The 112,193-nt window shown below is 60.6% G+C and carries 106 protein-coding genes; 55 read left to right on the top strand and 51 right to left on the bottom strand.

Going from position 1 to position 112,193, the window contains the following annotated elements; translation table 11 throughout:
* Positions 1 to 88: 88 nt before the first annotated feature.
* Together ACCD00_RS03405 and ACCD00_RS03400 are read right to left on the bottom strand one after the other, a co-directional pair.
* Positions 89 to 841, bottom strand: coding sequence for a carbonic anhydrase (locus ACCD00_RS03405; RefSeq protein WP_413421909.1), 753 nt, complete (start codon positions 839 to 841; stop codon positions 89 to 91).
* Positions 842 to 1,044: 203 nt separating this feature from the next.
* Positions 1,045 to 2,421 carry a glutamine synthetase family protein gene (locus tag ACCD00_RS03400; RefSeq protein ID WP_095148654.1) on the bottom strand — a complete coding sequence of 459 codons (1,377 nt, stop codon included), beginning with the start codon at positions 2,419 to 2,421 and terminating at the stop codon, positions 1,045 to 1,047.
* A gap of 278 nt (positions 2,422 to 2,699) precedes the next feature.
* On the opposite strand from ACCD00_RS03400, the gene ACCD00_RS03395 reads away from it, so the two are divergent.
* The 8 genes from ACCD00_RS03395 to ACCD00_RS03360 all read left to right on the top strand — a co-directional run bounded on the left by ACCD00_RS03395 (position 2,700) and on the right by ACCD00_RS03360 (position 11,516).
* Entirely contained in the window at positions 2,700 to 3,059 is a 360-nt protein-coding gene (locus tag ACCD00_RS03395; protein ID WP_413421907.1) for a gamma-glutamyl-gamma-aminobutyrate hydrolase family protein, read from the top strand.
* Between the two features lie 38 nt (positions 3,060 to 3,097).
* Positions 3,098 to 4,456, top strand: coding sequence for a glutamine synthetase family protein (locus ACCD00_RS03390; RefSeq protein WP_413421905.1), 1,359 nt, complete (start codon positions 3,098 to 3,100; stop codon positions 4,454 to 4,456).
* Between the two features lie 59 nt (positions 4,457 to 4,515).
* Entirely contained in the window at positions 4,516 to 5,880 is a 1,365-nt protein-coding gene (locus ACCD00_RS03385) for an aspartate aminotransferase family protein (protein ID WP_413421903.1), read from the top strand.
* Between the two features lie 171 nt (positions 5,881 to 6,051).
* Positions 6,052 to 7,161 (top strand): polyamine ABC transporter substrate-binding protein, encoded by a 1,110-nt coding sequence (locus tag ACCD00_RS03380; protein WP_413421901.1) that lies wholly within the window; start codon positions 6,052 to 6,054, stop codon positions 7,159 to 7,161.
* A 240-nt stretch (positions 7,162 to 7,401) separates the two neighbouring features.
* A complete protein-coding gene (locus tag ACCD00_RS03375) occupies positions 7,402 to 8,499 on the top strand; it encodes a polyamine ABC transporter substrate-binding protein (protein ID WP_413421899.1) in 1,098 nt (365 codons plus the stop codon).
* A gap of 70 nt (positions 8,500 to 8,569) precedes the next feature.
* Positions 8,570 to 9,712: an ABC transporter ATP-binding protein gene (locus ACCD00_RS03370; RefSeq protein WP_008015388.1), complete on the top strand. Its 1,143-nt coding sequence runs from the start codon at positions 8,570 to 8,572 to the stop codon at positions 9,710 to 9,712.
* Positions 9,713 to 9,747: 35 nt separating this feature from the next.
* Positions 9,748 to 10,629 carry an ABC transporter permease subunit gene (locus tag ACCD00_RS03365; RefSeq protein WP_238539257.1) on the top strand — a complete coding sequence of 294 codons (882 nt, stop codon included), beginning with the start codon at positions 9,748 to 9,750 and terminating at the stop codon, positions 10,627 to 10,629.
* Positions 10,626 to 11,516, top strand: coding sequence for an ABC transporter permease subunit (locus tag ACCD00_RS03360; RefSeq protein ID WP_413421897.1), 891 nt, complete (start codon positions 10,626 to 10,628; stop codon positions 11,514 to 11,516). The genes ACCD00_RS03365 and ACCD00_RS03360 overlap by 4 nt, the downstream gene beginning before the upstream one ends.
* 135 nt (positions 11,517 to 11,651) lie before the next feature.
* Here ACCD00_RS03360 and ACCD00_RS03355 read toward each other — a convergent pair whose 3' ends face one another.
* Positions 11,652 to 12,293, bottom strand: coding sequence for an HD domain-containing protein (locus ACCD00_RS03355; RefSeq protein ID WP_413421895.1), 642 nt, complete (start codon positions 12,291 to 12,293; stop codon positions 11,652 to 11,654).
* Positions 12,294 to 12,597: 304 nt separating this feature from the next.
* On the opposite strand from ACCD00_RS03355, the gene ACCD00_RS03350 reads away from it, so the two are divergent.
* Positions 12,598 to 13,563: a GlxA family transcriptional regulator gene (locus ACCD00_RS03350; RefSeq protein WP_413421893.1), complete on the top strand. Its 966-nt coding sequence runs from the start codon at positions 12,598 to 12,600 to the stop codon at positions 13,561 to 13,563.
* A 145-nt stretch (positions 13,564 to 13,708) separates the two neighbouring features.
* Here ACCD00_RS03350 and ACCD00_RS03345 read toward each other — a convergent pair whose 3' ends face one another.
* A complete protein-coding gene (locus ACCD00_RS03345) occupies positions 13,709 to 16,108 on the bottom strand; it encodes a penicillin acylase family protein (protein ID WP_413421891.1) in 2,400 nt (799 codons plus the stop codon).
* 103 nt (positions 16,109 to 16,211) lie between these two features.
* A complete protein-coding gene (locus ACCD00_RS03340; protein WP_413421889.1) occupies positions 16,212 to 16,793 on the bottom strand; it encodes a DUF6436 domain-containing protein in 582 nt (193 codons plus the stop codon).
* Between the two features lie 96 nt (positions 16,794 to 16,889).
* Here ACCD00_RS03340 and ACCD00_RS03335 point away from each other — a divergent pair, with 96 nt between their 5' ends.
* On the top strand, positions 16,890 to 17,837 hold the full coding sequence (locus ACCD00_RS03335) for an alpha/beta hydrolase (protein WP_413421887.1): 948 nt from the start codon (positions 16,890 to 16,892) through the stop codon (positions 17,835 to 17,837).
* 111 nt (positions 17,838 to 17,948) lie between these two features.
* On the opposite strand, the gene ACCD00_RS03330 is transcribed toward ACCD00_RS03335, so the two are convergent.
* Positions 17,949 to 18,701: a DUF2059 domain-containing protein gene (locus ACCD00_RS03330; RefSeq protein ID WP_413421885.1), complete on the bottom strand. Its 753-nt coding sequence runs from the start codon at positions 18,699 to 18,701 to the stop codon at positions 17,949 to 17,951.
* Positions 18,702 to 18,809: 108 nt separating this feature from the next.
* Here ACCD00_RS03330 and ACCD00_RS03325 point away from each other — a divergent pair, with 108 nt between their 5' ends.
* Both ACCD00_RS03325 and ACCD00_RS03320 read left to right on the top strand, forming a co-directional pair.
* Positions 18,810 to 19,442 (top strand): 2OG-Fe(II) oxygenase, encoded by a 633-nt coding sequence (locus tag ACCD00_RS03325; protein ID WP_413421883.1) that lies wholly within the window; start codon positions 18,810 to 18,812, stop codon positions 19,440 to 19,442.
* Positions 19,443 to 19,444: 2 nt separating this feature from the next.
* Entirely contained in the window at positions 19,445 to 19,930 is a 486-nt protein-coding gene (locus ACCD00_RS03320; protein ID WP_413421882.1) for a DUF523 domain-containing protein, read from the top strand.
* A 55-nt stretch (positions 19,931 to 19,985) separates the two neighbouring features.
* Here ACCD00_RS03320 and ACCD00_RS03315 read toward each other — a convergent pair whose 3' ends face one another.
* On the bottom strand, positions 19,986 to 20,579 hold the full coding sequence (locus tag ACCD00_RS03315; RefSeq protein WP_413421880.1) for a transporter substrate-binding domain-containing protein: 594 nt from the start codon (positions 20,577 to 20,579) through the stop codon (positions 19,986 to 19,988).
* A gap of 135 nt (positions 20,580 to 20,714) precedes the next feature.
* Here ACCD00_RS03315 and ACCD00_RS03310 point away from each other — a divergent pair, with 135 nt between their 5' ends.
* Positions 20,715 to 21,140 (top strand): DUF4399 domain-containing protein, encoded by a 426-nt coding sequence (locus tag ACCD00_RS03310; RefSeq protein ID WP_008015365.1) that lies wholly within the window; start codon positions 20,715 to 20,717, stop codon positions 21,138 to 21,140.
* 62 nt (positions 21,141 to 21,202) lie between these two features.
* Here ACCD00_RS03310 and serA read toward each other — a convergent pair whose 3' ends face one another.
* Positions 21,203 to 22,432, bottom strand: coding sequence for a phosphoglycerate dehydrogenase (serA, locus tag ACCD00_RS03305; protein WP_007976393.1), 1,230 nt, complete (start codon positions 22,430 to 22,432; stop codon positions 21,203 to 21,205).
* Between the two features lie 206 nt (positions 22,433 to 22,638).
* On the opposite strand from serA, the gene ACCD00_RS03300 reads away from it, so the two are divergent.
* The 4 genes from ACCD00_RS03300 (at position 22,639) to ACCD00_RS03285 (ending at position 26,962) form a co-directional block, all read left to right on the top strand.
* Positions 22,639 to 24,033 (top strand): FAD-binding oxidoreductase, encoded by a 1,395-nt coding sequence (locus tag ACCD00_RS03300; RefSeq protein WP_175391110.1) that lies wholly within the window; start codon positions 22,639 to 22,641, stop codon positions 24,031 to 24,033.
* Between the two features lie 37 nt (positions 24,034 to 24,070).
* Positions 24,071 to 24,736 (top strand): fumarylacetoacetate hydrolase family protein, encoded by a 666-nt coding sequence (locus tag ACCD00_RS03295; protein ID WP_413421877.1) that lies wholly within the window; start codon positions 24,071 to 24,073, stop codon positions 24,734 to 24,736.
* A gap of 257 nt (positions 24,737 to 24,993) precedes the next feature.
* Positions 24,994 to 25,920, top strand: coding sequence for an SdiA-regulated domain-containing protein (locus ACCD00_RS03290; protein WP_413421875.1), 927 nt, complete (start codon positions 24,994 to 24,996; stop codon positions 25,918 to 25,920).
* Positions 25,921 to 26,038: 118 nt separating this feature from the next.
* On the top strand, positions 26,039 to 26,962 hold the full coding sequence (locus ACCD00_RS03285) for an SdiA-regulated domain-containing protein (RefSeq protein ID WP_413421873.1): 924 nt from the start codon (positions 26,039 to 26,041) through the stop codon (positions 26,960 to 26,962).
* 141 nt (positions 26,963 to 27,103) lie between these two features.
* Here the strand turns inward: ACCD00_RS03285 and rpiA are convergent, their stop codons facing one another.
* Positions 27,104 to 27,778: a ribose-5-phosphate isomerase RpiA gene (gene rpiA / locus ACCD00_RS03280; RefSeq protein WP_413421871.1), complete on the bottom strand. Its 675-nt coding sequence runs from the start codon at positions 27,776 to 27,778 to the stop codon at positions 27,104 to 27,106.
* A 269-nt stretch (positions 27,779 to 28,047) separates the two neighbouring features.
* Between rpiA and ilvA the strand changes: the two genes are divergently transcribed.
* Together ilvA and ACCD00_RS03270 are read left to right on the top strand one after the other, a co-directional pair.
* A complete protein-coding gene (ilvA, locus tag ACCD00_RS03275) occupies positions 28,048 to 29,562 on the top strand; it encodes a threonine ammonia-lyase, biosynthetic (RefSeq protein WP_413421869.1) in 1,515 nt (504 codons plus the stop codon).
* 39 nt (positions 29,563 to 29,601) lie between these two features.
* Positions 29,602 to 30,027, top strand: coding sequence for a DUF2269 domain-containing protein (locus ACCD00_RS03270; RefSeq protein ID WP_007976406.1), 426 nt, complete (start codon positions 29,602 to 29,604; stop codon positions 30,025 to 30,027).
* 106 nt (positions 30,028 to 30,133) lie between these two features.
* Here the strand turns inward: ACCD00_RS03270 and ACCD00_RS03265 are convergent, their stop codons facing one another.
* Positions 30,134 to 30,790 (bottom strand): HAD family hydrolase, encoded by a 657-nt coding sequence (locus ACCD00_RS03265; protein WP_413421867.1) that lies wholly within the window; start codon positions 30,788 to 30,790, stop codon positions 30,134 to 30,136.
* Between the two features lie 143 nt (positions 30,791 to 30,933).
* Here ACCD00_RS03265 and ACCD00_RS03260 point away from each other — a divergent pair, with 143 nt between their 5' ends.
* Both ACCD00_RS03260 and ptsP read left to right on the top strand, forming a co-directional pair.
* The gene (locus tag ACCD00_RS03260; protein WP_003229203.1) at positions 30,934 to 31,413 is read left to right on the top strand and encodes an RNA pyrophosphohydrolase; all 480 of its coding nucleotides are present in this window, start codon (positions 30,934 to 30,936) and stop codon (positions 31,411 to 31,413) included.
* A gap of 22 nt (positions 31,414 to 31,435) precedes the next feature.
* Entirely contained in the window at positions 31,436 to 33,715 is a 2,280-nt protein-coding gene (gene ptsP / locus ACCD00_RS03255) for a phosphoenolpyruvate--protein phosphotransferase (protein WP_413421864.1), read from the top strand.
* 91 nt (positions 33,716 to 33,806) lie between these two features.
* Here ptsP and ACCD00_RS03250 read toward each other — a convergent pair whose 3' ends face one another.
* The gene (locus tag ACCD00_RS03250) at positions 33,807 to 34,553 is read right to left on the bottom strand and encodes an NRDE family protein (RefSeq protein ID WP_413421862.1); all 747 of its coding nucleotides are present in this window, start codon (positions 34,551 to 34,553) and stop codon (positions 33,807 to 33,809) included.
* Between the two features lie 133 nt (positions 34,554 to 34,686).
* Between ACCD00_RS03250 and ACCD00_RS03245 the strand changes: the two genes are divergently transcribed.
* The 3 genes from ACCD00_RS03245 to ACCD00_RS03235 all read left to right on the top strand — a co-directional run bounded on the left by ACCD00_RS03245 (position 34,687) and on the right by ACCD00_RS03235 (position 37,399).
* A complete protein-coding gene (locus tag ACCD00_RS03245; RefSeq protein ID WP_111285325.1) occupies positions 34,687 to 35,469 on the top strand; it encodes a sulfite exporter TauE/SafE family protein in 783 nt (260 codons plus the stop codon).
* Positions 35,470 to 35,566: 97 nt separating this feature from the next.
* The gene (gene lgt / locus ACCD00_RS03240; RefSeq protein WP_008020018.1) at positions 35,567 to 36,379 is read left to right on the top strand and encodes a prolipoprotein diacylglyceryl transferase; all 813 of its coding nucleotides are present in this window, start codon (positions 35,567 to 35,569) and stop codon (positions 36,377 to 36,379) included.
* Positions 36,380 to 36,427: 48 nt separating this feature from the next.
* Positions 36,428 to 37,399: a thymidylate synthase gene (locus ACCD00_RS03235; RefSeq protein ID WP_413421859.1), complete on the top strand. Its 972-nt coding sequence runs from the start codon at positions 36,428 to 36,430 to the stop codon at positions 37,397 to 37,399.
* 136 nt (positions 37,400 to 37,535) lie between these two features.
* On the opposite strand, the gene cadR is transcribed toward ACCD00_RS03235, so the two are convergent.
* Entirely contained in the window at positions 37,536 to 37,985 is a 450-nt protein-coding gene (gene cadR / locus ACCD00_RS03230; RefSeq protein ID WP_111285329.1) for a Cd(II)/Pb(II)-responsive transcriptional regulator, read from the bottom strand.
* 93 nt (positions 37,986 to 38,078) lie between these two features.
* Here cadR and ACCD00_RS03225 point away from each other — a divergent pair, with 93 nt between their 5' ends.
* From ACCD00_RS03225 to ACCD00_RS03195, 7 genes are all read left to right on the top strand, one after another.
* Complete coding sequence (locus tag ACCD00_RS03225; protein ID WP_413421857.1) at positions 38,079 to 40,340, top strand: heavy metal translocating P-type ATPase; 2,262 nt, start codon at positions 38,079 to 38,081, stop codon at positions 40,338 to 40,340.
* Between the two features lie 16 nt (positions 40,341 to 40,356).
* Complete coding sequence (locus tag ACCD00_RS03220; RefSeq protein ID WP_413421855.1) at positions 40,357 to 41,220, top strand: LysR family transcriptional regulator; 864 nt, start codon at positions 40,357 to 40,359, stop codon at positions 41,218 to 41,220.
* A gap of 229 nt (positions 41,221 to 41,449) precedes the next feature.
* Positions 41,450 to 42,526: a putative 2-aminoethylphosphonate ABC transporter ATP-binding protein gene (locus ACCD00_RS03215; protein WP_413421853.1), complete on the top strand. Its 1,077-nt coding sequence runs from the start codon at positions 41,450 to 41,452 to the stop codon at positions 42,524 to 42,526.
* Complete coding sequence (locus ACCD00_RS03210; RefSeq protein WP_413421851.1) at positions 42,526 to 44,250, top strand: putative 2-aminoethylphosphonate ABC transporter permease subunit; 1,725 nt, start codon at positions 42,526 to 42,528, stop codon at positions 44,248 to 44,250. Before ACCD00_RS03215 ends, ACCD00_RS03210 begins: the two co-directional genes overlap by 1 nt.
* A 49-nt stretch (positions 44,251 to 44,299) precedes the next feature.
* Complete coding sequence (locus ACCD00_RS03205) at positions 44,300 to 45,325, top strand: putative 2-aminoethylphosphonate ABC transporter substrate-binding protein (RefSeq protein ID WP_413421849.1); 1,026 nt, start codon at positions 44,300 to 44,302, stop codon at positions 45,323 to 45,325.
* Between the two features lie 118 nt (positions 45,326 to 45,443).
* Positions 45,444 to 46,577: a TIGR03364 family FAD-dependent oxidoreductase gene (locus ACCD00_RS03200; RefSeq protein ID WP_413421847.1), complete on the top strand. Its 1,134-nt coding sequence runs from the start codon at positions 45,444 to 45,446 to the stop codon at positions 46,575 to 46,577.
* A complete protein-coding gene (locus ACCD00_RS03195; protein ID WP_413421845.1) occupies positions 46,577 to 47,134 on the top strand; it encodes a phosphonate degradation HD-domain oxygenase in 558 nt (185 codons plus the stop codon). The genes ACCD00_RS03200 and ACCD00_RS03195 overlap by 1 nt, the downstream gene beginning before the upstream one ends.
* Positions 47,135 to 47,269: 135 nt before the next feature.
* Here the strand turns inward: ACCD00_RS03195 and ACCD00_RS03190 are convergent, their stop codons facing one another.
* Both ACCD00_RS03190 and ACCD00_RS03185 read right to left on the bottom strand, forming a co-directional pair.
* Positions 47,270 to 48,646 carry a GTPase/DUF3482 domain-containing protein gene (locus ACCD00_RS03190; protein WP_413421843.1) on the bottom strand — a complete coding sequence of 459 codons (1,377 nt, stop codon included), beginning with the start codon at positions 48,644 to 48,646 and terminating at the stop codon, positions 47,270 to 47,272.
* Complete coding sequence (locus ACCD00_RS03185; RefSeq protein ID WP_413421841.1) at positions 48,639 to 50,009, bottom strand: DUF2868 domain-containing protein; 1,371 nt, start codon at positions 50,007 to 50,009, stop codon at positions 48,639 to 48,641. The genes ACCD00_RS03190 and ACCD00_RS03185 overlap by 8 nt, the downstream gene beginning before the upstream one ends.
* An 85-nt stretch (positions 50,010 to 50,094) precedes the next feature.
* Between ACCD00_RS03185 and ACCD00_RS03180 the strand changes: the two genes are divergently transcribed.
* The gene (locus ACCD00_RS03180; protein ID WP_413421839.1) at positions 50,095 to 50,607 is read left to right on the top strand and encodes a dihydrofolate reductase; all 513 of its coding nucleotides are present in this window, start codon (positions 50,095 to 50,097) and stop codon (positions 50,605 to 50,607) included.
* 104 nt (positions 50,608 to 50,711) lie between these two features.
* On the opposite strand, the gene ACCD00_RS03175 is transcribed toward ACCD00_RS03180, so the two are convergent.
* Positions 50,712 to 52,103, bottom strand: coding sequence for an L-cystine transporter (locus tag ACCD00_RS03175; RefSeq protein ID WP_413421837.1), 1,392 nt, complete (start codon positions 52,101 to 52,103; stop codon positions 50,712 to 50,714).
* A gap of 242 nt (positions 52,104 to 52,345) precedes the next feature.
* On the opposite strand from ACCD00_RS03175, the gene ACCD00_RS03170 reads away from it, so the two are divergent.
* From ACCD00_RS03170 to ACCD00_RS03155, 4 genes are all read left to right on the top strand, one after another.
* Entirely contained in the window at positions 52,346 to 53,401 is a 1,056-nt protein-coding gene (locus ACCD00_RS03170) for a haloacid dehalogenase-like hydrolase (RefSeq protein WP_413421835.1), read from the top strand.
* Between the two features lie 553 nt (positions 53,402 to 53,954).
* Positions 53,955 to 54,203, top strand: a complete 249-nt coding sequence (locus ACCD00_RS03165) for a DUF6124 family protein (protein WP_102670603.1) — start codon at positions 53,955 to 53,957, stop codon at positions 54,201 to 54,203.
* Between the two features lie 310 nt (positions 54,204 to 54,513).
* Positions 54,514 to 55,989: a PAAR domain-containing protein gene (locus ACCD00_RS03160; RefSeq protein WP_413421833.1), complete on the top strand. Its 1,476-nt coding sequence runs from the start codon at positions 54,514 to 54,516 to the stop codon at positions 55,987 to 55,989.
* Entirely contained in the window at positions 55,986 to 56,603 is a 618-nt protein-coding gene (locus tag ACCD00_RS03155) for a hypothetical protein (RefSeq protein ID WP_413421831.1), read from the top strand. Before ACCD00_RS03160 ends, ACCD00_RS03155 begins: the two co-directional genes overlap by 4 nt.
* Positions 56,604 to 57,192: 589 nt before the next feature.
* On the opposite strand, the gene ilvD is transcribed toward ACCD00_RS03155, so the two are convergent.
* From ilvD to ACCD00_RS03135, 4 genes are all read right to left on the bottom strand, one after another.
* On the bottom strand, positions 57,193 to 59,034 hold the full coding sequence (ilvD, locus tag ACCD00_RS03150; protein ID WP_413421829.1) for a dihydroxy-acid dehydratase: 1,842 nt from the start codon (positions 59,032 to 59,034) through the stop codon (positions 57,193 to 57,195).
* 343 nt (positions 59,035 to 59,377) lie between these two features.
* A complete protein-coding gene (locus ACCD00_RS03145) occupies positions 59,378 to 59,836 on the bottom strand; it encodes an REP-associated tyrosine transposase (protein ID WP_413421827.1) in 459 nt (152 codons plus the stop codon).
* A 205-nt stretch (positions 59,837 to 60,041) separates the two neighbouring features.
* Positions 60,042 to 61,238, bottom strand: a complete 1,197-nt coding sequence (locus ACCD00_RS03140) for an MFS transporter (RefSeq protein ID WP_413421825.1) — start codon at positions 61,236 to 61,238, stop codon at positions 60,042 to 60,044.
* Positions 61,239 to 61,490: 252 nt separating this feature from the next.
* Complete coding sequence (locus ACCD00_RS03135) at positions 61,491 to 62,687, bottom strand: class I SAM-dependent rRNA methyltransferase (RefSeq protein WP_008065056.1); 1,197 nt, start codon at positions 62,685 to 62,687, stop codon at positions 61,491 to 61,493.
* A 176-nt stretch (positions 62,688 to 62,863) separates the two neighbouring features.
* Between ACCD00_RS03135 and ACCD00_RS03130 the strand changes: the two genes are divergently transcribed.
* On the top strand, positions 62,864 to 63,733 hold the full coding sequence (locus ACCD00_RS03130; protein ID WP_413421822.1) for an HDOD domain-containing protein: 870 nt from the start codon (positions 62,864 to 62,866) through the stop codon (positions 63,731 to 63,733).
* Between the two features lie 42 nt (positions 63,734 to 63,775).
* Positions 63,776 to 64,588: a bifunctional DNA-formamidopyrimidine glycosylase/DNA-(apurinic or apyrimidinic site) lyase gene (mutM, locus tag ACCD00_RS03125; protein ID WP_413421820.1), complete on the top strand. Its 813-nt coding sequence runs from the start codon at positions 63,776 to 63,778 to the stop codon at positions 64,586 to 64,588.
* A 126-nt stretch (positions 64,589 to 64,714) separates the two neighbouring features.
* Here mutM and ACCD00_RS03120 read toward each other — a convergent pair whose 3' ends face one another.
* The 5 genes from ACCD00_RS03120 to ACCD00_RS03100 all read right to left on the bottom strand — a co-directional run bounded on the left by ACCD00_RS03120 (position 64,715) and on the right by ACCD00_RS03100 (position 69,462).
* Positions 64,715 to 64,966 carry a YfhL family 4Fe-4S dicluster ferredoxin gene (locus ACCD00_RS03120; protein WP_003195146.1) on the bottom strand — a complete coding sequence of 84 codons (252 nt, stop codon included), beginning with the start codon at positions 64,964 to 64,966 and terminating at the stop codon, positions 64,715 to 64,717.
* Positions 64,967 to 65,172: 206 nt separating this feature from the next.
* On the bottom strand, positions 65,173 to 65,652 hold the full coding sequence (gene coaD / locus ACCD00_RS03115; RefSeq protein ID WP_223455913.1) for a pantetheine-phosphate adenylyltransferase: 480 nt from the start codon (positions 65,650 to 65,652) through the stop codon (positions 65,173 to 65,175).
* 115 nt (positions 65,653 to 65,767) lie between these two features.
* Complete coding sequence (locus ACCD00_RS03110) at positions 65,768 to 67,363, bottom strand: GMC family oxidoreductase N-terminal domain-containing protein (RefSeq protein WP_413421818.1); 1,596 nt, start codon at positions 67,361 to 67,363, stop codon at positions 65,768 to 65,770.
* 94 nt (positions 67,364 to 67,457) lie between these two features.
* Positions 67,458 to 68,003, bottom strand: a complete 546-nt coding sequence (locus ACCD00_RS03105; protein ID WP_413421816.1) for a twin-arginine translocation pathway signal protein — start codon at positions 68,001 to 68,003, stop codon at positions 67,458 to 67,460.
* A gap of 28 nt (positions 68,004 to 68,031) precedes the next feature.
* Complete coding sequence (locus ACCD00_RS03100) at positions 68,032 to 69,462, bottom strand: coniferyl aldehyde dehydrogenase (RefSeq protein WP_413421814.1); 1,431 nt, start codon at positions 69,460 to 69,462, stop codon at positions 68,032 to 68,034.
* Positions 69,463 to 69,607: 145 nt separating this feature from the next.
* Between ACCD00_RS03100 and ACCD00_RS03095 the strand changes: the two genes are divergently transcribed.
* Both ACCD00_RS03095 and ACCD00_RS03090 read left to right on the top strand, forming a co-directional pair.
* A complete protein-coding gene (locus ACCD00_RS03095; protein ID WP_413421812.1) occupies positions 69,608 to 70,279 on the top strand; it encodes a TetR/AcrR family transcriptional regulator in 672 nt (223 codons plus the stop codon).
* 34 nt (positions 70,280 to 70,313) lie between these two features.
* Entirely contained in the window at positions 70,314 to 71,168 is an 855-nt protein-coding gene (locus tag ACCD00_RS03090) for a sulfurtransferase (protein ID WP_413421810.1), read from the top strand.
* 121 nt (positions 71,169 to 71,289) lie between these two features.
* On the opposite strand, the gene ACCD00_RS03085 is transcribed toward ACCD00_RS03090, so the two are convergent.
* From ACCD00_RS03085 to ACCD00_RS03055, 7 genes are all read right to left on the bottom strand, one after another.
* Positions 71,290 to 72,129: an AraC family ligand binding domain-containing protein gene (locus ACCD00_RS03085; protein ID WP_413421808.1), complete on the bottom strand. Its 840-nt coding sequence runs from the start codon at positions 72,127 to 72,129 to the stop codon at positions 71,290 to 71,292.
* A 3-nt stretch (positions 72,130 to 72,132) separates the two neighbouring features.
* Positions 72,133 to 73,146, bottom strand: a complete 1,014-nt coding sequence (locus tag ACCD00_RS03080) for a hydrolase (protein ID WP_413421806.1) — start codon at positions 73,144 to 73,146, stop codon at positions 72,133 to 72,135.
* Positions 73,147 to 73,225: 79 nt separating this feature from the next.
* On the bottom strand, positions 73,226 to 74,671 hold the full coding sequence (locus ACCD00_RS03075) for a M16 family metallopeptidase (RefSeq protein ID WP_413421804.1): 1,446 nt from the start codon (positions 74,669 to 74,671) through the stop codon (positions 73,226 to 73,228).
* Complete coding sequence (locus ACCD00_RS03070; RefSeq protein ID WP_413421802.1) at positions 74,664 to 76,010, bottom strand: M16 family metallopeptidase; 1,347 nt, start codon at positions 76,008 to 76,010, stop codon at positions 74,664 to 74,666. The genes ACCD00_RS03075 and ACCD00_RS03070 overlap by 8 nt, the downstream gene beginning before the upstream one ends.
* A gap of 126 nt (positions 76,011 to 76,136) precedes the next feature.
* A complete protein-coding gene (rsmD, locus tag ACCD00_RS03065; RefSeq protein WP_413421800.1) occupies positions 76,137 to 76,733 on the bottom strand; it encodes a 16S rRNA (guanine(966)-N(2))-methyltransferase RsmD in 597 nt (198 codons plus the stop codon).
* The gene (locus tag ACCD00_RS03060; RefSeq protein WP_413421798.1) at positions 76,733 to 78,223 is read right to left on the bottom strand and encodes a M16 family metallopeptidase; all 1,491 of its coding nucleotides are present in this window, start codon (positions 78,221 to 78,223) and stop codon (positions 76,733 to 76,735) included. The genes rsmD and ACCD00_RS03060 overlap by 1 nt, the downstream gene beginning before the upstream one ends.
* Positions 78,216 to 79,571 carry a M16 family metallopeptidase gene (locus ACCD00_RS03055; RefSeq protein WP_413421796.1) on the bottom strand — a complete coding sequence of 452 codons (1,356 nt, stop codon included), beginning with the start codon at positions 79,569 to 79,571 and terminating at the stop codon, positions 78,216 to 78,218. Before ACCD00_RS03055 ends, ACCD00_RS03060 begins: the two co-directional genes overlap by 8 nt.
* 343 nt (positions 79,572 to 79,914) lie before the next feature.
* Here ACCD00_RS03055 and ftsY point away from each other — a divergent pair, with 343 nt between their 5' ends.
* The 4 genes from ftsY (at position 79,915) to rpoH (ending at position 84,043) form a co-directional block, all read left to right on the top strand.
* Positions 79,915 to 81,381, top strand: coding sequence for a signal recognition particle-docking protein FtsY (ftsY, locus tag ACCD00_RS03050; RefSeq protein WP_413421794.1), 1,467 nt, complete (start codon positions 79,915 to 79,917; stop codon positions 81,379 to 81,381).
* Positions 81,378 to 82,049: a cell division ATP-binding protein FtsE gene (gene ftsE, locus ACCD00_RS03045; protein WP_007975383.1), complete on the top strand. Its 672-nt coding sequence runs from the start codon at positions 81,378 to 81,380 to the stop codon at positions 82,047 to 82,049. Before ftsY ends, ftsE begins: the two co-directional genes overlap by 4 nt.
* Entirely contained in the window at positions 82,046 to 83,068 is a 1,023-nt protein-coding gene (ftsX, locus tag ACCD00_RS03040) for a permease-like cell division protein FtsX (RefSeq protein ID WP_413421792.1), read from the top strand. The genes ftsE and ftsX overlap by 4 nt, the downstream gene beginning before the upstream one ends.
* Before the next feature lie 120 nt (positions 83,069 to 83,188).
* Entirely contained in the window at positions 83,189 to 84,043 is an 855-nt protein-coding gene (rpoH, locus tag ACCD00_RS03035) for an RNA polymerase sigma factor RpoH (RefSeq protein WP_007975386.1), read from the top strand.
* A gap of 199 nt (positions 84,044 to 84,242) precedes the next feature.
* Here the strand turns inward: rpoH and mtgA are convergent, their stop codons facing one another.
* Positions 84,243 to 84,965 carry a monofunctional biosynthetic peptidoglycan transglycosylase gene (gene mtgA / locus ACCD00_RS03030; RefSeq protein ID WP_413421790.1) on the bottom strand — a complete coding sequence of 241 codons (723 nt, stop codon included), beginning with the start codon at positions 84,963 to 84,965 and terminating at the stop codon, positions 84,243 to 84,245.
* 74 nt (positions 84,966 to 85,039) lie between these two features.
* On the opposite strand from mtgA, the gene ACCD00_RS03025 reads away from it, so the two are divergent.
* The 4 genes from ACCD00_RS03025 (at position 85,040) to trmB (ending at position 87,390) form a co-directional block, all read left to right on the top strand.
* Entirely contained in the window at positions 85,040 to 85,411 is a 372-nt protein-coding gene (locus tag ACCD00_RS03025; protein ID WP_413421788.1) for a DUF423 domain-containing protein, read from the top strand.
* A 188-nt stretch (positions 85,412 to 85,599) separates the two neighbouring features.
* Positions 85,600 to 85,800 carry a sulfur carrier protein ThiS gene (gene thiS, locus ACCD00_RS03020; protein ID WP_007953386.1) on the top strand — a complete coding sequence of 67 codons (201 nt, stop codon included), beginning with the start codon at positions 85,600 to 85,602 and terminating at the stop codon, positions 85,798 to 85,800.
* Between the two features lie 60 nt (positions 85,801 to 85,860).
* Entirely contained in the window at positions 85,861 to 86,655 is a 795-nt protein-coding gene (locus ACCD00_RS03015) for a thiazole synthase (RefSeq protein WP_008019974.1), read from the top strand.
* Between the two features lie 9 nt (positions 86,656 to 86,664).
* Complete coding sequence (gene trmB / locus ACCD00_RS03010) at positions 86,665 to 87,390, top strand: tRNA (guanosine(46)-N7)-methyltransferase TrmB (RefSeq protein WP_008019972.1); 726 nt, start codon at positions 86,665 to 86,667, stop codon at positions 87,388 to 87,390.
* A gap of 141 nt (positions 87,391 to 87,531) precedes the next feature.
* Here the strand turns inward: trmB and ACCD00_RS03005 are convergent, their stop codons facing one another.
* From ACCD00_RS03005 to ACCD00_RS02960, 10 genes are all read right to left on the bottom strand, one after another.
* The gene (locus tag ACCD00_RS03005) at positions 87,532 to 87,855 is read right to left on the bottom strand and encodes a DUF3392 domain-containing protein (RefSeq protein WP_008019970.1); all 324 of its coding nucleotides are present in this window, start codon (positions 87,853 to 87,855) and stop codon (positions 87,532 to 87,534) included.
* Positions 87,856 to 87,864: 9 nt separating this feature from the next.
* Positions 87,865 to 89,067 (bottom strand): radical SAM family heme chaperone HemW, encoded by a 1,203-nt coding sequence (gene hemW, locus ACCD00_RS03000; RefSeq protein ID WP_413421785.1) that lies wholly within the window; start codon positions 89,065 to 89,067, stop codon positions 87,865 to 87,867.
* A complete protein-coding gene (rdgB, locus tag ACCD00_RS02995) occupies positions 89,064 to 89,660 on the bottom strand; it encodes an RdgB/HAM1 family non-canonical purine NTP pyrophosphatase (RefSeq protein ID WP_413421783.1) in 597 nt (198 codons plus the stop codon). The genes hemW and rdgB overlap by 4 nt, the downstream gene beginning before the upstream one ends.
* A complete protein-coding gene (locus ACCD00_RS02990; protein ID WP_102670626.1) occupies positions 89,657 to 90,091 on the bottom strand; it encodes a DUF4426 domain-containing protein in 435 nt (144 codons plus the stop codon). The genes rdgB and ACCD00_RS02990 overlap by 4 nt, the downstream gene beginning before the upstream one ends.
* 26 nt (positions 90,092 to 90,117) lie before the next feature.
* A complete protein-coding gene (metW, locus tag ACCD00_RS02985; protein ID WP_057398144.1) occupies positions 90,118 to 90,738 on the bottom strand; it encodes a methionine biosynthesis protein MetW in 621 nt (206 codons plus the stop codon).
* A 7-nt stretch (positions 90,739 to 90,745) separates the two neighbouring features.
* The gene (gene metX / locus ACCD00_RS02980; protein WP_413421780.1) at positions 90,746 to 91,885 is read right to left on the bottom strand and encodes a homoserine O-succinyltransferase MetX; all 1,140 of its coding nucleotides are present in this window, start codon (positions 91,883 to 91,885) and stop codon (positions 90,746 to 90,748) included.
* Between the two features lie 158 nt (positions 91,886 to 92,043).
* Positions 92,044 to 92,331: a DUF167 domain-containing protein gene (locus ACCD00_RS02975; protein ID WP_413421778.1), complete on the bottom strand. Its 288-nt coding sequence runs from the start codon at positions 92,329 to 92,331 to the stop codon at positions 92,044 to 92,046.
* Positions 92,332 to 92,335: 4 nt separating this feature from the next.
* Positions 92,336 to 92,926 carry a YggT family protein gene (locus tag ACCD00_RS02970; protein ID WP_413421776.1) on the bottom strand — a complete coding sequence of 197 codons (591 nt, stop codon included), beginning with the start codon at positions 92,924 to 92,926 and terminating at the stop codon, positions 92,336 to 92,338.
* A 10-nt stretch (positions 92,927 to 92,936) separates the two neighbouring features.
* Positions 92,937 to 93,755 carry a pyrroline-5-carboxylate reductase gene (proC, locus tag ACCD00_RS02965; RefSeq protein ID WP_413421774.1) on the bottom strand — a complete coding sequence of 273 codons (819 nt, stop codon included), beginning with the start codon at positions 93,753 to 93,755 and terminating at the stop codon, positions 92,937 to 92,939.
* A 35-nt stretch (positions 93,756 to 93,790) separates the two neighbouring features.
* Positions 93,791 to 94,489, bottom strand: coding sequence for a YggS family pyridoxal phosphate-dependent enzyme (locus tag ACCD00_RS02960; protein WP_413421772.1), 699 nt, complete (start codon positions 94,487 to 94,489; stop codon positions 93,791 to 93,793).
* A gap of 56 nt (positions 94,490 to 94,545) precedes the next feature.
* On the opposite strand from ACCD00_RS02960, the gene ACCD00_RS02955 reads away from it, so the two are divergent.
* Positions 94,546 to 95,580, top strand: a complete 1,035-nt coding sequence (locus tag ACCD00_RS02955; protein ID WP_413421770.1) for a type IV pilus twitching motility protein PilT — start codon at positions 94,546 to 94,548, stop codon at positions 95,578 to 95,580.
* A gap of 158 nt (positions 95,581 to 95,738) precedes the next feature.
* Here ACCD00_RS02955 and ACCD00_RS02950 read toward each other — a convergent pair whose 3' ends face one another.
* On the bottom strand, positions 95,739 to 96,359 hold the full coding sequence (locus tag ACCD00_RS02950) for a C40 family peptidase (RefSeq protein WP_413421768.1): 621 nt from the start codon (positions 96,357 to 96,359) through the stop codon (positions 95,739 to 95,741).
* A 251-nt stretch (positions 96,360 to 96,610) separates the two neighbouring features.
* Here ACCD00_RS02950 and ACCD00_RS02945 point away from each other — a divergent pair, with 251 nt between their 5' ends.
* Entirely contained in the window at positions 96,611 to 97,030 is a 420-nt protein-coding gene (locus tag ACCD00_RS02945; RefSeq protein ID WP_413421766.1) for an NINE protein, read from the top strand.
* Positions 97,031 to 97,123: 93 nt separating this feature from the next.
* Here the strand turns inward: ACCD00_RS02945 and ACCD00_RS02940 are convergent, their stop codons facing one another.
* The 8 genes from ACCD00_RS02940 to gshB form a co-directional block, all read right to left on the bottom strand.
* Positions 97,124 to 97,522 carry a hypothetical protein gene (locus tag ACCD00_RS02940; protein ID WP_413421764.1) on the bottom strand — a complete coding sequence of 133 codons (399 nt, stop codon included), beginning with the start codon at positions 97,520 to 97,522 and terminating at the stop codon, positions 97,124 to 97,126.
* A 632-nt stretch (positions 97,523 to 98,154) separates the two neighbouring features.
* A complete protein-coding gene (locus ACCD00_RS02935) occupies positions 98,155 to 99,426 on the bottom strand; it encodes a dihydroorotase (RefSeq protein WP_413421762.1) in 1,272 nt (423 codons plus the stop codon).
* Positions 99,423 to 100,427, bottom strand: coding sequence for an aspartate carbamoyltransferase catalytic subunit (locus ACCD00_RS02930; RefSeq protein ID WP_008019954.1), 1,005 nt, complete (start codon positions 100,425 to 100,427; stop codon positions 99,423 to 99,425). The genes ACCD00_RS02935 and ACCD00_RS02930 overlap by 4 nt, the downstream gene beginning before the upstream one ends.
* 27 nt (positions 100,428 to 100,454) lie before the next feature.
* Entirely contained in the window at positions 100,455 to 100,958 is a 504-nt protein-coding gene (gene pyrR, locus ACCD00_RS02925) for a bifunctional pyr operon transcriptional regulator/uracil phosphoribosyltransferase PyrR (protein ID WP_413421759.1), read from the bottom strand.
* 78 nt (positions 100,959 to 101,036) lie between these two features.
* Positions 101,037 to 101,474 carry a Holliday junction resolvase RuvX gene (gene ruvX / locus ACCD00_RS02920; RefSeq protein WP_057398155.1) on the bottom strand — a complete coding sequence of 146 codons (438 nt, stop codon included), beginning with the start codon at positions 101,472 to 101,474 and terminating at the stop codon, positions 101,037 to 101,039.
* Positions 101,474 to 102,046 (bottom strand): YqgE/AlgH family protein, encoded by a 573-nt coding sequence (locus ACCD00_RS02915; RefSeq protein WP_413421757.1) that lies wholly within the window; start codon positions 102,044 to 102,046, stop codon positions 101,474 to 101,476. The genes ruvX and ACCD00_RS02915 overlap by 1 nt, the downstream gene beginning before the upstream one ends.
* A gap of 181 nt (positions 102,047 to 102,227) precedes the next feature.
* Positions 102,228 to 103,127, bottom strand: a complete 900-nt coding sequence (locus tag ACCD00_RS02910; protein WP_413421755.1) for a TonB family protein — start codon at positions 103,125 to 103,127, stop codon at positions 102,228 to 102,230.
* A gap of 64 nt (positions 103,128 to 103,191) precedes the next feature.
* Positions 103,192 to 104,145 (bottom strand): glutathione synthase, encoded by a 954-nt coding sequence (gshB, locus tag ACCD00_RS02905; protein ID WP_413421753.1) that lies wholly within the window; start codon positions 104,143 to 104,145, stop codon positions 103,192 to 103,194.
* A gap of 347 nt (positions 104,146 to 104,492) precedes the next feature.
* Here gshB and pilG point away from each other — a divergent pair, with 347 nt between their 5' ends.
* The 5 genes from pilG to ACCD00_RS02880 all read left to right on the top strand — a co-directional run.
* Positions 104,493 to 104,897: a twitching motility response regulator PilG gene (pilG, locus tag ACCD00_RS02900; RefSeq protein ID WP_413421751.1), complete on the top strand. Its 405-nt coding sequence runs from the start codon at positions 104,493 to 104,495 to the stop codon at positions 104,895 to 104,897.
* 57 nt (positions 104,898 to 104,954) lie between these two features.
* Positions 104,955 to 105,320, top strand: coding sequence for a twitching motility response regulator PilH (gene pilH, locus ACCD00_RS02895; protein ID WP_007897961.1), 366 nt, complete (start codon positions 104,955 to 104,957; stop codon positions 105,318 to 105,320).
* 10 nt (positions 105,321 to 105,330) lie between these two features.
* The gene (locus ACCD00_RS02890; protein WP_413421749.1) at positions 105,331 to 105,870 is read left to right on the top strand and encodes a chemotaxis protein CheW; all 540 of its coding nucleotides are present in this window, start codon (positions 105,331 to 105,333) and stop codon (positions 105,868 to 105,870) included.
* A gap of 65 nt (positions 105,871 to 105,935) precedes the next feature.
* Positions 105,936 to 107,996 carry a methyl-accepting chemotaxis protein gene (locus ACCD00_RS02885; RefSeq protein WP_413421747.1) on the top strand — a complete coding sequence of 687 codons (2,061 nt, stop codon included), beginning with the start codon at positions 105,936 to 105,938 and terminating at the stop codon, positions 107,994 to 107,996.
* 37 nt (positions 107,997 to 108,033) lie between these two features.
* The coding region (locus ACCD00_RS02880) for an Hpt domain-containing protein (protein WP_413421745.1) at positions 108,034 to 112,193 on the top strand (4,160 nt) is incomplete at its 3' end.

The following is a 112,193-nucleotide window of genomic DNA, read 5'->3' as shown; positions in this document are numbered from 1 at the left end:
AGTCTCCTGCGGGGCAGCGGGCATTGTACGAGGCAGGTGGCACCTTGTCTGTATGGGCTCCGCTGCCCGGTCCGGCGATCAAGGGCGCTTAGCCGCCGATGTGCACACTCCGGTCGTTCAAGGGTTGAACCGGGCGTGCATTCATTGGATACAGCGCCTGGAACGCCTCCAGTTGCGCTCGCGACAGTTGCACCGCAGTGGCCAGCACATTCCAGCGCACGCCTTCGGTACAAGGGGGTGTTGTCAGGGAGCCCATATAGAAATAGGCGTAGAGGTTCGCAGGTAGTAGTTGTGCAACATTTACCGTGTCCAGATGCGCACTACCGCCCGTGTGCTTTGGCATGGCTGCCAGGATTGGCTCCAGGGCCGGGTTGTATGCACCCTCTTCAAACAGCAAGGCCACCACGGCCAGTTCGCCTGCAGCGTTGCGGTGGACCAGATGCGCGTCCAGAGGATAGGTGCGCCCCTGGATCATTTCTTCGCTTGGCGTATGAAAATGCATTTGCACGAATGAGTAGTGACTGGATTCCAGAGTGATGCCTCCGGCGTCGACCGGCGTTACCTGAATGGTGTGGCCGTTGTTCGACACAGTGGCTTTGCTTGGCTGATAAGCAATGTTCAGCATCTTGGCTTCAGTCTTGATCGCGTCACGAATATCGATAGGCGACTGTGTCTTGCCCGACGAGCAGAGACTGTACTCGCTCTTCAGTTCACCCCAGTTTTGCGGTCCGGTGGGGGAGGAATAGCTCCATGCGGCCGTGTCACCGGCTGTTGCCCAGGCGGTGGAGCACAAACCGGCGACGATCAGAGTGATGGTTGCGCCCAATAGCTGTTTTTTCATAGTTGTTCTCATGCGCGGGTAGGAAAACGGGAAGAATCCCGGCGTCCGAAGTGTGAGGTTGTGGTCAGGGTGCAGATGTAGTCAGTGTCTGGCGAATCCGTAGGAATTTTCCTTGGTTCTGCTGACAAGCATTCCATAATAAATGGCGAGCAAAAAAAAACGCCGCCGGCTGTGAAGCCGACGGCGTTTTTTACTGCAACCGCTTAAACGGTATGCAGGTACCAGTTGTACTCGAGGTCGGAGATGGAGTGTTCGAACTCCTCCAGCTCGCTCTCTTTACAAGCCACGAAGATATCGATGTATTTCGGATCGATGTACTTGGCCATGACTTCGCTGTCGTCCAGCTCGCGCAGGGCATCGCGCAGGTTGTTCGGCAGGCTCTGCTCGTTCTGCTCGTAGCTGTTGCCTTCGACCGGAGCGCCAGGCTCGATCTTGTTGACCAGGCCGTGGTGCACGCCTGCCAGGACCGAAGCCATCAGCAGGTACGGGTTGGCATCGGCGCCAGCCACGCGGTGTTCCAGACGCACGGCGTCGGCGGAGCCGGTTGGAACGCGCAGGGCCACGGTGCGGTTGTCCAGGCCCCAGCACGGCGAGTTCGGCACGTAGAACTGTGCGCCGAAACGACGGTAGGAGTTGACGTTCGGGCAGAGGAAAGCCATCTGCGCCGGTAGGGTCTCGAGCACACCGCCGATCGCGTGACGCAGTGCGGCGTTCTGCTCGGGATCCTCGCTGGCAAAAATGTTCTTGCCATCTTTATCAAGAATCGAGATATGGACGTGCAGACCATTACCCGCCTGGCCTGGATACGGCTTGGCCATGAAGGTGGTGTCCATCTCATGGTCGTAGGCGATGTTTTTGATCAGACGCTTGAGCAGGACTGCGTAGTCGCAGGCCTTGATTGGGTCAGCCACGTGGTGCAGGTTCACTTCGAACTGCGCCGGGGCACTTTCCTTGACGATGGCGTCGGCCGGAATGCCTTGCTCTTTGGCACCTTCCAGAATGTCTTGGAGGCAGTCGACGTATTCGTCGAGGTCGTCGATCAGGTAGACCTGGGTCGAGTGCGGACGTTTGCCGGAAACCGGCGAGCGAGGTGGTTGTGGACGACCGTTCACGTTCTCCTGGTCGATCAGGTAGAACTCCAGTTCGAACGCGGCGCAGATGGTCAGGCCCATTTCGTCGAACTTGCGCACCACATTGGCCAGCACTTCGCGCGGGTCGGCAAAGAATGGCTCGCCTTCGAGTTCGTGCATGGTCATCAACAGTTGCGCGGTCGGGCGCTTCTGCCATGGCTCGTTGCACAGGGTATCGGGGATTGGATAGCAGATTCGGTCAGCATCACCGATGTCCAGGCCCAGGCCGGTGCTTTCCACCGTCGAGCCGTTGATATCCAGAGCAAATAGAGAGGCCGGCAGGTTGATGCCTTTCTCGTAAACCTTGTGGAGGCTGGTGCGTTCGATGCGCTTGCCGCGCACCACACCATTCATATCCGCAATCAGAAGGTCAACGTACAGAACCTCAGGATGTTCCTTAAGGAACGCGTTCGCTTCGTTAAGCTGAACGGCACGCGGGGGTACCGACATGATGCAACACCTTTGTTGTTAAAAATATCAATCATTGATCTTTTCAGATTCCAGTCAACCCGAACGGCCTGCCGAAGTCAAGCGAGGCCTTTTTTGCCCTAAAAAAGCGCTCGTGTGGCTTTTTTGAGGCACTTTAGGGCGTTTTTACTCCGCTGGACGTGGCGGCGGCCGCGAGCTTGAGCGGGCCGTGTTGTATTTTTTACGGGGGTGTTGTGTAAAAAAATGAACAAGGCTAAGCTCGAATCAAACCCATAACAGCAATAATACCGGGGTGCTTCATGTCTCGCCTGCCGATAATCGGCGTCACCGACTGCTCAAGACAGCTCGGTCGGCATGCTTGCCACAAAAGTGGTGACACGTACGTCCGCGCAATGGCCTCGATCGTTTCAGGCCTGCCGGTGATTCTCCCATCCTTGACAGAGCACCTGTCCCCGTCCGTTATTCTGGACGGTCGCGGTGGCACCCCCATTACGGTTACTCCATTCAATATAGAACCGATTCACAATAGCGGCCTGACCATTGTTCAGGGCACCGCTCGCGATTCTGCACGCCCGGCCTCTGCGGCAGTGTTGGCAAACACGATAATCTGCCGCAGGAACGCTCTACAACGCGACGCCGACGCGTCAAACAACGCCTGACCTTAAAAGGGTCAGACAACTCAAGCCTAGAGGCATTTATGAGTAACAACCTCGACCAGCTCACCGATTGGTTGAAAAACCACAAGATCACAGAAGTCGAATGCATGATCGCCGACTTGACCGGGATTACCCGGGGCAAGATTTCGCCGACCAACAAATTCATCGCCGAAAAAGGCATGCGCCTGCCAGAAAGCGTGCTGCTGCAGACCGTAACCGGCGATTACGTCGAAGACGACATCTATTACGAACTGCTCGACCCGGCCGACATCGACATGGTCTGCAAGCCGGACGCCGACGCCGTATACGTGGTGCCGTGGGCCATCGAGCCGACCGCCATCGTCATCCACGATACCTACGACAAGCAAGGCAACCCGATCGAGCTGTCGCCGCGCAACGTACTCAAGAAAGTCCTGAAACTCTATGCCGACAAAGGCTGGCAGCCGATCGTGGCGCCGGAAATGGAGTTCTACCTGACCAAGCGCAGTGACGACCCGGACTACCCGTTGCAGCCGCCGGTCGGCCGCTCAGGTCGCCCGGAAACCGGTCGTCAGTCGTTCTCCATTGAAGCGGCGAACGAGTTCGATCCGCTGTTCGAAGACGTCTACGACTGGTGTGAACTGCAGGACCTTGACCTCGACACGCTGATCCACGAGGACGGCACGGCGCAGATGGAAATCAACTTCCGTCATGGCGATGCCCTGTCCCTGGCAGACCAGATCCTGGTGTTCAAGCGCACCATGCGCGAAGCCGCGCTCAAGCACAACGTCGCCGCAACTTTCATGGCCAAGCCGATGACCGGCGAGCCAGGCAGTGCCATGCACTTGCACCAGAGCATCATCGACATCGAGACCGGCAAGAACATCTTCTCCAACGACGACGGGACCATGAGCCAGTTGTTCCTGCACCACATCGGTGGCTTGCAGAAACTCATTCCCGAGCTGTTGCCGCTGTTCGCCCCGAACGTGAACTCGTTCCGCCGCTTCCTGCCGGACACTTCGGCGCCGGTGAACGTGGAGTGGGGCGAAGAAAACCGCACGGTGGGCCTGCGGGTACCGGATGCGGGACCGCAAAATCGTCGGGTGGAAAACCGCCTGCCGGGCGCCGATGCCAACCCGTACCTGGCGATTGCCGCGAGCCTGCTCTGCGGTTACATCGGCATGGTCGAAGGCCTGAACCCGAGTGCGCCGGTGGTGGGGCGCGGCTATGAACGTCGCAACCTGCGCCTGCCGCTGACCATCGAAGATGCGCTGGAACGCATGGAACACAGTTCAACAATCGAGAAGTACCTGGGCAAAAATTTCATCACTGGCTACGTCGCGGTCAAGCGGGCCGAGCATGAAAACTTCAAGCGCGTCATCAGTTCGTGGGAAAGGGAATTCCTGCTCTTTGCCGTCTGATACGCCGGGCGCTGCCGTTGTCGAGTGGCGCTTTCACCTGATTTTTTTAGGAGATTCGTATGACCAGCAACAATCCGCAAACCCGTGAATGGCAAACCTTGAGCAGTGATCACCACCTGGCTCCGTTCAGCGACTTCAAGCAGCTGAAAGAGAAAGGCCCGCGGATCATCACCAACGCCAAGGGCGTTTACCTCTGGGACAGCGAAGGCAACAAGATCCTCGACGGTATGGCCGGCCTGTGGTGTGTCGCGATTGGCTATGGTCGCGATGAACTGGCCGATGCCGCCAGCAAACAGATGCGCGAGCTGCCTTACTACAACCTGTTCTTCCAGACGGCACACCCACCGGTACTGGAACTGGCCAGGGCCATCGCCGACATCGCGCCGCAAGGCATGAACCATGTGTTCTTCACCGGTTCCGGCTCTGAAGGCAACGACACCATGCTGCGTATGGTTCGTCACTACTGGGCGATCAAGGGCCAGCCGAACAAGAAAGTCATCATCAGCCGCAAGAACGGCTATCACGGTTCCACCGTGGCCGGCGCGAGCCTGGGCGGCATGACGTACATGCACGAACAGGGCGACTTGCCGATCCCGGGCATCGTCCACATTGCCCAACCGTACTGGTTCGGCGAAGGCGGCGACATGACCCCGGAAGAATTCGGTGTGTGGGCCGCCAACCAGCTGGAAGAAAAGATTCTGGAAGTTGGCGTCGACAATGTCGGTGCCTTTATTGCCGAGCCGATCCAGGGCGCCGGCGGCGTGATCATTCCGCCAGAGACTTACTGGCCGCGCATCAAGGAAATCCTCGCCAAGTACGACATCCTGTTCGTGGCTGACGAAGTGATTTGCGGTTTCGGCCGTACCGGCGAGTGGTTCGGTACCGATTTCTACGGCCTCAAGCCCGACATGATGACCATCGCCAAGGGCCTGACTTCGGGCTACATCCCGATGGGTGGCCTGATTGTGCGTGACGAAGTGGTGGACGTGCTCAATGAGGGTGGCGACTTCAACCACGGCTTCACCTACTCCGGGCACCCGGTGGCGGCGGCTGTGGGGCTGGAAAACATCCGTATCCTGCGCGACGAAAAAATTGTCGAGCGCGTGAAGTCCGAAACGGCACCGTATTTGCAAAAGCGTCTGCGGGAACTGAACGATCACCCGCTGGTGGGTGAAGTTCGTGGGGTCGGGCTGTTGGGGGCCATCGAACTGGTACAGGACAAGGCCACTCGCAAGCGTTACGAGGGCAAGGGCGTCGGCATGATCTGTCGTCAGTTCTGCTTCGACAATGGCCTGATCATGCGCGCAGTCGGCGACACCATGATCATCGCTCCGCCACTGGTGATCACGCCGGCGGAAATCGATGAGCTGGTGACCAAGGCTCGCAAGTGCCTTGACCTGACCCTGAGTGCATTGCAGGGCTAAGTGCTAGGCTCAGAGCGAGGGAGCTGCGGCGCTCTCGCTCAAAGCTGTCACAAAGGCCGGTCTTTTCTTGAAAGACCGCCTCGGATCTTGCCAGACTAGCCGCAGTTCCAGTTGCCCGGGTTCGGTCGCTGAACAAAGTGGTTCAAAAAAGAAAAATTTGGAGCATGACGCATGAAGGCATTAGGTAAAAAGCTTGCTGGCAAGACACTTCTCGCCCTGTCCGTCGCGGGCATGATGGCGGGTGCGGTTCAGGCGGACGACAAGGTGTTGCACGTCTACAACTGGTCCGACTACATCGCTCCGGACACCATCGCGAACTTCGAGAAAGAGTCGGGGATCAAGGTCGTTTACGACGTATTCGACAGCAACGAGACCCTGGAAGCCAAACTGCTGGCGGGCAAGTCCGGCTACGACGTGGTCGTGCCGTCGAACAACTTCCTGGCCAAACAGATCAAGGCCGGCGTATATCAGGAGCTGGACCAGTCCAAGCTGCCTAACTGGAAGAACCTGAACCAGGATCTGCTCAAGGCCGTTTCGGTCAGTGACCCTGGCAACAAGCACGCCTTCCCGTACATGTGGGGCTCGATCGGCATCGGTTACAACCCGGAGAAGGTCAAGGCTGCGCTGGGCGTCGACACCATCGACTCGTGGGACGTGCTGCTCAAGCCGGAAAACATCGCCAAGCTCAAGGGTTGCGGTGTGAGTTTCCTCGATTCGCCGACCGAAATGCTCCCGGTCGCGCTGCACTACCTGGGCCTGCCAACCGACAGCCAGAAGAAAGAAGACATCAAGAAAGCCGAGGACCTGTTCCTCAAGATTCGTCCTTCGATCACCTACTTCCACTCCTCCAAGTACATCTCGGACCTGGCCAACGGCAACATCTGCGTAGCGGTTGGCTACTCGGGTGACGTTCAGCAGGCCAAGTCCCGTGCCGCAGAGGCGGGTGACAAGGTCAAGGTCAGCTACGCCATTCCGAAAGAAGGCGCTGGCAGCTTCTTCGACATGGTCGCGATTCCCAAGGATGCCGAGAACGTCGAGGGTGCCTACAAGTTCATGACCTTCCTGCAGAAGCCTGAAGTCATGGCCGGTATCACCAACGCCGTACGCTTCCCGAACGGTAACGCCGCTGCAACGGCTCTGGTGGAAAAAGACATCACCAGCGATCCAGGCATCTACCCGCCAGCCGATGTGCAGGCCAAGTTGTATGCCATCGCCGACCTGCCAGCGGCGACCCAGCGTGAAATGACCCGCAGCTGGACCAAGATCAAATCAGGTAAGTAAGAAATACACCCTGTAGGAGCGAGCTTGCTCGCGATGAACCTGAGAGCACCGCTGGGTGTCAGGCACCCAGCGTTATCGTTGACGACCATCGCGAGCAGGCTCGCTCCTACAAGGATCTGCATAAAGTTTGCTGGAACGGTTTTTCGAGGGTAAGTTGCGCGCCGGTTTTGTTGCTGGGCAACCACGGTTGTCATGTAACGCGGGGCAACTTGGGCCCAACTAAATTCAGAGGACCTCCACTTGCCTATTTTTTCTATGTTGCGCAATGCCTTGCTGGCCGCTGCCGGGCTGACGATTGCTGTCAGTGTCCAGGCCGCCGGCACTGTGCATATTTATAACTGGTCGGATTACATCGGCGAGACCACCCTGGCCGACTTCCAGAAAGAGACCGGAATCAAGCCGGTTTATGACGTCTTCGATTCCAACGAAACCCTGGAAGGCAAGTTGCTGGCCGGGCGTACCGGTTATGACGTGGTCGTACCGTCGAACCACTTCCTCGGCAAACAGATCAAGGCCGGAGCATTCCAGAAGCTCGACAAGTCGCAGCTGCCGAACTATTCCAACCTCGACCCGGTGCTGCTCAAGCGTCTGGAGCAGAACGATCCGGGCAACCTGTACGCCGTGCCGTACCTGTGGGGCACCAACGGCATCGGTTACAACGTCGACAAGGTCAAGGCGGTGCTGGGTGTCGACAAGATCGACTCCTGGGGTGTTTTGTTCGAGCCGGAAAACATCAAGAAGCTGCATAGCTGTGGCGTCGCGTTCCTCGATTCCGCCGATGAAATGATGCCGACAGTGCTCAACTACATGGGCCTGAACGCCAACAGCACTGATCCCAAGGACTACGAAAAGGCCACCGCCAAGTTGCTCGCGGTGCGCCCTTACGTGACCTACTTCCACTCATCCAAGTACATCGCAGATCTGGCCAATGGCGATATCTGCGTGGCGATCGGTTTTTCCGGTGACATCTTCCAGGCCAAGCACCGTGCCGAAGAAGCCAAGAAGGGCGTGAACATCGCCTACTCGATCCCGAAAGAGGGCGGTGCGCTCTGGTTCGACATGCTGGCGATTCCGAAGGACTCGGCCAACGTCAAGCAGGCCCACGCTTTCATCAACTATTTGCTGAAGCCTGAGGTGATTGCCCAGGTCAGTGATTACGTCGGCTATGCCAACCCTAACCCGGGGTCGGACAAACTGATGGAACAGTCCATCCGTACCGACGAAGCGGTTTATCCACCGCAAGAGGTTCTCGACAAGACCTACGTGTCCATCGAGCTACCGCCGAATATTCAACGATCGATGACCCGCAGCTGGACCAAGGTCAAGTCGGGTAAATAGTTTCAAGGCTCAAACTATCCAAGGTTCGCTCACCTTGAGCGGACTGAAAATTTTGTTGGGAGTTTCGTAAATGGCAGTTGCCTCCGGCGCCTATAAGAAAGCCCTCGAGGGCGACCAGCAACCTAAACAGGTGCTGGTCAAAATCGACCGGGTCACGAAGAAGTTCGACGAGACGATTGCCGTGGACGATGTGTCCCTGGAAATCAAGAAAGGCGAAATTTTCGCCCTGCTCGGCGGCTCGGGATCGGGCAAATCCACTCTGCTGCGCATGCTCGCAGGTTTCGAACGGCCCACGGAGGGGCGCATTTTCCTCGATGGCGTAGACATCACTGACATGCCGCCCTACGAGCGGCCGATCAACATGATGTTCCAGTCCTACGCCTTGTTCCCGCACATGACCGTGGCGCAGAACATCGCCTTCGGCCTCAAGCAGGACAAGATCCCGAACGCTGAAATCGATGCCCGCGTGGCCGAAATGCTCAAGCTGGTACAGATGAGCCAATACGCCAAGCGCAAGCCGCATCAGTTGTCCGGTGGTCAGCGTCAGCGTGTGGCCCTGGCCCGCTCCCTGGCCAAGCGACCGAAGCTGCTGTTGCTCGACGAACCGATGGGCGCCCTGGACAAGAAGCTGCGCTCGCAAATGCAGCTGGAGCTGGTGGAGATCATCGAGCGCGTCGGCGTAACCTGCGTCATGGTGACCCACGACCAGGAAGAGGCCATGACCATGGCCGAGCGCATCGCGATCATGCACCTGGGCTGGATCGCCCAGATCGGCAGCCCGATCGACATCTACGAAACCCCGACCAGCCGCCTGGTCTGCGAATTCATCGGTAACGTGAACATCTTCGAAGGCGAAGTGATCGAAGACGCCGAAGGCCACGCAACCATCACCTGCAAGGACCTGGACCGCCAGATCTACGTCGGTCACGGCATCAGCACCTCGGTGCAGGACAAGTCGGTCACCTACGCGATTCGTCCGGAAAAGCTGCTGGTCACCGCCGACATGCCGACTTGCGAGTACAACTGGTCGAGCGGCAAGGTGCACGACATCGCCTACCTCGGCGGCCACTCGGTATTCTACGTCGAACTGCCAAGCGGCAAGCTGGTGCAGTCGTTCGTAGCCAACGCCGAACGCCGTGGCACGCGTCCGACCTGGGGTGATCAGGTCTACGTGTGGTGGGAAGACGACAGCGGCGTGGTACTTCGCTCATGAACATGCGCAAACTCAAACGCCGTCTCAATCGAATAATTCCCGGTGGCCGTCAGATGGTCATCGGCATTCCATTCATCTGGCTGTTCCTGTTCTTCATGCTGCCGTTCTTCATCGTTCTGAAGATCAGCTTCGCCGAAGCAGACGTGGCCATTCCGCCGTATACCGAAATCTACAGCTACGCCGAGCAGAAGCTGCAGTTGCTGCTGAACCTGGGTAACTACGCGATGCTGGGCGGTGACGAGCTGTACATCGCCGCTTACCTCGGCTCGCTGAAGATGGCGCTTTTCAGCACCATCCTCTGCCTGTTGATCGGCTACCCGATGGCCTATGGCATCTCCGTTGCCCGCAAGGAAGTGCAGACGGTGCTGGTGCTGCTGATCATGATGCCGACCTGGACCGCGATCCTGATCCGCGTTTATGCGTGGATGGGTATCCTCAGCAACAACGGCCTGCTCAACGGGTTCCTGATGAGCATGGGCTGGATCGATGAGCCGCTGCAGATCCTCAACACCAACCTGGCGGTCTACATCGGCGTGGTTTATTCCTACCTGCCGTTCATGATCCTGCCGCTGTACGCCAACCTGGTGAAGCATGACCAGAGCCTGCTGGAAGCCGCGTCCGACCTGGGCTCGAGCACGTTCAACAGCTTCTGGAAAATCACCGTGCCGCTGTCGAAAAACGGCATCATCGCCGGCTGCATGCTGGTGTTCATCCCCGTGGTGGGCGAGTTCGTGATCCCGGAACTGCTCGGCGGTCCGGAAACCCTGATGATCGGTAAAGTGCTCTGGCAAGAGTTCTTCAACAACCGTGACTGGCCGGTGGCGTCCGCCCTGGCGGTGGTGATGCTGGCGATCCTGATTGTGCCGATCATCCTGTTCAACCGCAGTCAGGCCAAGGAAATGGAGGGTAAAGAATGAAGCGCTTCCGTTTCTCCAGCCTGATGCTGGTACTGGGTCTGTTGTTCATCTACCTGCCGATGCTGATCCTGGTGATCTACTCGTTCAACGCATCGAAGCTGGTAACGGTGTGGGGCGGCTGGTCGATCAAGTGGTACGTCGGCCTGCTCGACAACTCGCAACTGATGGGCTCGGTGGTGCGCTCGCTGGAAATCGCCTGCTACACGGCGGTGGCGGCGGTGGCGCTGGGTACGCTGGCGGCATTCGTGCTGACCCGCATCACCCGCTTCAAGGGCCGTACCCTGTTCGGTGGCCTGGTGACTGCGCCGCTGGTAATGCCCGAGGTGATCACTGGTCTGTCGCTGTTGCTGCTGTTCGTGGCCATGGCGCAGATGATCGGCTGGCCGCAGGAACGCGGCATCGTCACCATCTGGATTGCCCACACCACGTTCTGTGCGGCGTATGTGGCGGTGGTGGTTTCGGCGCGCTTGCGTGAGCTGGACCTGTCCATCGAAGAGGCGGCCATGGACCTGGGCGCGAAACCGTGGAAGGTGTTCTTCCTGATCACCATCCCGATGATCGCGCCATCGCTGGCGGCCGGCGGCATGATGTCGTTCGCGCTGTCGCTGGATGACCTGGTGTTGGCGAGCTTCGTGTCCGGCCCGGGTTCCACGACCCTGCCGATGGAAGTGTTCTCGGCGGTACGCCTGGGGGTCAAACCCGAGATCAACGCCGTGGCCAGCCTGATTCTGCTGGCGGTGTCGATCGTGACCTTCATGGTCTGGTTCTTCAGCCGTCGTGCCGAAGAGAGCCGCAAGCGTGCTATCCAGCAAGCGATCGAAGAAGCGGCAGCCGATTCATGGAAGCAACCGGACGTGCGTCGCGCGCAGGCACCGGAAGCGGCTTGAGCCTGAAGTCGGGTTGGCCACAGCTCTGCGGCCAACCCAATCCTCTGTAGGAGCGAGCTTGCTCGCGAAGGTGTGTCAGTCGAAGTCAATGTGACTGATGCACCATCGCGAGCAAGCTCGCTCCTACAAGGTCTCTTATGCAGTCCAGGGTGATTTGCGGATGACCTCGACGAAGTTCATCGGCTTGAACCCAGGCTCCTGATCCACCAGCACGTCGGTCTTCACATTACCGAACGTGGTCTGCGGACGGTGGCGCAAGCCGTCGGCAAACGCGCAGATGATGCATTCCTTGAATCCCTCGCCCCGTGGATGCGCATGCACCACTGCTTCGCGCTGCACGGTGGAAAACGCCGCGTAGTCCATGCCCAGCACGTCCATCTCGACACCCGCCGTTACCAGCGCCACGGTGGGCCGCAAGTGTTGCGGTACGCCCGGTGTGGTGTGCAGGGCAATCGATAGCCAGACCTGTTCGATATCGTCATCGCTCAGCCCGTAAGGCTTGAGGAACGCTGCTGCGGCGTTGGCTCCATCGACTTCGAAGCGCTCGTTGTCACTGCGATGACCTTCCACCAGGCCCAGGTCATGGAACATTGCCCCGACGTACAGCAACTCCGGGTTGTAGGTCAGTTGCTTGCGCTCACCGCTCAGTGCGCCGAACAGGAATACCCGGCGCGAGTGGTGGTAGAGCAAGTCTGATTCGATGTCGCGGATGTACTCGGTGGTGGCCCTGGCCAATGCGCTGTCGGGGATCCTGATGCCGGCGATGGTGGTGCTCATGGAGTTTTCCTCGTCGTGAACGCCTGAGTGGCGCTGAGGGTTTCAGTCTGTTCCGGCCCCCGAAGCCGGACAATCGATCCATGGCTGCGATCCCGGCCAATGAGCGTGCATATCGCGCCACCCTCGCTTGTTGGGCGGGGATTGGATAGGGTGCATGCAGACTCTGTAGGAGCGAGCTTGCTCGCGATGGACGTCAACGATGACGTGGGCTGCCTGGATGTACGCGGCGCTCTTGCGTCCATCGCGAGCGAGCTCGCTCCTACAGGGAACGGTGCAATCAGATCCACAGAAGGCGATTCACGTCATGAGTAAAACCGTCGCCATCGTGGTGTTCGCCGGCGTCCAGTCGCTGGACGTCACCGGTCCCATGGATGTGTTTTCCGAGGCCAATCGTTTCCTTGCGCCCGAGGATCACTATCGGCTGGAGGTAATCGGCGTGGAGCGTGGGGTGATGGCGTGTTCCAACGGTCTGGCGCTGAACGCCCATCGGCATTTCAGCGAAGCGCTGGAGCCGTATGACCTGCTGCTGGTGGCCGGCGGTCCGCAGTTGCCGTTCATGGATTTCGGCATGGCATTCGATGCCTGGTTGCGCGATGCCTGTGCGCGGGCCCGGCGCTTTGGCTCGATCTGCAATGGCGCCTTCATGCTCGCCCGCGCAGGGTTGCTGGAGGGGCGCACAGTCACCACGCATTGGCAGGACGCGTCGGAACTGGCGGCGCTATGCCCCTCGTCCCGTGTTGAAGCGGATCGCCTTTATGTAGAGGACGGGGAGCTGTTCACCTCGGCCGGGGTCACGGCGGGGATTGATCTGTCCCTGTACCTGCTGGGGCGGGATCACGGGCCGGAAGTGGCGCTGAATGTCGCCAAGCGGCTGGTGGTGTTCACCCAGCGTTCGGGCGGGCAATCGCAGTTCAGCCCATTCCTCACGCCCCACGCCGAACCGACCTCGGCAGTGGCGATGGTCCAGCATTACGTGTTGGCCAACCTGACCGGTGACTTGACCATTGCCGATCTGGCCAACGCCGCCAACATGAGCGCGCGCAATTTTTCCCGGGTATTTGCCAGGGAAGCGAAAATCACCCCGGCCGAGTTCGTCGAACGTGCGCGGGTCGATGCGGCGCGGGTGATGCTCGAAAGCACTCGTGCGCCGCTCAAGACCGTGGCCTATCAGTGCGGTTTCCGCGATGCCCAGCACATGCGCAGCGTGTTCAATCGCAGGCTGGGGGTGACGCCTCAGCAGTTTCGGCTGAACTTTGCGGCGATGGTTTGAACTGACATTTTTGTTGCCTTTGAGGGCCTCTTCGCGAGCAAGCCCGCTCCCACAGGTTTCTCTGGTGTTCACAAAATTTGTGTTCGACACAGATCCTTGTGGGAGCGGGCTTGCCCGCGAAGGGGCCGGTCCAGTCAATGCAAAATTACTGCGCAGCCCGCGCCGGAAGCAGCTTCAAGGTGCTGCGGGTATTGGCCGTGACTTCTTCATCATTGAGATGTGCCTGGAAGTAAACCCCTTCTATATAGGCTTCGGCCTGATCGTCGAAGTGACGGTCGAACAGCACGCCGCTCTGGCCAACCGGGTTGACGGTCAGGCTGTGGGCCGGGTCGGCGAAGTCGATCAGGCGCCGGGTCGAGGGGCCATAGGTGACAGGCCACGGAGCCGGGCCGATCTTCGCCGAGAGGTTGTTCGGCACTTCATGGGTGCCGGGTGCGGCAAAGGGGCCGACATTGAAGATCAGGTCCAGCGGCTTTTGCTGCCCCAGCGGATGGCCATGGGTCAACGTGTGCGCGCTGCCCCACTGCCATTGCGAGGTGTCCGCGCCAAGGGTGTTCTTGAGATGCGCGATGCTGGCTTGCCAGGCTACCTTCACCGTGTCAGCACGGGTTTCCTTGCCGAGGGTGCTGCGGTTGTCCCACCACGGTGAATCGGCAGTGGCGGCCAGGCGGGGGAGCGCAGCGTCGATCACCCGGGTCGAGAGCAGCGTTTCGAAGAAGTCGTTACCCAGCTCATCGCGCATCGTCGCGTCAGCCAGGTTGAACAGGAACTGGTTGAACAGTGTGGCGCTGGTCGAGTCGATCGGGTAATCGCCTTTCCACTGGGCCAGTTGCTCCACCAGTTTGAGTTCGGCGGGATCCTTCACCACTTCGCGCAACACCGGCAACAGCGGTGCCAGCAGGCGCGGGCCGTAGGCGGTGGTGGTGCCCAGTTGCAGTTTCTGGCTGTTTTCCAGATCCCACTTGATGGCTTTGTCGCTGAGCTGGCGATTGAGTTGCTGGCCGCGATCGGCAAGGTTGTAATAGCCGGGAATCTCCATGCCGGTCGGTGATACTGGCTGGAAGTTGGCCGAGACGATGTAGCCCCGCGCCGGATTCTCTTCCTGAGGGTTGGCGCTGAACGGGTAGAAGCCATCCTTGTCCGCCTCGGCTGTGCTGCCATCGAGGATGAACCACGGACGTACACCCGCCGGACGTTTAGACAATTGCGCCGCCGCCCACCAGCCGATGTCACCCTTGGCATTGGCCCAGACAACGTTCAGGCCCGGAGCCTGGATTTTTGACGCGGCACCGCGGGCCTTGGCCAGGGTGTCGGCGCGATTGAGCTGGTAGAAGCCCTCCAGGATCGGGTTCTGGCTTTCGAGAAAAGCCCACCACATGGCAATCGGTGTTTTGCCGACGCCGTTGCCCAGGGCATCGTTGACGATCGGGCCGTGAGGCGACTGGCGCAGCACCAGGGTGACCGGGGCCTGGCCCTTGACCGCGATCTGCTGCTCGCTGGTCGTCATGTCCACCCAATTACCGCGATACCAGACCTGATTGGGGTTGTCCGGGTTGACCTTCTCGGCGATCAGGTCGAGGTCGTCGTTCTGGAACATGGTGATGCTCCAGCCGAAGTCGTGGTTCATGCCCAGGGAAGCGAACGGCATCAAGGCCTGATAGTGGCCGTAGAGTTCGAAGCCCGGTGCCGAGAGATGCGCTTCGTACCACACCGACGGCGCGGAAAAACGGATATGCGGATCACCCGCCAGCAGCGGCTTGCCGCTTTGGGTCCGGTTGCCCGCAACAACCCAGGCGTTGCTGCCCTCGTACTGTGGCAGGCCGTTGTCAGCCAAGGCTTGTTCGCTCAGGCGGGCGAGGGTGTTGAGGTCTTTCCAGTCGGCGCTGGCCAAGGCGGGAGCTGTCCCGCTGAGCACGCCTTTTGGCTGCCAGTCGAGATCGAAGATGTTCAGGTAGTCGGGCCCCAGTTGATCGCGCACGAATGTCAGCAAGGGTTCGGTACGAAAGGCCGCAGCAAAGCTGTAGGCCATGTACCCGGCAATACTGATGGTGTCCTGGGCGGTAAATGGACGCTTGGGAATACCCAGCACATCGAACTCCACGGGTTTGGCGTGACTGTCCTGATACTGGTTGATGCCGTCCAGATAGGCTTGCATGGCGATGAAGGAGGGCGACTGCTTGTCGAGATTCGCCAGGTAGGTTTCAGCGCGTTCGCGAATGCGCAGGCTGCGCATCAGTTTGTCGGTGTCGAGCAGTTTCGGCCCGAGCACTTCAGCCAGTTCGCCACGGGCCAGACGACGCAGGACTTCCATCTGGAACAAGCGGTCCTGGGCATGCACGTAGCCGAGGGCGCGGTACAGGTCTGTTTCGTTTTCGGCGCGGATGTGCGGGACGCCGCGCTCGTCGTAGCGCACGGTGACGGAGCCTTGCAGGTGTTGCAGTTCCACCATGCCCTGGCGTGACGGCTGCTTGCTGTAGAGGTACCAGCCGGCCCCGGCGGCCAGCACGACGATCAACAGAGCGAGAGCGGTCAGGCTGCGTTTCATGGCGACTCCTTGTTGTTATTGTGATTCCAGGGGCCACTGTGTAACACGGCGCGCCGATTTGGCGCATCGCCCGTAGGAGGGATTCGTATTGCCGTGTCGTTCCCTACTTCGCTGGATCGACAGGCCACGGGCAGTAACAACCCACGGCCAGTGTGTGCGTGGCACTCACTGCGCGGCCTTCATCCAGTGCTTGCAGGATGGGCTCGATAAAGCTGTTGCTGGAGTTACAGGTCAGGCCTTCGCTGTACGGGCCGAAGTACGCCAGTTTGCCGCTGCGATCCCAGATCGCCACGGCCGGGCTGGCGGGGATCTGCTCGGAACCGGGCAGGATGTCGATGGTTTTCAGGCTGCTCAAGGTGCTCGGCAACTGGCCATGGCTACCGGGCTTTTGCACGGCATAGAATTTCACGCCATGGGGTGCATAGCGCTGCACCAGTTCGGCCAGGTGTTGTTGATTGCCGACATTGCACGGGCAGGCCGGGTCCCAGAAATGCACCAGGCGGATGGCGCCGGGGCCGGCGAGGGATGCGGGAAGGCGCAGCGGATCACCCGAAAACATTGCCGTGTGCTCGCTGAACGCCCGCAGGTAACGCCCCTGGAACCAGTCGTAGGCCGCCCACAACACGCCGGCACACACCACGGCGAGCAGGCTGGCAAACAAGGTGGTGCGAAAGGGCAGGCGCATCGGTTCAGTCCTCGAAGGCCGGCTAGCTTGCCATGCTTGCCGCGACAGAAGAATATCGCAGGCCTATAAAGTCCGTTTCACGCTCTGGAATTGTCCATGCCGGCTACTTTCGACCCCGATCTTCTACGTGCAGGCTTGCTGCCGCTGGCGGCCGGGCAGCCGTTGTCGGCGCAGGCGCAGGCTTACCAGCAATTCTACGGACTGGATTTTGCGTCGCGTCAGGTGCGCAGCGGTCTTGGGCGATTCGATGTCGATGGCTATGAACTGGTCAGCCAGTTCTGGTGGCCAGAGCGGGCGAAGGCGACGCTGTTTGTCATCCACGGTTTCTACGATCACACCGGGCTCTACCGGCATGTGATCGAGTGGGCGCTGGACCAGGGCTTTGCGGTGATTGCCTGCGATTTGCCGGGGCATGGCTTATCCAGTGGCGAGCGGGCGAGCATCAAGGATTTCGCCGAGTATCAGGACGCATTGCAAGGGTTGTTCCGCGAGGCGCAATCCCTCGACTTGCCGCAACCGTGGCACCTGTGCGGACAGAGCACCGGCGGGGCGATCGTGATCGATCATGTGTTGAATGCAGGAGCGAATAGCCCGGCGCAGGGGCAGGTGATCTTGCTGTCGCCGCTGGTGCGGCCGCGGGCGTGGGGTTGGTCGCAGCTGAGTTACTACCTGCTCAAGCCTTTCGTCAAAGCCATCGCCCGGCGCTTCAGCGAGAACTCCAACGACCCGGCCTTTTTGCCGTTCCTGCAGGCCGATCCGTTGCAGCCGCTGCGCCTGCCGACAGCATGGGTGGGTGCGTTGGCGCGCTGGATCAAACGCATCGAGGCCGCACCCATGAGTCCCCGCCGGCCGCTGATCGTGCAGGGGCAGGCCGACATGACGGTGGATTGGGAGCACAACCTGGAAGTGTTGCGGGGCAAGTTTGATCGGCCGCAGGTGCTGATGCTGCCCGAGGCACGGCATCATCTGGCGAATGAAACGCTGGTGATGCGACAGGAGTATTTCGGGTTTTTGACCAAGCGGATCAAGGGGCGGAATTCCTAGTGACTGTTCTGGCCCCTTCGCGAGCAAGCCCGCTCCCACAGGGGGGCGGTGTGTACAGATCCAATGTGGGAGCGGGCTTGCTCGCGAAAGCGGTCTAACTGGCGCCGAAAATCACTGGGTCAGGTTCGAATTGCTCTGCCCCACCGCCAACCCCGCCCGAATCGCCGCCAGCGCCGCTTGATAATAAGCCTGGCCTTCTGCCGATTCGGCAAAGGTCGCGAACTCTTCCAGCTCGTCGTCCGACAGGTCGCGATAGACATACAGCAGTGTGTTGTTGAGGTCGCTGCCGATCTGGTCCATCAGGCGCTGGCGCTGGCCGTTGAGCATGCCCTGGGCCTGACCGGCACCGAGCAACCCAGGGATCATCGAACTCAAGCTGTCGGCGGCAACACCGGCAATCGCCAGGCTGACTTCAGCGCCGGCCTCGCGAGCGGGCAGGGCTTGTGCCAAATGGCCGATGATCAGCATGCGGCTGTCGCTGGCCTGCATCTTCGGCAGACCCTTGGCGTTTTTCGCCAGTTGGTCACGACGGGTCGCCAGCAACTCGGCGGCGACGATTTTCTTGCCCAAGGGCGATTGGAAAAACGTCAATGCGGGTTTGGGGTCGGCGAGATTCTTGCGCAATTGCGTTTCGGCACGCTTGTCTACGGCCTGGGGGGAAAAGCGCTGATTGCTGTTACTGACCAGTGCCTGAAACACCGCCGGCGGCAGGCTGCCCTGGTAGCGTTGCTGAGCAGCCGAGAGGGCGTCGTTGAAATGCGCGCGTTGTTCCGGCCAGCCGGCGACCTTGTACAACTGGTCGTGGCCGTCTGCCCAGGCGGGCAAAGCGCAGAACATCAGCAGTGATAAAAGCAAACGGCGCATAGGGACTCCAGTCAGCAGGCGACTATTCTCCGTGCGGCATCCGTACTTGTCGAGAATTCGTATCAACCCGCTGCGCGGCTCTGTCGGATTTTCGGGCACAGGAATACTATGCGCGGCATGCAAATATCCTCTGATCACCCGCTGCTGTTACGAATCGTCGACGACCTGGCCGAGCACGGCTGGTCGCAGCAGAATATTTTCCTGCCTCAGGACCTGACCCTGGCGCTGGCGGCCGAGTGTCGTAAACGTGCTGCCGGGGGTGAACTGGCTCCGGCCGCGGTGGGCCGTGGGCCCTCATCGGAGATCCGCGAGGGGATTCGTGGCGACCATATCCAGTGGATCGACCCCGGCCAGGCCGAGGTTTGCGACAGCTATCTGTGCTTGATGGACAGCCTGCGCGAGGCGATCAATCGCGGTCTGTTTCTTGGCCTGGAGGATTTCGAAAGCCATTTTGCGATGTACCCGCCCGGTGCTTTCTACCTGAAGCACGTCGACCGCTTTCGCGATGACGACCGGCGCATGGTTTCGGCGGTGGTTTACCTCAATGACGGCTGGCTTCCCGAACACGGCGGCCAGTTGCGCATGTACCTCGACAATGATCGCGTCTACGACGTGGAACCTGTCGGTGGCTGCCTGGTGGTGTTTCTCTCCGGAGAGGTTCCCCACGAAGTCCTGCCCGCGACCCGGGATCGACTGTCGCTGACCGGCTGGTTCCGGCGGCGCGGCAACGAGCCGTTCTGATCATGCAGAAAATTCTCGTCAGCCGCTGCCTGTTGGGACACCGCGTACGTTACGACGGCGGGGCCAGCGGGCCGTTCGACCAGCTTCAGCAGTGGCTTGATGACGGTCGGGTCGTGCCATTGTGCCCGGAGGTCGCCGGAGGCTTGCCAACGCCACGGCCGGCAGCGGAAATTCCAGGCGGGCAGGGCGCGCAAGTCCTCGATGGCCATGCATTGGTGATCACTACCGAAGGCGAGGACGTCAGTGCGGCGTTTTTGTCGGGGGCGTATCAGGCGCTGGAGCTGGTGCAAATGCATGGTATCCGCATCGCCGTCCTCAAGGCCAACAGTCCGTCCTGCGGCAATCTGCTGACCTATGACGGGACGTTCAGCGGCGTGAAGGTCAGTGGCGAGGGCGTGACGGCGGCGCTGCTCAAGCGCCATGGGGTGCAGGTGTTCAGTGAACTGGAGTTGCCGCAAGCGGCGCAGGCTTTATTGACGCTGGACTGACAACCGCCACAAAACCAATGTGGGATCGCCGCACCGCCGCTCCCACAGTTGGGTTTCATTGTTCTTTCGGCTTGGGCTCCACATCCGCATCCGCCCCCAACCACTTCTGCTCCAGCGCTTGCAGTCGCCCATCATCCTTGATCCGCTGCAATGCGTTTTCCAGGCTGGCATGGAACGCCGGATTACCCTTCTGAAACGGAATCGCCAGGCTCACGGCCGGGTTGGCTTTGGGCTTCTCTTCTGTCAGTGACTGCACCAGCAGAATGGAGCGCGGCTCTTCTTTCTGCGCGATCAACTGCGCATGGGTTTGAATGTAAGGCTCGCTGAAATCGAAACGATCCTTTAGATCGGGGGTCTCTGCTATGTGGTTGATGGCGATGTCGTATTTGCCGCTTTCAACACCGCTCAACAGATCGTTGGAATCGGTGACGACAAAGTCGGCGCGCACATCCAGTTCGTTGGCCAGCATTTGACCCAGTTCGACTTCGAAGCCCGCAAGATTGCCGTCTTCCTTGAAATTGAAGGGGGGTGTATTGGCTTCAAGGGCAATGCGCAATTCGCCGCGGTCGTTCACGTCGTCAATCAGTTCGGCATGAGCCAAAGGGCTCAAAAGGGGTAGCAGGCAGATCAGGCCAGGCAGAAAGCGCATGGTCACTCCTTTGAATTTATTATCGCGACCCTCTGATTCAGGCTCGCTTTGCTATGGTTGTCGAGTGCCTTCGACAACAAATGGCTCTGAAGTTGTCATGACCACGCGGATTTTATGGAAAAACTGGAGAAGAGAATGAAAACCTTTATGTCACGTGCTGCTTTGGCTGGCCTGTTGATGGGTGTTTCGGTGCTGGCCAGTGCTGCAACGCCGGCTCCGAAAGGCGCCGAAGTGTCCATTGTTTCTCCCAAGGACGGTGCGACGATTCCACAGACAGTCGTCGTCAAGTTCGCGGTCGAGAACATTGCCCTGGCACCGGCGGGCGATACCACCAAGAACACCGGTCACCACCACGTGCTGATCGACGTCGATGAGCTGCCAGCCGCCGGTGCGCCGATCCCCAAGGATGCCAACCACCTGCATTTCGGCGGTGCGCAGACCCAGGCTGAAATTACGCTCACGCCGGGCAAACACACCCTGCAGCTTGAACTGGGCGATAGCAACCACATGCCGTTCGATCCGCCGATCGTTTCCGAGAAAATCACCGTCAACGTCAAGTAACGTTGTTGCGTGAATGAAAAAGGGAGCCCGAAGGCTCCCTTTTTTTGTCGCTCAAGTCGCGATCAGAACAACACCCGGCTACGGATGGTGCCCTTGACGTGTTGCAGCTTCTCTTGCGCCAGGTCCGAGTACTCGGCGTCGACGTCGATCACCACGTAGCCGACCTTCTCGTTGGTCTGCAGGAACTGACCGGAGATGTTGATGCCGTTTTCGGCGAAGACCTTGTTGATCTCGCTGAGCACGCCCGGAATGTTTTCGTGGATGTGCAGCAGGCGGTGCTTGCCAGGGTGAGCCGGCAGGGCCACTTCCGGGAAGTTCACGGACGATACCGAAGTACCATTGTCGCTGTACTTGACCAGCTTCTCTGCGACTTCCAGGCCGATGTTGGCCTGCGCTTCGGCGGTAGAGCCACCGATGTGCGGGGTCAGGATCACGTTGTCCAGGCCACGCAGCGGGCTTTCGAACTCTTCGTCGTTGGAGCGTGGCTCCACCGGGAATACGTCGATGGCCGCGCCGATCAGGTGCTTGTCCTTGATGGCAGCAGCCAGGTGGTCCAGCTCGACCACGGTGCCGCGGGCGGCGTTGATCAGGATGCCGCCTTTCTTGATGGCGCGGATTTCCTTCTCGCCCATCATCCACTGGGTGGCGGCGGTTTCCGGTACGTGCAGCGAAACGATGTCGGACATCGCCAGCAGCTCGTGCAGGTTGCCTACCTGGGTGGCGTTGCCCAATGGCAGCTTGGTGATGGTGTCGTAGAAGTACACCTGCATCCCCAGGCCTTCAGCCAGGACCGACAGTTGCGTACCGATCGAGCCGTAACCGACGATGCCCAGCTTCTTGCCGCGGATCTCGAAGGAGTTGGCCGCGCTCTTGATCCAGCCGCCACGGTGGCAGGAAGCGTTCTTCTCAGGGATGCCGCGCAACAGCAGGATCGCTTCGGCCAGCACCAGTTCCGCTACGGAGCGGGTGTTGGAGTACGGAGCGTTGAACACGGCGATGCCGCGTTCGCGGGCAGCGTCCAGGTCGACCTGGTTGGTGCCGATGCAGAAACACCCTACAGCCACCAGCTTCTTCGCGTGATCGAAGATCTCTTCGGTCAGTTGAGTGCGCGAGCGAATGCCGATGAAGTGAGCATCAGCGATCTTTTCCTTGAGCTGGGCTTCCGGCAGAGAACCGGTGAGGTACTCGATGCTGGTGTAGCCCGCCGCCTTGAGGACGTCGACAGCCGATTGGTGGACGCCTTCGAGAAGAAGGAACTTGATCTTGCTCTTATCGAGAGAAGTCTTGCTCATCTGCGTAAACCTGTATCCCGGAGAAAAATGGCAGGGAAGGGAGCAGCCCGGAGCTGACCCGCACGGCAGGAAAGCCGTCGCCGCAGAACAGCCGTTGGGCACTATGCTGCGGGGTCGGTATGCTAGCATATGCGCCCCGCTAAACACTCATTCCTGCGACGTGAAGCGTTCTCAGGATGACCATGAATTGTTCGAGAGTTCTGTCGATGACCAATCCTGCCCTGATTGATGAGCTGAAGACCCTGGTTGAGCCTGGCAAGGTGCTGACCGATGCCGACTCCCTGAATGCTTATGGAAAGGATTGGACCAAGCATTTCGCCCCGGCCCCGACCGCCATCGTGTTCCCCAAGACCACCGAGCAGGTCCAGGCCATTGTCCTGTGGGCCAATAAACACAAGGTGGCGCTGGTGCCGTCCGGCGGTCGTACCGGGTTGTCCGCCGCTGCCGTGGCAGCCAATGGCGAAGTGGTCGTGTCGTTCGACTACATGAACCAGATTCTCGACGTGAACCTCACTGACCGCACCGCCGTTTGTCAGCCGGGCGTGGTCACCGAGCACCTGCAGAACGTGGCCGAAGAAAAAGGCCTGTACTACCCGGTGGACTTCGCTTCGGCAGGTTCGAGCCAGATTGGCGGCAACATCGGCACCAATGCCGGCGGGATCAAGGTGATTCGCTACGGCATGACCCGTAACTGGGTGGCCGGCATGAAAGTCGTCACCGGCAAGGGCGACGTGCTGGAGCTGAACCGCGACCTGATCAAGAACGCCACCGGCTACGACATGCGTCAGCTGTTCATCGGCGCCGAAGGCACCCTCGGTTTCGTGGTCGAAGCGACCATGCGCCTGGACCGCGCGCCGAAAAACCTGACCGCGATGGTGCTCGGCACCGCCGATTTCGACTCGATCATGCCGGTGCTGCACGCCTTCCAGAGCAAGCTTGACCTGACCGCCTTCGAATTTTTCTCCGACAAGGCCCTGGCCAAGGTCATGGCCCGGGGCGATGTCCCAGCGCCGTTCGAATCCGACTGCCCGTTCTACGCACTGCTGGAATTCGAAGCGACCACCGAAGAAGTGGCCAACCACGCCCTGGAAACCTTCGAGCACTGCGTCGAGCAGGGCTGGGTACTGGACGGCGTGATGAGCCAGAGCGAAACCCAGTTGCAGAACCTGTGGAAGCTGCGCGAATACATCTCCGAAACCATTTCCCACTGGACGCCGTACAAGAACGACATCTCGGTCACTGTGTCGAAAGTCCCGGCGTTCCTGAAGGAAATCGACGCGATCGTCGGCGAACACTACCCGGACTTCGAAATCGTCTGGTTCGGCCACATCGGCGACGGCAACCTGCACCTGAACATCCTCAAGCCGGATAACCTGAGCAAGGATGAGTTCTTTGCCAAGTGCGCCACCGTCAACAAGTGGGTGTTCGAAACCGTCGAGAAATACAACGGTTCGATCTCCGCGGAGCATGGCGTGGGCATGACCAAGCGTGACTACTTGACCTACAGCCGTTCACCGGTTGAGATCGAGTACATGAAGGCCGTCAAGGCGGTGTTCGACCCGAACGGCATCATGAACCCGGGCAAGATCTTCGCTGTTTGATTTTCGAATTCAAGAGCTACGAACCAGGAGTCGGTCCATGAGCTATCAGCACCAGTATGTCGACGGTACGCGCATTCATTTCCCGCTAGGGAAAGTGGTGTGCATCGGCCGTAACTACGCGGAACACGCCAAGGAACTGGATAACCCGGTGCCGACCGAGCCACTGCTGTTCATCAAGCCGGGCAGCTGCGTGGTGCCGCTGGAAGGCGGCTTCAGCATTCCAACCGAGCGCGGTTCGGTGCATTACGAAGCGGAAATCGCGGTCTTGATCGGCAAGCCGTTGTCGACCAAGCCGAGTCGTGAAGAAGTGCTCGACGCCATCTCCGGTTTCGCTCCGGCCCTGGACCTGACCCTGCGCGACAAGCAGGCCGAGCTGAAATCCAAGGGTTTGCCTTGGGAAATCGCCAAGTCCTTCGACGGTGCGGCAGTGATTGCTCCGTTCGTGTCCGGCAGCACCTTTGCCGACCTGACCGACATCGGCATCCGCCTGACCATCAACGGTGAAGTGCGCCAGGACGGCAACAGCGGCGCAATGCTCAACCCGATCGTGCCGATGATCCAGCACATGGCCGGCTGCTTCTCGTTGCAGGCCGGGGACGTGATCCTCACCGGCACGCCAGTGGGCGTTGGTCCGCTGAATGTCGGAGATGAGATCGTTCTGGAGTTGCCGGGCGCCAGCCGGTTTACCAGCAGCGTTCGCTAGTTGTAACACCGCTGTATCCTGTGGGAGCGGGCTTGCTCGCGAAGAGGGAGTGACAGTCAACATAAGTGTTGCCTGACACACCGTTTTCGCGAGCAAGCCCGCTCCCACATTGGTTTTGTGGTGGCCTGTAAAAGGCTCATCCTGTCATTTCCCGTTTTTTTCACATCCTCTCTGGATAATTTCAGGGCTTTCGGCCTCTGAGCCGGCCGCAAATTGTGCTATTACCCCTAGCCTGAATTTCTGGAACGCATTCCCCAATGGCCACTCCACCGCTATCCACGCTTAAACCTGCCCGCCGCTCACGCTTCGCCCTGCGTTGGCAAATCTGGCTACTGCTGGTGGCCGTTGTCGCCTACGGCGTTGCATTTGCCATGCACTGGGATGCGCGGGGCGTGCTCTGGGTGAAAGAGCAATTCAAGAGCCCGGCCGAGCGTCAGGCCAGTATCTGGCTTCCGGACTACCGGGCGGTGATCGATGCCAAGCCGTTGCCGGGCATGGAGAAGGACGAGGCGTCGGACCTGGCCTATGACCCCCAGACCAAAACCCTGTTTTCGGTCATGGGCAAGAACCCGTTCCTGGTCGAATTGAACTTGCAGGGCGATGTGCTGCGCAAAATGCCGCTGGTGGGCTGGAGCAATCCTGAAGGCGTTACCGTGCTGGGTAACGGCCTGTTGGCGATTGTCGATGAACGCGATCACCTGATCACCATCGTCAAGGTCGATGCCGACACCCGCGAGCTGAACATCGTCGATTTCCCGAAATACGACCTGGGGCCTTCCAAAGACCAGAACAAGGCCTTCGAAGGTGTCACCTGGGATTCGCGTAATCAGCAGCTGGTGCTGGGCGAAGAGCGTCCGCCGGCATTGTTTGCCTGGAAAGGTGACGGCAAGGTCCTCACCGGTGACAAGCTGAAGCTGGCCAGCCATGCGCTGGATATGCGCAACCTCTCGGCACTGGCGATCGACCCGCGGACCGGCCACATGCTGGTGCTGTCCGCCGATTCGCACCTGCTGCTGGAGCTGGACAAGAAGGGTGAACAAGTCAGTTTCATTACCCTGTTGCGTGGCTTCAACGGCCTGAAAAATACCATTCCGCGTGCCGAAGGCGTGGCCATGGATGACGCGGGCACGCTGTACATGGTGAGTGAGCCGAACCTGTTTTATCGCTTCGAAAAACAGCACTGACGTTTACGATTTGCAGGATTGCCTGTGCTCGGTTGTAGAATCGGGTCCGTGGCCATTAAGCTTCAGTTCAGACAGGCGTGATATTTCATCCGCCTGTCTTGAACCCGAGCCCGCCCGAATGCATCGATTTGCCCGCCCCAAATCCCTGATTCTGATCCTGTCGGTAGTCTCGCTGATCGCGCTGATCGCGCTGATTGCGCTCGGTCAGTACCAGCGCCTGTTCGAACGCGCCTGGTTCAATCTGCACGTGCTGTGGCAGCCGGTGAGTTCCCGGTCCATGGGCCTTGACCAATATCAGGTCGTGACCGAAGCGCAGGTGATCGATAGCCAGGTTGACAACGTTTCAGCGTTGACCTACGACCCGGTGCGCAAAAGCCTGTTCACCGTTACCAACAAGCGAAGCGAGTTGATCGAGTTGTCCCTCGACGGCAGGATTTTGCGCCGTGTGGCACTGGTCGGTTTCGGCGATCCCGAGGCGGTGGAGTTCATCAGTGCCGACACCTACGTGGTCGCTGACGAAAGCCAGCAGCGTCTGATCAAGATTCATCTGGAGCAGGACACGACCTTCGTCGACGCGGCAGACGCCGAACAAGTGACCATCGGCGTAAACATGAGCAACAACAAGGGCTTCGAGGGGTTGGCGTACGACTCGGTGGGCAAGCGCCTGTTCGTGGCCAAGGAGCGCGACCCGATGCTGATCTACGAGGTACACGGCTTTCCGCGCTTCAACCCTGAAGAATCCTACTCGGTGCACGTGATCAATAACTCCAAGCGTGATGCCGGGTTGTTTGTACGAGACCTGTCGAGCCTGCAATACGACGAACGCAGCGGGCATTTGCTGGCGCTGTCGGATGAGTCGCGGTTGATTCTGGAGCTGGATGTGGATGGGCGTCCGCTGAGCACAATGTCATTGAGCAAGGGGAGCCAGGGTCTGCAGAAAAACGTGCCGCAAGGGGAGGGGATCGCCATGGGAGATGACGGCACGCTGTACCTGGTGAGTGAGCCGAACCTGTTTTACGTCTTCAAGAAACCACAGCCCTGACAAACAACGCATGACCCTGTGGGAGCGGGCTTGCTCGCGAAGGGGGCGTGTCAGTCGATAGAGATGTCAACTGACAGCCTGCATTCGCGAGCAAGTCGGATCGCCGCACCGTCGCTCCCACAGGTTTCATCTATCCACAAATTACTCAGCGCGCAGGGTCTTCACGCCTTCGCTTGTACCCAGCAGCAACAGATCCGCCGGACGTGCCGCGAACAAACCATTGGTGACCACGCCGACAATCGCGTTGATCTGCGTCTCCAGCTCCACCGGATTGGTGATCTGCATGTTGAACACGTCGAGGATGATGTTGCCGTTGTCGGTGACTACGCCTTCACGGTAGACCGGGTCGCCACCGAGCTTTACCAACTCACGGGCCACGTGACTGCGGGCCATTGGGATCACTTCCACCGGCAGCGGGAAGTTGCCGAGCACCGGCACCAGTTTGCTGGCGTCGGCGATGCAGATGAACGTCTTGGCCACGGCCGCGACAATCTTCTCGCGGGTCAGGGCAGCGCCGCCGCCCTTGATCAGGTTCAGGTGCTCGTCGCTCTCGTCAGCGCCGTCGACATAGAACTCCAGGTCGCTGACGGTGTTCAGTTCGTACACCGGAATCCCGTGGCCCTTGAGGCGCGCGGCGGTGGCTTCGGAACTGGCGACGGCGCCATCGAATGCGCCCTTGTGTCGGGCCAGGGCATCGATGAAGCAGTTGGCGGTGGAGCCGGTGCCGACCCCGACGATGCTCTTGTCGTCGAGTTTCGGAAGGATGAAGTCGACGGCGGCCTGAGCCACTGCCTGTTTGAGTTGATCCTGGGTCATGCGGGCTCCGAAGTGCCGAAGAGAGAACGAAAGGCCGGCATTATAGGCTTCGGGGCGGGGAAGGTCATTGCCCGATTGGCGGTTCGTGACCGTTCCCTGTAGGAGCGAGCTCGCTCGCGATGGACGTGAACGATAACGCGTAAAACCAGGTACCCCGCGGCGCCTTTGGGTTTCTCGCGAGCAAGCTCGCTCCTACAACAGGTGGTCGTGCGGACAAAAGCCGGGTTAGACTCCATGGTCCTGCCCAACCCGCTCAGTGATGCTTTCCGATGCTTGAACAGTACGTCAAAAAGATCCTCACCTCGCGCGTTTATGACGTTGCCGTAGAAACCCCGTTGCAGACTGCCCGCCAGCTCTCCGAGCGGCTGGGCAACAGCATCTGGCTCAAGCGCGAAGACTTGCAGCCGGTGTTCTCGTTCAAGATTCGCGGCGCCTACAACAAGTTGACCCAGTTGAGCGACGAAGAGCGCGCTCGCGGCGTGGTCACCGCGTCGGCGGGCAACCATGCGCAAGGCCTGGCACTGGCGGCGAAGGTGCTGGGTGTGAAAGCGACCATCGTCATGCCCAAGACCACCCCGGAGATCAAGGTCGAAGGCGTGCGTTCCCGCGGCGGCAAAGTGGTGCTGCATGGCGATTCGTTCCCGGAAGCCCTGGCCTACTCGCTGAAACTGGTCGACGAAAAAGGCTACGTCTACATTCACCCCTACGACGATCCCCACACCATTGCCGGGCAGGGCACCGTGGCGATGGAGATTCTGCGCCAGCACCCGCAACCATTGGATGCGATTTTCGTCCCGGTCGGCGGCGGTGGTCTGATCGCCGGCATCGCCGCGTACGTGAAGTACCTGCGCCCGGACATCAAGATCATCGGCGTCGAGCCGGACGACTCCAATTGCCTGCAAGCCGCCATGGCCGCCGGTGAGCGCGTGGTGTTGCCGACCGTGGGCCTCTTTGCCGACGGTGTTGCGGTGGCCCAGATCGGTCAGCACACCTTTGACATCTGTAAAGATCATGTCGATGAAGTGATCACCGTCAGCACCGACGAAATCTGTGCTGCCATCAAGGATATCTACGACGATACCCGTTCGATCACCGAACCTGCCGGCGCCTTGGGCGTGGCCGGGATCAAGAAGTATGTCGAGCAGCACGGTGTCAGCGGCCAGACCTTCGTGGCCATCGACTCCGGGGCCAACGTCAACTTCGATCGCCTGCGCCACGTCGCCGAGCGAGCGGAGCTGGGCGAGGGTCGTGAAGCCATCATCGCCGTGACCATTCCCGAAAAACCGGGCAGCTTCAAGGCGTTCTGCGAGGCTATCGGCAAGCGCCAGATCACCGAATTCAACTACCGCTACAACACCGGCAGCGAAGCGCACATCTTTGTCGGCGTACAGACCCACCCGGAAAACGACCCGCGCAGCGCACTGATCACCAGCCTGAGCGAGCAAGGTTTCCCGGTGCTGGACCTGACCGACAACGAACTGGCCAAGCTGCACATCCGCCACATGGTGGGCGGGCGTGCGGCGCATGTGGTCGATGAAGTGATCCTGCGTTTCGAATTCCCGGAGCGTCCGGGCGCGCTGTTCAACTTCCTCAACAAGCTCGGCGGGCGCTGGAATATCTCGATGTTCCACTACCGCAACCATGGCGCGGCGGATGGCCGGGTCGTCGCGGGCCTGCAAGTGCCCCACGACGAGCGCCACCTGGTGCCGGCGGCGCTGGAAGAAATCGGCTACCCGTACTGGGACGAAAGCGACAACCCGGCCTATCAGCTGTTTCTTGGCTAAAGGGCTACGCTGATGGGCAGGTCATAAGGAAATCGAACAATGGAAACGTTAACTGCCCTGAAAGCGGCGCACATGGTGGCCACTGTTGTATTGCTGGCTTGTGCGCTGGGTCTGGGAGTCTGGGTTTTGCTTGCGCGACGCAAGGGTGATGCGACGGCGGGAAGCCGCACCCTGCAGCGGCCACGTGTATTTGTCTGGCTGTTGATGGGGCTGGCGCTGCTGAGCATGCCGTTTACCGGCTGGTGGATGGTGCATCTGGTGGGCTGGCCGCTGGGGCAGACCTGGTTGCTGGCCTCCAGCGTGCTTTACACGGTGGCGGCACTGGCGTGGTTCTGGTTGCTGGTGCGACTGAACAAGCTGCGCAAGGCGCCGGGGGGCGTGGGTAAATTCACCTTTGCCCTGGCGTTGTTCAGCTTTGTCTGTTTTATCGCCATTGCCGGGTTGATGGGGGCCAAGCCTGTGTAGGAGCGAGCTTGCTCGCGAAAAACTCAAGATCGCCGCGGGGCATCAGGTGCCCCGCGTTATCGTTAACGACCATCGCGAGCAAGCTCGCTCCTACAGTAAGGCGATATCAGCCGCGCAGGCTGATCACCGGCCAGCCACGCTTCTCGGCCTCGGCCCGCAGGTTCGGATCCGGATCAACCGCCACCGGGTTGGTCACCTGCTCCAGCAACGGAAAATCATTCATCGAGTCGCTATAGAAGTAGCTGTCTTGCAGCGTAAACCCGGTTTCCTCCAGCCAGCGATTGAGCCTTGTCACCTTGCCTTCACGGAAGCACGGCACATCGGTGCTGCGCCCGGTGTAGCGGCCCTCGGCCATTTCGCACTCGGTGGCGATCAGGGTGTCGACGCCCAGACGCTCGGCAATGGGACCTGTGACGAAGCGGTTGGTCGCCGTGATGATCACCAGTTTGTCGCCGGCATCGCGGTGCTTCTTCAGCAGCTCAAGGCCCTTGGGCAGCACGATCGGTTCGATGCAGTCGCGCATGTAGTCGCTGTGCCACTGATCCAGCGTGGCCATTTCGGTGCGACCGAGGACTTCCAGGCAGAAGTTCAGGTAAGCAGCGTTATCCAGTTTGCCGGCCAGGTAATCCTGGTAGAACGCATCGTTGCGAGTCTTGTAGGCAACGGCGTCGAGAAGGCCGCGCTCGCACAGGTAATCGCCCCAGGCGTGATCGCTGTCACCGCCCAGAAGGGTGTTGTCCAAATCGAATAAAGCCAGGCGCATTGCAGTTACCCGCTGAAAAGTCAGTAAAAAGGCGACAAGAATACGGTCTTTTCACAAGAGTGCACATAAGGTAGGAACCTTCGTTGCCGCCTTCACGACCTTTGTGGAACAATGCGGCGACATGCGTTTGCGAGGTTGTTGCCGTGATCGACCCCGATGGATTTCGCCCCAATGTCGGGATCATTCTGACGAATGACGCCGGCCAGGTGCTATGGGCTCGCCGAATCAATCAGGATGCCTGGCAGTTTCCGCAGGGGGGAATCAACCCCGAAGAGACGCCGGAAGACGCCTTGTACCGCGAGTTGAACGAAGAAGTGGGCCTGGAGCGCGAAGATGTTGAAATTCTCGCCTGCACCCGGGGCTGGTTGCGCTATCGTTTGCCGCAACGTCTGGTACGTACCCACAGCCAACCGCTGTGCATCGGCCAGAAACAGAAATGGTTTCTCCTGCGCCTGATCTCCAACGAGCAGCGGGTGCGGATGGATTTGACCGGTAAACCGGAGTTCGATGGCTGGCGCTGGGTCAGCTATTGGTATCCGTTGGGCCAGGTGGTGACATTCAAGCGCGAGGTGTATCGACGCGCTCTCAAAGAGCTTGCCCCGCGCCTTTTAGCGCGCGACTGACGACGGAGTTCGACCCCGAGCCATGCTCAATACGCTGCGCAAGATCGTCCAGGAAGTTAACTCCGCCAAGGATCTCAAGGCGGCGTTGGGGATTATTGTGTTGCGCGTCAAAGAGGCCATGGGCAGCCAGGTCTGCTCGGTCTACCTGCTTGACCCCGAGACCAACCGTTTCGTGCTGATGGCCACCGAGGGCTTGAACAAGCGCTCGATCGGCAAGGTCAGCATGGCCCCCAATGAAGGTCTGGTCGGCCTGGTCGGCACGCGTGAAGAACCCCTGAACCTCGAAAACGCCGCGGATCACCCGCGCTACCGCTACTTCGCCGAAACCGGCGAGGAGCGCTACGCCTCGTTCCTCGGGGCGCCGATCATTCACCACCGCCGCGTCGTCGGCGTGTTGGTCATCCAGCAAAAAGAACGTCGTCAGTTCGATGAAGGTGAAGAAGCCTTCCTCGTGACCATGAGCGCGCAGCTCGCCGGCGTTATCGCCCACGCCGAAGCCACCGGTTCGATCCGTGGCCTCGGTCGTCAGGGCAAAGGCATCCAGGAAGCCAAGTTCATCGGCGTGCCGGGTTCGCCGGGTGCGGCGGTCGGCACCGCGGTGGTCATGCTGCCACCGGCGGACCTGGACGTGGTGCCCGACAAGAGCATCGCCGACATCGAAGCCGAGCTGGGGCTGTTCAAGACCGCTATCGAAGGCGTACGCGCCGACATGCGCGCGTTGTCCGCCAAGCTTGCCACGCAGTTGCGCCCGGAAGAGCGGGCCTTGTTCGACGTCTACCTGATGATGCTCGACGATGCCGCGCTGGGCAACGAAGTCACCACTGTGATCAAGACCGGCCAGTGGGCCCAGGGCGCGTTGCGCCAGGTGGTCACCGATCACGTCAACCGTTTCGAATTGATGGATGACGCTTACCTGCGCGAGCGTGCCTCGGACGTCAAGGATCTCGGTCGGCGCCTGCTGGCTTATTTGCAGGAAGAGCGCCAGCAAACCCTGGTCTACCCCGACAACACCATTCTGGTCAGCGAGGAACTGACGCCGGCAATGCTCGGCGAGGTTCCGGAAAGCAAGCTGGTGGGCCTGGTTTCGGTACTCGGTTCCGGCAACTCCCACGTCGCGATCCTGGCACGCGCCATGGGTATTCCGACGGTAATGGGCCTGGTCGATCTGCCGTATTCCAAAGTCGATGGCATCGACATGATCGTCGATGGGCACCGGGGCGAGGTCTATACAAACCCCAGCGACGTGCTGCGCAAGCAGTTCGCCGAAGTGGTCGAGGAAGAGAAACAGCTGGCCCTGGGGCTGGACGCGTTGCGCGATCTGCCGTGTATCACGGTCGATGGCTACCGCATGCCGCTGTGGGTCAACACCGGCTTGCTGGCCGACGTGGCGCGGGCGCAGAAGCGTGGTGCCGAAGGCGTCGGGCTGTACCGCACCGAAGTGCCGTTCATGATCAACCAGCGCTTCCCGAGCGAAAAGGAGCAATTGGCGATCTACCGCGAGCAGCTCGCCGCGTTCCACCCGCAACCGGTGACCATGCGCACCCTGGACATCGGCGGCGACAAGTCGCTGTCGTACTTCCCGATCAAGGAAGACAACCCGTTCCTCGGCTGGCGCGGCATTCGCGTCACCCTCGACCACCCGGAAATTTTCCTGGTGCAGACCCGGGCCATGCTCAAGGCCAGTGAAGGCCTGAACAACCTGCGGATTCTGCTGCCGATGATCTCCGGCACTCATGAGCTGGAAGAAGCCCTGCACCTGATCCACCGGGCCTGGGGCGAAGTGCGCGACGAAGGCTGCGACGTACCGATGCCGCCGGTTGGCGTGATGATCGAGATTCCGGCGGCGGTGTATCAGACCAAGGAACTGGCGCGGCAAGTGGACTTCCTTTCGGTCGGTTCCAACGACCTGACCCAGTACCTGTTGGCCGTGGACCGCAACAACCCGCGGGTGGCCGATCTTTACGACTACCTGCACCCGGCGGTGCTGCAAGCCTTGCAAACCGTAGTGCGCGACGCCCATGCCGAAGGCAAGCCGGTGAGCATCTGCGGCGAAATGGCCGGTGATCCGGCGGCGGCCGTGCTGTTGATGGCGATGGGTTTCGACAGCCTGTCGATGAACGCCACCAACTTGCCGAAGGTGAAGTGGATGCTGCGCCAAATCAACCTGAGCAAGGCCAAGGAGCTGCTGGCGGAGCTTATGACCATCGACAACCCGCAAGTGATTCACAGCTCGCTGCAGCTGGCGCTGAAGAACCTCGGGCTGGCGCGGATGATCAATCCGGCTGCGGTCAAGCCCCTCTAGATCTGCGGCGTGCCCTTCGCGAGCAAGCCCGCTCCCACACAACTGTGGGAGCGGGCTTGCTCGCGAAGGCGTCAGTGCCGGCAACACAAAACTAAAGCCTGATCTCCACTTCCCCCAGGTGCCCGCCATACGGCCCGAAACTGCGCTCGACCATATGCCGCGTCCCATCCGCCTGCACAATCAACGCCGTACTCGCCCGCGTTCCATAACTCTGGCTGGCAATGAACACGCTCGACAGCAACGTCTCGGTGGCCAGCCCCACTCCGGTATCCGGCAACTCGGCAAACGGCGCGGTCTGCGCATCGCTCAATAACGCCAGCAGCGCCTGAGGCTGCGGATCATCCAGCACTTCGCTCAATGCAGCCTTGGCCTTGAGTAACTTCGGCCAGGGCGTATCCAGCCCGGCATTGGATAAGCCGTAGACCCCCGGCTTCAGCATCACCGCGCTCGATTCCCGGGCGTTGAAGTGCCAGAGCTCGTGGGTGTTGCCAATCAGCAGGTTAAAACCACCATACTCCTTCGAATGGTCGACAACGTCGGCTAAATAGTCCTCAACTGGCAATTCCCCGGTGAGAAATCGCGCGACCAGCTCCCCGCGCGACTTGAGCCCTGGCGGTCGAAGGGGATCGCGGATGTTGGTCAGCGCTGCAAAACGTCCGTTGGCACCGATACCGAGCCAGGTGCCACCGGCCTCGAGGTCGCGCCCGGCATGTACGTGCGGCGCTTCAGGCCATGGCGCCAGAGGCAGGCTGGGGCGGGCGTAGAATTCATCGCGATTGGCCGCCACGACCAGCGGCTGGGCATGACCCGGGCGCCAGGCAAAAACGATCAGGCACATAAGGGAGTCCGTGTGTGTTTTTGCCCACTCTACGCAGACATCACTCATCGATCCATCGCCTTGCACAGTGGAGCTCAAGGCCATGCATCCGGTACCATGCCGCTCCGGTTTTGGGGATACGGGCGGGACAACCATGGAATTTCTGCTCTATCTGGCGCTCGGCGCCTGTGCAGGTGTACTCGCCGGGCTGTTTGGCGTGGGCGGCGGGATCATCATAGTCCCGGTGCTGGTGTTCAGCTTCAAGGCCCAAGGGTTCGATCCGTCGATCCTCACGCACCTGGCAGTGGGTACTTCCCTGGCGACGATCATCTTCACCTCGGTCAACGCAGTGCGTGAGCATCACCGCCGTCGCGCCGTGCTTTGGCCGATCTTCATGTGGATGACCGTCGGCATTCTGATCGGTGCCGGGTTCGGCGCCCTGACGGCGGAAGCGATTTCCGGCCCCAACCTGCAGAAACTCATTGGTGTATTCGCCCTGGTGATCGCCGCTCAGCTGGCGCTGGACGTCAAACCCAAGGCCAGCCGAACCGTGCCGGGCAAACTCGGTCTGACCCTGGCCGGCAGCGTGATTGGCTGGGCCTCGGCGATTTTCGGCATTGGCGGCGGTTCGTTGACCGTGCCGTTCCTGACCTGGCGCAGTGTGCCGATGCAGCAAGCCGTGGCCACTTCATCGGCCTGCGGTCTGCCGATTGCCCTGGCCAGTGCATTAAGTTTCATGATTCTGGGCTGGCACGATCCGTTGCTCCCGGCCCATAGTCTCGGTTTCATTTATTTGCCGGCATTGCTGGGCATTGCCCTGACCAGCATGGTGTTCGCCCGATTGGGCGCGCGACTGGCCCACCGATTGTCGCCGAAGTTGCTGAAAAGGCTGTTTGCCGCTTTGCTGTTCTGCGTTGGCCTGAACTTTCTAGTCTGAAGCATCTGCTCTGACGCACAGCGCAATCCTGGCTTAATCCTGAGGTGGCAGCGTCGCCCGGGAATTTTTAAGATTTGAACTCTAACGAGGAGTCGCAATGCTGCCTTACCCGCAGATCGACCCGGTGGCCCTGGCCATCGGTCCGCTGAAAATCCACTGGTACGGTCTGATGTACCTGATCGGCATCGGCGGCGCCTGGCTGCTGGCGTCCCGCCGCTTGAACCGCTTCGACCCGACCTGGACCAAGGAGAAACTCTCCGACATGGTGTTCTGGATGTCGATGGGGGTGATCGTCGGCGGGCGATTGGGTTATGTGCTGTTCTACGATCTGCATGCGTACCTCGCCAACCCGACACTGATTTTCGAAGTGTGGAAGGGCGGCATGTCGTTCCACGGTGGTTTCATCGGTGTGATGCTGGCGGCGTTGTGGTTCGGCAGGAAGAACAACAAGTCGTTCTTCCAGCTGATGGATTTCGTCGCGCCGATGGTGCCGATTGGCCTGGGTGCCGGGCGTATCGGCAACTTCATCAATGCCGAGCTGTGGGGCAAGCCGACCGACGTGCCGTGGGCGATGATCTTCCCGCCGTTCAGCGACCCGGCGCAGCTGCCGCGTCACCCCTCGCAGCTGTACCAGTTTGCCCTCGAAGGCGTGGCGCTGTTCCTGATCCTCTGGCTGTTCTCGCGCAAACCGCGGCCGACCATGGCGGTGTCCGGGATGTTCGCGCTGTTCTATGGCATCTTCCGTTTCATCGTCGAGTTCGTCCGCGTACCGGACGCCCAGCTGGGCTATCTGGCCTGGAACTGGCTGACCATGGGCCAGGTGCTGTGCGTGCCGATGATCGTCGGTGGTCTGTTGCTGATCTGGCTGGCGTATCACCGCGCCCCGGCATCTCCAGCAGCAGCCGTATAAATTCGAACCCCGCAGCGATGGCTGCGGGTTCAAGGAAACAGGTAACTCATGAAGCAATATCTCGAACTGGTCGCCCACGTCATCAAGAACGGCACCAAACAGGCCAACCGTACCGGCGTGAACACCATCAGTTTTCCTGGCGCGATGCTGCGATATGACCTGCAGGAAGGCTTTCCGGCGATCACCACGCGCAAAATGGCGTTCAAATCGGCCGTCGGCGAAATGTGCGGATTCCTGCGTGGCGTGAACAACGCCGCCGAATTCCGCGCCCTGGGTTGCAAGGTCTGGGACCAGAACGCCAACGAAAACGCCCAGTGGCTGGCCAACCCGTTCCGTCAGGGCGAAGACGACCTCGGCGAAATCTACGGCGTGCAATGGCGAAAATGGCCGGCGTACAAGCAGATCCCGCTCAGCAACCCGGCCGCCATCGAGCAGACCCTGAAGCAAGGCTATCGCCAGATCGCTGAAGGCGAAGAAAACGGCCAGGCCTACGTGGTGCTGTACAAGGCCATCGACCAGGTCCGCCAGTGCGTCGATACCATCATCAAGGACCCGGGCAGCCGTCGCATCCTGTTCCACGGCTGGAACTGCGCCCAGCTTGATGAAATGGCCCTGCCGCCGTGCCACCTGCTGTACCAGTTCCACCCGAATGTCGAGACCAAGGAGATTTCCCTGACGCTCTACATCCGCTCCAACGACCTGGGCCTTGGCACGCCGTTCAACCTCACCGAAGGTGCAGCGCTGCTGAGCCTGATCGGTCGCCTGACGGGCTACACGCCGCGCTGGTTCACCTATTTCATCGGTGATGCCCACGTCTACGAAAACCACCTGGACATGCTCAACGAACAGCTCAAGCGCGAGCCGTTCCCGATGCCGAAACTGGTGATTTCCGAGCGTGTGCCGGAGTTTGCCAAGACGGGCGTGTATCAGCCGCAATGGCTGGAGCTGGTGGAGCCGAGCGATTTTTCACTGGAAGGCTACGAACACCACGCGCCAATGACCGCGCCGATGGCGGTCTGACGCTTCACGCTATCCCCCTTGTAGGAGCGAGCTTGCTCGCGATGGACGTTAACGATGACGCGTATTGTCTGACGACCCACGTCGCCCTTGAGTTCATCGCGAGCATGCTCGCTCCTACAGAGGGAGGGTGGTGTTCTCAATGGCCGTGACTGCGGCCTACATGGGAATGCTCAACCTCCGTCGCCACAACCCCGCCGCTTACTTCCAGCCGCTGCAAAATCCCGCATTGATCGACACCCGGCCGCTCGCCGCAGCGTTGGCGCAGGTCGAGCAGTTGTGTCTGCAAGGCCAGCAAGCCGTCGATCCGCGCCTTGACGTGATGGATGTGCTCGTCGATCAGCGCGTTGACGCTTTCGCACTGGTCCTGCGGACTGTCGCGAAACGCCAGCAGGCTGCGGATTTCTTCGAGCGTCATGTCGAGGGTGCGACAGTTGCGGATGAACGTCAGGCGCTCGGCGTGGGCCTGGGTATAGACGCGATAATTACCGTCACTGCGGGCTGGTTCCGGCAGCAGGTTCTCGCGCTCGTAGTAGCGGATCGTCTCCACGGCGCAGTCCGTGAGTTTCGCCAATTCTCCAATTTTCATGACGCCAATCTCCAAAACTCCAGAAAGGGTGCTTGACCCTATAGTGGCTACAGGGTCTTTACTTGGCAACAGGCACTCTTATGGACGCAACCAATGAGCGATTCCCTGCATTCCCACAAACCCGGGGCTGAACACGAGCACAGCCACAAGCTCAAACCCGTGCCAAAACATGGCCATGGCAGTCACGGCGACTCCTGCTGCTCATCTAAAGCGGCAGCGCCTGCGCTGGTAAAACTGAGCGAATCGCCGACGCCCGGGGCCCGACTGAGCAGTTTTCGCATCGAGGCCATGGACTGTCCAACCGAACAGACGCTGATCCAGAACAAGCTAAGCAAACTGACCGGGGTGCAGCAGCTGGAGTTCAATCTGATTAATCGGGTGCTCGGCGTGACCCACGACTTGCCCGATATCGAGCCGATCGTCGAGGCCATCAAGTCCTTGGGCATGCATGCCGAGCCGATGGATCAGGGGGCTGAAACCCCGGGGCCGGCGCCGCGGAAAAAGCCGTGGTGGCCCCTGGCGCTGTCCGGTGTTGGTGCATTGCTGGCGGAAGTTATCCACTTCACCGGTACCGCACCGAACTGGGTGGTGGCGGTTATCGCACTGGTCTCGATCCTCAGTGGTGGCCTGGGTACCTACAAAAAAGGCTGGATCGCTCTCAAGAACCGCAACCTGAACATCAATGCGCTGATGAGCATTGCCGTGACCGGCGCGGTGCTGATCGGCCAGTGGCCGGAAGCGGCCATGGTGATGTTCCTGTTCACCGTGGCCGAATTGATCGAAGCCCGATCCCTCGATCGTGCGCGCAATGCCATCGGTGGCCTGATGCAGATGACCCCGGACACGGCAACGGTATTGCAGGCTGACGGGACCTGGCTTGAGCAGGATGTCAAAACCATAGGGCTCGGCGCGCGCGTACGGGTGCGTCCCGGTGAGCGTATCGGCCTGGACGGCGAAGTGCTGTCCGGTCGCTCGACCATCGATCAGGCGCCCATCACCGGTGAAAGCCTGCCGGTGGAGAAAACCGTCGGCGACAAAGTATTCGCCGGCACCATCAATCAGGCCGGCTCCCTGGAGTACGCAGTGACCGCCGCGGCGGACAACTCGACCCTGGCCCGCATCATCCACGCCGTCGAGCAGGCTCAGGGTGCGCGGGCGCCGACCCAGCGTTTCGTCGACAGCTTCTCGAAAATCTACACCCCGGCGGTGTTCGTCCTGGCCTTGGCCGTGGCGGTGATCCCGCCAATGTTCATGGGCGCGTTGTGGTTCGACTGGATTTATCGGGCGCTGGTGCTGCTGGTGGTGGCTTGCCCGTGTGCGCTGGTGATTTCCACACCGGTGACCATCGTCAGTGGCCTCGCGGCGGCGGCGCGCAAAGGCATTCTGGTCAAGGGCGGCGTCTATCTGGAGGGCGGTTACAAGCTCGACTACCTGGCCCTGGACAAGACCGGCACCATCACCCACGGCAAACCGGTACAGACCGATTACCTGTCGCTGGACCCGACCGTCGATGAATCGGCGCCAGCCATTGCCGCCGCGCTGGCCGGGCGCTCGGACCACCCGGTTTCCCTGGCCATCGCCACAGCGGCTGTGGATAAACCAATTGCGCCGCTGATTGTGGATAACTTCGAAGCCTTGGGCGGGCGTGGCGTGCGCGGCGAGATCAACGGCCAGCTCTACCATTTGGGCAACCATCGTCTGGTCGAGGATCTGGGCCTGTGTTCGCCGGCGCTGGAAGAAAAGCTGTTTGCCCTTGAAAAGCAGGGCAAGTCGGTGGTGCTGCTGCTTGATTCGTCCGGTCCGTTGGCGTTGTTCGCCGTCGCCGATACGGTAAAGGCAAGCAGCCGCGAAGCTATCCGGCAACTGCATGACCTGGGCATCAAGACCCTGATGCTCACCGGCGATAACGTCCACACCGCGCAGGCTATCGCTGCACAAGTCGGTATCGACGAGGCCAAGGGCGACCTGTTGCCGGGCGACAAATTGCAGGCCATCGAGGCCCTTTATGCCCAAGGGCATCGGGTCGGCATGGTCGGCGACGGCATCAACGACGCCCCGGCACTGGCGCGTTCGGAGATCGGTTTCGCCATGGCCGCCGCCGGCACCGATACCGCGATTGAAACCGCCGATGTCGCCCTGATGGACGACGATCTGCGCAAGATCCCGGCATTCATCCGCCTGTCACGCCAGACATCGAGCATTCTCAAGCAGAACATCGCCCTGGCTTTGGTCATCAAGGCGATCTTTCTTGGGGTAACCTTCGCCGGGGTCGCTACCATGTGGATGGCGGTGTTCGCCGACATGGGCGTGAGTTTGCTGGTGGTGTTCAACGGATTGCGCCTGCTGCGCAAGTGAAGGATGAGGGACGGTTGTGCTGAGTGCCGAGCTGAAGGCGTTTTACATGGTGGCCCGCCTGGGCAGCATTACCCAGGCTGCAAAAAAGCTTGGCCTGAGCCAGCCGACAGTGACGACGCAGATCCGCAACCTTGAAAGTCAGTACTCGGTCGAGTTGTTCTACCGTGGCGGCCGGCGTCTCAGTGTCAGCGAAGAAGGCGCGCGGCTGCTGCCGATGGTCAAGGTGCTGATGCAACAGGAAGCCGACATCGAGTTTTTCCTGCGTAACTGCGGCCAGGTCCAGGGCACATTGCGTATTGCCGCCACGGCGCCGTATTACATTCTCGACCTGGTGAAAACCTTCCGCGAGCGACTGCCGCAGGTTGAGGTTTCGGTGGAAATCGGCAACTCCCAGCAAGTACTCGAAGCGCTGGAAGAGTACCGGGTCGATGTCGCGGCATCGTCGCAGTTGCTCGATGACGCGCGGCTGATTCGCCGGGTGCTTGGCAGCGATCCGCTGGTGCTGGCGGTGCATCGCAATCATCCGCTGGCGATTCACGATCACGTACCGCTCGGCGCCTTGGCCGGGCATACCCTGCTGATGCGCGAACCGGGCTCGACCACTCGTCGCCTGACTGAAGAGCTGCTGGCCAGTGCCGGTGTGTGTTTCGGTCCGCTGCTGGAAATCGGCAGCCGCGAATCGATCCGCGAAGCGGTGCTGCGCAACATAGGCATCAGCATCATTGCCCGCCAGGAAGTCCCGCACGATCCGCAGTTGCGGGTGCTGACCATCGAAAATGCGCCGCAAATCCCGGAATACCTGTATTGCCTCAAGGAGCGTAAAAACGCGCGGCTGCCGGCGGCGTTTCTGGGGTTGGCGCAGGAAATGGCTCCGGCCTGAGATCAGTGGTGACAGTACCGGCCCCTTCGCGAGCAAGCCCGCTCCCACAGGGGACCGCACTCAACTGTGGGAGCGGGCTTGCTCGCGAAGGCGTCGGATCGGGCAATACATCTCTTGAACTCTGAACCAAAAATCCCGAATACCACTATCGGCAGTTTTTGCCTTACTGCCACATGACGGACTCATTACAACTCTAGGATGGCCCCCATCTGCTCGATGAGGTCCGTCCATGAACAACCCGATTGCAACTGCCCTGACCAACCCCGGTGCACCGATGAAAGTGCGCGGCGTTCAGAAACGTTTTGGCGCCTTCACGGCGCTGGATAACGTTTCCCTCGACGTGGCGGCCGGTGAGCTGGTGTGTCTGCTGGGCCCGTCGGGCTGTGGCAAAACCACCTTGCTGCGCTGCATCGCCGGTCTGGAAAAGCAGGACAGTGGCGAGTTGTACCTAGGCGACCGCGATGTTTCCCACCTGCCACCCCAGGCGCGGGACTACGGCATTCTGTTCCAGTCCTATGCGTTGTTCCCCAATCTGACCGTCGAAGCGAACATTGCCTACGGCCTCGCCGGCAATGGCCGCGACCAGATTCGCCAACGTGTCGGTCAGATGCTGGAACTGGTCGGCCTGGGCGGCAGCGAGAAAAAGTATCCCGGTCAATTGTCCGGCGGCCAGCAGCAGCGGGTTGCACTGGCTCGCGCTCTGGCCCCGGCGCCTTCGCTGTTGCTGCTCGACGAGCCGATGTCGGCCCTCGATGCCCGGGTACGCGAGCACCTGTGCACCGAATTGCGCCAGCTGCAACGCAACCTCGGCATCACCACGCTGATGGTTACCCACAATCAGGACGAGGCCATGCTGATGGCCGACCGCATTGCCGTGATGAACAACGGCAAGGTCGAGCAGTACGCCACGCCGCAGGAAATCTACAACCGCCCGGCCACGCCATTCGTGGCGGAGTTCGTCGGCCAGGGCAACTGGTTGCCGTTCCAGCGCAGCAGCGACAGCCACGCCCAGGTCGGCGGAATGAGCATGCGTCTGGCCGATGGCGGCGCCAGGACCGCATCGGGCCGTTTGTTCTGCCGACCGGAAGCGATCAGCATCAACCCGCTGGTGCACGAGGAAAACCTGTTCCCGGCCAAGGTTCGCGAAATCACCTTCCTCGGCAACCGCTGCCGCATGAGCTTCGAACTCGATCAATTGCCGGGCCATGCACTGTTGGCGGAACTGGCGCCGGAAGCCATGCCGCGTCTTGGCGCCCAGCAGATCATGGTCGCCTTGCCGCCGCGTAGCCTGCAGGTGTTTGCCTGATGAGCGCGAACCTCGCGCTGCCGCTGCCACAAAGGCAGGTTCGGCAGACCTCCCGCGCCGAGATCGGTGACCGCCTGTTCGTGGTCGGCGGCAAAGTCCTCCTGCTGGTGTTGCTCAGCATTGCCGTGTTGATGCCGTTGCTGGCGATCTTCTGGCGTGGTTTCAGCGCCGAAGCCGGGCAGGGCGGTGGTTGGCTCGCAGCGAAAGAACTGGTGACCAGCGAGAACTTCCACTGGTTGCTTGGTAACAGTCTGAAGGTTTCCCTCAGCGTCGCGGCCATTGTCGTACCGCTGGCCTACCTGTTTGCCTACGCCCTGCAACGCACGTTGATTCCGGCCAAAGGCATCTGGCGCGGCATCTCGCTGCTGCCATTGATGGCGCCGTCGATGCTGCCCGGCATTGCGCTGGTTTACCTGTTCGGCAACCAGGGCATGTTGCGTGGTCTGCTTTCGGACAACATCTACGGCTTCTGGGGCATTGTGCTCGGTGAGGTGATCTACACCTTCCCGCACGCCTTGATGATTCTGCTGTCGGCGTTGTCCCTGGCGGATGCGCGACTGTTCGATGCCGCCTCCAGCATGGGCGCGAGTCCTGCGAAAGCTTTCCGCAGCATCACCTGGCCGGCGTCCCGCCAGGCAGTGTTCGCGGCGTTCTGCCTGGTGTTCACCCTGACCATCACCGATTTCGGTGTGCCCGTGGTGGTCGGTGGCGACTATCAGGTGCTGGCGCTGGAGGCCTACAAGGCGGTAGTGGGTCAGCAGCAGTTCGGCCGCGGTGCCTTGATCGGCATGGTGCTGCTGCTGCCGGCGCTGTTCAGCTTCGGGGTCGACGCCTGGTTGCGTCGGCGGCACGGCGACTCCATGAGCGGTCGTGCCCAGGTGTTCAAGCCAGTGCCGTCGAAGTTGCGTGACGGATGCTACCTGGCCATCGTGTTGCTGATCAGCGCCGCATTGCTGCTGGTGTTCGGCATGGCGGTGTTCTCGTCGCTGGTGAAGTTCTGGCCGTACAACCTGTCGCTGTCGCTCAACCACTACCAGTTCAACGAAACCGCCGGCGGTGGCTGGCTGGCCTACGGCAACAGCCTGAAGATGGCTTTGGGCACCGCGTTGATCGGCTCCATGCTGATCTTTACCGGCGCCTACCTGATGGAAAAAACCAGGGGGCAGCGCGGCCTGAACCTGACCTTGCGCATGCTCAGCTTCGTACCGATGGCGGTGCCAGGCCTGGTGCTGGGGTTGGGTTACGTCTTCTTCTTCAACCTCACCGGCAACCCGCTGCACGTCCTCTACGGCAGCATGGCGCTGCTGATCGTCTGCACCATTGCGCACTATTTGACCACCGCGCAAATGACCGCCACCACCGCGCTGCGTCAACTCGATGCCGAGTTCGAAGCCGCCGCGCTGTCGCTCAAGGCCCCGCTGTACCGCCATTACCTGCGCGTCACCGTGCCGATCTGCCTGCCGGCGTTGCTGGACATCGTGCGCTACCTGTTCGTCTCGGCCATGACCACTGTCTCGGCGGCGATCTTCCTCTACAGCCCCGACACCATCCTCGCGGCGGTGGCGGTGCTGAACATGGACGACGCCGGCAACGTCGGCGGCGCGGCAGCGATGTCGACCCTGATTCTGTTCACCTCGGCGGGCGTGTCCCTGCTGCTGGCCTGGGCTTCGCGCGGCTTGCTGCGCCGCTCCCAGGCCTGGCGGCAGACCGCGCCCGGTCATTGATTTGCTTCTCCTCAAACCGAAAGCCCTCAACTCAAAACAGGAAAAGATCATGTTCAAGCCCCTGGCCCTGGCCGCTGCTGTTCTCACCGCTTTCAGCCTGAACGCCTTCGCGGCGAAAACCGAGTTGACGGTGTACACCGCCCTCGAAGCCGAACAACTGAAGACCTACAAGGAAGCCTTCGAAAAGGCCAACCCGGACGTCGAGATCAAGTGGGTGCGTGATTCCACCGGGATCATCACTGCCAAACTGCTGGCCGAAAAAGCTCGTCCGCAGGCTGACGCCGTGTGGGGCCTGGCGGCTTCCAGCCTGGCAATCCTCGACCAGCAGGGCATGCTGCAAAGCTACGCACCCAAGGATCTGGGCAAGATCGGCGCCAACTACCGCGACGCCGCCAATCCGCCAGCCTGGGTCGGCATGGACGTCTGGGCCGCGACCATTTGCTTCAACACCGTCGAAGCCGAGAAGCAGGGCCTGACCAAGCCAGTGAGCTGGCAAGACCTGACCAAGCCTGAGTACAAAGGCAAGATCGTCATGCCGAACCCTGCATCGTCCGGCACCGGTTTCCTCGACGTCAGCGCCTGGCTGCAAACCTTCGGCGAGAAGCAGGGCTGGGCGTACATGGACGGCCTGCACCAGAACATCGGCCAGTACGTTCACTCCGGTTCCAAGCCTTGCAAACTGGCCGCCGCCGGTGAGTTCCCGATCGGTATTTCCTTCGAGTACCCGGCCGTTCAACTGAAACGCCAGGGCGCACCGCTGGACATCATCCTGCCGAAGGAAGGCCTGGGCTGGGAGATCGAAGCGACGGCCGTGATCAAGGGCTCCGCCCACGAGGAAGCCGCGAAAAAACTGGCTGACTTCTCCGCCAGCCCTGAGGCGATGGAACTCTACAAAGAAAACTTCGCCGTGCTCGCCCAGCCTGGCATCGCCAAGCCGCAAACCGAACTGCCAGCCGACTACGAACAGCGCCTGATCAAGAACGACTTCGCCTGGGCTTCGAAGAACCGCGACGAGATCCTCACCGAATGGCGCAAGCGTTATGACGGCAAGTCCGAGAAAGTGGCGGCCAAGTAAGATCTTTATCGGCTGAAAGGGCCTCTTCGCGAGCAAGCCCGCTCCCACAGGATTACGCATTCCAATGTGGGAGCGGGCTTGCTCGCGAAAGCGGTCTTGAATTCAGGACATCATCCAGATGACACAACACAACGACATGCTGATCGTCGGCGCCGGCATCCTCGGTTTGTCCCATGCGTATGCCGCCGCCAAACGCGGTCTGAAGGTCACGGTTTTCGAGCGTAGCGAAACGCCGGTCGGCGCTTCGGTGCGCAACTTCGGCCAGGCACTGGTCACCGGCCAACCGCCGGGCCCGATGCTGGAGCTGGCCCGCGCCAGTCGCGGGATCTGGGGCGATTGGGCACAGCTCGCCGGCCTGCAACTCAAGCGCAATGGCTCGTACCTGTTCGCCCGCACCGAAGCGGAAGAGCAACTGCTGGAAGCCTTCTGCGAGGGCCGCGCCGTCGAACACGGCTACCGCGTCGACCTGCTGCGCGGTGCCGCATTGCGCGATTTGTATGGCGGCCAGTTCCGCCATCATCGCGCGGCGTTGCACGGTGTGGACGACCAGCAACTGTATTCACGCGAAGCGATTCCGGCGCTGATCGACTTCCTGCGCCGCGACCTGGGTGTCGAATTTCACTTCTCCACCCTGGTTCGCGATATCGAACCGGGCCGCTTGTACAGCACCGCCGGCAGCTTCAGTGCCGAGCAGATCATCGTCTGCTCCGGTCATGACTATCAGACCTTGCTGGCCGAGCACATCGCCGAGCTCGACCCGCAAATCTGCCGCCTGCAAATGCTCCGCGCCCGACCGCAGATCAACCTCAACCTGCAACACGCGTTGCTCACCGGTTTGAGTTGCGTGCACTACGGCGCCTTCGCCGACTTGCCGGAGGCTGCAGCGGTGCAGGCGGAAATCCTGCGGCACGCGCCGCACCTGCACGAAAATGGCATCCACCTGCTGATCAGCCCGACACCCTATGGCGAGTTGATCATTGGCGATTCGCACCATTACGGCCGCGATCCGTCGCCCTTCAATGCCGAGCAGGTCGATGACTGGATGATCGAGCTGGCCGAGCAAACCCTGGGCTGCAAGGTGCAGGTGGTCGAACGCTGGCAGGGCGTCTATGGTTCACGGGGGCCAGGACCGTTCTCGTTCCTGCGCCCGGAAAAAGGCCTGGGCGTGGCGTTGATGCACACCGGTGTCGGCATGAGCGTCGGGCCGGCAATGGCTGAGCGCAACGTGGCCACCGTATTGGAGGAAATCTGATGGAGCGCAATGAACGAGTGATTGCCGAGGTGTTCGGTTTGTACGAGCGCTTTGGCGACAGCGACTACATCGGCGAGCCGGTGTCACAGATCGAGCACATGTCCCAGGCGGCGGAGCTGGCCATGGCCGAAGGCTTCGACGATGAAGTGGTGCTGGCGGCGTTCTTCCACGACATCGGGCATATCTGCGCTGAAAGCGCGGAGAACATGGGCGGCTTCGGCGTGGTCAGCCATGAGCGGCTCGGCGCCGACTACCTGCGTCGCGCCGGTTTTGGCGAACGCATGGCGCGGCTGGTGGAGTACCACGTTCAAGCCAAGCGTTATCTGACGCTCAAGGAACCGGGGTATTACGAACGCTTGAGCGTAGCCAGCCGCCGGACCCTGGAGTATCAGGGCGGGGTGATGACGGCTGAAGAGGCTGAGGCGTTCGAGCAGGACCCGCTGTGTGCAGTGAGCTTGCGCATGCGCCAGTGGGATGAGCTGGCGAAAGAGATGCATGTGCCGGTGATTGATCTTGGGGTACTGAAGGAAAAAGCGGTGCGGTTGTTGGCTGCGTAAGTCTCGGCGCCGAGTGGCTGCCTTCGCGAGCAAGCCCGCTCCCACATTGGATTTGTGACCGACGCACATCCCCTGTGGGAGCGGGCTTGCTCGCGAAGAGGCCCGCGCTGACACCATGCATCATCAGTCAAGCCACTAAAGCTGCTGCGCCAACGCCTCAACCTGCTCCTGCCGCTCTGCCTGATTCAGTTTGGGATGAGGATTGAGCGACGACCACTGCGGATGCGCCCGTGCCTTGTTCAGGGCTTCGGGCAGTTTGCCTTCGCGCCAGCTCTTGTCCTGGGGCGTGGCCACCTGAATGCTGTCCATCGCTGCATGTCCGCGGGCGTTCAGCGCTTGCAGCAATTGCCGCTGGCGCAGCGCCAACAGGCGCAGCACGTTGTCATCCACCGTCAGTTCGCGCTGGCCCTTGATCTTGCCGAGCAAGCGGCTGCCATAACTGCGTGCGGTTTGCAGCGCGCCGCCGGCGATGGCCCCCGCCAGCGCCGCCGCACCCAGGGTAATCCCGCCCACCAGCAGGTCGACCCCGGCCCCCGCAGCAGCACCCGCGGCGATTCCGCCACCCACGCGCACACCCAGTTGCTTGAGGGTTTCCGGGTTGAACAGGTCATCGCCCCAACGGCCGTCGAGCAGCGGCAAATCACCAGCCGCGGCATCCTGTGGACGGAAGGCGTAAAGCTTGAGCAGGGCCTCGACGCAACGCTGTTCACGCTGGCGTACGGCTTTGCGCAGTTCGCTGATCGCCTGCTGTTCCTGCTCGGCTTCACTGACCACGCTGCGCCGGCACGCCGCGCAATCGATCAGCAATTCGGCAATCAATCGCTCGGCGCTTTGTTGGCGAGCCAGACGCTGGGCGTGCTGATCGGCGATCAGGCGTTCGAGTTGCGGCCGGGCCGTTTCCAGCAGCAGGGCGAGACTTTCATAGAGTCGACGCTCGCCATCCTCCGGCGGCGCGACGCTGTCGAAGCGCACCAAGGCATGCAGACCCAGCCGCGCCAGCGCTTCACGCCACGCCGGTTCGCGGTGGTTGGCGCTGCTGACGAAATTCAGCACCGGCAGCAAGGGCTTGCCGCAACCGGCGAGCACTTCCAGCTCGTCGCGATACTTGGCCAGCACTGGCTCCCGGGCGTCGATTACGTAGAGCCCGGCGTCCGACGCCAGCAACTGGCGCAGCACTTTGGCTTCCTGTTCGAACCGTTGCCGGGCTTCGCTACCCTCAAGGAAACGTGCCAGGCGAGCCGGGCCGTCGAGACGTTCGCCGGGACGCTCCAGGCGTTCGAGGTAATCGAGCAGGGCGATGGCGTCTTCCAGGCCCGGGGTGTCGTAGAGATCGAGCAGTGGCTCGCCGTCCACCGAAAGACGGGCGCCTTCGACGTGCCGTGTAGTGCTGGGGCGATAGGACACTTCACCGAAGCCGACGTCGCGGGTCAGGGTTCGCAGTAGCGAGGTCTTGCCGACGTTGGTGTGGCCGACGACGGCGAGTTTCAGAGGCTGTTTGCGGGTGTCAGTCATGACCCGTCTCCAGCCAGTTCATCGGCGCGCAGTCGGCAAAAGGCAGCTCCAGCTGTTGCAGCGCCACGTGCCAGTCGCCGAGGCGTTCGGCGTCCAGTGCTTCACCGGGCGGTGCCTGCAACAACCACACGCGGGTGGCGCTGGCGCTGCGGGCCAGTTCGGCAATCAAGGCCAGGCTGCCGCGATCCGGCGAGCGTTGTGGATCGCACGCGATGGCCAGGCGCGCTGGAGGAAAGCGGCTCAGTTGTTCGAGGAGTTTGTGCCGCGATTCGCGACTGTCGAGGATGCCGGCGTTGCTCACGTTTTTCGGCAATTGCGGTGGCCACGGGCGTTGGTCGTCCAGTTCGATGGCGACCAACAGCGCGCCGTCGCTTTGCTGCTCGGTGACACCGCTTTCCACGCGATGCAGTTGGGCTGGTGCCACATCGCTGACGCCAAGGCGCTCGCTGGTGGGCATCAGGCGTTCGCGCAGTTGCGCGTACCCGGGCAGGTTCAAATCCAGACGCAGCGCGGTTTGCCCCGTCTTCCAGCGCCACAGGCAAAACAGCGCGAGCAGCAGGCGCGGCAAAACGCCGTAGATCAGCAGTACCCCCACCAGCCAGGCGGCCCAGGCCTGGCGGGCACTTTCGATGTTCAGTGCGGCATCGCCGCTGGCACGGATCATCTCCTCGGTCGGTACGCTGAAGCCGAGCAGGGCCGGCAGCGCGCCAAGCGCCTGAGTGACGGCGATAAAGGTGTCGGCACTGAGGATCGTGGTTTCCCAGACGAAGCCGTAGCGTCGGGTCGCCATCAGCGTCAGCAGAATGACCAGGGCGCTGAGCATCGCCAGCAACCACAGGCTGTTGACCAGCACGCCGATGGCCCAGCGATTGAGTTTCTGGCGTTGCAGCAACAGGAGCAGGGCTGGTGCCAGTTGTGCGGCTTTGGCGTCACGAGCGAGTCTCTCACTCAGCCATAGCCACAGTCGCCCGAGACTGGCGCCGTGTTCGCCGGCAAACACCAGTCCCAGGGCCCAGCTCAGCAGCAGGATCAGATTCAGCCCGAGCAGGCTGCCCAGGGCCCAGAACACATTCACCGGGTGCAGGCCGTCGCCCATTGCCGCAAAGGCCAGGCCGGCGCCGCTGATCACGGCCAGTGCCGCCATTACGATCAGCGCCAGTCGTGCGCCTTGCAGCCAGTGTGTGAGGGCTGCAGCCAGGCCATCGCGTTCAGCCAGCCACAGGGCCCGGCGTTGAATGCGCGACGGCAAATCGCCGCCGGCGCTACGGGCCATCCGGTTGGCTTCAAGGTCTTCCAGGGGGCCTGCGTGTTCTTCGCGCAGGCGAATGGTTTCCGTCAGCCAGAGGGTATTGAGTTCAGTCACGCGGCATCCCGTCGCTTCATTGAGCTGAGAGCATAACCGCTGTGGCGCTTATCGGCGAAAGCGAGGCTCTGGTATCCTCGCCGGCATGACTAAATCACTCCCCCTCAGCCTGATCGCAGCCCTCGGTGAAAACCGTGTGATCGGCGTCGACAACAGCATGCCCTGGCACCTGCCGGGGGACTTCAAATATTTCAAGGCCACCACCCTCGGCAAGCCGATCATCATGGGTCGCAAGACCTGGGATTCCCTCGGTCGCCCGTTGCCGGGCCGCTTGAACATCGTGGTCAGCCGTCAGGCGGACCTGCTGCTGGAGGGCGCGGAGGTTTATCCATCGCTGGAAGCCGCCGTCGTTCGCGCTGAAGCATGGGCGAAGGAGCAGGGCGTCGATGAGCTGATGCTGATTGGCGGTGCGCAGTTGTATGCGCAAGGCTTGGCGCAGGCCGATCGGTTGTACCTGACCCGTGTGGAGCTGAGCCCGGAAGGGGATGCGTGGTTTCCGGAGTTTGATTTGAGCCAGTGGAAACTGGTGTCGAATGTGCCGAATCCGGCCGAGGGCGACAAACCGGCGTACAGCTTCGAGGTCTGGGAAAAAGCCTGAAAGCTTCGCGAGCAAGCCCGCTCCCACAGGGGATTTGTGTGGCTCACAGATCCAATGTGGGAGCGGGCTTGCTCGCGAAGAGGCCCGCTCAGTCGCTAAAGTACTTAAGCCTGCGCCAACGCCGAATGCTCATCCGCATCCTGCAGCGCCTTATCGGTCTGCTGCATCACCTGGCTGGTAATCGCACCGGCTGTCATCGACCCACTGACGTTCAACGCCGTACGCCCCATATCAATCAACGGCTCGACCGAAATCAGCAACGCCACCAGTGACACCGGCAAGCCCATCGCCGGCAGCACGATCAATGCGGCAAAGGTCGCGCCGCCACCCACTCCGGCCACACCGGCCGAGCTCAGCGTGACAATCGCCACCAGCGTCGCGATCCACAATGGGTCCAGTGGGTTGATGCCCACGGTTGGCGCTACCATCACCGCCAACATCGCCGGGTACAGACCGGCACAGCCGTTCTGGCCGATGGTCGCGCCGAACGAAGCGGCGAAACTGGCGATGGACTGCGGGATGCCCAGGCGACTGGTTTGCGCTTCGATGCTCAATGGAATCGTTGCTGCACTGGAGCGGCTGGTGAACGCGAACGTCAGCACCGGCCAGATCTTGCGGAAGAAGCGCAGCGGATTGATCCCGGCCACCGACACCAACACGCCATGCACCACGAACATCAGGCCCAGGCCGATATAGGACACCACCACGAAACTGCCGAGCTTGATGATGTCTTGCAGGTTGGAACCGGCGACCACCTTGGTCATCAGCGCCAGTACGCCGTACGGGGTCAGCTTCATCACCAGGCGCACCAGGCGCATCACCCAGGCTTGCAGGGTGTCGATGGCGTTGATCACTTTCTGACCTTTCTCGGCATCATCTTTGAGCAGTTGCAGCGCGGCGACACCCAGGAATGCAGCAAAAATCACCACGCTAATGATCGACGTCGGCTTGGCCCGCGCCAGATCGGCGAACGGGTTTTGCGGAATGAACGACAGCAACAGTTGCGGCACATTCAGGTCGGCGACCTTGCCGGCGTAGTCGGTCTGGATGGTTTGCAGGCGCGCCATTTCCTGGGTGCCGGCCACCAGGCCTTCGGCGGTCAGGCCGAACAGGTTGGTCAGGCCGATGCCGATCAGCGCCGCTATGGCCGTGGTGAACAGCAGCGTGCCGATGGTCAGGAAGCTGATCTTGCCCAGCGACGAAGCGTTGTGCAGACGGGCCACGGCGCTGAGGATCGAGGCGAACACCAGCGGGATCACGATCATTTGCAGCAATTGCACATAACCGTTGCCCACCAGATCGAACCAGCCGATCGAGGCTTTCAGTACCGGGTTGCCGGCACCGTAGACCGTGTGCAACGCCACACCGAACGCCACGCCCAGCACCAGCGCGAGCAGGACTTTTTTCGCCAGGCTCCAGGTGGTGTGGCGGGTTTGCGCCAGGCCGAAGAGCAAAGCGAGGAACACCAGCAGATTGAGAATCAGCGGCAGATTCATTGGGACTCCCATGAGACTTGTGCCAGCTACCATCCGGGGCAGCTGCGAACCGGCAAGCCTAACAGCTTGAAAACTAATGAATTAATATCAAAAACGTATGGTATCCGTCGTTTTTGGAATAAGCGGATGTCGCTGTCAGAAATGCAACTGACGCGAAAGGGACGCGGACGGTCGCTGACAGACGAGGACTGTCACACTTATTTGTTAGCGTCGATGTCTTTCACATTCAGGGAGAAACGCCGATGAAGTTCGCACCGAAATTACTGGCTGCAGCACTTTGCCTGGGCCTTGCCGGCCAGGTTTTCGCAACGGATCTGAAACACTGGCCAGCCGATCAGGCCAAGGCACTGGACGCGATGATCGCGGCCAACGCCAACAAGGGTAACTACGCGGTGTTCGACATGGACAACACCAGTTACCGCTATGACCTGGAAGAGTCGTTGCTGCCGTTCATGGAGAACAAAGGCCTGATCACCCGTGACAAGCTCGACCCCTCCCTGAAACTGATGCCGTTCAAGGACACCGCCGACCACAAGGAAAGCCTGTTCAGCTACTACTACCGCCTCTGTGAAGTCGACGACATGGTTTGCTATCCATGGGTCGCCCAGGTGTTCTCCGGCTTTACGCTCAAGGAACTCAAGGGCTACGTCGACGAGATGATGGCGTCCGGCAAACCGGTGCCGGCCACTTATTACGAAGGCGATGTGGTCAAGAAGCTCGACGTCAACCCGCCGAAAATCTTCACCGGCCAGCAAGAGCTGTACAACAAACTGATGGAGAACGGCATCGAGGTCTACGTGATGACCGCCGCCTCCGAAGAGCTGGTGCGCATGGTCGCGGCCGATCCGAAGTATGGCTACAACGTAAAGCCGCAGAACGTGATCGGCGTGTCGTTGCTGCTCAAGGACCCGAAGACGGGTGAACTGACCACCGCGCGCAAGCAGATCACCGCCGGCAAATATGACGAGAAGGCCAACCTTGGCCTTGAAGTGACCCCGTACCTGTGGACCCCGGCGACCTGGATGGCCGGCAAGCACGCGGCAATCCTGACCTACATCGACGAGTGGAAAAAACCGGTGCTGGTCGGCGGCGACACCCCGAGCAGCGACGGTTACATGCTGTTCCACAGTGTTGACGTGGCCAAGGGCGGCATCCACCTGTGGGTCAATCGCAAAGACAAATACATGACCCAGATCCAAGGCATGATGGCCAAGCACGCTGCGGCCCAGGCCAAGGAAGGCTTGACGGTGACTGCCGACAAGAACTGGGTGGTCGTCAAGCCTGAAGAAATCCAGTAAGGATTTTGATCCACTGTAGGAGCGAGCCTGCTCGCGATGGTCGTTAACGATGACGCGTACTGTCTGATTTGACGCGGCGTCCTTGCGACCATCGCGAGCAAGCTCGCTTCTACAGTTTGATTGTTGTTGTTCACACATCCAGTGTTCACATCAAACACCCTGTGGGAGCGGGCTTGCTCGCGAAGAGGCCAGCCAGTGCAATGAAAGCCTCTGTTTGATCGACATCCTCTGACAGTCGCAACCTACGCATTCTTGCGTAAGGGACTACGACTACGCCAGAATCCGCCGGCTTGTGCGCCTTACTCCCGGACTCTACCGTCTCCCTGTCACTGAACATCAGTGATCGGGTTTGGTAGCCCGGCTGTGTAGGGTGCAAAGCATCATGATTTGCAGACGTTCTTGCGTCTCTGCTTTTTATGGTGGTCATGCACAGGGCGCTTTCGGGCGCGCCGGTTTCCTTACACCCCGGTCTACCAACCTGCGCATGGCCGCCACCCTTCGTTTGGTAGCGAGGGTGATGGCTCCTTGTCTTATGGTGTAAGGAGTTTTATCTATGCTCAAAATTACCCCCGATCCTCCGCGCAAACCCAGCCGAACATTCCTGATCGCGCCCGGCCTCGACACCGAAACCCTGTTGGCCCACGCCTGCGAATCCCTCGCCTCGGCCAATGTCATGGCCAGCGATTTCGCCGGCCTGCTGGAAGGCTCCCAACGCAGCACGATGCTGGGGATTGCGCAGGTCATCATGTTGGGCGAGCTGGCGGTGAACCAGGCTCTCGATAATCTCGATCCACAGGAATAGTTCTGCCCTTGTAGGAGCGAGTCTGCTCGCGATGGTCGTCAACGATAACGCTGGAAGCCTGACACCCAGCGGCGTTCTCCAGTCCATCGCGAGCAGGCTCGCTCCTACAGGTGAAAGGTGACCGGCAGAAACAAAAATGCCCCGCACTTGGCGGGGCATTTTTATGTTCGACGGTTAACGCGAGCACTCCGACGTCTATATCCAGTCTCATTTCAGAATTGACCTACATCAATCAAAGAAGCGTCTGATTTTTCCACCACTTCGCCTCTTCTAGCGTGCGTCCTTTCGATCTGACAGGGACACATTTCGCATGAAGCGCTATTACATCACGGTCGGGGCCAAAACCACCGTCGGCGGCACTGTCGTCAGTGGTTTTCCTCATGGCCGCATCAATGGCCAGGCCATGGCCCGTGAGGGCGATGAAGTCAAATGCCCGGAATGCGACAGTACCGGGACCATCATTTGCGTCAGCCCACGTCTTTCGGAGGAGTGGGATGGACGTAAGCCCGCACTGGACGGCGACCTGTGCAAGTGCAAGTGCGATCCACTGCCCAAGTTGATTGCCAATCAGACCAACAGGAGCCAACAGATCGACGTTGGCAACGTCGCGCCGCCTGCCCGAGCCGCCGCTCAACCCGCGACACCGACGGACGCGCGCCAACCGATAGTCGAACCGCGCCCCTCCGGTTTTGCACCTGCCGCGAGCCCCGCGACGCCGTCTTTCAGCGAGTTACCGGGGGTAATCTGCCAGAACCTGTGGCGTGGATACCAGCAGAGAGCCGAGGCCGTCGTGGCGCCGGGCGGCGTTCTGATCGCAGACCCAAAGGCGCGTAATCGAGCGATCAATGCGGCGTACGCTCGATTGTGGTTGGAAGATCAGCGTTTCCAATGGGCAGGCCTCGCGGCGTTCGCCTCCAAGCAGGTGGGTTGTGGGTTGTTGCATGCGGCTGATTCGATCGAAAAGATCGATGCCCAGCAGGAGGCAAAACGGCGTCGGGTCGAGGCACTCAGGAAGCAGCCTGCTGGCTTGTTCGGATGGGCTAGCAAGAGTAAGCAGCAAGCGAGAGCGCGGGAGCTTGAGCAGGCTGAACGGGATTACGAAGAGGCCCGTCGCAACAATCCGACATGGTGGCTCGACGTGCGGAGCCCGAACGAATCGTTATCACTCATACAGGAGCAACTCCAGTACGTGCACGACATGCTGGCGCTGGGCAATACCACGCTGTTTCTGGATGTGTTTCCACTACATGCTTTTTACAAAGAGCGAGGGTTGTCGGCGCTCAAGACTTGCCTCGCTTCACGGAAAGACATATTTGGGCATGTACAACAACCTGTGTTGTGGCCGATCGACCAGGAAAAACTGGAGTTTGGCACTTACCATGAGGAAATACTGCAGGCCTTTGCGGCCATTGAGGCTGGCAACATTGCCGAAAGTGTTGTGCATCTGGCTTGGCACGAACAGCAGAACATCCTGCAATCGGCAATGTACAGCGACGAGCAATTGGTATTTCTGCTACGCAGTAATCACGTCGCCTATGTCACAGGCATCCCTTCCGGCGCTGCTACAGCCGTCGAGCTGACGCTGGCCAGTCAGTGCCGCCCCAGCGAAGACGGTCGCACCGTTGACTTCAGCAGCGATTACTCTGCCAACCTGGCCGATATCCATCAACGCATGACCTTTGTGCTCAAGGCCGCGAAGCAATTTGATGAGCTCCTGCGGCGCTCTGATCGCCATCTCATCGAACAGGCAATTCTCGACATAGCCGCAGGCCGGGGCGTGCGATGAGTCTGCTGCGACGCATGGGGTGGCGGCGCAGGATTTTGTCACTTGCGGTTGCGGCTCTGCTGGTAGTGGCAGCAATCCGAGCGCTTTCGGATGAACCGGAGATTGCACTGGTGATTGGCGAGCCTTGGGAAACCATGCGCGAGCGCTCCAGCGCGGCCATTGACCCTGCCATTCCTGGGCAGTTTTGGGGGCGATTACCCAAGTCGGATGCTCGTCTTCGCTTCCTGGATCCTCAGTTCGGATTCGGGACCCCGCTGGCTCGCTTTTTCACGGTCAGTTTCGATCGTGATGGGTTAGTCAGAAGTCTGCGCATGTCCCCGCAAATCGAGCCGCTGTTACTCGACGATACCCTCAAAGTCGTGCTGGATTTGCAGGCGCAATGGCGCCACGGTGGCTGGATACCCATTCGGGTCGGTGACGACCCACCTTTTGCTGACACTCCCGAATGGCGGGCCCGATTACGAGACGTGAACAAAGGCGGCACGTCTACCTGGCAAGCGGGTAATCAGTATCAAGTGATGTTGGTGGTCAATCGCTTTAGAGACGACAAGCGTCCGACAGAGGAGCGTTATCTCATCAAGCTACAAGTTGCCAGGCCGTGGGTAAATCCTTGACTCGCGCATCGAGGAACTCAGGAAGGCGGAAACCTATCAGGTCGAGACTTTATTCAGCCCGATGATTATTTAATGGAGTAAATATACGTGGTGTTACGTATCCTTTGGCCAGTTATGTATCTAATCGGAGGTGTCTTGCCTGCTTTTGGATTGGCCCTGCTAAGCTCGTACTTAATGATGTTTGGTGAAACCCTCGGTATAATAATAGGCATACTTGCCTGGTCGGGAACTACAGGGCTTGCTCTAGCTGCGCTGAATAGACCTAGTACTACGGTGTATTACCGCAGACGCATTATATCGCTAATGCTAATAATGGGGCTGATAGCTATCTCCATCCCGCTAATAGGTTCACTGACCCATCCCGGCAGTAATATCTGGTTTAACGTGGCATTGATTAGCCCCACATTGCTGGCGCTCCTCTATCTGGGAGAGATGTTGCGGACTTCTAACTCTTGCAATTGACGAATCTGGCTTTTGACTCGGTTCTGAATATGCCTTCGGGAATACACTGGTAAATTAAGCACTAAATAGACGCTGCAAAAAAATGCCCCGCACTTGGCGGGGCATTTTCATGTTCGACGGTTAACGCTTACAGCCCGTCCAACATCGCTTTGTTACGCACAGCACCCTTGTCGGCGCTGGTCGCCAGCAGGGCGTAGGCTTTCAACGCAGTGGTCACTTTACGTGGACGCACTTCCACCGGTTTCCAGCCTTTCTTGTCCTGCTCGACCCGGCGTGCCGCCAGTTCTTCGTCGCTGACCAACAGGTTGATCGAGCGGTTCGGAATGTCGATCAGCACTTTGTCGCCGTCCTGTACCAGGCCGATTGCGCCGCCAGCAGCGGCTTCAGGCGAAGCGTGGCCGATGGACAGGCCCGAGGTACCGCCAGAGAAACGGCCGTCGGTGAGCAGGGCGCAAGCTTTGCCCAGGCCTTTGGATTTCAGGTACGACGTCGGGTAGAGCATTTCCTGCATGCCCGGGCCGCCTTTCGGGCCTTCGTAGCGAATGATGACGATGTCGCCTTCCTTCACTTCGTCGGCGAGGATGCCGCGTACGGCGCTGTCCTGGCTTTCGAAGATCTTCGCGTTGCCTTCGAACACGTGGATCGACTCGTCGACGCCGGCGGTTTTCACCACGCAGCCGTCCAGGGCGATGTTGCCGTACAGCACGGCCAGGCCGCCTTCTTGCGAGTAGGCGTGCTCGACACTGCGAATGCAGCCGTTTTCACGGTCGTCGTCCAGGGTTTCCCAACGGGTCGACTGGCTGAACGCGGTTTGCGTCGGGATGCCCGCAGGACCGGCCTTGAAGAAGTGATGCACCGCTTCGTCGTCGGTCTGGGTGATGTCCCACTTGGCGATGGCTTCTTCCATGCTGCGGCTGTGCACGGTCGGCAGCTGGGTGTGCAGCAGGCCGCCACGGGCCAGCGAGCCGAGGATGCTGAAGATCCCGCCAGCGCGGTGCACGTCTTCCATGTGGTACTTCTGGATGTTCGGCGCGACCTTGCACAGTTGCGGCACGTGACGGGACAGACGGTCGATGTCGCGCAGGTCGAAATCGATCTCGGCTTCCTGGGCGGCGGCCAGCAAGTGCAGGATGGTGTTGGTGGAACCGCCCATGGCGATGTCCAGGGTCATTGCGTTTTCGAACGCCTGGAAGTTGGCGATGTTGCGCGGCAATACCGACTCGTCGTTCTCGCCGTAGTAACGCTTGCACAGCTCGACGATGGTGCGGCCGGCCTGCAGGAACAGCTGCTCGCGGTCGCTGTGGGTGGCCAGGGTCGAACCGTTGCCCGGCAAGGCCAGGCCCAGGGCTTCAACCAGGCAGTTCATCGAATTGGCGGTGAACATGCCGGAGCACGATCCGCAAGTCGGGCAAGCGCTGCGCTCGTACTCTGCGACTTTCTCGTCAGAAGCGCTGGAGTCGGCGGCGATCACCATGGCGTCGACCAGGTCGAGACCGTGGCTGGCCAGTTTGGTCTTGCCGGCTTCCATCGGGCCGCCGGACACGAAGATCACCGGGATGTTCAGGCGCAGGGACGCCATCAGCATGCCGGGGGTGATCTTGTCGCAGTTGGAGATGCAGACGATGGCGTCGGCGCAGTGGGCGTTGACCATGTACTCGACGGAGTCGGCGATGATCTCGCGGCTCGGCAGCGAATACAGCATGCCGTCGTGGCCCATGGCGATGCCGTCATCGACAGCGATGGTGTTGAATTCTTTTGCCACACCGCCAGCGCGTTCGATTTCACGAGCGACCAGTTGGCCCAGGTCCTTGAGGTGGACGTGGCCCGGTACGAACTGGGTGAAGGAGTTGGCAATGGCGATGATCGGCTTCTTGAAGTCGTCATCTTTCATCCCCGTTGCGCGCCACAGTGCGCGGGCGCCGGCCATGTTGCGGCCGTGGGTGGATGTTTTCGAGCGGTAATCAGGCATGAAGCACTCCGGGCGGCTAATCAGGTATCAAAAGGGAAGTGAGCTTCTATTGACGTCTGGAACACCCGGAAATGGCCGTGTGTCCGGAAGTTGCCGATAACTTTGCGGGATCGCCGCGCGCTTCAGCTTGAGCTCATAAACCCGCCGGGGGATGACTGGCGATGAATGTTCGCGATTCTACACGGCTGGCGGCTGGAGGGAATGGCTCCACGCATTCACAAGACGTTCGGCGACCGCCCCTGTAGGAGCGAGCTCGCTCGCGATGAACCCGAGAACGCCGCGGGGCATCAGGTTCCCCGCGTTATCGTTGACCACCATCGCGAGCGAGCTCGCTCCTACAGTATTAAAGCCACATGGCATCCCACAGCGGGTAGTCTCCAACCCGAGTCACTAGTCCGGCCCGCAAAGGGTTGGCGATGATGTATCGGGCGGCTGCTTTCAGGTCTTCCTCGCGGCGCAGGGCTCGGTCGAAGTAGCCCTTTTGCCATAGCGTTTCGTGGCGACCTCTTTGCTGGTTGATGGCGCGAGCACTTCTGGATTTGGCCGCCTGCATCAGTTTCGGCAAATCACCGTTGTGCAATTCAACCAGCCAATGAAAGTGATCCGGCATGAGCACCCAGGCTATCGAGGTGGCATTGCCGGCTTCATGAGCTCTTCTGAATTCGTTCACTACCAAACGTCCAACGTACAAATCATTGAAGATCGGTTGCCGTTCATGGGTGACTGCGGTCAGGAGATAGATGCGCCCGGGTTCCGAGCGGCGGCCAGTACGTAAACGGTTAGCTTGTGGGGTGTTGGACATTCCGTTGTCCTCTTCTGTGGTTAGAAGAGAAACGGTAGGCGCGGAATGGGAGGTTGCCGCTTCGACTGTGGGTCAGGATGTGTCGTGCACTGTAGGCGCGAGCTAGCTCGCGATGAACCCGAGAACGCCGCGGGGCATCAGGTTCCCCGCGTTATCATTGACGACCATCACAAGCAACCAAGCGTCGACAGGCTGCCCCCTGCAGTCAGTGCCCTATCCTGGCATTCGTCAGCAACCCCCAAAGGCTGAATGCGATGAAGCTTCCCGCAATGGTCATCAGCAAATTGTCCCCGGTTTGTGCGAGCGCAGCGCTGCTGACCGTGGCGGTGATGAACATAATGCTATTGCCCGCAGAGGCTGCCGTTCCAGCGCTGCTTGAGAACAGCAACATCGCTGCGGAAATAGCGGCAGGTCGCACCAGGGTGACTGCCAGAGCACTGATCAGCATCGGTATGAGCAGGGTGATGGTTGTCATCGCTTCATAACTGACGATCAATGCTAACAACACACCAGCGACACCCAGCAATCCAAGCCCGATGTTGATTTGCAGCGTGAGGGAGATATGTTTCTGCACGGCGCTGGCAACTACTCCGCCAAGGAAATAGGCCAACCCATACACCATAAGCACCAGCGCGTACTGGTATTCGGATAACTTGAACTCATCCATGAAAATCAACGGCGTCACGCTGATCAATGCGAAATAACAAGCAAACACTAACGCGGCAATCCACCAGTAGCGAATGAAGTCTCGACTTCCAGCAATGGATTTCAGCGTGCGTAGAACGGAAACGGATGTTCTTTGATGGCTGACTGCTTTGGAGGGCAGTATTACTTGGGCATGGATGAACATGCCGAGCGCCATGAGCGCAAAACCATAAAAACTTCCCTGCCAATCGAACGTGGTTTGCAACCATGATCCCAATAGCGGCGACAGTGCAACAAAGGAGCCGCTCAGTGTCATGTAATAAATTCGCACTCGGGCCCGATCCTGTTCTTCGAACAAGTCTTCCACCAGTGCATGGCCCAGCACAAAGAAACCACACCCGATTGCCTGGATGGCGCGAAATAACAGGAAGCCCGGATAGTCCGTTGCCAACACGCACCCTATCGAGCCGAGCGTAGAAACAACGATGCAACCAAGAAGAACTTCCTTACGCCCCAACTTATCTGAGAGCGGGCCGGTTATTAATTGAGAAATCGCAAAAACCAGCGTGAACAGGCTGGTGGATAGGGCGATTTCTGCGGTTGAAGTGTTGAATTCCTCAGCCAAGGCAGGAAAAGAAGGCAGGAGGATATTCAGCGGGAAAAAGCTGATTAACGAAATATTGGTAATGAGGATAAAGCGGGAGGCTCGTTGGCGTTTCAGGTCGCCACTTAGAGCAGGGTAAGAGGACTCAGACATTGTTTTTGTTTTCCGGAGTGATCAAGCGGTCATGCTTGAAACCAGAAACCGATACTAGTCTGGGACGTAGGGAATACAATCAAAAGCGCTGTAGGGAGTTTCCCGTTTTGATGCGGGATTATCCCGAAGGAAATAACCCTGTAGGAGCGAGCTTGCTCGCGATAAACCCAAAGACTCCGCTGGGTGTCAGGCTTCCAGCGTTATCGTTGACGATCTTCGCGAGCAAGCTCGCTCCTACAGTGGTCTGGGTTGTTAGCTGTTTGGCAACAACCGGCAAGTAATGCTCTTGATGTAGCGGGTTTCCGGGATGGCCGGATGCACCGGATGATCCGGGCCCTGACCACCACGTTCCAGCATCTGGATGTTGCGGTCCAGGTGACGGGCGCTGGTCAGCAGGATGTTCTGCAGGTCGTCTTCCGGCAGGTGCATCGAGCAGGATGCGCTGAACAGGATGCCGTCCTTGGTCAGCAGGCGCATGGCTTGCTCGTTCAGGCGGCGGTAGGCGCCTTCGCCGTTCTTCATGTCTTTCTTGCGTTTGATGAACGCCGGCGGGTCGGCCACGATCACGTCGAAGCGTTCTTCGCTGGCTTTGAGCTCTTTGAGGGCTTCGAACACGTCGCCTTCGATGCAGGTCATTTTTTCGGCGAAGCCGTTCAGCGCGGCGTTGCGCTCGACGCCGTCGAGGGCGAAGGCCGAGGCGTCGACGCAGAACACTTCACTGGCGCCGAACGCGGCAGCCTGCACGCCCCAGCCACCGATGTAGCTGTAGAGGTCCAGTACGCGCTTGCCCTTGGCGTAAGGCGCCAGGCGTGCGCGGTTCATGCGGTGGTCGTAGAACCAGCCGGTTTTCTGGCCCTGGATGACCGGGGCTTCGAACTTCACGCCGTTCTCTTCGAGGGCAACCCACTCCGGCACCAGGCCGAACACGGTTTCGACGTAGCGGTTGAGGCCTTCGGCGTCACGGGCGGCGGAGTCGTTCTTGAACAGAATGCCGCTTGGCTTGAGCACTTGGGTCAGCGCCGCGATCACGTCGTCTTTATGGGCTTCCATGGTCGCCGAAGCGATCTGCACCACCAGGATGTCGCCGAAACGGTCAACCACCAGGCCTGGCAACAGGTCGGAGTCGCCGTAGACCAGGCGATAGAACGGCTTGTCGAACAGACGATCGCGCAGGGACAGCGCCACGTTCAGGCGGTGCACCAGCAGCGATTTGTCCAGCGGCAGCTTGATGTCGCGCGACAGCAAACGGGCGCAGATCAGGTTGTTCGGGCTCATGGCAACGATGCCCAGCGGCTTGCCGCCGGCGGCTTCGAGGATCGCCTGGTCGCCGGCCTTGAAACCGTGCAAAGGCGTAGCGGCTACATCGATTTCGTTGCTGTAGACCCACAAGTGGCCGTTGCGCAGACGGCGGTCGGCGTTGGCTTTGAGGCGCAGGCTAGGCAGGGACATGACGTCGCTCCGGAAAAAAGAGCGGGAGTATAGCGTGTTGCGCAAGGCCACGGCATGGTGGATGGACATGCGGTGGGCAGGGCCGGCCAGGATGAAACTTCAGGCGATGGGCCGTACAAGGTTTCGGATCCAACTGTTAGAAGCTAGAATCTGCGCCTGACCCAGAGTGTGTACTTATGTCCCAAGAGCTGACTTCCGAACAGATCCAACACGCCCTGCAGGGCATCAGCGTACCGGCCCAGCCGCAAATCATGGTGGATTTGCAGATGGAGCAGTACATGCCCGACCCGGATCTGGAAGTCATCGCCAAACTGATCTCCCAGGACCCGGGCCTTTCCGGTTCCCTGCTGAAGATCGTCAATTCGCCGTATTACGGGCTGAGCAACAAGATCGCCTCGATCCAGCGCGCGGTGAATCTGCTGGGCAGCCGCTCGGTCATCAACCTGATCAACGCGCAGTCGATCAAGGGCGAGATGAACGACGACACCATTGTCACCCTCAACCGTTTCTGGGACACCGCCCAGGACGTGGCAATGACCTGCCTGACCCTGGCCAAGCGCATCGGCGTTGAAAACGGCGATGAAGCTTATGCGCTCGGTTTGTTCCACGATTGTGGCGTACCCTTGATGCTCCAGCGTTTTCCCGAGTACATGGGCGTTCTGGAACAGGCCTATGCCAACGCCAGTGCCGAATGCCGGGTGGTGGACACGGAGAATCAGGTGTTCAATACCAATCATTCGGTGGTCGGGTATTACACGGCCAAGTCCTGGCGCCTGCCGGAGCACGTGAGTGCGGCGATCGCCAATCACCACAATGCCCTGGCGATCTTCAGCGATGAATCTTCGCGCAACAGTTCCTTGAAGAACCTGCTGGCGATCCTGAAGATGGCCGAGCACATTTGCGCGTCGTACCGGGTGCTGGGCAATCAGACCGAAGATCACGAGTGGAACAGCATCGCGCCGCTGGTGCTCGATTATGTCGGCCTCTCGGACTACGACTTCGAGACCCTCAAGCAGACGATCCGCGACCTCGGCACTCATCGCTGAGTGTCGGAACTTTAAGGGCCCTGAGCCTGATCCGAGAGCACCATGCCTGAATTGCCAGAAGTCGAAACCACCCGTCGCGGCATCGCGCCGTACCTGGAAGGCCAGCGTGTCAGCCGGGTGATCGTGCGTGATCGTCGCTTGCGTTGGCCAATCCCCGAAGACCTCGATGTGCGGTTGTCCGGGCAGCGCATCGTACTGGTGGAGCGGCGCGCCAAATACCTGCTGATCAATGCCGAAGTCGGCACCTTGATCAGCCATTTGGGCATGTCAGGCAATTTGCGTCTGGTAGAGGCCGGGTTGCCGGCGGCCAAGCATGAGCATGTGGACATCGAACTGGAGTCGGGCCTGGCCCTGCGTTACACCGACCCGAGGCGCTTCGGTGCAATGCTCTGGAGCCTCGATCCGCTCAATCACGAATTGCTCATCCGCCTGGGGCCGGAACCACTGACCGACCTGTTCGACGGCGAGCGCCTGTTCCAGCTGTCCCGTGGACGCTCGATGGCGGTCAAGCCGTTCATCATGGATAACGCGGTGGTGGTGGGCGTCGGCAATATCTATGCGACCGAAGCGTTGTTCGCCGCTGGAATCGACCCGCGCCGCGAAGCCGGGAGCATTTCCCGTGCGCGCTATTTGAAACTGGCAATCGAGATCAAGCGCATCCTGGCGGCCGCCATCGAGCGCGGCGGTACCACGCTGCGGGACTTTATCGGTGGTGACGGTCAGCCTGGTTATTTCCAGCAGGAACTGTTCGTGTACGGTCGCGGCGGCGAACACTGCAAAGTCTGTGGCACGGGCCTGCGGGAAGTGAAGCTCGGGCAACGCGCCAGCGTTTTTTGCCCGCGCTGTCAGAGCTGACAGTCAGTTACAGCTTCAGTGAGGCTGATGACGCCTTCGCGAGCAAGCCCGCTCCCACAGGGGGAACGCATTCCAGATGTGGGAGCGGGCTTGCTCGCGAAGGCGGCCTGACAGGCGCCGAATGACTTAAGCCTTACCGGTAATCTTGCGGTACTTCTCCATCAACTGTTCTTCAGTCTCCGGATGAGCTTCGTCCAGTGGAATGCAATCCACCGGGCAGACCTGCTGGCACTGCGGTTCGTCGTAGTGGCCGACACACTGGGTGCACAGGTTCGGGTCGATCACGTAGATCTCTTCGCCTTGGGAGATGGCGGCGTTCGGGCACTCGGGTTCGCAGACGTCGCAGTTGATGCAATCGTCGGTGATGATCAGGGACATGCTAACTCCAGCCGGGGCGGCAGGCCCGGGCGCAATAAACCAATGCGCTTAATTGTGCCGCATTGGCACCTGCGTTGCACGCAGGTGCGACGTACTGTAGGAGCCAGCCTGCTGGCGATGACGCCGAGAACGCCGCGGGGTGTCAGGTTTCCCGCGTTATCGTTGACGTCCATCGCGAGCAGGCTCGCTCCTACAGTTTGCGGGGATTATTTCTTGAAACGTTCGGTCAGGGCGTCCGCCACCACGGGGTGCACGAACTTGGTGATATCGCCGCCCAGGGCAGCAATTTCACGGACCAGCGTCGAAGAGATGAACGAGTAACGTTCGGACGGGGTCAGGAACAGGCTTTCCACATCCGGCGCCAGCTGGCGGTTCATGTTGGCCAGCTGGAACTCGTATTCGAAGTCCGACACCGCGCGCAAACCACGCAGGAACACGTTGGCATTCTGCTCTTTGGCGAAGTGCGCCAGCAGCGTCGAGAAGCCGACGACTTCAACGTTCGGCAAATGTTTAGTGACCTCGCGCGCCAGTTCTACCCGTTGTTCCATAGGAAACAGCGGGTTTTTCTTCGGGCTCGCGGCGACGGCGATGATCACGTGATCGAACAGGCGCGAGGCGCGTTCGACCAGATCGCCATGGCCCTTGGTAATAGGGTCGAAGGTACCTGGGTACAACACTCGGTTCATCGCGTCGTCCTGGCGGGAATCCGTTGGGGAGTCGGATGGTATCGCAGCCTTCCCGGTCGGCCAAGTCGCCTGTTGGGTAAGAAAGCACTATAGACGATGGGAATTATCGTCATTTTCATGGGTTTTTTAAACGATCGGCCAAGGATGTCGCCAGTTGCGCCGTCAGTCCGTAGACCGACAGCTGCGGGTTGGCGCCAATGCTGGTGGGGAACAGCGAGCCGTCGTGGATCGACAGGTTGCCCAGTTGATGATGCCGGCCAAGGCTGTCAGTCACCGCAGTTTCCGGGCTTTCGCCCATGGCACAACCGCCCATTACATGGGCGCTGCCCAGGCGCGTGCGATACAACTCCAGGCTCAGGCCGTCGATCAGCGAGCGGGCTTCGGCGAGGGTCTTCACGTAACGGGCATCGGCGTGCATCGGCATGACGGCCTTGGCACCACCGGCAAACTGGATCTCGGCCATGGTATGGAACGCCCGGCGCAATCCATCCCAGGCGTAAGGCGAGAGCTGATAATCCAGCACCGGCGTGTCGTCGCTGCGCAATTCGACGCTGCCTCCGGGGCTGTCCGGGTGAAAACCGTCCCGCAGCAGCGCCAGCATGGCGTGGGTATGGGGCAGGTTGGCCATGTGCTGCGAGTTTTCCTGGCCGAAACCACCGAGCAGTGTCGTGGCCAGCGCCGGGTGCAGGGGCGGGACTTCCAGTTTGTAGGACATCTTGCCGGTGGTGCCGTCCTGCCATTGGAAATGGTCGGAATAGATCGACTGCGGCGCGCCGTAGAACGGGTTGACCACTTCGTCGAACAGCGCGGCAGACATGTTCACCGGGTGCAGGAACGTACGTTTGCCAAGGCGCTTGTGCGGGTCGGGTGCCCCGGAGCGCATCAGCAAGGCCGGGCTGTTGATGCCGCCACCGGCCAGTACGAAATGCCGCGCCTTGACCGTGATGGTGCGCCCGGTCGGTGCGACGCAGCGCTCATCCATCGCCGAACATTGCAGGCCGGTAACCTTGTCGCCGCTGATCATGAGTTTTTCGGCGCGGGCCAGGTAAAGCAGCTCGCCGCCCTTTTCCAGGGTGGCTGGAATGGTGGTGACCATCATCGATTGCTTGGCGTTGGTCGGGCAGCCCATGCCGCAGTATCCGAGGTTCCAGCAGCCGCGAACGTTGCGCGGGATGACGTGCCAGCTGTAGCCCAGCGCCTGGCAGCCCTTGCGGATCACATCATTGTTGGCGTTGGGTGGCACCATCCACGGCGCGACGCCCAGGCGTTGTTCCATTTGTTCGAACCACGGCGCCATTTCCGCCGGGCTGTGGCCCTTGACGTTGTGCTCTTTGGCCCAGTGCTCCAGGGTTGGCTCCGGGGTGCGGAAACTGGAGGTCCAGTTGATCAACGTGGTGCCGCCCACCGCCCGGCCCTGGAGGATGGTGATCGCCCCGTCCTTGCTCATGCGACCAATGCCTTCCTGATAAAGGCTGGTGTAGGCCTGGTCTTCGAGCAGCTTGAAGTCGCTGCTGGTCTTGAGCGGGCCTTCCTCGATCAACAACACCTTGTAGCCGGCCGCGCTGAGGATTTCAGCCGTGGTACCGCCGCCGGCACCGCTGCCGATGATCGCCACGTCCGCTTCGAGTGTCAGGTCCTGGGTCAGTTGCGAGCCGTCGTAGGTTTTCCAGCCTCGGGCCATGCCTTCGCGGAACGGGTCGGGTACGGGCATCTTCGGGTTCTCTTGTTGTTATGGGTTGGATGCAGTGGAAGGGGGACGCGGTCAATGTGGGAGCGGGCTTGCTCGCGAAGGGGTCGACTCAGTTTCAAACAGTTGGCGGCCCGGGATACCCACAATGCGCCCACGATTCCTTGCGCCCGTACCAGGCCATCATCACCAGTTGCAGCAAGGAACTGTGACCCATGCGCAGCAGGCTCAGCGAGCTGTTTTCCCAGCGCTCGAGAAAATGCCGGATATCGTCGGCGCTGGCGTTTTCCCAGCTGCCCCAGATTCCGGTCAGCGGCCCGCGGGTCACGGCCATGCCCAGCACATCGAACAGTTGTTGGGTCAGCTTGAGCATTTCCGGCGACAGGTGGGCGAGGCTGTAATCCAGGCTTTTCAGTGTGCCTTCGACAGACTCTGGCATCCTTTCGGAGGCCACGGCGCCCTCGAGCATGACCGGAATCAACGCCCGCAAAAACAGCAGGTCGCCGCTGCGTAACGTGGTGAAACCACTGGCCGGGACGCTCGAGGAACAGCCGCTGAGGCTGGCTCCGAGCCCGGCGGTGGCAAGGAAAGCTGTAGCGCCGAGGCTGAATTTAAGCAACCCGCGCCGTGACAGCGCGGGTGAATCGGACAGGCTTGGGTTCATTGTTGTTATTACCCGACGGTGACGATCGTTAGCGGATGAACAGCTTCTGGATCAGCTTCTGGATGGATTTGCCGTATGGCGGGTAGATCAGCTTCGCCGCGTTGAATCGCTGTTTGATCAACACGCCCTTGGCCTTGCTGAACGTCAGGAAGCCTTCATGGCCGTGGTAATGGCCCATGCCCGAGGCGCCGATGCCGCCGAACGGCATGTCGTCCTGGGCGACGTGCAGCAGCGTGTCGTTCAGGCACACGCCACCGGAATGGGTTTCGTGCAGCACGCGCTGCTGTTCGCGCTTGTCGTAGCCGAAGTAATACAGCGCCAGTGGGCGAGGGCGCTGGTTGATGTAGGCAAATGCCTGGTCCAGATCCTTGTACGGCACGATCGGCAGCAACGGCCCGAAGATTTCGTCCTGCATCACCGTCATGTCGTCAGTGACATTGAGTAGCAGGCTATGGCTCATGCGGCGGCCCTGGCCCTGGTCGAACAGCGGCATCAGCAGCGCACCCTTGCTGGTGGCGTCGCTGACGTAACCGTTGAGGCGCGTCAGTTGTCGTTCATTGATGATCGCGGTGTAGTCCGGGTTGTCCGCCAGCGTCGGATAAAACCCGCGGACGGCGCAGCGATAGGCTTCGACGAAACCTCCGACGCGGTCCTCCGGCACCAGCACATAGTCCGGGGCTACGCAGGTCTGGCCGGCGTTCAGGGTCTTGCCGAAGGCGATGCGTTCGGCGGCGTCCTTGAGCGGTACGTCGCGAGAAACGATGGCCGGGGATTTGCCGCCCAGTTCCAGGGTCACCGGGGTCAGGTTTTCCGCGGCGGCGCGCATCACGTGCTTGCCGATGCTGGTAGCACCGGTGAACAGCAGGTGATCGAACGGCAGGCGTGAAAACGCCACGCCCATATCAGCCTCGCCCAGGACCACGCAAACCAGGTCTTCGGGGAAAATTCGCGCCAGCAACTGCTTCATCAGCAGGCCGGTCGCGGGCGTTGATTCACTGAGCTTGAGCATCACCCGATTGCCTGCCGACAGTGCGCCGACCAACGGACCGATGGCCAGGTACAGCGGGTAGTTCCACGGCACGATGATCCCGACCACGCCCAGCGGCTGGTAAACCACTTTCGCCGAAGCCGGCTGGAAGGCAACACCGACCTTGCGTCGTGAAGCGCGCATCCAGCCCTTGAGGTGACGGCTGGCGTAATGGATGCCGTGCAGGCTGGGCATCAGTTCGGCGAGCAGGGTTTCATCGGCGCTGCGATGGCTGAAGTCCTGGCTGATCGCATCGATCAGGGCCTGGCGTTCATTGCTCAATAAATCCTTAAGCGCCTTGAGCCATTGCTGACGCTGCGCAGCGGGCGGCATCGGGTTGGCGGCGTACGCGGCACGCTGGGCGACAAACAGGGCCTGAAGCTCTTCCAGCGGCTGCTGAAGGTTCTGCATGTAGGAAATGTCAGCAGTCATGGTCGGCTCCGGATTTATTGTAATGAAGCACTTTTTAGAGTCTATGCTCTAAAAAGTCAAATGACATCCTGGAACAGCTTTGTTTTATCCGCTCGCGGATAGCTCTAAGATGCCCGTCAACGCACTCTGAATTAAAGCTCAAGCCATGGCCCCACGGATCAAAACCAGCGAGCGCATCGTGCAGAACAGCCTGGAGCTGTTCAATCAACAGGGCGAGCGCAGCATCAGCACCAACCACATTGCTGCCCACATGGAAATTTCCCCGGGCAACCTGTACTACCACTTCCCGAACAAGCAGGCGATCATCGCCGTGCTGTTCAGCGAGTACGAAAACCTGGTGGACAGCTTCCTGCGCCCGCCCCAGGGCCGTGCCGCCACGGTGGAAGACAAGCGCTTCTACCTCAAGGAGCTGCTGTCGGCGATGTGGCGCTACCGGTTTCTGCATCGCGATCTCGAACATTTGCTCGACAGCGATCCGGACCTGGCCGACCGCTATCGACGCTTCTCCCAACGCTGCCTGATCCAGGGTGCGGCGATCTACGAAGGTTTTGTCGCTGCCGGCATCCTGAAGATGGACAAGGTGCAGATCGAATCCCTGACGCTCAATGCCTGGATCATCCTCACGTCCTGGGTACGGTTTCTGTGCACCACGCGGGAGAATTCCAGCCATTTGAGCGAACAAGCCATTAAACGCGGTGTGTATCAGTTGCTGGTGCTGGAAGCCGGGTTTGTCACGGATCTGGCCCGCGATGCGGTCAACGCCTTGTTCGAAGAGTTTTACGTCCCCCTGGCCCAGGCGCTTGAGGAAGTGTCGTAGGATCGAAAGCCGATAAACATCACAGGAGCCCGCTATGCCCATTGCGCAACTGATCACCCCGCAAGCACTGGACTTGAAAAAGGACCAGCCGGGGCTGGTGATTCTGGATTGTCGTTTTGCTCTCGAAGACCCGGTTTATGGCCAGCGTAGCTATGCCGAAGGGCACATCGCCGGTTCGAGTTATGCCGACCTTGAGCGTGATCTGAGTGGTGCTGTGGTCAAGGGCGTGACCGGGCGTCATCCGTTGCCCGAGCCAGCGCAATTGATCGAGCGCCTGCAAGCCTGGGGCATCAATGCCGATAGCGAAGTGGTTCTGTATGACGACGGTCCGGGTGCCTATGCGGCGCGGGCCTGGTGGTTGCTGGCATGGTTGGGCAAGCGCGACGGTGTATTCATCCTCGATGGCGGTCTCAAGGCCTGGCATGCGGCCGGTTTGCCACTGAGCCTGGATGCGCCGGCGATCGCCCGTGGCGCCTTCACCGGCAGTCCTGACATGGCGTTGCTGATCAGTGCCGGGCAGTTGCAAAAGCGCCTCGCCCGGCCGGAACTGACCTTGCTCGATGCCCGTGCACTGCCGCGTTTCAAGGGCGAAGTGGAGCCGATCGACCCGGTAGCCGGGCACATTCCCGGTGCCCAGTGCGCGGCATTTACCGACAACCTGGGCAGTGACGGGCGTTTCCTGCCGGCCGATCAGCTCAAGCAGCGCTTCGCCGCCAAACTGGGTGATCGCTCGCCGAATGATCTGGTGGCGTACTGCGGTTCCGGCGTGACGGCGTGCCACAATCTGTTTGCCTTGTGTCTGGCCGGTTATCCGTTGGCTTCGTTGTATGCCGGGTCGTGGAGCGAGTGGATCAACGAGCCTGCGCGGGGCATCGCCACAGGCGAATAAACACCACATAACCCTGTGGGAGCGGGCTTGCTCGCGAAAGCGGTGTAACAGTCAAAGAAGATGTCGACTGATCCATCGCTTTCGCGAGCAAGCCCGCTCCCACATTGGTTTTCCGTCGCTATCAAGATCCGGGTAATTGCCGGGCTGTGCGATACGCCCCCGGTCCAACCCCATATACCTGCTTGAACTGCCGACTCAGATGGCTCTGGTCGGCAAACCCCAGTTGCGTTGCGACTTCCAGCGGTAAACAACCACTTTGCAATAACCCGCGCGCCCGGGCGATGCGCTGCTGCATCAGCCAGGTGTGCGGCGGCATGCCGGTGGCCCGGCGGAACACCCGGGCGAAATGGAAGGGCGAAAGGTTGACCGCCGCCGCCAGTGTCTCCAATGAGGGCGGTGCTGCCAGTTGCGCGTGCAGCAATTCCTTGGCCAGGCTCACGGCCCGATGTTCCTTGCCAGGCTTAGCGGCATCGGGGACCGCCGCATGGCGTTGTAACAGCGACAGCATCAGCTCGCGCCAGGCGGTTTGCTGTTGCAGCGCGGTGGCGGGGCTTTCCAGCAAGCGGTGCAATTGACAGAAACCGCTCACCAGATCCTGGTCGCGATACAGCGTGGCGCCGAAGGCTGGCGGGTTGTGGGTTGGCAGTTCGAGTTCGGCCAACAGCGAGAGTATCTGTTCGCTGTCCGGATAAAACGCCCGGTACAGCCAGCCATCCTCCGTACCCTTGTGGCCGGTGTGCAATTCATCGGGGTTGATCAGCACCAGCGTGCCGCTGCCCGCCAGGTGTTCGGCGCCGCGATAGCGATAACGCTGGGCGCCGGCCATGATCATGCCGATCACATAGCCGTCATGCACATGGGGAGCGAAGCGATGATCGATGTAGCGGGCGGACAACAACTCGACCCCGGCCAGTGGCGGGGTTTGCCAGAAATGGATCGACTCGCCTTGGTCCGCTTCCATGATTCAAGCGCGCCCTACGGCGGCCAGCCACTCGGGGATGCGCCGTTCCAGGTAGTAACCCGGCTGCCTGAGCGTGCCGTCGACGAAACCGACATGCCCACCCTTGGCTTGCAGTTCGAATTGCGTGCAAGCGGACAGCTCATCGACGTGCGGCAGGCTGTGGGGAAACACGAAGGGGTCGTCGGCAGCCTGGATCATCAAGGTCGGCGTACGGATTTCGCCGAGGAAATAGCGGCTGGAGGCCCGGCGATAGTAATCCTCGGCATCGGCGAAACCGTTCAGCGGCGCGGTAACCCGGCCATCGAAATCCCAGAACGTGCGCATGTTTTCCAGTGATCCGAGGGCCGCCAGGGCTGCCAGGCCCTCCTCGCGTCCGTCGTGCTGGAACTGCCGCTGCTTGTTCTTGATGTAGGCGACCATCTCGCGCATGAAGTGCGCCTGGTAAACCTTGGAGAAGCCTTGGCCGATACGGTCGGCGCACTGGTCCAGGCGAAACGGTACCGACACCGCCACGGCGCCCGTCACGCCGCTGTCGCTGCCGGTTTCGCCCAAGTGCTTGAGCAGGACATTGCCGCCCAGCGAGTAACCCACCGCATACAGTGGCGCGAGAGGCCGTTTGGCCCGCAAATGCCTGATGGTTTCGGCCAGGTCTTCACTGGCGCCGGAATGGTAGCTGCGCGGCAGCAGATTGGGTTCGCCGGAGCAACCGCGCCAGTTCAGCGCGACACTGGCCCAGCCCCGGTCGCCCAGGGCTTTTTGCATACCGGCCACGTAAGGTGAATTCGACGATCCCGTCAGTCCGTGCAGTACCAGCACCAAAGGCGCGTCGGCGCTGTGCGGGCCGTGCCAATCCAGATCGAGAAAGTCGCCATCTTCAAGCCACAGGCGTTCGCGTTCGCGGCCGATGTGCACGGTTTTACGCCACAGCGGCCCCCACAAGGTTTGCAAGTGCGGGTTGCCGAGGCCGAAGGCGGGAGTGAAGGGCGGTGGTTGGACCAGTCCGGGGTGCGGGTGCACAGCGATTCTCGGAAAAAGTGTTCATGAGCCAGCCCGAAGACGCGGCGGCACATCGCCGTGATCGCATCTTCGTGGGTAGCTAACTTGCCACATTCTCGTCAGGTGCGCGACACATGGCATTGGTTGCGCTTTCGCTCGGTGCTGGCAGCGGTTGTTGATCTGTCTTCGGCCCCAGGAGGACAACGCGCCATTGCTCGGCATGAAGATGCCGGTTGAGCGCGTTCTTGATTGATGCGAGGTTCAGGTTCAAGGCAGCTTGCGTGGAAAAGTCGAGTTCCAGCGGCAAATTGTGGGCGCTGATGTCGTGCAACTGGCTCAGAATCTGCGCATTGGTGGCGCTGCCCAACAGTGCGCTACCGACCAGTTGTTGTTGGATGTCGTCGAGTTCCTGCTGGGTCGGCCCTTGAGCGAGGAAGTCGCTGAACATCGTCTTGATATGGGCCAGCACGGCATCGGCCTGCTCTGGTTGGGTCTGCAATTGAATGGTGAGCAACCCTTGGGCCTGAAGGGCTGAAAAGTCGGCTTCAACGTGGTAGGTCAGGCCTCGGCGTTCACGAAGTTCATCTGTCAGTCGGTTGGTGAAAATCCGCATGGCTATCTGAAGCGCGACAAAGTCCGGACTGCTTCGCAGGACACCTGGCTGGGCAAGGCGCAGGTAAGCCTGGGTTGATGGTCGCTCTACGCGCTGCAGATTCGGGGCGGCTGGACTTGTCGCTGGCTGGATCGCGGTAATGGCCGGTCCCTGGGGCAATGCCGCGGATATCTGCGCACCGATGCGCTGGGCTTCTTCCTCAGTGAGGTCACCGACCAGCGTGATCTGGGCGTTGCCCGCGGCATAAGCCTTGCGATGAAAGTCTTGTGCCTGGTTGCGGGTTATCGAGGCAAGTCCAGCCTTGGTTCCGAAGCGGGACTGAGCATAACCGTGGCCGGGAAACAGCTGAGAGAGGTTCGCTTGTCGGGCTTGAGCGGCATGGGACTGATCTTCACGGTCCAGAAAGTACTGCAATTGGGATTTCACCCCAGGCAGGGACTCTTGCGGCAGCAGCGGTTTGCCGAGTACCTGGGCAAACAGTTCCAGGGCCGGAGCCCGCCGGACTTCATCACTCAGGCTACGCAGGGAAAACCAAGTCCGATCCTGGCTGATACCCATATCCATCTTTGCACCCAGATTATCGAACGTCGCCCGTATGGCATTGACATCCTTGCCAGCCACTCCCTCATTCAAAAGGCTATAGGTGACCGCGGCCAGGCCGGGTTGATGCGGTGTTTGGGCGCTGCCGGCGGCAAAGCTGACAAGGACGTCGAACATCGGCAAGCCAGGTGTGCGGATGAACAGAATCTTGGTCCCGTTGTGAGTTTTGTAACCCTTGATCGACAGTGGGCGACGGACCGCCGGGGCCTGAGGTTCATCCAGTGATTGCAGCGCGGGTTTTTGTGGCGTCGCAATTGCCGTGACAGAGGCCTGCCCACTTATAAGCATGCCGGCCAATATCAATCCCTTGATGGCGACTTTGAACTTATCCATTGTTTTTCTCCGGCAAAATCTTCGCGGTACTCAGGCGTTCACGTGTCAGGAATGTGATCGCGGCGTTTTGAATGTCCTGGGGCGTGACCCGGTTCAGCTCGTCAGCGTCCTGATCGGCCAGCCGCCAGTCGAGGCCGATGGTTTCCAGCAAGCCAAGGTTGTAGGCCTGCGCCTCCAGGTCGTCCTGTGCATAAACCGTGTTGGCGATCAGGATGTTTTTCGCGCGCTCCAGTTCTGCCGGTTCCGGTGCCTTGCTTTTCAGTGAATCGATCACTTGCCACAGACGGGTGAGGGCTTCGTCAGCGTTATTGAGCTTGTCCGGGTTGAGCTGTGTGCTGATGGTGAGCAACGAATCGCCACGATTGAAGGCGTCGTACTCTGCCTGGACTTCGGTAAATATTGCCTCGCTCAGTTGCAGTTGCTGTTTGATCCGCGCGCTGTTGGACCCGGCCAGCAACACATTGAGCAGGCGCAAGGCATGAACGCTCGGGCGATTTTGTGCCGTGGCCAGGCTTGGCGTATTGAAGCTCATGATGAGGCGCGGGGACGATATCGGTGCATGCAGGGCCAGTGACCGTTCGCCGGCAGAAGCCAGCTCGACGGGTGCGGGAGCTGCAGGTGTTGCGCGTGCCTCAAGGTGGCCGAAGTACTGCTGTGCCAGCTCCTTGATGCGTTCAGGCACAACATCGCCAACGACCACCAGCGTCGCATTACCCGGCGAATACCAGGCCTGATACCACTGCTGCAATTGAACGGCATTCATGCGTTGCAGGTCGTGCATCCAGCCCATTGTCGGGGTGCGGTAGCCGCTGGCCGGATAGGCGATGCTGTTCAGTCGTTCCTGAGCCGACGCGTTGATTTCATCATCGACGCGCATCCGACGCTCCTCCTGAATGACCTTGAGCTCCGGCGTGAAGTCCTGTGCATCCAGCTTGGCCGTACTCATCAGGTCGGCCAGTATTTCGAAAGCGACGCCTGTGCGGCCGGAAGGCAGTGTCTGCTCAAAAAACGTGTAGTCAGTGCCGGTGAATGCGTTTTCACTGGCGCCAAGCTTCTTCAGTATCTGCGCGAACTCTCCAGCGCAGGCCTTGCTGCTGCCTTTGTAAACCATGTGTTCGAGGGCGTGGGACAGGCCCGACTGGCCGGGCGGTTCGTAGCTTGAGCCGACCTTGATCCAGAGTTGGGCGGTGACAATGGGGGAGCGATGGTCCTCGCGCACGACAACCTTGAGACCATTATCCAGTACGAAGTCTTGTGTTGCAGGGTTTGATGCCGCAGTAGCCATGAGCGGCAACCAGGCGATAAAGGGCAACACAAACGTGCTGCGGGAGATGTTCATCCGTGTACATCCTCAGTGGTTTGCAGGTATTTGCGCAAACCACTGTGGATCATCCAGAAGGGTGTCAGGCGGTAACTATGTAGTGCCTTTCCAAATTGTCTTTGGTGCAGTCATCTCGCCAGGAGTTCAGGCGCTACGTTGCCACAACGAGTAGTAGACGCGCCCGGATTTCTGCTCCCGGTGCAGGCGCCAGTTCTGCGGCAGGCCCAGGGTCGATGGCGCGGACTCGCTTTCGGTGTACACCCAGGCATCTTCGGCCAGCCATTGGCGCTCTTCGAGCAACTTGCAAACGGCGGGCAACAGATTCTGGTTGAACGGCGGGTCGAGGAACACCAGGTCGTAGGCCGTTGCGGTCTGGGTTTCCAGATAGCGCAGGGCATCGGCGGTCTGGACCTGGCCGTTGGTGCAACGCAGTGTGCCCAGGTGTTCCTTCAGGCTCGATACCGCAAGGCTGCTGGCGTCCAGCGCCTGACCCATGGCTGCACCACGGGACAGGGCTTCGAGGAACAGCGCGCCGCTACCGGTGAACGGATCGAGTACCTTGGCGCCCGGCACATACGGCGCGAGCCAGTTGAACAGGGTTTCACGCACGCGGTCCGGCGTCGGGCGCAGGCCCGGGGCGTCGGGGAAGCTCAGCTTCCGGCTGCGCCATTCGCCGCCGATGATGCGCAGCTGGTTCACGCCGTTGTGGACGTTTTTGGCGGGTTTTTTAGGATGGGCCATTAATGCTCCGGAACCCCGAGCGGCTGCTCGGAAGGTTTATCAGTAGGGGCCGGTAACGGCTGTTGCGGCACGGTCGGGCCAGCGCTGACGATGACCATTTTGTCCGTGCTCAGGTGTTTGTTCATGGCGGCTTTGACCTGCTCGACGGTCAAGGCCTGGGACTGTTGCATGAAGTCTTCCAGGTGACTCAACGGCAGGTTGTAGAAACCGATGGCGCCCAGCTGGCCGACGATGTCGGCGTTGCTGGCGGTAGACAGCGGGAAGCTGCCGGCCAGTTCGCGCTTGGCGTCGTCGAGCTCTTTTTCGGTCGGGCCGGTTTTAAGGTAGTCGGCCAGCACATCTTGTACCAGCTTCAGGGTACCTTCGCTCATCTCGGCGCGGGTTTGCAGGTTGATCATGAACGGGCCACGCGCCTGCATCGGTGTGAAACCTGAATACACGCCGTAAGTCAGGCCACGCTTCTCGCGCACTTCGCTCATCAACCGGGTGCCGAAGCCGCCGCCACCGAGAATCTGGTTACCCATGGACAACGCCGCGTAGTCCGGATCGTCGCGGTCGATACCCAGTTGCGCGAGCATCAGGTTGGTCTGCTTGGACGGGAACTCGATATGGTTGACGCCAGCCTTGGGCTCGACAGGTTGCGCGATTTTCGGCAACGCAGGGCCTTTGGGCAGGGCGCTGGAAACCTGTGTGGCAATCGTCTCGGCTTCCGCGCGGGACAGGTCACCGACCAGCGCGATCACCACGTTACCCGCTGCGTAGGCTTTCTCGTGGAACGCACGCAGTTGTGCCGCGGTAATCGTCGGTACGGTTTTCGCCGTGCCGTCGCTGGAATGCGCGTACGGGTGATCACCGTACAAGCGGTTCATCAGTTCCAGGCTGGCCAGTTTGCCGGGGTTCTGTTTCTGGTATTCGAAACCGGCGAGCATCTGGTTCTTGATGCGGGCCAGCGAATCGGCAGGGAAAGTCGGCTTGCCGATGACTTCGGCAAAAAGTTTCAGGGCCGGCTCGCGCTTGTCCTTGGCGCTCAGGCTGCGCAGTGAAGCGATTGCCATGTCCTTATAGGCACCGTTGCCAAAGTCGGCACCCAAGCCTTCGAAGCCCTGGGCAATGGCACCGACGTCTTTGCCGGCCACGCCTTCGTTGAGCATGGCGTTGGTCAACACCGCCAGGCCCGGTGTATTGCCGTCCTGGCTACTGCCGGCAGCGAAGATCAGGCGCATGTCGAACATCGGCAGCTCATGGGCTTCGACGAACAGTACCTTGGTGCCTTCAGCGGTGTTCCAGGTCTGCACGTCGAGCTTGCGGTGGTCCGGTGCCTTGCCGTTGAGTTCGGTCAGCGATTGCAGTTTCTGGCTGGCCTTGGCCTTGTCCAGGGCTTCGCTGGCACTGGTTTCGCCAGGGCGTGACAAATAGAACGCAGCGGAACCGATAACGGCAACGGCGACCAGGCCGATCAGGGCCAGGCGGGAGGGTTTACGCTCACTCATGAGTCGTCTCCAGAGGCAGTACATGGGCGACGCTGAGACGTTCGCGGGTGAAATACAGCTTGGCGGCTTTCTGGATATCTTGCGGTGTCACGCTTTCCAGGTCGGCCAGTTCGGTGTCCATCAGCTTCCATGACAGGCCGACGGTTTCCAGTTGGCCGATGGCAGTAGCCTGGCTGGTGATCGAGTCGCGCTCGTAAACCAGGCCGGCAATGACTTGTGCGCGTACGCGCTCCAGTTCTTCGGCGGTCGGCGCGGTGGTTTTCAGTTGTTCGAGCAGCTTCCACAAACCGGCTTGCGCCTGGGCGATGGTTTTGTGCTTCTGTGAGTTTGGCGATGCCGACAGGGTGAAGAGACTGTCGCCACGGGTATAGGCGTCGTAACTCGACGAGCCGCCGGACACCAGTTCTTCACCGCGCTCCAGTTGCGTCGGGATGCGCCCGCTGTAGCCGCCATCGAGCAGCGCCGAGATCAGGCGCAGGGCGTTGACCAGGCGCTTGTCGTCGGCGGTGGCTATGCCCGGCACGTTGAAGGCCAGCATCAGGCTTGGCAGTTGAGTCTGTACGTGCAGGGTGATCTGGCGCTCGCCGGGTTCGGCCAGTTCCAGCGGTTTTTTCGCGGCCGGTACATCACGCTTGGCGATCGGGCCGAAATAGCGCTGGGCCAGAGCCTTGACTTCGTCAGGCGTCACGTCGCCGACCACCACCAGCGTGGCGTTGTTCGGCACATACCAGGTCTGGTACCAGTGGCGCAGCTCTTCGACATTCATTCGCTCAAGGTCGGCCATCCAGCCGATGGTCGGCGTGTGATAGCCGCTGGCCGGGTAGGCCATGGCCTTGAAACGTTCGTAGGCCTTGGACATCGGCTTGTCGTCGGTGCGCAGGCGACGTTCTTCCTTGATGACCTCGATTTCCTTGGCGAACTCGTCGGCCGGCAGGCGCAGGCTGGCCATGCGGTCGGCCTCCAGCTCGAAGGCTACGCCCAAGCGGTCGCGGGCCAGCACCTGGTAGTACGCGGTGAAGTCGTCGCTGGTGAATGCATTCTCTTCGGCGCCGAGGTCGCGCAGGATCAGCGAGGCTTCGCCGGGGCCAACTTTCTCGCTGCCCTTGAACATCATGTGTTCCAGGGCGTGGGACAGGCCGGTATTGCCCGGTGTCTCATAGCTGGAGCCGACCTTGTACCAGACCTGGGAAACCACCACGGGTGCACGGTGGTCTTCACGCACGACTACCTTCAGGCCATTGTCGAGGGTGAATTCGTGGGTGGGTTGCGGGTCGGCAGCCAAGGCCGAAAGGGGCAGGCAAACTGTGCTGAGCAGCAGGCCTGCGGCGCGGCGGGCAAGAGCATTCATTCGTTTTCAAACCTTTGGGGCTGCCCGCTTGTTCTTAGCGTCAGCGGGCGAGAGGGTGCTAGGATACTGATCCGTTTTAGCGGCGGCCACGCCTATCAGGCCTTTATGCTTGATCAGGTTGTATGGGTTTGCGACGGAAGGTGGATATTTATCAACTAAATTCTGCTTTTTCGCCGATTTTGCTGCTTTAGTCCTATGAGAAATCGATTTCTTGAGGCGCCGATGAGCACCTCGACAAAATGTTGCGCGTGAACAAGCTGAGTCAATCGCAGTCTGTTCTGCATCGAATATTTAATTGCCGGGGCGCCATTGGCGCGTCGCTACCGTGAGATAGCCGTCCTCCATGTTTGGTTCCAACGACGACAAGAAGACCCCAGCTGCGGCTGGCGAGAAGAAAAGCCTGTTCGGATGGCTGCGCAAAAAGCCGCAGGAACCCGCCGTCGAACAGCCACAACCCGCTCCTGAGCCAGCGCCTGCCGCGGCTCCGGTAATAGAACAAGCGTCCGCGCCGGTGGTCCTGCCGACTGCAGAGCCAGTACTGCAACAGCAGGTCGAACCTGTCCGCGAAATCATCGGGCAGCCGCTGACTACCGCTGCCGAGCCATGGCTGACCTTACCTGTGGCGGAAGAGGCCGTGGCACTGGTCGAGAATGACCTGGCACCCCATGTGACCCCGCCGATTCCGGCCTCGGCGGCGTTCACGCCGGCACCGGTCCATGCGCCTGTGGTCGAGCCGGTGGTGGCACCCGTCGTTGTGGCTGCACCTGCACCGGTTGCTCCGCCCGTCGTAGCCCCGGTAGTCCCGGTTGTTGCAGCAGCTGCTCCCGTCCCGGCTCCGGTCGAAACCCCGGCCGCGCCGGCACGCACCGAAGAAACCAAGGCCGGTTTCTTTGCCCGTCTCAAGCAAGGCCTGTCCAAGACCAGCGCCAGTATTGGCGAAGGCATGGCCAGCCTGTTTCTGGGCAAGAAGGTCATCGATGACGAGCTGCTTGAAGATCTCGAGACGCGTTTGCTGACCGCCGATGTCGGCGTAGAAGCCACGTCGGTGATCATTCAGCGTTTGACGCAAAAGGTCGCGCGCAAAGAGCTGGCCGACGCCGATGCCCTGTACAAATCCCTGCAAGCCGAGCTGGCCGCCATGCTCAAGCCTGTCGAGCAGCCGCTGAAAGTCACCTCGCAGAACAAGCCGTTCGTGATTCTGGTCGTCGGCGTCAACGGTGCCGGCAAGACCACCACCATCGGCAAGCTGGCGAAGAAACTGCAGCTGGAGGGCAAGAAAGTCATGCTGGCAGCCGGCGATACCTTCCGTGCGGCGGCGGTGGAGCAGTTGCAGGTCTGGGGCGAGCGCAACAAGATCCCGGTGATCGCGCAGCACACTGGCGCTGACTCGGCTTCGGTGATCTTCGACGCCGTGCAGGCCGCCAAGGCTCGTGGCATCGATGTGCTGATCGCCGACACCGCCGGTCGCCTACACACCAAAGACAACCTGATGGAAGAGCTGAAAAAAGTTCGCCGGGTGATCGGCAAGCTCGACGCCGACGCACCTCACGAAGTGCTGTTGGTGCTTGACGCCGGCACCGGCCAGAACGCCATCAACCAGGCCAAGCAATTCAACCAGACCGTCGAACTGACTGGCCTGGCGCTGACCAAGCTCGACGGCACCGCAAAAGGCGGGGTAATTTTCGCCCTGGCCAAGCAATTCGGCCTGCCGATCCGCTACATCGGCGTCGGCGAAGGCATCGACGATTTGCGTACCTTTGAAGCAGAACCCTTTGTCCAGGCATTGTTTGCCGAGCGGGAGCGTTCATGATTCGTTTCGAACAGGTCGGTAAACGCTACCCGAACGGTCACGTCGGCTTGCATGAGCTGAGCTTTCGAGTCCGTCGTGGCGAGTTTCTGTTTGTCACCGGCCATTCCGGTGCCGGTAAATCCACCCTGTTGCGCCTGTTGCTGGCGATGGAGCGCCCGACCAGCGGCAAGTTGCTGCTCGCCGGGCAAGACCTGAGCACCATCAGCAACGCGCAGATACCTTTCCTGCGTCGGCAGATCGGCGTGGTGTTCCAGAATCACCAGTTGCTGTTCGATCGCACGGTGTTCAATAACGTCGCGTTGCCATTGCAGATCCTGGGCCTGTCCAAGGCCGAGATCGCCAAGCGCGTGGACTCGGCACTGGAGCGCGTGGCGCTGTCGGATAAAACCGATCTGTACCCGGGTGACCTGTCCACCGGTCAGCAACAGCGCGTCGGTATCGCCCGCGCCATCGTCCACCGTCCGGCCTTGCTGCTGGCGGACGAACCGACCGGTAACCTCGACCCGCGTCTGGCCGCCGAAATCATGGGTGTGTTCGAAGACATCAACCGTCTGGGTACCAGCGTGCTGATCGCCAGTCACGACCTGGCCCTGATCGCCCGCATGCGTCACCGCATGCTGACCCTGCAACGCGGCCGATTGATCGGCGACGGGGAGGCTGCCGTATGAGTGCTACCCGCAGCCCGAAGGTTTCCGAGCGCGTGGCCCCGAAAGCCGCCGATCCGCAACCGCAAAAGAAAAAACACGACGATGACGACGGGCCGGACTTCGCCACGTTGTTCCGTGCCTGGATCGAAAGCCATCGTGCCAGCCTGGTGGACAGCCTGCGCCGTCTGGGCAAACAACCCATCGGCAGTTTTTTCACCTGCATGGTGATGGCGGTGGCCTTGAGTTTGCCCATGGGCCTGTCACTTTTGCTAAGTAACGTCGAACGTCTGGGCGGTTCCTGGCAGCGCGCGGCACAGATTTCCCTGTATCTGGAAATCGAGGCGAGCCCAGCGCAAGGCGAAGCGTTGCGCGATCAGATCAAGGGTATGCCCGGCGTCGCCGAGGCCGAATATGTTGGCCGGGAGCAGGCGCTGGAAGAGTTCCAGCAACAGTCCGGTCTGGGTGAGGCGCTCAAGGAACTGCCGGAAAACCCGTTGCCGGGCGTGGTGTTGGTAACGCCGACCGAAGTCGACAAGCCAGCCCTTGAAGCATTAAGACAAAAACTTTCCGAGTTGCCGAAGGTACAGCAGGCGCAACTTGATTTAGTCTGGGTCGAGCGTCTGGCCGCCATCCTCAAGCTGGGTGACCGTTTTGTCTTCGGTCTGACCGTGCTCCTGGTTTCTGCATTACTTTTGGTGATAGGCAATACCATTCGTCTTCATATTGAAAACCGCCGCACAGAGATAGAAGTGATTAAACTGGTCGGCGGCACTGACAGCTATGTACGCAGGCCCTTTCTATATATGGGCGCGCTGTACGGCTTCGGTGCGGGGATTCTGTCTTGGGGCGTACTGGCGTTCGGCCTTGACTGGCTGAACGATGCAGTGGTGGGGCTGGCCGGCTTGTACGGCAGTGACTTTGCGCTGGCTGGAGTGCCAGTTGCCGACGGTCTGTCTCTCTTGCTTGGCGCGGTGCTGTTGGGGTATATCGGTGCATGGATTGCAGTCGCACGCCACCTGAGGGAGCTTGCGCCTAAGTAGTATCATTTTGCTCGTATTGACCTTTCAGCGTTTATGGGTTTTAGGGAACTTGTCTTTCGGTTTCCGGTCAATTTTCGCAGTGCTGAACTGCACGAGTTTGTAAGTCGGAGGTTTTTTCGTATGACCAATTCTTTGCAGCCTGCATATGCTCTGGTCCCGGGTGCGAACCTGGAGGCCTATGTGCACACCGTCAACAGCATTCCATTGCTGTCGCCGGAGCAGGAGCGTGAACTGGCCGAGAGTCTCTATTATGAGCAGGATTTGGGGGCGGCTCGGCAGATGGTGCTCGCCCACCTGCGTTTTGTCGTACATATCGCCCGTAGCTATTCCGGCTACGGCCTGGCTCAGGCTGACCTGATCCAGGAAGGCAACGTCGGCCTGATGAAGGCCGTGAAACGCTTCAACCCGGAAATGGGCGTGCGCCTGGTGTCCTTTGCCGTGCACTGGATCAAGGCGGAAATCCACGAGTTCATCCTGCGCAACTGGCGCATCGTGAAAGTCGCGACCACCAAGGCCCAGCGCAAGCTGTTCTTCAATCTGCGCAGCCAGAAGAAACGTCTGGCCTGGTTGAATAACGAGGAAGTCCATCGCGTAGCGGAAAGCCTGGGTGTAGAGCCTCGGGAAGTCCGCGAGATGGAAAGTCGCCTGACCGGCCATGACATGGCCTTCGACCCGGCTGCCGAAGCGGACGACGACAGTGCATTCCAGTCGCCGGCCAACTATCTGGAAGACCACCGGTACGACCCGGCGCGTCAACTGGAAGACGCCGACTGGAGCGACAACTCCAACCACAACCTGCACGAAGCGCTGGAAGTGCTGGACGACCGCAGCCGTGACATCCTCTACCAGCGCTGGCTGGCGGAAGAAAAAGCCACGCTGCACGACCTGGCGCAGAAGTACAACGTGTCGGCCGAGCGTATTCGCCAACTCGAGAAGAGCGCGATGAACAAGCTCAAGTTGTCGATCGCCGCGTAACTGGCGAGCAGGCAATAAAAAACGCCCCGATCATTGATCGGGGCGTTTTTGTTTGTGCCCATTTTTCAAGTCCACCCAGGCCCCTGTGGGAGCGGGCTTGCCCGCGATGGTCGTGAACGATAACGCGTAAAGCCAGATGCCCAGCGGCGCACTTGGGTTTTTCGCGAGCAGGCTCGCTCCTACAGGGGAAGGCGTCGTGTTATTGAGACCACGGCGCCCGGCGCGAATCGTTGAGACCTGCCAGATAGCTTCCACCACCCAGCTGACTCATCTGCCGTCGTATCCAGCCGGCACGACGCGCGACGTAGGAAGTAGGGTGACTAGCGCTCCAGACTCGCGGGTTGGGCAATACGGCGGCCAGTAAGCTCGATTGCTGGCGGCTGAGAGTTTTAGCGCTTACACCGAAGTGATACCGGGCTGCTGCCTCTGCACCAAACACCCCTTCATCCCATTCGACGCTATTGAGATAAACCTCAAGAATCCGCTGCTTGGGCCAGAGCACTTCAATCAACGCGGTAAACCAGGCCTCCAGGCCTTTGCGCAGCCAGCTGCGGCCGGACCACAGGAACAGGTTTTTCGAGACTTGCTGGCTCAGGGTGCTGGCGCCGCGGATCGAACCGCCGCGCTCGTTATGGGCAAACGCGGCCTGAATCGCGCCGATATCGAAGCCCCAGTGCTCGGAGAACTTCTGGTCTTCCCCGGCAATCACGGCGACTTTCAGGTCATCGGAGATCTCGTCCCAGGGTTTCCAGGTCCGTTGCAGGTCAATGGGTTCGCCATCGAACCAGGATTCGATCTTGCGCTCGACCATCAGCGCCGTCCCCGGTGGCGGTACCACGCGAAAGATCAGCACCAGCAATACGCTGCCACCCATGAACCAGAGCACGGCCTTGGTGAAAAGACGAAAATAGATACGCAGCATATAGATGGCTTGGCCGAACCCGTTGAGCGGGCCATTATACAGACCCTGTTGATCGAGTCTGACTGGAGTTCTGCATGCTGCGTGGCTTTCTGATGCTGGCCGCTTTTTTCGGCTTCACCGGTGTCGGCCTTGGGGCTTTTGCCGCCCACGGCCTGAAAAGCCGTCTGACCCCTGAATATCTGACGATTTTTCATACCGGCGTCACCTATCAACTGGTGCATACCCTGGCGCTGCTGGGCGTGGCGCTGTTGGCCACGCAGGTTCCCGGCCGTTTGCTCACCTGGGCCGGCGCATCCTTTGCCATCGGCATCCTGCTGTTCTCCGGCAGCCTGTACGTGCTCACGCTGACCGGTGTCAGCAAGCTTGGCATCGTCACCCCGTTCGGCGGCCTGGCCTTCCTCGCGGGCTGGCTCTGCCTGGGCCTCGCCGCCTGGCGACTGACGTGATCCTGTGGGAGCGAGCTCGCTCGCGATGGACGTCAACGGTAACGCTGGAAACCTGACACCCCGAGGTGTTTTCGGGTCCATCGCGAGCAAGCTCGCTCCTACAGGGCCCCATTACAGACGAATGGCTTGGGTCGACCTGACTGATCGGGCTAGAATGCCTGCCCCTAAAAATGATGGCGGCATCCGGCATGCGCATTCAGTTGAACGGCGAATCCTTTGAACTGCCCGACGGTGAAACCGTTGCGGCCCTGCTGACCCGTCTGGACCTGACCGGACGTCGGGTGGCGGTCGAACTCAATCTGGATATCGTCCCGCGCAGCCAGCACGCAGACACCACGTTGAACGACGGCGACAACGTCGAAGTGGTGCACGCCATCGGCGGCGGCTAGTGGTCTCGGCCGAGTGGCCGCAGAATTCTGCAAGAACCTCACCCCTACAGAGGATTTCCCATGAGCATCGTTCGTAGCGACAAGCCTTTCGTCCTGGCCGGTCGTACTTACCAGTCGCGTTTGCTGGTCGGTACCGGCAAGTACCGTGACATGGAAGAAACCCGCCAGGCCATCGAAGCCTCGGGTGCCGAAATCGTCACTTTCGCCGTGCGCCGCACCAACCTCGGACAGATCGAGGGCGAGCCGAATCTGCTTGAAGTGCTGTCGCCGGATCGCTACACCTTCCTGCCGAACACCGCCGGTTGCTACGACGCTATCGAGGCCGTGCGCACCTGCCGCCTGGCCCGTGAGCTGCTCGATGGCCACAACCTGGTGAAGCTGGAAGTGCTGGCGGATCAGAAAACCCTGTTCCCCAACGTGATCGAAACCCTCAAGGCCGCCGAAACGCTGGTCAAGGAAGGCTTCGACGTGATGGTCTACACCAGTGACGATCCGATCATTGCCCGGCAACTGGCGGAAATCGGCTGCATCGCGGTCATGCCGCTGGCCGGTCTGATCGGTTCGGGTCTGGGGATCTGCAACCCGTACAACCTGCAGATCATTCTCGAAGAAGCGAAAATCCCGGTGCTGGTGGATGCCGGTGTCGGTACCGCTTCCGACGCCACCATCGCCATGGAACTGGGTTGTGATGCAGTGCTGATGAACTCGGCCATCGCCCATGCCCAGCAGCCGGTCATGATGGCTGAAGCCATGAAACATGCGATCGTCGCAGGCCGCCTGGCCTACCTCGCCGGCCGTATGCCGAAAAAACTCTATGCCAGCGCCTCTTCGCCGCTGGATGGTCTGATCAAGTAAGAGCCATTGATGACTGAATCGAACGACACGCCTATCCAGACGGAAGAAGGCGACGAGCGCCAACACCGCCGCATCAAGAGTTTCGTGATGCGTGCCGGGCGCATGACCGAAGGCCAGCAACGCGGCCTGGAGCAGGGCGCGCCGCTGTTCGTGCTGCCGCTGGCCGACGCGCCGGTGGACTTCGACCAGGTGTTCGGTCGCTCGGCACCGCGCTCGCTGGAAATCGGTTTCGGCATGGGCCATTCGCTGCTGGAAATGGCGGCGGCGGCTCCGGATCAGGATTTCATCGGCGTGGAGGTTCACCGGCCGGGTGTCGGGGCGCTGCTCAATGGCGTGCTGACCCAGGGTTTGACCAACCTGCGAGTCTACGATTGCGACGCCATCGAAGTGCTCAACCGCTGCGTGGCCGATAACAGCCTCGATCGCCTGATGCTGTTTTTCCCGGACCCGTGGCACAAGAGCCGTCATCACAAGCGCCGTATCGTTCAGGCGTCCTTCGCTGAGCTGGTGCGCAGCAAGTTGAAGGTCGGCGGCATTCTGCACATGGCCACCGACTGGGAACCCTACGCCGAATACATGCTGGAAGTGATGAGCGTTGCACCGGGTTACCGCAACCTTGCCGAAGACGGCAAGTGCGTACCGCGCCCGGCCGAGCGCCCGATCACCAAGTTCGAACGCCGTGGCGAACGTCTTGGGCATGGCGTGTGGGATCTGAAGTTCGAAAAACAGTCCTAAACTTCACACAATCCAAACTGTAGGAGCGAGCCTGCTCGCGATGAATCCGAGAGCGGCGCGGGCATTCAGAATCCCCGCGTCATCGTTGACGACCATCGCGAGCAGGCTCGCTCCTACAGTGGCTTTGTGTTGGTCAAAAATTCAGCGGCGGTCGGCTACGACGCCAATGAGCACCAGCACCACCAGCAACACCGGCGCGAGGCTGTAGTTGTTGAACTGGCTCAAGCCGCGCACGACCCATGGCGTGGCGTAGATCAGCGCCGCGCCGCTGCCGATCATGCACAGCAGGGACATCAGTGGCACGCGCAAGGCGCCGGCGATGCTGCCCAGACGCTGCTCGACCCAGCCTTTGAAATCCGCACCAAACAGCACCAGCAGGCAGCCCACCAGGGCCAGGGCGATTTCCGAGAGGTTGCTGCGGCTCCAGCGGGATACTGTGGCCAGCAGGTCGAGTATCAGATCCATTCGATTTCCTTATGTCAGAAATTTCTGCAGCAAGTCGTTGAGGAAGAGCTGTCCGCGCTCGGTGGCCGCCAGACGTGACGGTTCGACCCGTAACAGGCCGCTTTGTTCTGCGTCGCGGCGACCTTCGGCGAGGCTGTCCAGCGACATACCCGTGCGTTCCGGGTACAGCCGTGATTCGACACCCTCGGTCAGGCGCAGCGCGTTCATCAGGAACTCGAACGGCATCTCTTCATTGCTCAGCGCTTTCTCGCCGGCCTTGAAGCTTTTCGCCGGATTCAGGTAATCCTTCGGCAGGCGGGTCTTCCAGGTGCGGATGATGCGCCCGTCCGGGTGACTGAGCTTGCCATGGGCGCCGGCGCCGATGCCAATGAAGTCACCAAAACTCCAGTAATTGAGGTTATGTCGCGCCGGGCGACCGGGCAGGGCATAGGCCGAGACTTCGTATTGCGCGTAACCGTGTTCGGCCAGCAGCGCTTGCCCGGCTTCCTGAATGTCCCACAGCGTGTCGTCTTCCGGCAGCGTCGGCGGCTGGTTCCAGAACACCGTGTTCGGTTCCAGGGTCAGTTGATACCACGACAGGTGTGTCGGTTTCAGGGCGATGGCTGTGCGCAGGTCGGCCAAGGCATCGTCCAGGGACTGATTCGGCAAGCCATGCATCAAGTCCAGGTTGAAGTTGTCGAACCCGGCCTGCCGCGCCATGCCGGCGGCGCGTACCGCTTCGTCGCCGTTGTGAATCCGTCCCAGGGCCTCGAGCTTTTCTTGCTGAAAGCTCTGGATGCCGATCGACAGACGATTGATCCCCAGTTTCCGGTACGCCACGAACTTGTCCTGCTCGAACGTCCCCGGATTGGCTTCCAGAGTGATTTCGATATCGCTGGCAAACGGGATGCGTTGCTCGACGCCCTTGAGCAAACGGCCCAGCGCCTTGGCGCTGAACAGGCTTGGCGTGCCGCCACCAAAGAAGATCGAGCTCAGCTCACGACCATGGACGGCGTGCCGGTCCTGATCGAGATCGGCGAGCAAGGCGTCGACATACTCTTCTTCCGGTAGCACAGGGCTGGCGGTGTGGGAGTTGAAGTCGCAATAAGGGCATTTGCGCACACACCACGGGATGTGGATGTACAACGCCAGGGGCGGCAGCACAGGCAAGGCCGCCCGAGGAGATTGCGCGCCACCGAAGATCAGCGGTGACGCGGATGATTCAGAAGTCATTTCAATCCCAGACGCTGGCGCAGCAGATCCATTGCACGGGCGCGGTGGCTGATCTGGTTCTTGTCGCCGGGATTGAGTTCGGCGCTGGAGCAATCGCGCTCCGGCACCCAGAACAGCGGATCGTAGCCGAAACCGTGTTCGCCGCTGGCCTGGGTCAGGATGCGTCCGTGCCACAAACCTTCGCAGAGGATCGGCAACGGATCATCGGCGTGGCGCACCAGCGCCAGTACGCAGACGAACTGCGCGCTACGTTCGGCTTCAGGCACGTCTTTCAACACGTCGAGCAGCTTGGCGTTGTTCGCCGCATCGCCCCGGCCGTCGGCATAACGCGCCGAGTAGATGCCTGGCGCTCCGCCGAGGAAATCCACCGCCAGCCCGGAATCGTCGGCCAGCGCCGGCAGGCCGGAAATGCGCGCGGCATTGCGGGCCTTGAGAATGGCGTTCTCGACGAACGACAGACCGGTTTCTTCAGGCTCGACGCTGCTGAACTCGCCGATCGAGCGCAAATGCACCGATTCGCCGAGCATGGCCTGGAGTTCCTTGAGTTTGCCGGCGTTATGGCTGGCCAGTACGAGTTGGGTGAAATTCATCATTGGCCGGGGAAAAGCTCTTGTTGGAAACTGATGGTGTTGGTTTTATCGCCGGTCTGCACCTTGATATCGAAGGTGCGGACTTCCTGCTGATCCACCGGGTATTGCGCAATGTAGTAGATCGCGCCTTGCTCGGTGATCTGTTTGAATTTCAGTGGCACGGTCTGGCTGGTCAGGTCTTTGACCGAGCCGCTCACCTGGGCCATCAGTGGCTTGCCTTCCTTGAGTACCGAAATGTTGATCACGCCCTGGTTCTTGCTGCGGATCAGTTCGGCGGACTTGGCAATGTCCGGGGTCAGGTAGGTGGAGTTGAAGGTGTTGTAATGCACCGTCACGTCACCGAAGGTTTCCTTGCGCTCGCCCTTGATGACGTCGGCGGCCATGGCGGTAACGCTCAGGCAGGCAGTGAGTAGAAATAACGCTAGACGACCCATGATCGTTCTCCTTGCAATAGGGTGAATCAGACCGCGACCTTGTGGTCGGAAAGTCCCGGACTGCTGACGCGGTAGATTCCGATCTCACCTAACAGATTAGGCCATAGCTTACTGGCCCACCCGTGCCGATGCTGTTGATCCACGGCAAGTCGATCAATGACCTTCGCTTCACGTTCGCGACACAAGGCTTCAAAGTCCGCGAAGGTGCAGAAGTGAATGTTCGGCGTGTTGTACCAGGTGTACGGCAGGAACTCGGAAACCGGCATCCGGCCCTTGCTCGCCAGGTACCAGCGGCAGCGCCAGTGACCGAAGTTCGGGAAGGTGATGATGCACTGGCGACCGACGCGCAGCATTTCGTCGAGGATCCTGTCCGGGTAGTGCACCGCTTGCAGCGCCTGGGTCATGACCACGATGTCGAAACTGTTGCTGGCAAAGTTGCCCAGGCCCTTGTCCAGGTCCTGTTCGATGACGTTGATGCCCTTGGCCACGCACTCGGCGATGTTGTCGGCGTCGTTTTCCAGGCCATAACCGGTGACTTGCTTGTTATCGCGCAGCCAGGTCAGCAGTTCGCCATCGCCGCACCCGAGGTCGAGCACGCGGCTGCCGGCGGGGATCCATTCCTGGATGATTTCCAGATCAGCTCTCATGGCTTTCTCACAACGTAATGCGGTTCATGTAATTGCCGAATGCCTGCAGATAGCGCGGGATCGGAATCAGGAAGGCGTCGTGGCCTTGCGGTGCGTCGATCTCGAGGTAGCAGACGTCCTTGCGCGCGGCCATCAGCGCATCCACCAGTTCCCGCGAGCGGGCAGGGGAGAAGCGCCAGTCGGTGGTGAACGACATCACGCAGAACTTGGCCTTGGCACCTTCAAAGGTTTTTGCCAGGTTATCGTCGAAGTTCGCCGCCGGATCGAAGTAATCGAGCGCTTTGGTCATCAACAGATAGGTGTTGGCATCGAAGCGTCCGGAGAACTCTTCGCCCTGATAGCGCAGGTAGCTTTCAACCTGGAACTCGACGCTGTGGAAGTCGTAGTTGAGCTTCTCGCTCTTGAGCCCGCGGCCGAATTTCTCGCCCATGGAGTCATCGGACAGGTAGGTGATGTGCCCGACCATCCGCGCCAGCATCAGGCCGCGCTTGGGGATCACGTTGTGTTCCTGGAACGAACCGCCGTGGAATTCAGGGTCGGTGAGGATTGCCTGGCGCGCCACTTCGTTGAACGCGATGTTCTGTGCCGACAGCTTGGGTGCCGAGGCGATGGACAGGCAGTGACGGATGCGGTCAGGGTAGGTGATGCTCCATTGCATCGCCTGCATGCCGCCGAGGCTGCCGCCGATCACGGCCGCGAACTGGGCGATGCCGAGACGATCTGCCAGGCGCGCCTGGCTGTGTACCCAATCCTCGACGGTCAAGACCGGGAAGTCGGCGCCGAACGGCTTGCCGGTCTCGGGGTTGATGCTGCTCGGCCCGGTGGAGCCGTTGCAGCCGCCGAGGTTGTTCAGGCTGACCACGAAGAACTTGTTGGTGTCGATTGGCTTGCCGGGGCCGATGCAGCTGTCCCACCAACCGGGCTTGCGGTCGTCGGGGCTGTGATAGCCGGCGGCGTGGTGGTGCCCGGACAAGGCGTGGCAGATCAGCACGGCGTTGCTCGCCGTGGCGTTCAGCGTGCCGTAGGTTTCGTAAATCAGGTCATAGGCCGGGAGCGAACGTCCACAGGCCAAGGCCAGCGGCTCGCTGAAGTGCGCCACTTGCGGCGTCACCAGACCAACAGAATCGGGGGGAAAGGCAGCTGGCATCGACCCTGCTCTCATTGAAATGAGGCGTAAGTCTAAAGACCGCTGCCTCTAGCAGCAAGCTAACCCTTACCCACTGTAGGAGCCGGCTTGCCGGCGAGGCGCCGGGTCTGATGTACCGCGTTGCCTGGATCGCTGGCAAGCCAGCTCCTACAGTGGGTTCAGCGTTTCAGGTCGGGAAGGTCGGGCAACTTTTTCGGTGAGCAGATTCGCACCCGTTTCTGCCGGTTCAGCTCGCCACTGATCAGGCTGACCTGGCTCCTGGACACGCCAAAGGCCTTGGCCAGAAAGGCCATCAGGTACGCGTTGGCCTTGCCCTCGACTGGCGGCGCGGTCAGGCGGATCTTCAGGCGATCGCCGTGCAGCCCGCAGAAATCATCGCTACGGGCTGCCGGTTGCAGGTGACACTCCAGAATCAGGTCGTCACCGTCCCAGCGAAACCAGCTCACCGGGTCAGATCAGCACGCGGAGGATTTCCGGCATCATGGTCATCGCGGCGAGGTTGTTGATCACCAGCATGTCGATCAGTTTGATCGCCAGGAATGCAAAGATTGGCGACAGATCAAGCCCGCCAAGGTTTGGCAGGAACTTGCGGAACGGCGCCAGGGCCGGTTCGCAGATGTCGTTCACCAGTTCAGCGCCCGGGTTATGGCTGCCCGGGGCGACCCAGGACAGGATCACGCTGATGATCAGGGCAAAGAAGAAAATCTTCAGGAACAGCGCGGTCACCCCAATGATCGACCAGATCAGCAGTTGCAGCGGGTTGCCGGTGGTGCCGTAGGTCAGCAACAGGGTCAGGGCCATCAGCGCCAGTTGCACCAGGATCGCCAGCACCAGCGAGGACATGTCCAGGCCGAACATGCTCGGGATGATCCGGCGCAGCGGCTTGAGCAGCGGCTGGGTAGCCTTCACGGCGAACTGGCAGAGCGGGTTGTAGAAGTTCGCCCGCACCAGTTGCAGCACGAAACGCATCAGCACGATCAGCAGGTACAGGCTGCCGAGGGTTTGCAGCACGTAGACCGCTGCGGTGTTCAATCCAATCATGAAAAGCTCCTTATTGACCCAGTTGTTCGGCCATCTCGGCCGAGCGATGCGCGGCAGCGCCGAGTGCTTTTTCAACCAGGGCTTCAAAGCCATTGGCCTGGAACGACTTGATTGCAGCTTCCGTGGTGCCCGCAGGCGAGGTGACACGGCGGCGCAACTCGGCAGCGTCGACGTCGCTGGAGACCGCCATGTGTGCGGCGCCCAGTGCGGTTTGCAGCGTCAGTTGCGCGGCGATGTCCGCTGGCAGGCCGAGTTTCACGCCGGCGGCGGTCATGGCCTCGATCAGCAGGAAGAAATACGCCGGACCCGAGCCGGAAACGGCGGTGACGGCGTCCAGTTGCTGCTCTTCATTCAGCCATAGGGCGATACCGACCGCGGACAGCAGCTCCTGGGCCTGCTGACGCTGTTCAACTGACACTTCGGCTGTTGCGAACAGGCCGCTCGCGCCCTGACGTACCAGCGCCGGGGTGTTGGGCATGCAGCGCACGATCGGCTGGGCACCGAGCCAGTTATTCATGCTGGCGCAGGTGATGCCTGCGGCAATCGAAACCACCAGTTGATCGGGCTTGAGGCTTGGGCGCAGGGCTTCGCACACGGCTTTCATCGCCTGGGGCTTGACCGCGAGGACGACGACGTCGGCGCCATCGATGGCCTGGGCGTTGTCGGCGAAGGTTTCGATGCCGTGTTCAGCACTCACGCGGGCGCGGGTTTCTTCGCCCGGATCGCTGGCGCGGATCTGTGTGGCTTCCAGACCCTTGGCCCGCAGGCCGCCGATCAGGCTGGCGGCCATGTTGCCGGCACCGATAAAGGCAATACGTGTCTTGCTCATGTCAGGTCCTTATTCAGAAGTGTGTCAGCCATCGTTCATGGCTGGCTGTAGTCGCGAGCACCAAACAGGGCCGTACCGATGCGGACCCAGGTGGCGCCCTGGGCGATGGCCGACTCAAGGTCGTGGCTCATGCCCATGGAAAGTGTGTCGAGCGGCAGGTTCAGGCTGGCTTGCAGGCTTTTGATCAGGTCGCGCACGGCAGCAAACGCGGCATCCTGGGCGGCGCGGTCTTCGGTCGGCTCGGGGATGGCCATCAACCCGCGCAGATTCAAGCGCGGCAAGGCGCTGATGGCGCTGGCCAGGGCCGGCAGGTCGGCCGGGGTGCAACCGGATTTGCTGGCTTCACCGCTTACGTTGACCTGAATGCAGATGTTCAGCGGCGGCAAGTCGGCGGGACGTTGTTCGGACAGGCGTTGTGCGATTTTCAGGCGATCCACGGAATGCACCCAGTCGAAATGTTCGGCGATAGCGCGAGTCTTGTTCGATTGAATGGGGCCGATGAAGTGCCAGATCAAGGGCAGGTCGGCCAGTTCGAGCTGCTTGCCCAGCGCTTCCTGCAGGTAGTTCTCGCCAAAGTCACGCTGGCCGGCGGCGTAGGCTTCACGCAGGTCTTGTGCAGGCTTGGTCTTGCTCACGGCCAACAGCTGGACGCAGTTTTCGGCGCGGTTGGCGGCGAGTGTCGCGGCATGGATGCGCGAACTAACTTCGAGAATGTTGTCTGCTATGGTGGACATCAAGAGGCGCCAGCGGTCTGAAGGTTCGCGGCATTCTACTGGAATTGAGGGGCGCAATGGATATCACCGAGCTGCTGGCGTTCAGCGCTAAACAGGGCGCATCCGACCTGCACTTGTCCGCCGGCCTGCCGCCGATGATTCGGGTGGATGGCGATGTGCGACGCATCAACCTGCCGGCCATGGACCACCAGCAGGTGCAGGCGCTGGTCTTCTCCATCATGAATGACGCCCAGCGGGTTGACTTCGAGAAGCATCTGGAAATCGATTTTTCCTTTGAAGTGGCCGGTGTGGCGCGTTTTCGGGTCAATGCGTTCAATCAGAACCGTGGCGCGGGCGCCGTGTTTCGTACCATCCCGTCAAAAGTGCAGAGCATGGACGAACTGGGCATGGGAGAAGTGTTTCGCAAGATGACTGACGCTCCCCGTGGCCTGGTGCTGGTGACCGGCCCGACCGGTTCCGGCAAATCCACCACGCTGGCGGCGATGATCGATTACCTCAATACCCATCGCCATCACCACATCCTCACCATCGAGGACCCTATCGAGTTCGTTCACGAGTCGCGCAAGTGCCTGATCAATCAGCGTGAAGTTCATCGCGATACCCGTAGTTTCGCCACCGCGTTGCGTTCGGCGCTGCGGGAAGACCCGGACGTGATTCTGGTGGGGGAGATGCGCGATCTGGAAACCATTCGCCTGGCGCTGACCGCCGCTGAAACCGGCCATCTGGTGTTCGGCACTCTGCACACCACGTCGGCGGCGAAGACCATCGACCGGGTGGTCGACGTGTTTCCGGGGGACGAGAAGTCGATGGTGCGCTCGATGCTCTCCGAGTCGCTGCTGGCGGTGGTATCCCAGGTGCTGGTGAAGAAGGTCGGTGGCGGGCGCATCGCGGCCCACGAGATCATGCTGGGGACGTCGGCGATCCGGAGCCTGATCCGCGAGGACAAGGTGGCGCAGATGTACTCGGCGATTCAGTCGGGAGGGGCATTGGGAATGCAGACGCTGGATATGAGTTTGAAAGGCTTGGTGACCAGGGGTTTGATCAGTCGTGATCATGCGCAGGAGAAGGCGCGGTCGCCGGATGGTTTTTGAGGAGGATTTGCGGTGCTTTCAAGGGCCTCTTCGCGAGCAAGTCGGATCGCCGCACCGCCGCTCCCACAGGGGAATGCATTCCAAAGTGGGAGCGGGCTTACTCGCGAAGGGGCCATCATGTTCAAGCGCTTTCCAAGGGCATTCCCCGGAAGCTCAAATCAACGCTGAACCACACGCAACTGATTCGGCTCTTTCGGCAGAACCCGCTTGGCAACCACGTAGTGGTTTTCCCAGTACGGTTTCTTCAAAGTGTCGATGCTCACCGACTTGCCGCGACGTGGGGCGTGGATGAAGCGGTCGTTACCCAGGTAAATGGCAACGTGATTGACCCGACGGCTCTTGATGTTGAAGAAAATCAGGTCGCCCGGCTTCAGGTCGTCGCGATCGACTTTCTCCCCATGACCGCTGGCCATGGCGTTGGAGGTGCGTGGCAGGTCGAACGTGGCGTCGTTGAACGCGTATTTCACCAGGCCGCTGCAATCGAAACCTTTGCTTGGGCTGCTGCCGCCCCAGCGATAGGGAGTGCCAAGGACGTTCACAGCGCGACTCAGCACGTTGCTGCTTTCCTTGGTGCCCATCGGTGGAACCAGGCCGCTGTTTTCGCTGGCCAGTGTCGGAGCATGTTTAGCGAATTTCTTGTCTTTGCTCGAAGGAGCAGAAACATGGGATTTGGGGGTGTAACCATTAACGTTAGGAAGACGTTGCTCACGATTGGTGGCGTGGGCGGCCAGTGGCATCAAAAGGCAAATGGTTAGCCATGTCTTGAAAAATGAACGCATTAGGCAAGGCTCTTAATAAGTTGGCGCGCAACTTTATAACAGCTTTTTTGCCGCCTCCGAGGCCGTTGGTCGATTCAACCTGGGGGGCAATGGCGGCAAAATAGCGGCAAATTGGCGCAATTGTCCGACACAAGTCAGGTGTTACAAGGCTTTGACGGGAGTGAAGGTAGCACCTGCCATACGTCGGGTGCCTGTAAAAAAGTCACAAAGAAATGAAGAATATTTATCTATCGCGCGAATCGAGGTCATTCATGAACCCCTATCAACAGACAGTCCAGCAGCAAGACACCCACAGCAAAGTGATCGGTTACCTGCTATGGATTTTCGGCTTTACCGGCGCTCATCGCTTCTATTACGGCAAGCCGGTGACCGGGACGATCTGGTTCTTCACCTTCGGCTTGCTGGGCATCGGTTGGCTGATCGACATCTTCCTGATCCCGTCCATGGACCGTGAAGCGGACCTGAGGTTCACCGCCGGGCCGATCGAATACAACGTGGCGTGGATTCTGCTGACGTTTCTCGGGGTGTTTGGCGTGCACCGGATGTATCAGGGGAAATGGATCAGTGGGCTGCTTTACCTGCTGACGGGCGGGTTGTTCTTTATTGGCGTGCTGTATGACTTCTGGACGTTGAATGACCAGGTTTCCGTGCGTAACGCACAGAGTCGCTGATTTCTGCGGCGAGGGGCAGCCCCCTCGCCGCAGGTTTTTACTTCTGGTGACTAGTCCAGCTATCTGCCCGCTTGAATTACAGCCTATGAGTGGTTACTGAAATGCTTTCAGTAATTGAAGCTGAAGCGTTAAAAATGCCATTGTGCTGAAGCTGTATAAGATTGAAATGATGAAGTGGTTTGGGGTGGCCCAGTAATTTATGCTGTCGGCGAGAATCGCAAGCGATGTAATTGCAACTATTAATGCTGATATTTTTATCAAGGTTGAATTGGTGTGGCGGGCTTTTCTGTATAAAAATATTTGCATTAGGTGAAATATGAATAACACTAATCCCGCAATCAGGATTGCGCCTATTGGTATTCCGATTGAGTCTCGATCTATGTCGTAAATGCCTGCGCTCAAATTTCTTTCTATGGTAAATATTGCTACGCTGGCAGTGATCGTTAAAAGTAAAGGGTAGATGTAGTTCAGGTGTTTGTAGAGAGTCTTCATATGGGCTCTTCTTGAGTGTAGAAGCTCGTAAGTATGGGCTTTTTATGCCACTTTTCGTTTTGACCAATCATGGAGCATATCCCTTGCGGCTGAGGAGTTGACGTGGTCATCGCACAGTGGAAATGAGTAAGTTTGCCCGTCGTTGGTGATGATGGCTTCACCGGCTCCCTGCCAATCTACAGTCGCATAGGCTCCCCAGTTGAACCCAAGGTTAACTGTGAAGCTGTCTGATTTTTCCTTGTGCTGTTTTTATACTCAATGATGGGTATTGAATCTGCATTCAATAACTTTGTAGGCTATTTCTGTATGTTGCGAAGTTCCTTTCGCACAGATGGTGAGAAGTCAGAAATTTCTGTTCGCTGGATAGTTTTTTTCGCCATCGCTTGTAGAAGTTTTCTTGATGCGGCGGTGCTGTTTGGGGAAAGGCAGCGGAGGAAGGGTGGGAGGGCTGTATGACTTCTGGACGTTGAATGACCAGGTTTCACCGCGTAACGCACAGAACAGAGGCGTCTTCCAGTAAGCCTTCGCGAGCAAGCCCGCTCCCACATTTGATCTTTGGTGTTCACAGATACTGTGTTCATCGCAGAACTAATGTGAGAGCGGGCTTGCTCGCGAATGCAGGCGACGCGGAGTTACGCCTGGTGACTGATTCGTCCATCCACCAGGGTGTAACGCACTACGCCCGGCAGGCTGTGGCCAATGAACGGGCAGTTTTCGCCTTTGGACAGCCAGCTTTCACCCGCCACGGTCGAGGCCGCCGGGTCGAACAGCACGATGTCCGCCGCGCCACCCACCGCCAGTTTGCCTGCCGGCAGGCGCAAGGCCTCGGCAGGGCCGACGCTCAGGCGTTTCAGTAGCGTCGGCAGGTCCAGCAAGCCGTCTTCGACCAGGGTCATTGCCAGTGGCAGCAGCAGTTCGACGCTGCTGATGCCCGGCTCGGTCGCGCCGAACGGTGCCAGTTTGGCGTCACGCTCGTGGGGTTGATGATGACTGGAGATGGCCGAGACCACGCCCGATTTCACCGCTGCGCGCAGGCCTTCGCGGTCGGCGCGGGTACGTAGCGGTGGCTGGACGTGATAGAGGCTGCTGAAATCGATCAGTGCTTCGTCGGTCAGGATCAACTGGTACAGGGCGACATCTGCCGTGACCTTCAAGCCTCGGGCCTGGGCCTGGGCGATCAGGGCTACGCCGCGAGCGCTGGTGAGCTGGCTGAAGTGCGCGCGCACGCCGGTCTGTTCGACCAGCAGCAGGTCCCGGGCCAGGGCCACGGTTTCCGCGGTTTCCGGAATGCCCGGCAAGCCAAGGAAGCTGGCGGTCGGGCCTTCATGGGCCAGGCCGCCCTCGGCCAGGTCGTGATCCTGGGAGTTGAAGATCACTGTCAGGTCGAAAGTCGCCGCGTAGTCCAGCGCCCGGCACAGGGTGCGGGTATTGCGGAAACTCTCCAGGCCATTGCCGAAGGCCACGCAACCGGCATCTCGCAGTGCCACCAGCTCTGCCAGCTGTTCACCGTCCAGGCCTTTGCTCAGGGCGCCAATCGGGAAGACTTTAGTGTTGCCGGCCTCACGGGCGCGGTCGAGGATCAGTTCGGCCACCGCGGAGGTGTCCAGCACCGGTTTGGTCTTCGGCGGGCAGCACAGGCTGGTTACGCCGCCAGCCGCCGCTGCGCGGGTTTCGCTGACAATCGAGCCTTTGCGGCTGTAGCCCGGCTCGCGCAGGGCAACGTTGAGATCGACCAGGCCGGGAGCGGCCACCAGGCCTTTGGCGTCGATGGTGTCTACAGCGACAAAACCGGCTGGCGCAGCACCAAGGGCGACGATCTTGCAAGCTTCAATGTGGATATCGGTCACTTGATCCAGGCCACTGGCCGGATCGATCACGCGGGCGCCGAGAATGCTGAGCTTCACTGGGCTTTCTCCTGCTCGAATTGGCGCTGGGCAGTCTGCCCGCTCATGGCCATGGACAGCACGGCCATACGAATGGCGATCCCGTAGGTCACCTGGTTGAGGATCACCGAGTGCGGGCCGTCGGCCACTGCCGACTCGATTTCCACGCCACGGTTGATCGGCCCCGGGTGCATCACGATGGCATCGGGCTTGGCGCCGGCCAGGCGCGCGGTGGTCAGGCCGAACAGGCGGTAGAACTCGCCTTCGCTCGGCAGCAGGCCGCCGGTCATGCGTTCACGCTGCAGGCGCAACATGATCACTACGTCGACGTCTTTCAGGCCTTCGGCCATGTCGGTGTAGACCTTCACGCCGTATTGCTCGATGCCGATCGGCAGCAGGGTCTTCGGCGCGATCACGCGGATGTCCGGGCACCCGAGGGTTTTCAGGGCCAGCATGTTCGAGCGTGCGACCCGCGAATGCAGGATGTCGCCGACGATGGCCACCGAAAGGTTCTCGAAACCGCCCTTGTGCCGGCGGATGGTCAGCATGTCGAGCATGCCCTGGGTCGGATGCGCGTGCCGGCCGTCACCGCCGTTGATGATCGCCACCTGCGGGCAGACATGCTCGGCGATGAAGTGCGCGGCACCGGAATCACCGTGACGCACGACGAACATGTCGGCGGCCATGGCTTCCAGGTTGCGCAGGGTGTCGAGCAGGGTTTCACCCTTGCTCGCCGACGACGTGGACACGTTGAGGGTGATCACGTCCGCCGAGAGCCGCTGGGCCGCCAGTTCGAAGGTGGTGCGGGTGCGGGTCGAGTTCTCGAAGAACACGTTGCACACGGTCTTGCCGCGCAGCAACGGGACTTTCTTCACGGCCCGGGCGCCGACTTCGAGGAAGGAATCGGCGGTGTCGAGGATTTCCGTCAGCAGCTCGCGGCGCAAACCGTCGAGCGAGAGGAAGTGGCGCAGCTGGCCCTGATCATTGAGCTGCAGCGGGCGCTTGGTTTCTAGAGGCGTCATCGCAAGGGGGACTCTCAATAGGGCGAATTAAAGGGCGAGGTCTTGCAGTTCGAGCGCGAGCTCCGGACCGGACAGCTTCACCCGTTCGTGGGCCGCCAGCGACAGGGTGGCGCCGACCACGTTCGGGCGGATCGGCAGCTCGCCGGCGTCCAGATCCAGCAGGCACACCAGCGTCACGCTGGCCGGGCGGCCGTAGTCGAACAGTTCGTTCATGGCGGCGCGGATGGTCCGACCGCTCATCAGCACGTCGTCGACCAGCACCAGGTGCTGGCCTTCGATCTCGAACGGCAAGGCCGAAGGGCGAACCTGCGGGTGCAGGCCGCTCTGGCTGAAATCGTCGCGGTAGAAGGACACGTCCAGGGTACCGAGGGGTTCCGCGCTGCCCAGTTCCTTGAGCAGGGCCTGGGCCACCCAGACGCCACCGGTGCGGATGCCGATGAAACGCGGGTCGCTAATGCCTCGTTTGGCCAGATAAGCGTCAAGTCGGGTCGCCATCTGGCTGATCAGTTCGGCGGGATTGGGCAGGCTCATGGTTGCTCCTTCTTGGGCCCGGGCCGGTTGTACTGCTGGTGGCTCGGGTTGTAGCTAATAGAGACGTGTAGCGGCTCTTCAGGATTCGAACAGTGCGCCATTCTCGTCGAGCCAGCCTTGCAGCAGCAGGGCGGCGGCGATGGCATCGACCGGGTTGTCGCGGTAACTGCCTTTCTGGCCGCCACGAGCCAGGCGTTCGCCCTTGGCCTCGAAGGTGGTCAGGCGCTCATCGTGGGTATAAAAGGGCAGGTTGAAGCGTCCGTTCAGGCGCCGGGCGAACTTTTCCGCGCGGGCGCACATGTCGCTGGGCGTGCCGTCCATGTTCAACGGCAGGCCGACCACCACGGCATCGGGTTTCCACTCTTTGATGAGGGCTTCGACCTGGTTCCAGTCAGGAATGCCGTTCTGCGCTTTCAGGGTGCACAGCTCGCGAGCCTGGCCGGTAACCACCTGGCCGACCGCAACGCCGATCTGTTTGGTGCCGTAGTCGAATCCGAGAATCAGCCGCAGGGCCATCAGGCGTGCCCTGCCTGGCTGGTGAGCAGGCTGAGGTTGATGCCAAGGTGTTTGGCCGCCGCTTCCAGGCGCAGCTCGCTGCTGGTGTTGAACAGGATGTCGGCGTCAAACGGGCAGGTCAGCCAGGCGTTCTGCGCCAGTTCGGCTTCCAGTTGCCCGGCTTCCCAACCGGCATAGCCGAGGGCAATCAGGCTTTTTTCCGGGCCAACACCGTCAGCGATGGCGAACAGTATGTCCTGGGTGGTCGACAGGGATAAGTCGTCTTCCAGATCAACGGTTGCCTGGAAAGTCTTGCCCGAAGGGTGCAGGACAAAACCGCGATCGGTCTGCACCGGGCCGCCGATAAAAATTGGCACATGCTGGCAAAGCGCTGGCGGTTCGATATTCGGGCGTAATTGCTCGAGGATATCGGCCAGGTTCAGCTCTTGCGGGCGGTTGACCACCAGCCCCATGGCACCATTGGCCGTGTGCTCGACGATGTAGGTCAAGGTGTGCGCAAAGTTCGGGTCGGCCATGTGTGGCATGGCGATCAGGAATTGATGCTTGAGGTAGCTGGGGATAACGTTTTTCATGTGCGCTAGTGTGGCGTTCAGGGGGCAAACTGACAAGCTGGGGATGCATGGGAAATAGCGCAATTCTGTAGGAGCGAGCTTGCTCGCGATGGTCGTCAAGGATAACGCTGCCTGGTTGACACCCCGCGGTGCTCTCAGGTTTATCGCGAGCAAGCTCGCTCCTACAGGTGGGGGTGTGTGGTCAGTTGCTGGAGAGACGATCGCCGCGGGCAAATTTCCAGGTGCGGATGATCTCAAGCCGGTCAACATCCGACAAATCCCCGGTAAACGGTGCAAATGGCGCTGCCAGCCGGACAATCCGCTGTGCGGCCTGGTCCAGCAGCGGCTGGCCTGAAGACTCCAGCACCAGCACTTCATACAGCGAACCGTCGCGATTGATCGATACCATCAGGCGCAAATTGCCGTAGATCTGTTTGCGCCGCGCTTCGTCGGGGTAGTTGAGGTTGCCGATACGCTCGACTTTTTTGCGCCATTCGTCCTTGTACCAGGCACCCTTGTCGCGCATGGTCGAGGCCGCGCTCAGGCGGTGAATGCGCGGGCGCTTGGCGTACAGCTGTTGTTCGGCGGCCAGTTCCGCTTCGAGGCTGGCGATGTCGCTGGACAGTTGCTCGCTGTCGAACGTCGGCGCCTGGACCTGGGGTTTGACCTCGGTCTTGGGTTCCTCGGTCCTGGCGGGGGCTTTTTTCGGCTTCGGCGCCACGGTGGTCACGGCCGCCTTCGGTGGCGCTTCCTGTACGTCAGGCTTGGCGGCCGGCGGTGGCGTGACCTTCTGTACCTTGTTGTCCTGGAATGGCGCGACCTCGGTGGTCTTGGGAATCGCCTTTTTATCCAGGGTGCCGCTGCCTTGCTGATTCTCCTGGGCCAGAAAATCGGCTTTCTCAGGCTTCTTTTCGCTTTTGAAGGTGGCGAGGGTGATTTCCAGGGTTTTGCTGATCTGCTTGGGTTCGACCACTGCAAACCCGACGCCCAACAGCAAGGCCAGGTGGATCAGCGCTGCCAGAAACAGGGTAAAACCGAGGCGATCGGCCGGGCGCACGCCACGGTGGGCGAGTTCGGCAGGCAGATCGGACGGGAGTGTCATGACAAGGAAACCAACATCGCGTTTTCACAGGCCGCGCATGATAACGCAATGTTGGTTTGGCTAATCAACGTGCCTTGAGCTTCTGATCGATGGCATCCATCAACAGGCCACCGATGTCGGTGCCAAACGCATTGTCGATCTCGCGAATGCAGGTCGGGCTGGTGACGTTGATCTCGGTCAGGTGCTCGCCGATCACGTCCAGGCCAACGAACAACAGGCCTTTCTCACGCAGGGTCGGGCCGACTTGTGCGGCGATCCAGCGGTCCTTGTCGGTCAGCGGTCGGGCTTCGCCACGGCCACCGGCGGCCAGGTTGCCACGGGTTTCGCCCTGGGCCGGAATCCGCGCCAGGCAATAATCCACAGGCTCGCCGTCGATCATCAGGATGCGCTTGTCGCCGTCCTTGATCGCTGGCAGGTAGGCCTGGCCCATGATCTGCTGGGCGCCGAGGGCGGTGAGGGTTTCGAGGATAACCGACAGGTTCGGATCGCCCGCGCGGTGACGGAAAATCGAAGTGCCGCCCATGCCGTCGAGCGGCTTGAGGATGACATCGCCGTGTTTGGCGGCGAACTCACGCAGTACGTCGGCGCGGCGGCTGACCACGGTCGGCGGCGTGCACTGCGGGAACAGTGTGGCGAACAGCTTTTCGTTGCAGTCGCGCAGGCTTTGCGGCTTGTTGACTACCAGCACGCCGGCGCGCTCGGCTTGTTCCAGCAAATAGGTGGAGTAGACGAACTCCAGGTCGAACGGCGGATCCTTGCGCATCAGGATCACGTCCAGATCGCTCAGCAACTCATCGCTTTCAGCGCCCAGTTCGAACCATTTTTCCGGGTTGGCGAACACCTGCAGCGGACGCATCCGCGCCCGCGCCTGGCCTTCGCCCTGATACAGGTCACGCTGTTCCATGTAGAACAGCTCCCAGCCACGCTTCTGCGCGGCCAGCAGCATGGCCAGCGAGCTATCCTTTTTATAGGAAATGCTGGCGATAGGGTCCATGACAATCCCGACGCGAACGCTCATGGGTGTTTCCTCGAAATTTGGGGGCTATGGCGACCTTTGCAGGAGCGAGCTTGCTCGCGATGGACTTCAGAGCACCGCGCTCATCCTGCGAAGGCGCGTCATCGTTGACGACCATCGCGAGCAAGCTCGCTCCTACAAAAGATCAGCGTATAAAAGTGGCGTCAGAGTGGCGCCGAGTGTGTTCCCGGTCAAGGAAAAACCACCTTGCAAGCCGGCCGATAGATTGGTTTTGGAGACTGTGCTAAAAAGGCTGCCATGTCGTGCTAGCCCTTGAACATCAAGGGTTTCGAGCCGCGTTAACCGGCAAACGGACAATTTGTTTCGCAAAGGCGACGGTAGAGCATTTTATGGAACATCATCCCAGCGCCTTGAAGGTCATGGTGATCGACGATTCGAAGACGATCCGTCGCACCGCCGAAACGCTGCTCAGGAACGTGGGTTGTGAGGTCATCACGGCCATCGACGGTTTTGATGCTCTGGCCAAGATCGCCGATAACCACCCCGGCATCATCTTCGTCGACATCATGATGCCGCGCCTGGATGGCTACCAGACCTGCGCCCTGATCAAGAACAACAGCGCGTTCAAGTCCACGCCGGTGATCATGCTGTCGTCCAAGGACGGGCTGTTCGACAAGGCCAAGGGTCGCATCGTCGGCTCCGACCAGTTTTTGACCAAGCCTTTCAGCAAGGAAGAATTGCTTGATGCGATCCAGGCCCATGTTCCTGGTTTCGCCGCCGTTTTGCCGCAGTAGGACACGCACAGTGACGCTCGGCCATCGGGCCCGGCGTCGACAAGAATGGGGAAGACCATGGCACGTATTCTGATCGTCGATGATTCGCCGACCGAAATGTACAAACTGACCGGCATGCTGGAAAAGCACGGTCATGAAGTGTTGAAAGCCGAAAACGGCGCCGACGGAGTCGCCCTGGCCCGCCAGGAAAAGCCCGATGCGGTCCTGATGGACATTGTCATGCCCGGCCTCAACGGCTTCCAGGCGACCCGCCAGCTGACCAAGGACCCGGAGACCGGGCATATCCCGGTGATCATCATCACCACCAAGGATCAGGAAACCGACAAGGTCTGGGGCACGCGCCAGGGCGCCAAGGACTACCTGACCAAACCGGTCGATGAAGACACCCTGATCAAGACCCTGAACAACGTGCTGGCCGGTTGATCGTCAGGCCATGAACGAGTCGCTGACGGCTTTCGAACTGCTGCTGCAAATCGACCAGCGCTGTCGGTTGCTGGCAGCGGACTTGCCGTCCCAGCCAGCCCGGCGGGACAGCTGGAGCGGTATCGGTTTTCGCCTGGGCGAGTGCTGGTTTGTCGCGCCCATGAGCGAAGTCAGCGAAGTCTTGCACGAGCCGCGCCTCACTCAGTTGCCGGGGGTCAAACCCTGGGTCAAGGGAGTCGCCAACCTGCGTGGGCGTTTGCTGCCGGTCATGGACTTGTGCGGCTTCTTCGGGCACGAGCTTTCGGCGGTGCGCCGTCAGCGGCGGGTGCTGGTGGTGGAACATGAAGAGGTGTTCGCCGGGTTGCTGGTCGATGAAGTCTTCGGCCTCCAGCACTTTGCCCAGGACAGCCTGGAGCCGGTGCCGGCAGATGAGCTGAAGGGGACGATGGCGGCGTTTGTCAAAGGCCGGTTTCAGCGTGAGCAGTGCTGGCAGGTGTTCAGCCCGTTTGCATTGACGCAGTCTCAGGGGTTCATGAACGTCGCGGTGTGACAGGAACAAGAGAGATCCAATGTGGGAGCGGGCAGGCCCGGAAATGGGTTAACAGGCGAGGACCGATGATAAAAGCAAAAGCAGGCAAGCCAATGGAAGGGTCGCGCAGCAGGTCGCAGATTATCGTGCTGTTCATCGCGCTGATCGTCTTCATCATGCTGCTGTTCGCCAACTTCGCGTACCTCAACACCCAGGCTACCTACGACAAGCAGTACATCGGCCACGCCGGCGAGCTGCGCGTGCTGTCCCAGCGTATCGCCAAGAACGCCACCGAAGCCGCCGCCGGCAAGGCTGCCGCGTTCAAGTTGCTCAGTGATGCGCGCAACGATTTTGCCCAGCGCTGGGGTTATCTGAAGAAGGGCGACCCGGCCACCGGCCTGCCGCCTGCCCCCGCCACCGTGCGTCCAGAGATGCGCGCGGTGCAACAGGACTGGGAACGCCTGCTGAAAAACACCGACGCGATTCTCTCCAGCGAGCAAACCGTACTGTCGTTGCATCAGGTCGCCGCGACCCTGGCTGAAACCGTGCCGCAGTTGCAGGTCGAGTACGAAAAAGTCGTCGAGATTCTCCTGCAACGGGGCGCCCCGGCGGCCCAGGTGGCGATGGCCCAGCGCCAATCGCTGCTGGCCGAGCGGATCCTTGGCGCGGTCAATACAGTGTTGGCCGGCGACGAAAATTCACAGCAGGCCGCCGATGCGTTCGGACGTGACGCGACGCAGTTCGGCAAGGTGCTCAACGGCATGCTCCAGGGCGACCCGGCGCCCAAGGTCAGCCAGGTCGAAGACCGCGACGCCCGTGCGCGACTCGCGGAAATCTCCGAGCTGTTCGAGTTCGTATCGGGCTCGGTGGACGAGATCCTCGAAACTTCGCCGGAATTGTTGAAGGTCCGCGAATCGGCCTCGAACATTTTCAGCCTGTCGCAAACCTTGCTCGACGAAGCCTCACACCTGGCCAGCGGTTTTGAAAACATGGTCGGCGGGCGCACCACCGACACCATAGGCGGTTACGTGCTGGGCCTGTTGGCGCTGGCCTCGATCATCCTGATTGGCATGGTGATGGTGCGCGAAACCAATCGCCAGTTGCGCGAAACCGCCGAGAAAAACGAGCGCAACCAGAACGCGATCATGCGCTTGCTCGACGAGATCGAGGACCTGGCCGACGGCGACCTTACGGTGACGGCCTCGGTGACCGAAGACTTTACCGGCACCATCGCCGACTCGATCAATTACTCCGTCGACCAGCTGCGCGATCTGGTCGCGACCATCAACCTCACTGCCGGCCAGGTGGCCGCCGCCGTACAGGAAACCCAGGCCACCGCCATGCACCTGGCCCAGGCTTCGGAACATCAGGCCCAGCAGATTTCCGAGGCATCCATGGCGATCAACGACATGGCCGAGTCCATCGACCAGGTGTCGGCCAACGCGGCTGAATCGTCGGCGGTTGCCGAGCGCTCGGTGGAAATCGCCAACAAGGGCAACGAGGTGGTGCACAACACCATCCACGGCATGGACAACATTCGCGAGCAGATTCAGGACACCGCCAAGCGCATCAAGCGCCTTGGCGAGTCATCCCAGGAAATCGGCGACATTGTCAGCCTGATCGATGACATTGCCGACCAGACCAACATCCTTGCCCTCAACGCGGCCATCCAGGCGTCCATGGCCGGTGACGCCGGTCGTGGTTTCGCCGTGGTCGCCGATGAAGTGCAGCGCCTGGCCGAGCGCTCATCCGCCGCTACCCGGCAGATCGAAACCCTGGTGCGGGCGATCCAGACCGACACCAACGAAGCGGTCATCTCCATGGAGCAGACCACGACCGAGGTGGTACGCGGCGCCCGGCTGGCGCAGGATGCCGGTGTGGCCCTGGAAGAAATCGAAGGCGTCTCCAAGACGCTCGCGGCGTTGATCCAGAGTATTTCCAATGCGGCGCAACAGCAGACGTCGTCAGCCGGTCAAATCTCCCTGACGATGAACGTGATCCAGCAGATCACCTCGCAGACGTCGTCGGGCTCCACCGCCACTGCCGAAAGCATCGGCAACCTGGCGAAAATGGCCAGTCAGCTGCGTCGTTCGGTGTCCGGTTTCACCTTGCCGGACGCCAAGGCACAGGTTGTGGACAAAGCTTGAACCGCCCATAGGTGTATGAATGGTAACTGGAGTGGTTATGGGTGATCGGCACGACTATGTGGCCCTCGAGTGGGTCAAGGGCGAGATTGCCGAAACGCTGAAACAGGCTCATCACGCGATCGAAAACCTGCTCGATGACCCGCAGGCGACGCAGGCGCTGGATGATTGCCTGGCGTGCATCCATCAGGTCCACGGCAGTCTGCAGATGGTCGAGTTCTACGGCGCGGCGCTGCTCGCCGAAGAGATGGAACAACTGGCCATGGCCTTGCAGGGCAACCGTGTCAGCCATCGCGACGAGGCGCTGCACCTGCTGATGCAGGCCCTTGGGCAACTGCCGATTTATCTGGACCGGGTGCAAGGCGCGCGCCGCGACTTGCCACTGGTGGTGTTGCCCCTGATCAACGACCTGCGCAGCGCCCGGGGCGAAAGCCTGCTGTCGGAAACCAGCCTGTTCAGCCCGCTGTTGCCCGAGTTGCCGGCGCTGGACACAGAAACGCTGGCGCAGCTGGAGCCGGACGAATTGCCCAATGTGCTGCGCAAGCTGCGGCAAATGCTCCAGCTTGCGTTGGTCGGGTTCCTGCGCGAGCAGGACAACGACACCAACCTCGACTACCTGGCCAAGGTCTTCACGCGCCTCGAAGCGCTGTGCGGCAACGCGCCCCTGAGCCCGTTGTGGCAGGTGGCATCGGCGCTGGTCGAAGGCATGCAGGGCGGTGTGATTGCCAACAGCCCTGCCTTGCGCAGCCTGTTCAAGGATGCCGACAAGGAACTCAAGCGCCTGCTCGAGCAAGGCATGCCCGGCATCAACCAGCCGGCCCCGCCGGAGCTGCTCAAGAGTTTGCTGTTCTACATTGCCAAGGCCGAACATCCCACCGGGCAGATGCTGACCATGAAAGAACGCTACTCACTGGACGACGCGCTGCCCGACAGCGCGATGGTCGATGAAGAACGCGCGCGGCTGGCCGGTCCCGACCGCGACGCCATGCGCTCGGTGCTGGCAGCGCTGTGCGAAGAGCTGGTGCGGGTCAAGGAACGTCTGGATCTGTTCGTGCGCAGTGACCGCCAGCACACCTCCGACCTCGACAGCCTGCTGGCGCCGCTGCGACAGATTGCCGACACCCTGGCGGTCCTGGGCTTCGGCCAGCCGCGCAAGGTGATCATCGATCAATTGGCAGTGGTGCTCAGCCTCGCTCAGGGCCAGCGCGAACCCAACGATGCCATCCTCATGGACGTTGCCGGGGCCTTGTTGTACGTCGAAGCGACGCTGGCCGGCATGGTCGGTACCGTGGAGCCGGAGAGCCAGGACGACAACCGCCTGCCGACCACCGACCTGACGCAGATCCACCAGATCGTGATCAAGGAGGCGCGCATCTGTTTGCAGCAGGCCAAGGACATGATCGTCGACTACATCGACGCCGATTGGGACCGCCAGCATTTGCAGGCGCTGCCGGCCTTGCTGACCCAGGTGCGCGGCGCGCTGGCGATGATTCCGCTGAGCCGCGCGGCGAGCCTGGTCGAAACCTGCAATCACTTCATTCGCGAGCACCTGTTGCTCGAGCCGGGTCAACCGGGCTGGCAGGAACTGGACAGCCTGGCTGACGTGATCACCAGCATCGAGTACTACCTCGAGCGCCTCAGCGACGACCCGCAAGCGCAGGGCGAAAACCTGCTCGATGTTGCGGAAAAGAGCCTGGCGAGCCTCGGGTTCTTCCCCAGTGAGCAGCATGTGCCAGTGCTTGATGATGTGCTCAACCCGAGCGAAGCGCAGGTCATGCAGATGATGCAGGAGCTGGATGATCCACAGATCGTCCAGACTCTGGCCGATGTGCTCGCCAGCCCGGTTTCGAGCCTCAACCCGCCCGCGCTGAACACCCCGGGCAGCCTGCTGCCGCCGCCTTCAGGCGAAGAGCCGGTGGACGAGGAACTGCGCGAGGTGTTCCTCGAAGAAACCGACGAAGTCCTGGAAATCCTGCGCGAGTACTTGCCACGCTGGTCGATCAACCCTGACAACCGCTCGGCCCTGAGTGAGCTGCGTCGCGCCTTCCATACCCTCAAGGGCAGTGGCCGCATGGTGCGCGCCCTGGTGCTGGGCGAGCTGGCCTGGGCCGTGGAAAACCTGCTCAACCGCGTACTGGAAAACAGCGTGGAGCCGGGCGCTACGGTGCAGCAACTGATCGGCGATGTGCTGCATCTGCTGCCGGAGCTGGTGGCCGAATACGCCGCCAATGCCCAGCGCCAGCGCAACGATGTCGACCAGTTGGCCGCCCGCGCCCATGCCCTGGCCAAGGGCGAGGAACCGGTGTCCGATGAGGATACGCAAGATGTCGCGGCCCTCGACCCGCTGTTGCTGGAGATCTTCCGCAAAGAGGCCGAAACCCACTTGGGCAGCCTCAATCGGTTCCTCGATCAGGCTGCCGAACATGTGCCGTTGCAGGCCAGCGACGAATTGCAGCGCGCCTTGCACACCCTCAAGGGTAGTGCCTACATGGCCGGTGTCCTGCCGATTGCCGAACTGGCCGCCCCGTTGGATCAGCTGGCCCGGGAATACAAGGCGCACCTGATCACGCTGGATCTGGATGAAGTCGAATTGCTGCTGGAAGCAGAGGGACTGTTCCGCCTCGGTTTGCGTCAGCTCAAGAAAGATCCGCTGGCGGAAATTCCCGGTGCCCGGGGTTTGACCGAGCGAGCCAGGGCGCTGCTGACCGAGCGTCTGGAAAACCTCCTGAGCACACCGAACACGGGGCTGCGGATCAAGCGCGACCCACAGTTGATCAACAACTTCCTCGCCCAGGGCATGGACATCCTGCTGGACGCCGAAAGCCTGTTGCAGCGTTGGCAGCAACACCCCGGCGAACGTCAGGAGCTCAGTGCGCTGCTGGATGAATTGACCACCCTCGGCGAAGGTGCCCATCTGGCCGATCTGCACCCGGTGGACGAGTTGTGCGAAGCGTTGCTCGACCTGTACGGTGCCGTGGAAGAAAGCAGCCTTGCGGTCAGCGAGCGGTTTTTCCATGAAGCACAGCATGCCCACGAAGCGCTGATCAACATGCTCGACGAACTGGCCGCCGGCCAGGAAATCAGCCCGCAGCCGCAACGGATCAGGGCCTTGCGCGAGCTGCTCGACGAGAGCCTTGACCCGTCGGCCATGGGCCTGATCCGCAGCGATGGCAGCCGAAGCCTGAGCATCCGCGAGCTGGGTTCTGCCACCGAGGAACTTGAGCGCACGCTACCCCCTGTAGGAGCGAGCTCGCTCGCGATGGACTCAAATGCGCCGCGCTTATCCAATGACAACGCGTCATCGTTAACGCCCATCGCGAGCGAGCTCGCTCCTACAGGAGAGGGGCGCGAGCTGGACGATGAAATTGTTGCGATCTTCCTGGAAGAAGCGGTGGATATCCTCGAAAGCGCCGGTCAGGCCTCGCAGCGCTGGTTGCGCGACTCGGACAACGCCGCGCCGCTGTCATCGCTGCAACGGGATTTGCACACCCTCAAAGGCGGCGCGCGCATGGCCGGGGTCGGACCGGTCGGCGATCTGGCCCATGAACTGGAAAGCCTTTACCAAGGCCTGCTGGACCGTCGTTACGCCTTCAGCGATTCACTGGCAGTGCTGCTGCAACAGAGCCATGACCGACTGGCGTTGTACCTTGAACAGTTGCACCTCAACCAGCCGCTGGACGATTCCCGTGAGCTGATCGAAGCCATTCGTGCCTACCGCCAAGGTCATGCGGGAGTCGCCGAGGCGGCCCGGCAAGCGATCGACAGCGACTCGGCTGCGCACGATCCGGAATTGCTGGAGATCTTCCTCGAGGAAGGTTTCGACATCATCGAAAGCTCCGGGGCGGCGCTGGAGCGCTGGCAGGCCCAGCCTTCGAATCGCCAGGAAGTGGAAACCCTGCTGCGCGACCTGCACACCCTCAAGGGCGGTGCGCGCATGGTGGAAATCGCCGCGATCGGTGATCTGGCCCATGAATTGGAGTTCCTCTACGAAGGCCTGTCCACCGGTGTGCTGCAACCGACGGAGCCGTTGTTCACGCTGTTGCAGCGCAGCCATGACCGCCTGGCGCAGATGCTCGACGCAGCCCGCGCCGGTGAGCCCATGCCGCCCGCCGACCGCTTGATCGATGCGATCAAGAACTTCAGCCACCCGGTTGTGCCCGAAACCCCCGCGCCGGTGGCGCCGTCGACCACGCCCAAGGC

The sequence above is a fragment of the Pseudomonas sp. Pseusp3 genome, assembly GCF_047304225.1.
Taxonomy (GTDB): Bacteria; Pseudomonadota; Gammaproteobacteria; order Pseudomonadales; family Pseudomonadaceae; genus Aquipseudomonas; species Aquipseudomonas fluorescens_CD.
The sequence above is the reverse complement of the archived record's forward strand: the minus strand, read 5'-3'. Positions and strand labels throughout refer to the sequence as shown.

Coding starts and splice junctions, on each gene's coding strand:
- ACCD00_RS03405 (WP_413421909.1), bottom strand. CDS start 841: ATGAAAAAACAGCTATTGGGCGCAACCATCACTCTGATCGTCGCCGGT.
- ACCD00_RS03400 (WP_095148654.1), bottom strand. CDS start 2,421: ATGTCGGTACCCCCGCGTGCCGTTCAGCTTAACGAAGCGAACGCGTTC.
- ACCD00_RS03395 (WP_413421907.1), top strand. CDS start 2,700: ATGTCTCGCCTGCCGATAATCGGCGTCACCGACTGCTCAAGACAGCTC.
- ACCD00_RS03390 (WP_413421905.1), top strand. CDS start 3,098: ATGAGTAACAACCTCGACCAGCTCACCGATTGGTTGAAAAACCACAAG.
- ACCD00_RS03385 (WP_413421903.1), top strand. CDS start 4,516: ATGACCAGCAACAATCCGCAAACCCGTGAATGGCAAACCTTGAGCAGT.
- ACCD00_RS03380 (WP_413421901.1), top strand. CDS start 6,052: ATGAAGGCATTAGGTAAAAAGCTTGCTGGCAAGACACTTCTCGCCCTG.
- ACCD00_RS03370 (WP_008015388.1), top strand. CDS start 8,570: ATGGCAGTTGCCTCCGGCGCCTATAAGAAAGCCCTCGAGGGCGACCAG.
- ACCD00_RS03360 (WP_413421897.1), top strand. CDS start 10,626: ATGAAGCGCTTCCGTTTCTCCAGCCTGATGCTGGTACTGGGTCTGTTG.
- ACCD00_RS03355 (WP_413421895.1), bottom strand. CDS start 12,293: ATGAGCACCACCATCGCCGGCATCAGGATCCCCGACAGCGCATTGGCC.
- ACCD00_RS03350 (WP_413421893.1), top strand. CDS start 12,598: ATGAGTAAAACCGTCGCCATCGTGGTGTTCGCCGGCGTCCAGTCGCTG.
- ACCD00_RS03345 (WP_413421891.1), bottom strand. CDS start 16,108: ATGAAACGCAGCCTGACCGCTCTCGCTCTGTTGATCGTCGTGCTGGCC.
- ACCD00_RS03340 (WP_413421889.1), bottom strand. CDS start 16,793: ATGCGCCTGCCCTTTCGCACCACCTTGTTTGCCAGCCTGCTCGCCGTG.
- ACCD00_RS03335 (WP_413421887.1), top strand. CDS start 16,890: ATGCCGGCTACTTTCGACCCCGATCTTCTACGTGCAGGCTTGCTGCCG.
- ACCD00_RS03330 (WP_413421885.1), bottom strand. CDS start 18,701: ATGCGCCGTTTGCTTTTATCACTGCTGATGTTCTGCGCTTTGCCCGCC.
- ACCD00_RS03325 (WP_413421883.1), top strand. CDS start 18,810: ATGCGCGGCATGCAAATATCCTCTGATCACCCGCTGCTGTTACGAATC.
- ACCD00_RS03320 (WP_413421882.1), top strand. CDS start 19,445: ATGCAGAAAATTCTCGTCAGCCGCTGCCTGTTGGGACACCGCGTACGT.
- ACCD00_RS03315 (WP_413421880.1), bottom strand. CDS start 20,579: ATGCGCTTTCTGCCTGGCCTGATCTGCCTGCTACCCCTTTTGAGCCCT.
- ACCD00_RS03310 (WP_008015365.1), top strand. CDS start 20,715: ATGAAAACCTTTATGTCACGTGCTGCTTTGGCTGGCCTGTTGATGGGT.
- serA (WP_007976393.1), bottom strand. CDS start 22,432: ATGAGCAAGACTTCTCTCGATAAGAGCAAGATCAAGTTCCTTCTTCTC.
- ACCD00_RS03300 (WP_175391110.1), top strand. CDS start 22,639: ATGACCAATCCTGCCCTGATTGATGAGCTGAAGACCCTGGTTGAGCCT.
- ACCD00_RS03295 (WP_413421877.1), top strand. CDS start 24,071: ATGAGCTATCAGCACCAGTATGTCGACGGTACGCGCATTCATTTCCCG.
- ACCD00_RS03290 (WP_413421875.1), top strand. CDS start 24,994: ATGGCCACTCCACCGCTATCCACGCTTAAACCTGCCCGCCGCTCACGC.
- ACCD00_RS03285 (WP_413421873.1), top strand. CDS start 26,039: ATGCATCGATTTGCCCGCCCCAAATCCCTGATTCTGATCCTGTCGGTA.
- rpiA (WP_413421871.1), bottom strand. CDS start 27,778: ATGACCCAGGATCAACTCAAACAGGCAGTGGCTCAGGCCGCCGTCGAC.
- ilvA (WP_413421869.1), top strand. CDS start 28,048: ATGCTTGAACAGTACGTCAAAAAGATCCTCACCTCGCGCGTTTATGAC.
- ACCD00_RS03270 (WP_007976406.1), top strand. CDS start 29,602: ATGGAAACGTTAACTGCCCTGAAAGCGGCGCACATGGTGGCCACTGTT.
- ACCD00_RS03265 (WP_413421867.1), bottom strand. CDS start 30,790: ATGCGCCTGGCTTTATTCGATTTGGACAACACCCTTCTGGGCGGTGAC.
- ptsP (WP_413421864.1), top strand. CDS start 31,436: ATGCTCAATACGCTGCGCAAGATCGTCCAGGAAGTTAACTCCGCCAAG.
- ACCD00_RS03250 (WP_413421862.1), bottom strand. CDS start 34,553: ATGTGCCTGATCGTTTTTGCCTGGCGCCCGGGTCATGCCCAGCCGCTG.
- ACCD00_RS03245 (WP_111285325.1), top strand. CDS start 34,687: ATGGAATTTCTGCTCTATCTGGCGCTCGGCGCCTGTGCAGGTGTACTC.
- lgt (WP_008020018.1), top strand. CDS start 35,567: ATGCTGCCTTACCCGCAGATCGACCCGGTGGCCCTGGCCATCGGTCCG.
- ACCD00_RS03235 (WP_413421859.1), top strand. CDS start 36,428: ATGAAGCAATATCTCGAACTGGTCGCCCACGTCATCAAGAACGGCACC.
- cadR (WP_111285329.1), bottom strand. CDS start 37,985: ATGAAAATTGGAGAATTGGCGAAACTCACGGACTGCGCCGTGGAGACG.
- ACCD00_RS03225 (WP_413421857.1), top strand. CDS start 38,079: ATGAGCGATTCCCTGCATTCCCACAAACCCGGGGCTGAACACGAGCAC.
- ACCD00_RS03215 (WP_413421853.1), top strand. CDS start 41,450: ATGAACAACCCGATTGCAACTGCCCTGACCAACCCCGGTGCACCGATG.
- ACCD00_RS03210 (WP_413421851.1), top strand. CDS start 42,526: ATGAGCGCGAACCTCGCGCTGCCGCTGCCACAAAGGCAGGTTCGGCAG.
- ACCD00_RS03205 (WP_413421849.1), top strand. CDS start 44,300: ATGTTCAAGCCCCTGGCCCTGGCCGCTGCTGTTCTCACCGCTTTCAGC.
- ACCD00_RS03200 (WP_413421847.1), top strand. CDS start 45,444: ATGACACAACACAACGACATGCTGATCGTCGGCGCCGGCATCCTCGGT.
- ACCD00_RS03195 (WP_413421845.1), top strand. CDS start 46,577: ATGGAGCGCAATGAACGAGTGATTGCCGAGGTGTTCGGTTTGTACGAG.
- ACCD00_RS03190 (WP_413421843.1), bottom strand. CDS start 48,646: ATGACTGACACCCGCAAACAGCCTCTGAAACTCGCCGTCGTCGGCCAC.
- ACCD00_RS03180 (WP_413421839.1), top strand. CDS start 50,095: ATGACTAAATCACTCCCCCTCAGCCTGATCGCAGCCCTCGGTGAAAAC.
- ACCD00_RS03175 (WP_413421837.1), bottom strand. CDS start 52,103: ATGAATCTGCCGCTGATTCTCAATCTGCTGGTGTTCCTCGCTTTGCTC.
- ACCD00_RS03170 (WP_413421835.1), top strand. CDS start 52,346: ATGAAGTTCGCACCGAAATTACTGGCTGCAGCACTTTGCCTGGGCCTT.
- ACCD00_RS03165 (WP_102670603.1), top strand. CDS start 53,955: ATGCTCAAAATTACCCCCGATCCTCCGCGCAAACCCAGCCGAACATTC.
- ACCD00_RS03160 (WP_413421833.1), top strand. CDS start 54,514: ATGAAGCGCTATTACATCACGGTCGGGGCCAAAACCACCGTCGGCGGC.
- ACCD00_RS03155 (WP_413421831.1), top strand. CDS start 55,986: ATGAGTCTGCTGCGACGCATGGGGTGGCGGCGCAGGATTTTGTCACTT.
- ilvD (WP_413421829.1), bottom strand. CDS start 59,034: ATGCCTGATTACCGCTCGAAAACATCCACCCACGGCCGCAACATGGCC.
- ACCD00_RS03145 (WP_413421827.1), bottom strand. CDS start 59,836: ATGTCCAACACCCCACAAGCTAACCGTTTACGTACTGGCCGCCGCTCG.
- ACCD00_RS03140 (WP_413421825.1), bottom strand. CDS start 61,238: ATGTCTGAGTCCTCTTACCCTGCTCTAAGTGGCGACCTGAAACGCCAA.
- ACCD00_RS03135 (WP_008065056.1), bottom strand. CDS start 62,687: ATGTCCCTGCCTAGCCTGCGCCTCAAAGCCAACGCCGACCGCCGTCTG.
- ACCD00_RS03130 (WP_413421822.1), top strand. CDS start 62,864: ATGTCCCAAGAGCTGACTTCCGAACAGATCCAACACGCCCTGCAGGGC.
- mutM (WP_413421820.1), top strand. CDS start 63,776: ATGCCTGAATTGCCAGAAGTCGAAACCACCCGTCGCGGCATCGCGCCG.
- ACCD00_RS03120 (WP_003195146.1), bottom strand. CDS start 64,966: ATGTCCCTGATCATCACCGACGATTGCATCAACTGCGACGTCTGCGAA.
- coaD (WP_223455913.1), bottom strand. CDS start 65,652: ATGAACCGAGTGTTGTACCCAGGTACCTTCGACCCTATTACCAAGGGC.
- ACCD00_RS03110 (WP_413421818.1), bottom strand. CDS start 67,363: ATGCCCGTACCCGACCCGTTCCGCGAAGGCATGGCCCGAGGCTGGAAA.
- ACCD00_RS03105 (WP_413421816.1), bottom strand. CDS start 68,003: ATGAACCCAAGCCTGTCCGATTCACCCGCGCTGTCACGGCGCGGGTTG.
- ACCD00_RS03100 (WP_413421814.1), bottom strand. CDS start 69,462: ATGACTGCTGACATTTCCTACATGCAGAACCTTCAGCAGCCGCTGGAA.
- ACCD00_RS03095 (WP_413421812.1), top strand. CDS start 69,608: ATGGCCCCACGGATCAAAACCAGCGAGCGCATCGTGCAGAACAGCCTG.
- ACCD00_RS03090 (WP_413421810.1), top strand. CDS start 70,314: ATGCCCATTGCGCAACTGATCACCCCGCAAGCACTGGACTTGAAAAAG.
- ACCD00_RS03085 (WP_413421808.1), bottom strand. CDS start 72,129: ATGGAAGCGGACCAAGGCGAGTCGATCCATTTCTGGCAAACCCCGCCA.
- ACCD00_RS03075 (WP_413421804.1), bottom strand. CDS start 74,671: ATGGATAAGTTCAAAGTCGCCATCAAGGGATTGATATTGGCCGGCATG.
- ACCD00_RS03070 (WP_413421802.1), bottom strand. CDS start 76,010: ATGAACATCTCCCGCAGCACGTTTGTGTTGCCCTTTATCGCCTGGTTG.
- rsmD (WP_413421800.1), bottom strand. CDS start 76,733: ATGGCCCATCCTAAAAAACCCGCCAAAAACGTCCACAACGGCGTGAAC.
- ACCD00_RS03060 (WP_413421798.1), bottom strand. CDS start 78,223: ATGAGTGAGCGTAAACCCTCCCGCCTGGCCCTGATCGGCCTGGTCGCC.
- ACCD00_RS03055 (WP_413421796.1), bottom strand. CDS start 79,571: ATGAATGCTCTTGCCCGCCGCGCCGCAGGCCTGCTGCTCAGCACAGTT.
- ftsY (WP_413421794.1), top strand. CDS start 79,915: ATGTTTGGTTCCAACGACGACAAGAAGACCCCAGCTGCGGCTGGCGAG.
- ftsE (WP_007975383.1), top strand. CDS start 81,378: ATGATTCGTTTCGAACAGGTCGGTAAACGCTACCCGAACGGTCACGTC.
- ftsX (WP_413421792.1), top strand. CDS start 82,046: ATGAGTGCTACCCGCAGCCCGAAGGTTTCCGAGCGCGTGGCCCCGAAA.
- rpoH (WP_007975386.1), top strand. CDS start 83,189: ATGACCAATTCTTTGCAGCCTGCATATGCTCTGGTCCCGGGTGCGAAC.
- mtgA (WP_413421790.1), bottom strand. CDS start 84,965: ATGCTGCGTATCTATTTTCGTCTTTTCACCAAGGCCGTGCTCTGGTTC.
- ACCD00_RS03025 (WP_413421788.1), top strand. CDS start 85,040: ATGCTGCGTGGCTTTCTGATGCTGGCCGCTTTTTTCGGCTTCACCGGT.
- thiS (WP_007953386.1), top strand. CDS start 85,600: ATGCGCATTCAGTTGAACGGCGAATCCTTTGAACTGCCCGACGGTGAA.
- ACCD00_RS03015 (WP_008019974.1), top strand. CDS start 85,861: ATGAGCATCGTTCGTAGCGACAAGCCTTTCGTCCTGGCCGGTCGTACT.
- trmB (WP_008019972.1), top strand. CDS start 86,665: ATGACTGAATCGAACGACACGCCTATCCAGACGGAAGAAGGCGACGAG.
- ACCD00_RS03005 (WP_008019970.1), bottom strand. CDS start 87,855: ATGGATCTGATACTCGACCTGCTGGCCACAGTATCCCGCTGGAGCCGC.
- hemW (WP_413421785.1), bottom strand. CDS start 89,067: ATGACTTCTGAATCATCCGCGTCACCGCTGATCTTCGGTGGCGCGCAA.
- rdgB (WP_413421783.1), bottom strand. CDS start 89,660: ATGATGAATTTCACCCAACTCGTACTGGCCAGCCATAACGCCGGCAAA.
- ACCD00_RS02990 (WP_102670626.1), bottom strand. CDS start 90,091: ATGGGTCGTCTAGCGTTATTTCTACTCACTGCCTGCCTGAGCGTTACC.
- metW (WP_057398144.1), bottom strand. CDS start 90,738: ATGAGAGCTGATCTGGAAATCATCCAGGAATGGATCCCCGCCGGCAGC.
- metX (WP_413421780.1), bottom strand. CDS start 91,885: ATGCCAGCTGCCTTTCCCCCCGATTCTGTTGGTCTGGTGACGCCGCAA.
- ACCD00_RS02970 (WP_413421776.1), bottom strand. CDS start 92,926: ATGATTGGATTGAACACCGCAGCGGTCTACGTGCTGCAAACCCTCGGC.
- proC (WP_413421774.1), bottom strand. CDS start 93,755: ATGAGCAAGACACGTATTGCCTTTATCGGTGCCGGCAACATGGCCGCC.
- ACCD00_RS02960 (WP_413421772.1), bottom strand. CDS start 94,489: ATGTCCACCATAGCAGACAACATTCTCGAAGTTAGTTCGCGCATCCAT.
- ACCD00_RS02955 (WP_413421770.1), top strand. CDS start 94,546: ATGGATATCACCGAGCTGCTGGCGTTCAGCGCTAAACAGGGCGCATCC.
- ACCD00_RS02950 (WP_413421768.1), bottom strand. CDS start 96,359: ATGCGTTCATTTTTCAAGACATGGCTAACCATTTGCCTTTTGATGCCA.
- ACCD00_RS02945 (WP_413421766.1), top strand. CDS start 96,611: ATGAACCCCTATCAACAGACAGTCCAGCAGCAAGACACCCACAGCAAA.
- ACCD00_RS02940 (WP_413421764.1), bottom strand. CDS start 97,522: ATGAAGACTCTCTACAAACACCTGAACTACATCTACCCTTTACTTTTA.
- ACCD00_RS02930 (WP_008019954.1), bottom strand. CDS start 100,427: ATGACGCCTCTAGAAACCAAGCGCCCGCTGCAGCTCAATGATCAGGGC.
- pyrR (WP_413421759.1), bottom strand. CDS start 100,958: ATGAGCCTGCCCAATCCCGCCGAACTGATCAGCCAGATGGCGACCCGA.
- ruvX (WP_057398155.1), bottom strand. CDS start 101,474: ATGGCCCTGCGGCTGATTCTCGGATTCGACTACGGCACCAAACAGATC.
- ACCD00_RS02915 (WP_413421757.1), bottom strand. CDS start 102,046: ATGAAAAACGTTATCCCCAGCTACCTCAAGCATCAATTCCTGATCGCC.
- ACCD00_RS02910 (WP_413421755.1), bottom strand. CDS start 103,127: ATGACACTCCCGTCCGATCTGCCTGCCGAACTCGCCCACCGTGGCGTG.
- gshB (WP_413421753.1), bottom strand. CDS start 104,145: ATGAGCGTTCGCGTCGGGATTGTCATGGACCCTATCGCCAGCATTTCC.
- pilG (WP_413421751.1), top strand. CDS start 104,493: ATGGAACATCATCCCAGCGCCTTGAAGGTCATGGTGATCGACGATTCG.
- pilH (WP_007897961.1), top strand. CDS start 104,955: ATGGCACGTATTCTGATCGTCGATGATTCGCCGACCGAAATGTACAAA.
- ACCD00_RS02890 (WP_413421749.1), top strand. CDS start 105,331: ATGAACGAGTCGCTGACGGCTTTCGAACTGCTGCTGCAAATCGACCAG.
- ACCD00_RS02885 (WP_413421747.1), top strand. CDS start 105,936: ATGATAAAAGCAAAAGCAGGCAAGCCAATGGAAGGGTCGCGCAGCAGG.